Annotated in this window: 99 protein-coding genes and 3 pseudogenes; 35 read left to right on the top strand and 67 right to left on the bottom strand. The window is 67.4% G+C overall.

Annotation, left to right across the window (positions count from 1 at the left end):
* Positions 1–137 precede the first annotated feature (137 nt).
* On the bottom strand, positions 138–1,079 hold the full coding sequence (locus ABZZ22_RS05815; protein ID WP_354927736.1) for an RNA polymerase sigma-70 factor: 942 nt from the start codon (positions 1,077–1,079) through the stop codon (positions 138–140).
* A 146-nt stretch (positions 1,080–1,225) separates the two neighbouring features.
* Between ABZZ22_RS05815 and ABZZ22_RS05810 the strand changes: the two genes are divergently transcribed.
* The gene (locus ABZZ22_RS05810) at positions 1,226–1,783 is read left to right on the top strand and encodes a GNAT family N-acetyltransferase (protein ID WP_354927733.1); all 558 of its coding nucleotides are present in this window, start codon (positions 1,226–1,228) and stop codon (positions 1,781–1,783) included.
* 17 nt (positions 1,784–1,800) lie between these two features.
* Positions 1,801–2,640 carry a chromosome condensation regulator gene (locus tag ABZZ22_RS05805; RefSeq protein ID WP_354927730.1) on the top strand — a complete coding sequence of 280 codons (840 nt, stop codon included), beginning with the start codon at positions 1,801–1,803 and terminating at the stop codon, positions 2,638–2,640.
* 36 nt (positions 2,641–2,676) lie between these two features.
* Here ABZZ22_RS05805 and ABZZ22_RS05800 read toward each other — a convergent pair whose 3' ends face one another.
* The 4 genes from ABZZ22_RS05800 to ABZZ22_RS05785 form a co-directional block, all read right to left on the bottom strand.
* Entirely contained in the window at positions 2,677–3,534 is an 858-nt protein-coding gene (locus ABZZ22_RS05800; RefSeq protein WP_354927727.1) for a phosphatidylinositol-specific phospholipase C/glycerophosphodiester phosphodiesterase family protein, read from the bottom strand.
* Positions 3,535–3,662: 128 nt separating this feature from the next.
* Entirely contained in the window at positions 3,663–4,853 is a 1,191-nt protein-coding gene (locus ABZZ22_RS05795; RefSeq protein WP_354927724.1) for an FAD-dependent oxidoreductase, read from the bottom strand.
* Positions 4,854–4,951: 98 nt separating this feature from the next.
* Positions 4,952–7,030 (bottom strand): family 20 glycosylhydrolase, encoded by a 2,079-nt coding sequence (locus ABZZ22_RS05790; protein ID WP_354927721.1) that lies wholly within the window; start codon positions 7,028–7,030, stop codon positions 4,952–4,954.
* A 148-nt stretch (positions 7,031–7,178) separates the two neighbouring features.
* Positions 7,179–7,751, bottom strand: a complete 573-nt coding sequence (locus ABZZ22_RS05785) for a TetR/AcrR family transcriptional regulator (RefSeq protein ID WP_354927718.1) — start codon at positions 7,749–7,751, stop codon at positions 7,179–7,181.
* Between the two features lie 169 nt (positions 7,752–7,920).
* On the opposite strand from ABZZ22_RS05785, the gene ABZZ22_RS05780 reads away from it, so the two are divergent.
* The 3 genes from ABZZ22_RS05780 (at position 7,921) to betT (ending at position 13,237) form a co-directional block, all read left to right on the top strand.
* The gene (locus tag ABZZ22_RS05780; RefSeq protein WP_354927715.1) at positions 7,921–9,423 is read left to right on the top strand and encodes an aldehyde dehydrogenase family protein; all 1,503 of its coding nucleotides are present in this window, start codon (positions 7,921–7,923) and stop codon (positions 9,421–9,423) included.
* A gap of 1 nt (position 9,424) precedes the next feature.
* Positions 9,425–11,161: a choline dehydrogenase gene (betA, locus tag ABZZ22_RS05775; RefSeq protein ID WP_354927713.1), complete on the top strand. Its 1,737-nt coding sequence runs from the start codon at positions 9,425–9,427 to the stop codon at positions 11,159–11,161.
* Between the two features lie 69 nt (positions 11,162–11,230).
* On the top strand, positions 11,231–13,237 hold the full coding sequence (gene betT, locus ABZZ22_RS05770; protein ID WP_354927711.1) for a choline BCCT transporter BetT: 2,007 nt from the start codon (positions 11,231–11,233) through the stop codon (positions 13,235–13,237).
* Here betT and ABZZ22_RS05765 read toward each other — a convergent pair.
* The 11 genes and pseudogenes from ABZZ22_RS05765 to ABZZ22_RS05715 form a co-directional block, all read right to left on the bottom strand.
* Positions 13,158–13,556: pseudogene (locus ABZZ22_RS05765) on the bottom strand (tautomerase family protein); the annotation flags it as partial. The gene betT and the pseudogene ABZZ22_RS05765 overlap by 80 nt on opposite strands.
* A 139-nt stretch (positions 13,557–13,695) precedes the next feature.
* Positions 13,696–14,463, bottom strand: a complete 768-nt coding sequence (locus ABZZ22_RS05760; RefSeq protein ID WP_354927709.1) for a VOC family protein — start codon at positions 14,461–14,463, stop codon at positions 13,696–13,698.
* 104 nt (positions 14,464–14,567) lie between these two features.
* Complete coding sequence (locus ABZZ22_RS05755; RefSeq protein WP_354927707.1) at positions 14,568–15,155, bottom strand: carboxymuconolactone decarboxylase family protein; 588 nt, start codon at positions 15,153–15,155, stop codon at positions 14,568–14,570.
* On the bottom strand, positions 15,152–15,526 hold the full coding sequence (locus ABZZ22_RS05750; protein WP_354927705.1) for a hypothetical protein: 375 nt from the start codon (positions 15,524–15,526) through the stop codon (positions 15,152–15,154). Before ABZZ22_RS05750 ends, ABZZ22_RS05755 begins: the two co-directional genes overlap by 4 nt.
* A 47-nt stretch (positions 15,527–15,573) precedes the next feature.
* Positions 15,574–15,714, bottom strand: coding sequence for a hypothetical protein (locus ABZZ22_RS05745; RefSeq protein WP_354927703.1), 141 nt, complete (start codon positions 15,712–15,714; stop codon positions 15,574–15,576).
* Positions 15,715–15,974: 260 nt separating this feature from the next.
* Complete coding sequence (locus ABZZ22_RS05740; protein ID WP_354927701.1) at positions 15,975–16,892, bottom strand: MBL fold metallo-hydrolase; 918 nt, start codon at positions 16,890–16,892, stop codon at positions 15,975–15,977.
* A 170-nt stretch (positions 16,893–17,062) separates the two neighbouring features.
* On the bottom strand, positions 17,063–17,965 hold the full coding sequence (locus ABZZ22_RS05735; RefSeq protein WP_354927699.1) for an MBL fold metallo-hydrolase: 903 nt from the start codon (positions 17,963–17,965) through the stop codon (positions 17,063–17,065).
* A gap of 149 nt (positions 17,966–18,114) precedes the next feature.
* Positions 18,115–19,899 carry a long-chain fatty acid--CoA ligase gene (locus ABZZ22_RS05730; protein ID WP_354927697.1) on the bottom strand — a complete coding sequence of 595 codons (1,785 nt, stop codon included), beginning with the start codon at positions 19,897–19,899 and terminating at the stop codon, positions 18,115–18,117.
* 358 nt (positions 19,900–20,257) lie between these two features.
* The gene (locus tag ABZZ22_RS05725; protein WP_354927695.1) at positions 20,258–20,743 is read right to left on the bottom strand and encodes a tautomerase family protein; all 486 of its coding nucleotides are present in this window, start codon (positions 20,741–20,743) and stop codon (positions 20,258–20,260) included.
* 120 nt (positions 20,744–20,863) lie between these two features.
* Positions 20,864–21,781, bottom strand: coding sequence for an alpha/beta fold hydrolase (locus tag ABZZ22_RS05720; RefSeq protein WP_354927693.1), 918 nt, complete (start codon positions 21,779–21,781; stop codon positions 20,864–20,866).
* 78 nt (positions 21,782–21,859) lie between these two features.
* Positions 21,860–22,141 (bottom strand): tautomerase family protein, encoded by a 282-nt coding sequence (locus ABZZ22_RS05715; protein WP_354927748.1) that lies wholly within the window; start codon positions 22,139–22,141, stop codon positions 21,860–21,862.
* A gap of 683 nt (positions 22,142–22,824) precedes the next feature.
* On the opposite strand from ABZZ22_RS05715, the gene ABZZ22_RS05710 reads away from it, so the two are divergent.
* Positions 22,825–23,172, top strand: coding sequence for a hypothetical protein (locus ABZZ22_RS05710; protein ID WP_354927692.1), 348 nt, complete (start codon positions 22,825–22,827; stop codon positions 23,170–23,172).
* A 171-nt stretch (positions 23,173–23,343) separates the two neighbouring features.
* Entirely contained in the window at positions 23,344–23,895 is a 552-nt protein-coding gene (locus tag ABZZ22_RS05705) for an ATP-binding protein (protein ID WP_354927690.1), read from the top strand.
* Between the two features lie 44 nt (positions 23,896–23,939).
* Here the strand turns inward: ABZZ22_RS05705 and ABZZ22_RS05700 are convergent, their stop codons facing one another.
* The 6 genes and pseudogenes from ABZZ22_RS05700 to ABZZ22_RS05675 form a co-directional block, all read right to left on the bottom strand.
* Positions 23,940–26,297, bottom strand: a complete 2,358-nt coding sequence (locus ABZZ22_RS05700; protein ID WP_354927688.1) for a LuxR C-terminal-related transcriptional regulator — start codon at positions 26,295–26,297, stop codon at positions 23,940–23,942.
* A gap of 138 nt (positions 26,298–26,435) precedes the next feature.
* Positions 26,436–26,597, bottom strand: coding sequence for a hypothetical protein (locus ABZZ22_RS05695; protein WP_354927686.1), 162 nt, complete (start codon positions 26,595–26,597; stop codon positions 26,436–26,438).
* A gap of 717 nt (positions 26,598–27,314) precedes the next feature.
* A complete protein-coding gene (locus tag ABZZ22_RS05690) occupies positions 27,315–28,313 on the bottom strand; it encodes an AMP-binding protein (RefSeq protein WP_354927684.1) in 999 nt (332 codons plus the stop codon).
* 41 nt (positions 28,314–28,354) lie between these two features.
* Positions 28,355–28,624, bottom strand: a pseudogene (locus tag ABZZ22_RS05685) (AMP-binding protein); the annotation flags it as partial.
* Between the two features lie 246 nt (positions 28,625–28,870).
* Positions 28,871–28,999, bottom strand: a complete 129-nt coding sequence (locus ABZZ22_RS05680; protein WP_354927682.1) for a hypothetical protein — start codon at positions 28,997–28,999, stop codon at positions 28,871–28,873.
* Between the two features lie 130 nt (positions 29,000–29,129).
* Positions 29,130–29,546 (bottom strand): LLM class flavin-dependent oxidoreductase, encoded by a 417-nt coding sequence (locus tag ABZZ22_RS05675; protein ID WP_354927680.1) that lies wholly within the window; start codon positions 29,544–29,546, stop codon positions 29,130–29,132.
* Between the two features lie 507 nt (positions 29,547–30,053).
* On the opposite strand from ABZZ22_RS05675, the gene ABZZ22_RS05670 reads away from it, so the two are divergent.
* The 4 genes from ABZZ22_RS05670 to ABZZ22_RS05655 all read left to right on the top strand — a co-directional run bounded on the left by ABZZ22_RS05670 (position 30,054) and on the right by ABZZ22_RS05655 (position 34,788).
* Positions 30,054–31,277, top strand: coding sequence for an ABC transporter substrate-binding protein (locus ABZZ22_RS05670; RefSeq protein ID WP_354927678.1), 1,224 nt, complete (start codon positions 30,054–30,056; stop codon positions 31,275–31,277).
* 80 nt (positions 31,278–31,357) lie between these two features.
* Positions 31,358–32,218: a branched-chain amino acid ABC transporter permease gene (locus ABZZ22_RS05665; RefSeq protein ID WP_354927676.1), complete on the top strand. Its 861-nt coding sequence runs from the start codon at positions 31,358–31,360 to the stop codon at positions 32,216–32,218.
* Positions 32,211–34,070: an ATP-binding cassette domain-containing protein gene (locus tag ABZZ22_RS05660; protein WP_354927674.1), complete on the top strand. Its 1,860-nt coding sequence runs from the start codon at positions 32,211–32,213 to the stop codon at positions 34,068–34,070. The genes ABZZ22_RS05665 and ABZZ22_RS05660 overlap by 8 nt, the downstream gene beginning before the upstream one ends.
* Before the next feature lie 43 nt (positions 34,071–34,113).
* Positions 34,114–34,788: an ABC transporter ATP-binding protein gene (locus ABZZ22_RS05655; RefSeq protein ID WP_354927672.1), complete on the top strand. Its 675-nt coding sequence runs from the start codon at positions 34,114–34,116 to the stop codon at positions 34,786–34,788.
* Positions 34,789–34,846: 58 nt separating this feature from the next.
* On the opposite strand, the gene ABZZ22_RS05650 is transcribed toward ABZZ22_RS05655, so the two are convergent.
* From ABZZ22_RS05650 to ABZZ22_RS05550, 21 genes are all read right to left on the bottom strand, one after another.
* On the bottom strand, positions 34,847–36,388 hold the full coding sequence (locus tag ABZZ22_RS05650; RefSeq protein ID WP_354927670.1) for an MFS transporter: 1,542 nt from the start codon (positions 36,386–36,388) through the stop codon (positions 34,847–34,849).
* Positions 36,385–36,876, bottom strand: coding sequence for a phosphotransferase (locus ABZZ22_RS05645; RefSeq protein WP_354927745.1), 492 nt, complete (start codon positions 36,874–36,876; stop codon positions 36,385–36,387). Before ABZZ22_RS05645 ends, ABZZ22_RS05650 begins: the two co-directional genes overlap by 4 nt.
* A 58-nt stretch (positions 36,877–36,934) precedes the next feature.
* Positions 36,935–38,167: an acyl-CoA dehydrogenase family protein gene (locus ABZZ22_RS05640; protein ID WP_354927668.1), complete on the bottom strand. Its 1,233-nt coding sequence runs from the start codon at positions 38,165–38,167 to the stop codon at positions 36,935–36,937.
* Between the two features lie 127 nt (positions 38,168–38,294).
* Positions 38,295–39,143 carry an enoyl-CoA hydratase-related protein gene (locus ABZZ22_RS05635; RefSeq protein ID WP_354927666.1) on the bottom strand — a complete coding sequence of 283 codons (849 nt, stop codon included), beginning with the start codon at positions 39,141–39,143 and terminating at the stop codon, positions 38,295–38,297.
* A gap of 351 nt (positions 39,144–39,494) precedes the next feature.
* On the bottom strand, positions 39,495–40,127 hold the full coding sequence (locus tag ABZZ22_RS05630; protein ID WP_354927664.1) for a TetR/AcrR family transcriptional regulator: 633 nt from the start codon (positions 40,125–40,127) through the stop codon (positions 39,495–39,497).
* Positions 40,124–40,612, bottom strand: a complete 489-nt coding sequence (locus ABZZ22_RS05625) for an SDR family NAD(P)-dependent oxidoreductase (protein WP_354927662.1) — start codon at positions 40,610–40,612, stop codon at positions 40,124–40,126. The genes ABZZ22_RS05630 and ABZZ22_RS05625 overlap by 4 nt, the downstream gene beginning before the upstream one ends.
* Positions 40,609–41,616 carry a nitronate monooxygenase gene (locus ABZZ22_RS05620; protein ID WP_354927660.1) on the bottom strand — a complete coding sequence of 336 codons (1,008 nt, stop codon included), beginning with the start codon at positions 41,614–41,616 and terminating at the stop codon, positions 40,609–40,611. Before ABZZ22_RS05620 ends, ABZZ22_RS05625 begins: the two co-directional genes overlap by 4 nt.
* A gap of 165 nt (positions 41,617–41,781) precedes the next feature.
* The gene (locus tag ABZZ22_RS05615) at positions 41,782–42,288 is read right to left on the bottom strand and encodes a hypothetical protein (protein ID WP_354927658.1); all 507 of its coding nucleotides are present in this window, start codon (positions 42,286–42,288) and stop codon (positions 41,782–41,784) included.
* Positions 42,285–42,818 carry a hypothetical protein gene (locus tag ABZZ22_RS05610; protein WP_354927656.1) on the bottom strand — a complete coding sequence of 178 codons (534 nt, stop codon included), beginning with the start codon at positions 42,816–42,818 and terminating at the stop codon, positions 42,285–42,287. Before ABZZ22_RS05610 ends, ABZZ22_RS05615 begins: the two co-directional genes overlap by 4 nt.
* Positions 42,815–44,167 (bottom strand): MlaD family protein, encoded by a 1,353-nt coding sequence (locus tag ABZZ22_RS05605; RefSeq protein WP_354927654.1) that lies wholly within the window; start codon positions 44,165–44,167, stop codon positions 42,815–42,817. The genes ABZZ22_RS05610 and ABZZ22_RS05605 overlap by 4 nt, the downstream gene beginning before the upstream one ends.
* Positions 44,167–45,381 carry an MCE family protein gene (locus ABZZ22_RS05600; protein ID WP_354927652.1) on the bottom strand — a complete coding sequence of 405 codons (1,215 nt, stop codon included), beginning with the start codon at positions 45,379–45,381 and terminating at the stop codon, positions 44,167–44,169. The genes ABZZ22_RS05605 and ABZZ22_RS05600 overlap by 1 nt, the downstream gene beginning before the upstream one ends.
* Entirely contained in the window at positions 45,378–46,571 is a 1,194-nt protein-coding gene (locus ABZZ22_RS05595) for an MCE family protein (protein ID WP_354927651.1), read from the bottom strand. The genes ABZZ22_RS05600 and ABZZ22_RS05595 overlap by 4 nt, the downstream gene beginning before the upstream one ends.
* Positions 46,568–47,578: an MCE family protein gene (locus tag ABZZ22_RS05590; protein ID WP_354927649.1), complete on the bottom strand. Its 1,011-nt coding sequence runs from the start codon at positions 47,576–47,578 to the stop codon at positions 46,568–46,570. The genes ABZZ22_RS05595 and ABZZ22_RS05590 overlap by 4 nt, the downstream gene beginning before the upstream one ends.
* Complete coding sequence (locus ABZZ22_RS05585; protein ID WP_354927742.1) at positions 47,575–48,570, bottom strand: MCE family protein; 996 nt, start codon at positions 48,568–48,570, stop codon at positions 47,575–47,577. The genes ABZZ22_RS05590 and ABZZ22_RS05585 overlap by 4 nt, the downstream gene beginning before the upstream one ends.
* Positions 48,571–48,611: 41 nt before the next feature.
* The gene (locus ABZZ22_RS05580; protein ID WP_354927647.1) at positions 48,612–49,772 is read right to left on the bottom strand and encodes an MCE family protein; all 1,161 of its coding nucleotides are present in this window, start codon (positions 49,770–49,772) and stop codon (positions 48,612–48,614) included.
* 4 nt (positions 49,773–49,776) lie between these two features.
* Positions 49,777–50,610, bottom strand: coding sequence for an ABC transporter permease (locus ABZZ22_RS05575; protein ID WP_354927645.1), 834 nt, complete (start codon positions 50,608–50,610; stop codon positions 49,777–49,779).
* Between the two features lies 1 nt (position 50,611).
* Entirely contained in the window at positions 50,612–51,313 is a 702-nt protein-coding gene (locus ABZZ22_RS05570; protein ID WP_354927739.1) for an ABC transporter permease, read from the bottom strand.
* 322 nt (positions 51,314–51,635) lie between these two features.
* Positions 51,636–52,865 (bottom strand): acyl-CoA dehydrogenase family protein, encoded by a 1,230-nt coding sequence (locus ABZZ22_RS05565; protein WP_354927643.1) that lies wholly within the window; start codon positions 52,863–52,865, stop codon positions 51,636–51,638.
* Between the two features lie 30 nt (positions 52,866–52,895).
* Entirely contained in the window at positions 52,896–54,068 is a 1,173-nt protein-coding gene (locus tag ABZZ22_RS05560) for an acyl-CoA dehydrogenase family protein (RefSeq protein WP_354927641.1), read from the bottom strand.
* Positions 54,069–54,153: 85 nt separating this feature from the next.
* Positions 54,154–56,322, bottom strand: a complete 2,169-nt coding sequence (locus ABZZ22_RS05555; protein ID WP_354927639.1) for a 3-hydroxyacyl-CoA dehydrogenase NAD-binding domain-containing protein — start codon at positions 56,320–56,322, stop codon at positions 54,154–54,156.
* A 35-nt stretch (positions 56,323–56,357) separates the two neighbouring features.
* Positions 56,358–57,569, bottom strand: coding sequence for an acetyl-CoA C-acetyltransferase (locus tag ABZZ22_RS05550; RefSeq protein WP_354927637.1), 1,212 nt, complete (start codon positions 57,567–57,569; stop codon positions 56,358–56,360).
* Between the two features lie 83 nt (positions 57,570–57,652).
* On the opposite strand from ABZZ22_RS05550, the gene ABZZ22_RS05545 reads away from it, so the two are divergent.
* Positions 57,653–58,414: an enoyl-CoA hydratase-related protein gene (locus ABZZ22_RS05545; protein ID WP_354927635.1), complete on the top strand. Its 762-nt coding sequence runs from the start codon at positions 57,653–57,655 to the stop codon at positions 58,412–58,414.
* Positions 58,415–58,496: 82 nt separating this feature from the next.
* Here ABZZ22_RS05545 and ABZZ22_RS05540 read toward each other — a convergent pair whose 3' ends face one another.
* The 4 genes from ABZZ22_RS05540 to ABZZ22_RS05525 form a co-directional block, all read right to left on the bottom strand.
* The gene (locus tag ABZZ22_RS05540; RefSeq protein WP_354927633.1) at positions 58,497–59,489 is read right to left on the bottom strand and encodes a nitronate monooxygenase family protein; all 993 of its coding nucleotides are present in this window, start codon (positions 59,487–59,489) and stop codon (positions 58,497–58,499) included.
* Between the two features lie 115 nt (positions 59,490–59,604).
* Entirely contained in the window at positions 59,605–60,162 is a 558-nt protein-coding gene (locus tag ABZZ22_RS05535; RefSeq protein ID WP_354927631.1) for a TetR/AcrR family transcriptional regulator, read from the bottom strand.
* Between the two features lie 52 nt (positions 60,163–60,214).
* Positions 60,215–61,747, bottom strand: coding sequence for an acyl-CoA synthetase (locus ABZZ22_RS05530; protein ID WP_354927629.1), 1,533 nt, complete (start codon positions 61,745–61,747; stop codon positions 60,215–60,217).
* 35 nt (positions 61,748–61,782) lie between these two features.
* Positions 61,783–63,036, bottom strand: coding sequence for a cytochrome P450 (locus ABZZ22_RS05525; RefSeq protein WP_354927627.1), 1,254 nt, complete (start codon positions 63,034–63,036; stop codon positions 61,783–61,785).
* A 131-nt stretch (positions 63,037–63,167) separates the two neighbouring features.
* Between ABZZ22_RS05525 and ABZZ22_RS05520 the strand changes: the two genes are divergently transcribed.
* From ABZZ22_RS05520 to ABZZ22_RS05460, 13 genes are all read left to right on the top strand, one after another.
* A complete protein-coding gene (locus ABZZ22_RS05520; protein WP_354927625.1) occupies positions 63,168–64,115 on the top strand; it encodes a PDR/VanB family oxidoreductase in 948 nt (315 codons plus the stop codon).
* Between the two features lie 9 nt (positions 64,116–64,124).
* Positions 64,125–64,946, top strand: coding sequence for an SDR family oxidoreductase (locus tag ABZZ22_RS05515; protein ID WP_354927623.1), 822 nt, complete (start codon positions 64,125–64,127; stop codon positions 64,944–64,946).
* A gap of 10 nt (positions 64,947–64,956) precedes the next feature.
* On the top strand, positions 64,957–66,354 hold the full coding sequence (locus ABZZ22_RS05510; protein WP_354927621.1) for an aldehyde dehydrogenase family protein: 1,398 nt from the start codon (positions 64,957–64,959) through the stop codon (positions 66,352–66,354).
* Between the two features lie 23 nt (positions 66,355–66,377).
* Positions 66,378–66,782 (top strand): sterol carrier protein, encoded by a 405-nt coding sequence (locus tag ABZZ22_RS05505; protein ID WP_354927620.1) that lies wholly within the window; start codon positions 66,378–66,380, stop codon positions 66,780–66,782.
* A gap of 10 nt (positions 66,783–66,792) precedes the next feature.
* Positions 66,793–67,947: an acyl-CoA dehydrogenase family protein gene (locus ABZZ22_RS05500; protein WP_354927618.1), complete on the top strand. Its 1,155-nt coding sequence runs from the start codon at positions 66,793–66,795 to the stop codon at positions 67,945–67,947.
* 67 nt (positions 67,948–68,014) lie between these two features.
* Positions 68,015–68,776: an SDR family NAD(P)-dependent oxidoreductase gene (locus tag ABZZ22_RS05495; RefSeq protein WP_354927616.1), complete on the top strand. Its 762-nt coding sequence runs from the start codon at positions 68,015–68,017 to the stop codon at positions 68,774–68,776.
* A gap of 11 nt (positions 68,777–68,787) precedes the next feature.
* Positions 68,788–69,852, top strand: coding sequence for a CaiB/BaiF CoA-transferase family protein (locus tag ABZZ22_RS05490; protein ID WP_354927614.1), 1,065 nt, complete (start codon positions 68,788–68,790; stop codon positions 69,850–69,852).
* 330 nt (positions 69,853–70,182) lie between these two features.
* Positions 70,183–72,900: a MobF family relaxase gene (gene mobF, locus ABZZ22_RS05485; protein WP_354927612.1), complete on the top strand. Its 2,718-nt coding sequence runs from the start codon at positions 70,183–70,185 to the stop codon at positions 72,898–72,900.
* A gap of 157 nt (positions 72,901–73,057) precedes the next feature.
* Positions 73,058–73,330: a hypothetical protein gene (locus tag ABZZ22_RS05480; protein ID WP_354927610.1), complete on the top strand. Its 273-nt coding sequence runs from the start codon at positions 73,058–73,060 to the stop codon at positions 73,328–73,330.
* Positions 73,314–73,634 carry a hypothetical protein gene (locus ABZZ22_RS05475; RefSeq protein WP_354927608.1) on the top strand — a complete coding sequence of 107 codons (321 nt, stop codon included), beginning with the start codon at positions 73,314–73,316 and terminating at the stop codon, positions 73,632–73,634. The genes ABZZ22_RS05480 and ABZZ22_RS05475 overlap by 17 nt, the downstream gene beginning before the upstream one ends.
* A gap of 28 nt (positions 73,635–73,662) precedes the next feature.
* A complete protein-coding gene (locus ABZZ22_RS05470) occupies positions 73,663–74,115 on the top strand; it encodes a hypothetical protein (RefSeq protein ID WP_354927606.1) in 453 nt (150 codons plus the stop codon).
* Positions 74,116–74,127: 12 nt separating this feature from the next.
* Positions 74,128–74,358, top strand: coding sequence for a hypothetical protein (locus ABZZ22_RS05465; RefSeq protein ID WP_354927604.1), 231 nt, complete (start codon positions 74,128–74,130; stop codon positions 74,356–74,358).
* Between the two features lie 10 nt (positions 74,359–74,368).
* The gene (locus ABZZ22_RS05460; protein WP_354927602.1) at positions 74,369–75,784 is read left to right on the top strand and encodes a DUF6880 family protein; all 1,416 of its coding nucleotides are present in this window, start codon (positions 74,369–74,371) and stop codon (positions 75,782–75,784) included.
* A gap of 148 nt (positions 75,785–75,932) precedes the next feature.
* Here ABZZ22_RS05460 and ABZZ22_RS05455 read toward each other — a convergent pair.
* Positions 75,933–76,100 (bottom strand): annotated as a pseudogene (locus ABZZ22_RS05455) (DUF255 domain-containing protein); the annotation flags it as partial.
* Between the two features lie 226 nt (positions 76,101–76,326).
* Between ABZZ22_RS05455 and ABZZ22_RS05450 the strand changes: the two are divergent.
* Complete coding sequence (locus ABZZ22_RS05450; RefSeq protein WP_354927600.1) at positions 76,327–76,926, top strand: hypothetical protein; 600 nt, start codon at positions 76,327–76,329, stop codon at positions 76,924–76,926.
* A 115-nt stretch (positions 76,927–77,041) separates the two neighbouring features.
* On the opposite strand, the gene ABZZ22_RS05445 is transcribed toward ABZZ22_RS05450, so the two are convergent.
* The 4 genes from ABZZ22_RS05445 to ABZZ22_RS05430 form a co-directional block, all read right to left on the bottom strand.
* Positions 77,042–78,793: a beta-galactosidase family protein gene (locus tag ABZZ22_RS05445; protein ID WP_354927598.1), complete on the bottom strand. Its 1,752-nt coding sequence runs from the start codon at positions 78,791–78,793 to the stop codon at positions 77,042–77,044.
* A gap of 73 nt (positions 78,794–78,866) precedes the next feature.
* Positions 78,867–80,210: an extracellular solute-binding protein gene (locus ABZZ22_RS05440; protein WP_354927596.1), complete on the bottom strand. Its 1,344-nt coding sequence runs from the start codon at positions 80,208–80,210 to the stop codon at positions 78,867–78,869.
* Between the two features lie 15 nt (positions 80,211–80,225).
* Positions 80,226–81,098: a carbohydrate ABC transporter permease gene (locus tag ABZZ22_RS05435; protein ID WP_354927594.1), complete on the bottom strand. Its 873-nt coding sequence runs from the start codon at positions 81,096–81,098 to the stop codon at positions 80,226–80,228.
* Positions 81,095–82,030 carry a sugar ABC transporter permease gene (locus ABZZ22_RS05430; protein WP_354927592.1) on the bottom strand — a complete coding sequence of 312 codons (936 nt, stop codon included), beginning with the start codon at positions 82,028–82,030 and terminating at the stop codon, positions 81,095–81,097. The genes ABZZ22_RS05435 and ABZZ22_RS05430 overlap by 4 nt, the downstream gene beginning before the upstream one ends.
* Before the next feature lie 111 nt (positions 82,031–82,141).
* On the opposite strand from ABZZ22_RS05430, the gene ABZZ22_RS05425 reads away from it, so the two are divergent.
* Genes ABZZ22_RS05425 through ABZZ22_RS05415 form a run of 3 tightly spaced genes read left to right on the top strand, consistent with a single transcriptional unit; the run spans position 82,142 to position 87,434 of the window.
* A complete protein-coding gene (locus ABZZ22_RS05425) occupies positions 82,142–83,170 on the top strand; it encodes a LacI family DNA-binding transcriptional regulator (protein ID WP_354927590.1) in 1,029 nt (342 codons plus the stop codon).
* Complete coding sequence (locus tag ABZZ22_RS05420) at positions 83,167–85,227, top strand: beta-galactosidase (protein WP_354927588.1); 2,061 nt, start codon at positions 83,167–83,169, stop codon at positions 85,225–85,227. Before ABZZ22_RS05425 ends, ABZZ22_RS05420 begins: the two co-directional genes overlap by 4 nt.
* Positions 85,224–87,434, top strand: coding sequence for an alpha-galactosidase (locus ABZZ22_RS05415; RefSeq protein WP_354927586.1), 2,211 nt, complete (start codon positions 85,224–85,226; stop codon positions 87,432–87,434). The genes ABZZ22_RS05420 and ABZZ22_RS05415 overlap by 4 nt, the downstream gene beginning before the upstream one ends.
* A gap of 179 nt (positions 87,435–87,613) precedes the next feature.
* On the opposite strand, the gene ABZZ22_RS05410 is transcribed toward ABZZ22_RS05415, so the two are convergent.
* Positions 87,614–93,139, bottom strand: coding sequence for a carboxyl transferase domain-containing protein (locus ABZZ22_RS05410; protein WP_354927584.1), 5,526 nt, complete (start codon positions 93,137–93,139; stop codon positions 87,614–87,616).
* Between the two features lie 107 nt (positions 93,140–93,246).
* Positions 93,247–93,705 carry an agglutinin cell wall attachment protein gene (locus ABZZ22_RS05405; RefSeq protein WP_354927582.1) on the bottom strand — a complete coding sequence of 153 codons (459 nt, stop codon included), beginning with the start codon at positions 93,703–93,705 and terminating at the stop codon, positions 93,247–93,249.
* A gap of 134 nt (positions 93,706–93,839) precedes the next feature.
* Here ABZZ22_RS05405 and ABZZ22_RS05400 point away from each other — a divergent pair, with 134 nt between their 5' ends.
* A complete protein-coding gene (locus tag ABZZ22_RS05400) occupies positions 93,840–95,018 on the top strand; it encodes an MFS transporter (RefSeq protein ID WP_354927580.1) in 1,179 nt (392 codons plus the stop codon).
* On the opposite strand, the gene ABZZ22_RS05395 is transcribed toward ABZZ22_RS05400, so the two are convergent.
* Together ABZZ22_RS05395 and ABZZ22_RS05390 are read right to left on the bottom strand one after the other, a co-directional pair.
* Positions 94,905–95,795, bottom strand: coding sequence for an AraC family transcriptional regulator (locus tag ABZZ22_RS05395; RefSeq protein ID WP_354927578.1), 891 nt, complete (start codon positions 95,793–95,795; stop codon positions 94,905–94,907). The two genes, ABZZ22_RS05400 and ABZZ22_RS05395, sit on opposite strands and share 114 nt — an antisense overlap.
* A 29-nt stretch (positions 95,796–95,824) precedes the next feature.
* Entirely contained in the window at positions 95,825–96,619 is a 795-nt protein-coding gene (locus ABZZ22_RS05390) for an HAD-IIA family hydrolase (RefSeq protein ID WP_354927576.1), read from the bottom strand.
* 38 nt (positions 96,620–96,657) lie between these two features.
* Between ABZZ22_RS05390 and ABZZ22_RS05385 the strand changes: the two genes are divergently transcribed.
* On the top strand, positions 96,658–97,149 hold the full coding sequence (locus ABZZ22_RS05385) for a hypothetical protein (RefSeq protein WP_354927575.1): 492 nt from the start codon (positions 96,658–96,660) through the stop codon (positions 97,147–97,149).
* On the opposite strand, the gene ABZZ22_RS05380 is transcribed toward ABZZ22_RS05385, so the two are convergent.
* The gene (locus ABZZ22_RS05380) at positions 97,037–97,705 is read right to left on the bottom strand and encodes a response regulator transcription factor (RefSeq protein ID WP_354927573.1); all 669 of its coding nucleotides are present in this window, start codon (positions 97,703–97,705) and stop codon (positions 97,037–97,039) included. The genes ABZZ22_RS05385 and ABZZ22_RS05380 overlap by 113 nt on opposite strands.
* Positions 97,702–98,943, bottom strand: a complete 1,242-nt coding sequence (locus ABZZ22_RS05375; RefSeq protein ID WP_354927571.1) for a histidine kinase — start codon at positions 98,941–98,943, stop codon at positions 97,702–97,704. Before ABZZ22_RS05375 ends, ABZZ22_RS05380 begins: the two co-directional genes overlap by 4 nt.
* 203 nt (positions 98,944–99,146) lie before the next feature.
* On the opposite strand from ABZZ22_RS05375, the gene ABZZ22_RS05370 reads away from it, so the two are divergent.
* Both ABZZ22_RS05370 and ABZZ22_RS05365 read left to right on the top strand, forming a co-directional pair.
* Entirely contained in the window at positions 99,147–99,695 is a 549-nt protein-coding gene (locus ABZZ22_RS05370) for a hypothetical protein (RefSeq protein WP_354927569.1), read from the top strand.
* A gap of 61 nt (positions 99,696–99,756) precedes the next feature.
* Positions 99,757–100,299: a hypothetical protein gene (locus ABZZ22_RS05365; RefSeq protein ID WP_354927567.1), complete on the top strand. Its 543-nt coding sequence runs from the start codon at positions 99,757–99,759 to the stop codon at positions 100,297–100,299.
* 13 nt (positions 100,300–100,312) lie between these two features.
* On the opposite strand, the gene ABZZ22_RS05360 is transcribed toward ABZZ22_RS05365, so the two are convergent.
* From ABZZ22_RS05360 to ABZZ22_RS05345, 4 genes are all read right to left on the bottom strand, one after another.
* Entirely contained in the window at positions 100,313–100,699 is a 387-nt protein-coding gene (locus ABZZ22_RS05360) for a hypothetical protein (RefSeq protein ID WP_354927565.1), read from the bottom strand.
* A 103-nt stretch (positions 100,700–100,802) separates the two neighbouring features.
* Positions 100,803–101,411: a response regulator transcription factor gene (locus ABZZ22_RS05355; RefSeq protein WP_354927563.1), complete on the bottom strand. Its 609-nt coding sequence runs from the start codon at positions 101,409–101,411 to the stop codon at positions 100,803–100,805.
* A complete protein-coding gene (locus ABZZ22_RS05350) occupies positions 101,408–102,493 on the bottom strand; it encodes a histidine kinase (RefSeq protein WP_354927561.1) in 1,086 nt (361 codons plus the stop codon). The genes ABZZ22_RS05355 and ABZZ22_RS05350 overlap by 4 nt, the downstream gene beginning before the upstream one ends.
* 10 nt (positions 102,494–102,503) lie before the next feature.
* Positions 102,504–102,911, bottom strand: a complete 408-nt coding sequence (locus ABZZ22_RS05345) for a DUF6069 family protein (RefSeq protein WP_354927559.1) — start codon at positions 102,909–102,911, stop codon at positions 102,504–102,506.
* Positions 102,912–103,044: 133 nt separating this feature from the next.
* Between ABZZ22_RS05345 and ABZZ22_RS05340 the strand changes: the two genes are divergently transcribed.
* Positions 103,045–103,698, top strand: a complete 654-nt coding sequence (locus ABZZ22_RS05340; protein WP_354927557.1) for an SDR family oxidoreductase — start codon at positions 103,045–103,047, stop codon at positions 103,696–103,698.
* 31 nt (positions 103,699–103,729) lie between these two features.
* Here the strand turns inward: ABZZ22_RS05340 and ABZZ22_RS05335 are convergent, their stop codons facing one another.
* Both ABZZ22_RS05335 and ABZZ22_RS05330 read right to left on the bottom strand, forming a co-directional pair.
* Positions 103,730–104,248: a DinB family protein gene (locus ABZZ22_RS05335; protein ID WP_354927555.1), complete on the bottom strand. Its 519-nt coding sequence runs from the start codon at positions 104,246–104,248 to the stop codon at positions 103,730–103,732.
* Positions 104,245–105,345: a nitronate monooxygenase gene (locus tag ABZZ22_RS05330; protein WP_354927553.1), complete on the bottom strand. Its 1,101-nt coding sequence runs from the start codon at positions 105,343–105,345 to the stop codon at positions 104,245–104,247. The genes ABZZ22_RS05335 and ABZZ22_RS05330 overlap by 4 nt, the downstream gene beginning before the upstream one ends.
* 63 nt (positions 105,346–105,408) lie before the next feature.
* On the opposite strand from ABZZ22_RS05330, the gene ABZZ22_RS05325 reads away from it, so the two are divergent.
* The gene (locus tag ABZZ22_RS05325; protein ID WP_354927551.1) at positions 105,409–105,990 is read left to right on the top strand and encodes a dihydrofolate reductase family protein; all 582 of its coding nucleotides are present in this window, start codon (positions 105,409–105,411) and stop codon (positions 105,988–105,990) included.
* A 6-nt stretch (positions 105,991–105,996) separates the two neighbouring features.
* Here the strand turns inward: ABZZ22_RS05325 and ABZZ22_RS05320 are convergent, their stop codons facing one another.
* The 3 genes from ABZZ22_RS05320 to ABZZ22_RS05310 form a co-directional block, all read right to left on the bottom strand.
* Entirely contained in the window at positions 105,997–107,325 is a 1,329-nt protein-coding gene (locus ABZZ22_RS05320) for a hypothetical protein (protein ID WP_354927549.1), read from the bottom strand.
* A 76-nt stretch (positions 107,326–107,401) separates the two neighbouring features.
* Positions 107,402–107,818: a limonene-1,2-epoxide hydrolase family protein gene (locus ABZZ22_RS05315; RefSeq protein WP_354927547.1), complete on the bottom strand. Its 417-nt coding sequence runs from the start codon at positions 107,816–107,818 to the stop codon at positions 107,402–107,404.
* 51 nt (positions 107,819–107,869) lie between these two features.
* Complete coding sequence (locus ABZZ22_RS05310; protein WP_354927545.1) at positions 107,870–109,165, bottom strand: DUF222 domain-containing protein; 1,296 nt, start codon at positions 109,163–109,165, stop codon at positions 107,870–107,872.
* Positions 109,166–109,350 lie beyond the last annotated feature (185 nt).

Here is a 109,350-nt window from a genome sequence, read left to right as displayed (position 1 = left end):
CCCCGTCTTCCGCCCCCGCGCCCGGGCGGCCGGCCCCCTATTTACCCCCGCCCCCGCTTTTCTTTTGTTGGGCGACGAAAGTAGAGTTTCGTCGCCCACAACTACCGATTCGACCCGCAAGTTCTGCAGTTTCGGCGTCAGCGGCCGCGACGGTGGCGGTTGCGGCGGCGTGCGGCGTCCTTCAGGTCGGCCACCGGACCGAGGTGGCCCAGCTTCTCGGGGTTGGTGACCGAGCGGATCCGCTGGATCTGGCCGTCGAGGATGTCGAGCGTCCAGGTGCCGAGGATGGAGCCGTCGGCATCGCGCAGGATGGCCCCCGGCTCGCCGTTGAGCTCGCGCTCCTCCAGGCGGGCGCCGATGGCGAGCAGCGGCGGCACCGCCGCGACCAGGATGCGCGCCGCCTTCTCCGCTCCGAACCGGCCGCCGGAGCCACCGGCCACGCCACCACCGTCGTTGACGGTCTCGACATCGGCCGCCAGCAGCGCCTGGAGCTGGTCGAGATCTCCGTCGCGCAGCGCCTCGAAGAATCGGCCGGAGAGCTCGACCCTCTTGCGTCGGTCGGCCTCGAACCGCGGCTTGCCCTCGTCCATGTGACGACGTGCCCGCGAGGCGAGCTGTCGGCAGGCGGCCTCGGAGCGGTCGACCGCCACGGCGATGTCGGCGAAGCCGAAGTGGAAGACCTCGCGCAGCACGAAGACCGCCCGCTCCAGCGGGCTGAGCCGTTCCAGGAGCAGCAGCGCGGCCATCGACACCGAGTCGGCCAGCTCGGTCGCACGCTCAGGGCTTGCATAGATGTCCGCGACCTCATCGGCGTGGGCGTCGGTGAGCAGCGGTTCGGGGAACCACGGCCCGACGTACGTCTCCCGGCGCACCCGTGCCGAGCGCAGCACGTCGAGCGAGATGCGCGTGACCACGGTGGACATGTAGGCCTTCAGCGACTCGGGCTCGGTCGGGCTCGCGGCCAACCGGATCCAGCTCTCCTGCACCGCATCCTCCGCCTCGCTCACGCTGCCGAGGATCCGGTAGGCGATCGAGAACAGCAGCGGGCGCAGCTCCTCGAACTCTGCTTCAGGTGTCATGAAAGGTCCTCCTCGGTCCATCTTGCCCTCTAGGACGAGGCAGCGCCGAGGACTGTGACACGGTGCCCGGGAACGGCGCCCCATCGGGCCGTACGTCTGCCGGAAAGCGTTCGACGCAATGCCGGGCGTGCTGGGACGATGAGGCCGTGACAGTCGAGGAAGATGAAGTGCTGGGTTCCGGCACCGTGCGCCGAGTGCGAGCCGAGGAGTGGCAGGCCATCCGGGACCTGCGGCTCGAGGCGCTGCGCGACCCGATTGCCCACCTCGCCTACCTCGAGCGACTCGAAGACGCTCTCCAGCGGCCGGACAGCTATTGGCGGGAGCAGGCGCAGACGGCCGCCGCCGGCACTGCCGTAGGGAAGTTCGTCGCGGTCGACGCTCACGGTGAGCTCGCCGGGACGGTGACGGCACTCGTGACGGCGCCGGGCGAGCCCGATTACATCGGCGAGACGAGTCCGCACCCGCGCGCCGCCCTCGTGGGCGTCTACGTGCGGCCTGCCCGGCGCGGCGGCGGCGTCCTTGAAGCGCTTCTCTCGCAGACGGAGGCATGGCTGCAGGAGATCAGTGTCCGGCAGGTGCGCCTCCACGTCAACGAGGACAACGTCCGCGCGCAGGGTGCCTATCGCAAGTGCGGTTACGTCGACACCGGCACGCGGGTCGAGATGGTCGACGGGGTGAACCACGAGATGGTCCGCGAACTCTGATCGATCAGGCTGCTGTCGTGAATCAGCTCATCGCGGCCGGGCCACGTCATTCGCTCGGCGTGGGCACGGGCGGAACGGTGGTCGCTGCCGGCGTCGGCAAGGCGGGGGAGTGCCGCACCGATGACTGGACTGATGTGGTCGGGGTAGCGGCCGGCAATGTGCACACGGCCTCGAACACCGGGCGGTCCCACAGTGTCGGGCTCCGCGCCGACGGCACTGTGGTGGCGACGGGCTGGAACAACGAGGGTCAGTGCGAGGTGGGCTCCTGGCGCGAGGTGACCGCCGTCGCCGCCGGCTGGCGTCGCACGCTGGGGCTGCGCGCCGACGGCACGGTGCTCGCCGTGGGGAGGCTCGCCGAAGGCGCCGGCGAGGTGAGCTCGTGGCGCGAGATCGTCGCGCTGGCCTGCGGCGACTGGCACTCGGTCGGCCTCAGGGCGGACAGGACCGTGACGGCCGTGGGGAACGGTCACCGTGGGCAGTGTGCCGTCGATGCTTGGTATGACGTGGTCGCCGTCGCGGCCGGCTACCTCCACACGGTCGGCCTGACCAGCTCGGGGCGCGTGCTCGCGGTCGGCGATCGCAGCGCCTGGGCGGGCGGCGTCGAGACCTGGCGCGATGTCGTACGAGTGGCCGCCGGGAGCTACCACACCGTCGCAGTCACCACCGACGGCCGAGCATTGGCCGCCGGTGGCAACGAGGCCGGCCAATGCGACGTCGCCGACTGGCGCGAGATCGTCGCGGTGGCCGCAGGGTCCCGGCACACGCTCGGACTGCGGGCAGACGGGACCGTCCTCGCCGCCGGGAGCAACGAGCACGGTCAGTGCGACGTCGATGGATGGCCGCCGATCCGGCGGTGAGCTGCCCGCTGTCGGTTCGCGGTCAGGCTCTGTCGGTCAGGCTCTGTCGGTCAGGAAGGCATCGAGGGCGGCGAGGTCGTCGGTGTTGATGTGGTCGACCCCGGCTGCGAGCAGCTCGGTCCAGACTGCTTCGCGCGCGGGGCCGTCGTTGTCCGGCGTCGCCCAGAACCGCACCCGGTAGCCCTGGGCGTGAGCGTGGTCGACGATCTCGTGAAGCTTGCGGCGCTCGGTATCGGGCATCGGGCCGACGCCCTGCCAGACGAAGACCTTGGTCCAGTTGTCGCTGACCAGCGGCATCAGCGAGGCCGGTATGCCGGAGCGGAGGTCGCTCATCCGGCCGTCGTAGAAGCCGAACCGCTCGGTCGCGCTCCGCATCGTCTCCAACGGCCGGTCACCGCTGATGACCGCCTCGACCGGACCGTCCTTGACGATGCCGTTCTCGTAGCGGGTGAAGAGCTCCTCATGGGCTCCGAGCTCCTTCTCGATCGCCGCGTACGTCGCTTCGCCGGTGTTCTTGATGTCGATCAGGAGCTGGAAGGTGCCGTCGTAGCCCGGGTAGACATCGCGTCCCTTGCTACGGACGAGCTTCTTGAGCGGGGCGAGGTAGAGCCTCTCCAGCGTCCGCGCCGGGTCGAGGTCCTCCGCGTCGTGCGCCACCAGGAGCTCGCCGTCGACCAGCCACACGTCGGCCTCGACACTGGTGAAGCCGCTGGCCAGGGCGTCGAGGAGGGGACGGCCGTGCTCGTAGTCGTTGTGGGCGTGCGCCTGCGGGTGCGGCGTACCGAGGTCGGCGAAGGTCCGCGTGGAGTCGGTCGTGCTCGCCGTGGCGGCAGTGGGGGAGAGGAACGCGGCCGCGGCGAGCACCGCGGTCAGCGATCGGACGAAGGTACGCATCGGGATCTCTTTCGGTGAGGGTGGCCCTCAACCTGGCGGTGGCGCGTGATCCCGTGGCAACCGCCGTACGACCGCTGCCTGAACTCCTTCCGAATCCGCCGGACGAGACCTCAGTCGAGGCGGCTGGGCTACCGGACCAGCGGTGTCACCGCTGCCGCCTGGACGCGGGCGGCACGCGACCCGTCTTTGAACCCGATCGCGGAGCCTGGACGACGGGCCTCCATCGCCAGGGCCCAGACCGTGCTGCGGCAGATCAGCTCCTTCACCTTCGCCGCGGGCATGCCACGGAGGCGGGCCCCCACGGCGGAGTCGTCGCGGCGGGCGAAGTTCACCAGGCCGAGCCCGCGACCGATGCTGATGCACTGCCCCACGAAGCCGATGCTGACCGCCTCAGGGGTCGCGCCCGCGAGCCGGGCGAGCACCGTCTCCGCGGCCAGCGGCCCGAGCTGGTTGGCGGCCTGGCAGCTCATCCGGTAGGCCAGCCCCGACGGCGCCGCGGCGTCGCCGGTCGCGATGATCCTGTCGTCGTCGACACTGGTGAGGGTCTCGTCGGTGACCAGCCGGCCGGCCTCGTCGGTGGACAGCCCGCTGCGGCGCGCCAGGTCCGGCGTGGTGAACCCGGCGGTCCAGATCGTCACCGAGCTGGTCAGCTCGCGGTCGTTGTCCAGGCGTACGCGGCCGTCCAGCACCTCCGCCACCCGGGCGCCGTCGACGATGCCGACGCCCAGCCGGCGCAGGGCGCGCTCGGCATCTGTGCGGCCCTTCTCGTGCAGCCACGGGCCGAGCCTGTCTCCGCAGATCAGCGCCACGTTGCGGCCGGCCTCTGCGAGCTCGGAGGAGACCTCGATGCCGGTCGGGCCACCACCGACGACGACCACCGGTGCATCGGCGGGCGTCGCGTCCAGCGCGGCCCGCAGGCGGGTCGCCTCCTCGAAGGTCGCGACGCCGAAGGCGTGCTCGTGCGCGCCCGCCACCCGCGGGTCGCCGGTGCTGCCGACGGCGTAGACCAGATAGTCGTACGCCACCTCCTGCCCGTCCTCGAGTGCGACCGTCCGGGCACCGGCATCGACGGCGCTGACCGTGCCGACGAGCAGACGGACCCGCGGACTCAGGATGTCGGCATAGGCCACCACCGCATCGGACGATCCGGCCAGGAGTTGGTGCAGCCGGATCCGCTCGACGAAATGGTCGCGCGGGTTGACCAGGGTGATCTCGATGTCCTCGCGCTTGGTGAGTCGGTTGGCGGCCATCACGCCGGCGTACCCGCCGCCGACGACCACGACCCGACTCCTGCTGAAGGCTTCTTCTTGGTTGCTCATACCCCAAGGACACCGAGCACGCGAGATCTGTGACATCGGGAGGTTGTGAAGCTGAGGGTGAGCCATAGGCCACTCTCAGCTTCACAACCTCCACTCGATCAGGAGACCGTGACGGTGAACCTCGCCGTCGAGCCGTCGGAGGCCGTGATCTTGCCGCGATACTTCCCCGGGGAGTCGTACGCATGAGCAGCCGTCACCGCATAGACCCCGGCAGCGTGGAGCGAATCCCGGGGTTCAGACGCGGTGAACCGTGCGGGGACCGGAGCCGACCCGTCCCCGAAGTCGACTGTCGCGGTGAGCGGTGCGGTCAGCGACGAGCCACCGGTGCCGTCCGCGTCGTCGACCTCGTCGACGGCGACCGCGGTCCCGTCCGTCTTGGTCCCGGGGGCGGCGAGCAGTCCGACCGACACCGATCCGACCGACCCTGCCGACACCGCAGCATCGGTCCCGGCCAGCTCCGTCGACCAAGCGATCTGCGGCCCGTCGTAGAAGTTGGTGCCGGCGGCAGCAAGTCGCGGACCGACCGAGGCGAGCCGCGCCGCGAAGTCCGACGGCGAGCGCCGCGACTCGGCGGTCCAGCCGTTCTCCCCGTGCGCCAGGGCGCGTGGGAAGATCATGAACTCGGCCTGGTCGACGCCCCGGATCGTCTCGGACCACAGCGGCGCCTCGGTGCCGAGGATGTGCTCGTCCCCGACGCCCGCGATGACCTCCTGCGGGCTCCAGTCGTAGTAGTGCGCGACGTCGCAGTCGCCCGAGCACGCCCAGGAGAGTCCGATCGGCGTCTTCGGGTGATACTTCATGTCGAGGTAGGACGTGTTGCCCGGCGAGACGAGCAGCTTGGCGCCATCCTCGATCACGGCGCGCTTCGCGTGCTCGGTCGTGCCGGCCCAGTACTGAACACCATCACCGGCGGTGAGCCCGGACTCGGCGTACTCGTTCCAGCCGATCGTCTTCTTCCCGAGTCCGTGGACGATCGCGAGCGCCCGCTCGACGAACGCCACGTAGCCCTCGTGGCCATATCGCTGCGTCATCGCGTGCGACTCGTCGCCGCCGACATGCAGGAACTCGGACGGCGTCAGCGCAGCGAGCTGTGAGAAGACGTGCTGGATGAACGTATAGGTCACCTCGGAGGTCGGATCGAGATAGGAGTAGCCGACGTCGATGGTCCCGTTGTGTGGTGCCACCGGCTCGTCCTCGGTCGCCGGGTGACTCGACCCGGCGGTGTTGAGCTGTGGGATCGCGGCCAGGGCGGCATTCGTGTGGCCGGGGATGTCGATCTCGGGGATGATCTCGATCTCGCGCTCGGCGGCATACCGCACCAGCGAGCGATAGTCGTCCTGGGTGTAGAACCCGGTGTGGCCGTCGGCGCTCTGATACGGGTTGCCGAGCACCGCGGTCGCACCCGAGACCCGGGTCAGGGCCGTGTAGTCGATGTCGTCGTCGGCCGCCCGACCGGAGTTGGTGATGTCGATCCGCCACCCTTGGTCGTCGGCCAGGTGCATGTGCAGCACCGAGATCTTGGCCGCCGCTGCGGCGTCGATGACCTGCTTCACCTCGTCGACCTCGAGGAACGAGCGGGCGACATCGAGCATGATCCCGCGATAGCTGAACCGCGGCGCGTCCAGGATCGAGACGGCCGGCACGGTCCAGTCTGTGTTCACCTGGACGGTCGATGAGGCAAACGCCGGCAGCAGCTGACGCAGCGTCTGGGTGCCGTTGAACAGCCCGTGGCGACTCGCCCCGGTGACCTTGACCCCTTTGGCCGTCGAGGAGATCTTGTACGCCTCCGGGTTGCCCTCGACCTCGCCGAACCCGGCCTTGGGGTCGATGGTCAGGACGACATCGCGACGGGTCGGCCTACCGGCGACGACCGGGAGGCCGAAGCCGGTCGCCGGGCGCAGTTCGGCCGCCAAGAGAACGCCGACCTCGTCTGCGTCAGCGCCACGGGCGACGATCCGGGCCTGCTTGGTCAGGACGAAACCGGGCCCCTTTTTCGCGCGCACCTGGAGCGGGTTCGGCACCAGACCGGGCACTGGTGCCTCCGCTGTGCTCGGGCGCTCGGCCCGTGGCTGGGCCGTGGCTGGTGAGGTGGTCGACGCGGCGATGAGCATGGCGGCGACGCCGACGGCCAACGCCGTCGTCAGAATTTGGATAGAGCCCGAACGAATCATGCGCATGCCTCCATGGATGGCGAACTCGGTCGACCATCGAGGCTAGCGGTGTTGGCGCCGCGGCGTCGCGGAAATCAGCGATCGTGGTTCGACCTCTGTCCAGGATCCGGGAGTGTGACGTCGACTGGAGCGGTCCGCGGAGGGGGTGCGTGGTTCAGGCCAGAGCGGCGACGGCATCGGCTAGATCAGCGACGGACCGGGAACGCTCGGGGAGGCTGCCGTCAGGACCCATGCTGAGCTGGAAGCCCATGAAGGCGGCGTCGATGACGTGGGCAGCCCGTTCTGCGACGGCGGGATCCACGCCGGACTTGTCCAAGTGCGCGATGAGTGCGCCCATCCACAGTGTGTTGGCCTCGCGGACCGCTGAGACGTACGGCTCCCTGCCGAAGAGACCGAGCGCGGCCGCCTCCACATAGATCCAGCTGCACCGGTCGCCCTCCATCACGGCCCACAGGTCATAGACGGCGGTTCGCAGGTCCTTCGAGGGCTCGAGCGCGGCGACCTCGGCGACCGACCGCTCGTTGGACGTGCGGAGCACGTCGGCGACCAGCTGGTCCTTGGTGCCGAAGTGGTAGAGCAGGACCCGGTTGCTGGTGCCCAGCTCGGCGGCGAGCGGGCGCAGGCTCAGGCCGATCAGTCCGTGCTCGTGGACGTAGTCGGTCGCCAGCTCGGCCCAGGCGGCACGGCGCTGTGGATCTTTGGCGGGCGCGGTACGCGCGGTCGTCATGCGGTGACTCTAACAACCGGCGGTAGCGATTTGTATCAGTTGGAACAATTTTGTACCACCTGCAACAATCTTGTCCCGTCAATCCCTTGACCTGGCCCTTCATGTCCACGCAGGATCAGATGTATTCACCCGCGGTTGCCTGTTGAGCGACCCCGACGCCGGAGGTTGTATGAGCCAGATCTACATCGACGGACGCTGGTTGCCCGCGCAGTCGGGCGACGAGCGGGAGATCCGCTGTCCCGCCGACGGCGCGGTCGTCGGAACCGTCGCGGAGGCTGGAGCCGAGGACACCCGGGCCGCGATCGCCGCGGCGCGGAACGCCTTCGACAGTGGCGAGTGGCCGGCAACGCCCGCGCGAGAACGGGGCGACCTTCTGCTGCGGGTCGCCGACCTGCTCGAGCGGGACACCGCGATCGTCGCCCGCGCGGAGTCGCTCGACACCGGAAAGCGACTGGTGGAGAGCGAGTACGACGTGGCCGACGTGGTCTCGGTCTTCCGTCACTTCGGGCACATCGCCACCGAGGAAGCCGGGCGCGTGGTCGACACCGGGAACCCGAGCGTGAAGAGCCGGATCGTGCACGAGCCGGTCGGCGTCTGCGGGCTGATCACCCCGTGGAACTACCCGCTGCTGCAGGTGGCGTGGAAGGTCGCGCCGTGCCTGGCCGCGGGCAACACGTTCGTGCTCAAGCCCAGCGAGATCACGCCGCACACCGCCATCCACCTGATGAAGGTGCTCGAGGAGGCCGGCCTGCCGGCCGGCGTCGGCAACCTGGTGCTCGGCGAGGGCCCGACCGCGGGCGCCCCGCTGTCGGAGGACCCGCGCGTCGACCTGGTCTCCTTCACCGGTGGTCTGGCCACCGGCAAGCGGCTGATGGTGAACGCCGCGGACACGGTGAAGAAGATCGCCCTCGAGCTCGGCGGCAAGAACCCCAACATCGTCTTCGCCGACTCCGACCTGGAGACGGCGCTCGACTTCGCGCTGACCGCGGTCTTCCTCCACTCCGGCCAGGTCTGCTCCGCAGGCGCTCGGCTGATCATCGAGGAGTCGATCAAGGAGAAGTTCGTCGAGGAGCTGGTCGCCCGCGCCGAGCAGATCCGCCTCGGCGGCCCGTTCGACGACGCTGCCGAGACCGGGCCGCTGACCAGCAGCGCCCACCGCGACAAGGTCGAGGCGTACGTCGCGAAGGGCCTCGCTGAGGGCGCCACCCTCCGCACCGGCGGCAAGCGCCCCGACGACCCCGCGCTGGCCGACGGCTTCTACTACCTGCCCACCATCCTGGACGACTGCACCACCGAGATGAGTGTGACCCAGGACGAGTCCTTCGGGCCGGTCCTCACCGTGGAGACCTTCACCGACGAGGACGACGCCGTCCGCATCGCCAACGACTCCATCTACGGGCTCGCCGGCGCCGTGTGGACCAGCGACGGCGGCCGTGCCGAGCGCGTCGCCGCCAAGCTCAGGATGGGCACCGTCTGGATCAACGACTACCACCCGTACGTCGCCCAGGCCGAGTGGGGCGGCTACAAGCAGTCCGGGATCGGCCGCGAGCTCGGCCAGGCCGGGCTCGAGGAGTACCGCGAGACCAAGCACATCTGGCACAACATCGACCCGAGCCCGCAGCACTGGTTCGCACCCCGCGCCCAGGAAACCGGCACAGCGAAGGAGAACTGAGATGACCGCGACGTACGACTTCGTCATCGTCGGTGGCGGCTCGGCCGGCTCGGCGATCGCCAACCGGCTCAGCGCCGACCCCGGCACGAAGGTGCTGGTGCTGGAGGCCGGTCACAGCGACTTCAAGATCGACCCGTTCATCCACATGCCGGCGGCGCTGCCGTTCCCGATCGGCTCGAAGCTCTACGACTGGGGCTACGAGACCGATCCCGAGCCGCACCTGGGCGGTCGCAAGGTCTACCACGCCCGCGGCAAGCTCCTCGGTGGATCGAGCTCGATCAACGGGATGATCTTCCAGCGCGGCAACCCGATGGACTTCGAGCGCTGGGCGGCCGACCCGGGCATGGAGACCTGGGACTACCGCCACTGCCTGCCCTACTTCAAGCGCATGGAGAGCCGCTTCCTCGAGGACGGCACCTCCGGCGCCGACCAGTGGCGCGGTGGCTCCGGTCCGCTCCACCTCGAGCGCGGGCCCGCGTCCAACCCGCTCTTCTCGGCGTTCTTCGAGGCCGCCCAGGAGGCCGGCTACCCGCTGACCGACGACGTCAACGGCTATCGCCAGGAGGGCTTCGCGCCCTTCGACCGCAACGTGAAGGACGGCCGCCGCTGGTCTGCTGCGCGGGCCTACCTGCACCCGGTCATGAATCGCCCCAACCTCACCGTCGAGACCTTCGCGCACGCGACGAAGATCCGCTTCGACACCTCCGGCGACGTCCCGCGGGTGACCGGTCTGGACTACGTCCGCGGCGTCGGGCGCGCCCGCAAGGACCACTTCGTCCGCGCCAAGGAGGTCATCTGCTGCGGCGGCGCGATCAACACCCCGCAGCTGCTCCAGCTCTCCGGGGTGGGCGAGGAGTCCCTGCTGCGCTCGAACGGGATCGACGTCGTGCACAACCTCCCGGGCGTGGGGGAGAACCTCCAGGACCACCTCGAGGTCTACATCCAGTACGCCTCCAAGCAGCCGGTCTCGATCGCCCCCGGCCTGGTGTGGCACCAGCGGCCCAAGATCGCCTGGCAGTGGCTCTTCCAGAAGAAGGGGCTGGGCGCGACCAACCACTTCGAGGGCGGCGGCTTCGCGCGGTCGAACGAGGACGTGGACTGGCCCAACCTGATGTTCCACTTCCTGCCGATCGCGATCCGCTACGACGGGTCGATGGCTCCCGGTCAGGAGAAGGGCCAGCACGGCTACCAGGTGCACATCGGCCCGATGTACGCCGACACCCGCGGTCACGTCCGGATCAAGTCCGACGACCCCTTCGAGCACCCCTCGATGCTGTTCAACTACCTCTCCACCCCCAACGACCGCCGCGAGTGGGTCGAGGCGGTGCGGGTGGCCCGCAACATCCTCAACCAGCCCGCCTTCGCCTCCTTCAACGCCGGCGAGATGTCCCCGGGCCCGTCGGTGGAGACCGACGAGGAGATCCTCGAGTGGGTCCGCAAGGACGCCGAGACCGCGCTGCACCCCTCGTGCACCGCGGCGATGGGCACCGGCGAGATGGCGGTGACCGACCCCACCTCGATGAAGGTCCACGGCACCGAGGGGCTGCGGGTCGTGGATGCGAGCGTCTTCCCCTACGTCACCAACGGCAACATCTACGCACCGGTGATGATGGTCGCCGAGAAGGCCGCCGACCTGATCGCGGGCAACACCCCGCTGGCACCCTCCGACGTTCCCTACTACCGCCACCGCGACGACTCGCCGCTGTGGCCGGCGGGGGATCCGCGCAACCAGTCCTGAGACCTGACCGACCAAAGCCGGCGCCGGGTGGACTAGGGTGCCGGGCACCCTAACCGGAGGAGACAGCTCATGCCGGAGACGATCGACCCATCGCGTACGCCGATGGGTGAACCCGCCGCTGACCCAGACGAGATCCCGACGACGAAGCCGGAGCTGAACAAGACCGTCTTCTTCGGCTCCGCCGGGGTCGTGGTCGCGTTCACGCTCTTCACGTTGCTCGCACCTGACACCGCGGGCGCCGCCATCGGACATGTCGTCGGATGGATCTCGACGTACTTCGGCTGGTGGTACTTCACGCTCGCCGCTGCCTTGATCGCGTTCGTCCTGTTCATCTGCCTGTCCCGCTACGGGCGGATCCGGCTGGGCCCGGAGGAGTCGCGGCCGGAGTACTCGATGTTCACCTGGACCGCGATGCTCTTCGCGGCCGGCATCGGCGCGGACCTGATGTTCTACTCGGTCGCCGAGCCGGTATCGCAGTACCTCACCCCGCCCACCGGCGAGGGCAGCACCATCGCCGCCGCCGAGCAGGCGGTCACCTGGACGCTGTTCCACTACGGCCTGTCCGGCTGGGCGATGTATGCGGTCATGGGCATGGCGCTGGGCTACTTCTCCTTCCGCCACGGGCTGCCGCTCTCGATCCGTTCCGCGCTCTACCCGATCTTCGGCAAGCGGATCCACGGGCGGCTCGGTGACAGCATCGACCTGGCCGCGGTCCTCGGCACCATCTTCGGTATCGCGACCTCGCTCGGCATCTCCATCGCCCTGCTCAACGCCGGCCTCAACGTCCTCTTCGACATCCCCGAGGGCCGCGGCGCGCAGGTCGGGCTCGTGGTGGTCGCGGTGCTGCTCGGCACCATCTCGGCGATCTCCGGGGTCGACAAGGGCATCCGCCGGATCTCCGAGCTCAACGTGCTGCTCTCGGTCGCGCTGATGCTCTATGTGCTCTTCTCCGACAACACCGCGTTCCTGCTCAACTCGCTGGTGATGAACCTGGGTGACTATCTCGTGCACCTGCCCGGGATGAGCTTCGACACGATGCCTTACGACACCGTCGAGAACCCCGACGTCGGCGCCTGGAAGAACCTCTGGACCCTCTTCTTCTGGGCCTGGTGGGTGGCCTGGGCGCCGTTCGTCGGCCTGTTCCTCGCCAGGATCTCGCGTGGCCGGACGATCCGGCAGTTCCTGGTCGGCGTGATGATGATCCCGTTCGGCTTCATCCTGCTGTGGGTCTCGATCTTCGGTAACAGCGCTCTGGGCCGGATCCGAGGCGGCGACGCCGAGTTCGGCGAGCTGACCAACGGCAACTACGCGCAGGGCTTCTACGTCTTCCTCGAGGCCTACCCGGCGGCGACTCTGGTGATCGCGGTCGCCACCTTGACCGGTTTCCTCTACTACGTCACCTCGGCCGACTCCGGCGCGCTGGTGATGGGCAACTTCACCTCACGTCTGCCACACCCGATGGCCGACTGCTCGGTGCCGGTACGGATCTTCTGGTCCTTCGCGATCGGTGCGCTCACGCTGGCGCTGATGTTCGCCGGCGGCGACGCGTGGCTCACGACTCTGACCAATGCGACGATCATCATGGGTCTGCCGTTCTCGATCGTGCTCGCACTGGTCGCGGTCGGGCTCTATCGATCGCTACGGCTGGAGTCGTTCAAGACCGAGAGCGTGCGCTACGCGCTCCCGGCCGCGATCTCCTCGGCTCGGCTGGGAGGGACAGCCGATGGCGGCGTACGTCCGTCGCTGTCGCAGCGGCTGCGTCGTTCGGTCGCCTACCCCACGGCCAGGGACACCGAGCGGTTCATCAGCTCGGTCGCGAAGCCGGTCCTGGCGCTGCGGCACGCACCCCGGGTCTTCGTACAGGCAGGTGCCCGTTTCAGGCAGTGGCCGCCACCTGCGGGTCGTCGCTCACTTCCTCGGCGGTGTACGGCGAGCTCTGGTTCTCCTCGTACCAACGCCGCTCTGCCACGGAGTAGGGGGGCGGCGGCGTCATGCCGTCGATCTGCCAGGTTTCGAACGGCGCGGTCTCGACGTGGAACTCCACCTCGTAGCCGCGGTCTGCCATGTACGGCTTGAGCAACCCGTTGACGTTCTCGAAGTACCGTCGGAGGATCTCCTCGACAGTGATGCCCGCTAGGGCCGCGGCCCCCTCGTTCGTGCGGGCGATGTGGACGACCTCGATCTGGACGAATTTGTCGCGCGACTCACCGCCGACGTAGAAGTCCTCAGCCTTGACCTCGTGGAAGACCACTGAGGTATAGAACTTCGGCAGCTCGAAACCGAAGTTCTCCTTCGACCAGTCGGACGAGTAGATGTTGGTGATCTTCTCGGCCAGCTCAGCCTTCTCTTCGGATGTGAACGCGTTCTCCGGGATAAGCAACTGCCACAGCGGCATCGGAAGCTCCTTGTACATGATGGGTGAATGTGCTGCCGGTCACACCTAACGTATGAAGATGCGACGTCCGTCACCTAGGTGGAACTTGCCGAACACCGGTACAGAATTGACATGGTCCCGCCCCTGTGCTTGCGCGAGCTCAGGCGCGTACGAAATCGACGCCACAGATGGTGACGTCGGCCTCGAGCCCCTCAACGTGAAAGGCTGTGATGCCGTCGCGCTCGCCCGTGATGAAGTGCAACTCGCCGCCGTCCAGCGCGATTCGGTCTCCGTCGGCTTCCGCACCGAGGACGGCTGCCCACCTGCTCGCCAGCTTCGCCGGCTCGCGAGCTGTCAAGGTCGCACCGGTCACACGGCCAGGACCTGTCTCGGCCGGTGCCTCGGCGATCCACCCGGGGCCGGCCCAACGCCACGACGCCGACTCCTCCATCCGGTCGACCGCGACGATCGCGCCCGGCACGTCGACGGGATGCAGGTGAATGTCGGTGTCGCCCTCGCGATCCAGCTCGTAGATGACGCGCAAACCGAGCTGCTTGATTCGAGCGCGGGCGGCGGCGATGTCGTCGACCTGAAACATCGCCATGTAGCCACCATCGCCACCGAGCCGCTCCAGGTGGCGGCCGGCTGCCGTGTTTTCCTCGACCGGGGAGATGACCTCGACAAACGTGTCACCGAGTGGCAAGACGGCGTTGTGGAGACCGAACTGGGCCACCTCCGGGTCGCGGAAAGGATCGCCGAGCGGGAGCTCCGCCCGAAGCATCTCAACGGCCGCGTCGAGGTCGCGCGCGACGATAGTGGCCTGACGGAAACGGAGCATGCGTGTTGCTGTCATAGTTGCAATTTTATGGATCGCCCTCCCGATCGAATCGTCAAAAATTGCCGAACATAGGTACAGGGTCGCCAACATCGGCGTGATGTTCGCCGGGCTACGGCGGCAGGCGCGTGGCTCATCCCACAATCCGGATGCTGTATTCCGGGGGTCGCCATCCTCGTAACGCGGTGTCCGCGCCTTCAGCGCAGCAGGAAACCCGGCATCCGGTACCCGTTGATGCGCAGGAAGCGGGCGTCTCGCCGAAGCTCGCGGTACGAGCGGTGCTCGAAGCCCAGGGCGTCAGCGACCCGGTTCACGGTGTTGAACGCGAAGGCCACGTAGACCGCCTCAGCGAGGGCCGCGTCATCGACGCCTGCGGCTCGGGCCGCTGCCACGAGCTCGGGCCCGACGCGGTCCGGATCCGTTGTCAGTGCGTCGACGAACTCTGCCGCGGCCATCGCACGGGCTCCGAATCTGCCGTCTCGCCATGATTCGTCCACAGCGATGCCGAGCGCCGACCCGGCAATGGCACCGTGGGTGCCGATACAGAAAGCGCACGAGTTCGCCTGCGACACGACCGCGGCGAAAAGCTCACGTTCCCCGACGCTCCAGCCCGAACGGCCTCGGAGTGCGAGCTGGGCAAGAGCCATGAACGGGCGGCCGAAGAACTCCGCACGGCGCATGGAGACCTTGCCGACGTCGTTGATCGGCGACCCCAGCAGGCCGGTGACGGCCAGGAACGCGCGCTGGGCGGGCCGGCGGCCGATCTCGTAGCTGGAGAGCCTCATCGCTGACCCGCTGCCGGCTCGAGAAGCGCCAAGCCGGCGGCCAACCGCCGCTGGCCCTCACCGAGCGCAGCGGCCACCGTGAGTTCGAAGATCGCATCGTCGGACAGCCCGTGCGCGCGCAGCGCGGTGATGTCCGCATCGGTGACGCGATAAGCGCGTTGGCGCACCATCGCGAGGTACTGGGCGAGGACCGGCTCTTCGACCACGCCGTCATACGCGCAGCGACGCAGCTGCCCGGAAGTGGTTGCCGAGGTGATGTCCGGGCCGGCCTCGAGGACGGCATCGTGGAGGCGGCGCGCGGCGTCGGCGAGTCGATCGAGACGCCGTCTCGGTCGCGTGGCCCAGTGCGGCATTCGGGTTCTCTTACTCATGGTTCTCCTCGTGTTCCTGGGTGTTGATGTGGCTGGAGCAGACAGGCTCAGCCAGGACTGGCCTGGCTCCTCACCCAGTCGTTGTAGAAGTCGGGCATCACGGACGCCTGCCCTTGGAAGTCGGGCTTCCGCTTCTCCAAGAAGGCCGCCACGCCTTCCTTGCCGTCGCCGACGCTGCTCCAGAACATGGCAAGCGAATCGATCCGGTGAGCGTCAGTAGGGTGCGACAGGGTGCCGTTGCGCCGCACCATCTGGCGACTCAGGACTACCGCGGCTAGGACCGACCCAGGGTCCAGGAATCTGCGACCCGTACGGCTTCGGTCAGCAGATCCTCGCCCAGCCGCGCTCCGCACCGGCTGCGGCGCATGCCGCAACTCCGTGAAGGTCCAGCATGACGAACCGGACCTTCACGGCAGCGATCACGAAGATGAAGAAATCACGCTTGACCTCACCCTGCGTCGGGCTCGATGTCCGCTGCTGTCTGGCCGGTCTCGCGGTACTGGAGTACGCTCCCGGCGGAGAACTGCAGGCTCCAGAGATTGCCGTGGTGGGGGTACTTCTCCGTCATGATGGTCACCAGCTCCTCGACGTCCTTGGCGACCTCATAGGCAGCTGCGAAGTCCTGGATGTAGGCACGCGTCTGCGCGATCATCGTCTCAACGGCGTAGTCGTCGCCATCGGGCCTGCGGTGTCCGGCCACGATCATGCGGGGGTTCAGGCTCTCCACAAGGTCGACGGTCTCGAGCCAGTCCGACCATTCCTCCGGTGTGGAGAGGCCGAGCATCGGGTGGATCTCGTTGTAGATGGAGTCACCGGCGACCACGACGTCGATATCGGGCACGTGCACGATCGAGGTGGGATGGATGTCGGCCTGCTTCACCTCGATGATCTTCACCGGTGACCCGTCGACGAACAGGGTCCGTCCTTCGATTGGGTCCGGGAGCGGCCCCGGCGTCACGCAGGCGTCGCCGAAGAGCATCGCCCACTGCTGCGTGTGCAGGTCCATCCCTTCCTTGATGGCCTCGACCACGTGCGGCATTGCAACGCACTTTGCGCCTGGGAATCGCTCGAGGAGCGGTCCGAAACCGGCGTAGTGGTCGGGGTGCGCATGGGTGATGTAGATCGCCGTCAACGACTTGCCTGTGCGTTCGATCAGGTCCCCGAGCTCTCGGACGTCGTCCTTGAGGTAGAGAGCGTCGATCAGAACCGCCTCGGTCGGACCGCTGATGAGGGTCGCGCTGGTGGGCGAAAAAGTACCGGTCGGCATCTCGGGCCAATCGCCCGCGGGGACATTGGGCCACCGGCCCACGAAGGCCGTGGCGCGGATCGGTGGAGTGGCTTCTGGTGATCGCTTTTCAACGTCCACGACGTACTACCTCCTGGGTTGAACTTGTGTTGCCGGTCACACCCAACGTACGAAGATGCGAAGTCCGCCACGTAGGCCGAACCCGCCGAACACCGGTACAGAAATGACACACGACCGGCGGCGTCGAGTGGGACGTCCGAATATTCCGCCAAACGGGGACTGCCTCAAACCTACTCCGCGTCACGCGCCGCGAACGCAGCGAAGGCGGAGAACGACAGCGTCCAAACCTGTCCGTGGTAAGGGAACTTCTCCGTCATGATGGCAGTCAGCTCCTGGGCGTCCTTCGCAACCTCGAACGCGGCTGCGAACTGCTGGATGTAAGCGCGGGTTTGCGCGATCATGGTGTCGACCGCGTAGTCGTCGCCATCGGGCCTGCGGTGTCCGGCCACGATCATGCGGGGGTTCAGGCTCTCCACGAGGTCCACGGTCTCGAGCCAGTCCGACCATTCCTCCGGTGTGGAGAGGCCGAGCATCGGGTGGATCTCGTTGTAGATCGCGTCACCGGCGACCACGACGTCGATATCGGGCACGTGCACGATCGTGGTGGGATGGACGTCGGCCTGCTTGACCTCGATGATCTTCAGCGGGGATCCGTCGACGTAGAACGTGTCGCCCTCGAACGGGTCGGGAAGCGCGCCGTAGGGAACGCTGGTGTCGCCGAACATCATCTCCCATAGCTCGGCATACTCGGCCATGGCCCCGGGCATCGCCTCGACGACATGTGGCAGCGCAATGCACTTCGCTTCGGGGAACCGCTCCTTCAACGGACCAATGCCCAGGTAGTGATCAGGGTGCGCATGCGTGATGTAGATCGTGGTGAGGGTCTTTCCCGTGCGCTCGATCAGATCACCAAGCTCTCGAACGTCGTCCTTGAGGTACTGGGCGTCGATGAGAACTGCCTCGGTCTGGCCGCTCACGATGGTGGATGAGGAGGGCGGAAAAGTCCCGGTCTCTATTCCGGGATAGGGAGCCCGGATCTCCGGCCACCGACCGTTGAACACCGTTGCGCGGATCTTCGGTTTGGCCGGCGTCGATTCGGATTTTGCGTCCGACGATCTAGCGTCTGTATCCATGATATTCCTCCAGGTTGCGGGTTTGGGGTAGGGATCTATTCCCAGCGTATGAGCAGGGACTTCAATGACGTCATGTGGAGCGGCAGCACGAAACTGGCCTTCTCAGGTTGGAAGTCACCGCCGGCACGACTCGTTCGTCGACGGGCGCGTCATGTCGAGTACAGTTCGTCGATCTGAGTGGCGTACTTTGTCGTGACGATCCTGCGTTTGAGCTTCATCGTAGGCGTGAGCTCGTCGCCTCCGGGCAGCCAGTAATCTTCGACCACCCTGAACTTCTTGATCTGCTCCACCCTGGAAAGTTGCGAGTTTGCGAGATCGACCGCGGCTGCAACCTCGGCGATGACGGCCGGATCGCTTGCCGATCTCCCGGCAGCCGCCTCGGGGTCGAGGGAGATCAACGCGACGTTGTAGAGCCGCCCGTCACCGATACAGGCGACCGGCCCGATCAGCGGGCTGCTCGACCGCAACCGTGATTCGATATTCGCCGGGGACATGTTCTTGCCGGCCGCATTGATGATGATCTCCTTCTTGCGATCGACGATCCGCACGTAGCCGTCCTCGTCGATCGTCCCGATGTCACCGGAATGGAGCCACCCGTCCGTATCAATCGCCTCGGCGGTCTGGTCAGGCTTATTGCGATAGCCACGCATGACCGTCGCTCCACGAACGAGCAGCTCCCCGTCCTCGGCGACTGCCACCTCGATACCGGGCAAGGGTAGCCCCACCGTTCCCTCCCTTATGGCGGCGCGCGGATTGATGGTGATGGCAAGGGACGTTTCGCTCATGCCCCACACTTCGCAGATGGGAACACCGATTGCCGAGAAGAAATCGAACACGTCGCGAGGAGTCGGGGCCGATCCAGAGAGGACCCAATCTATTTCCTCTAAGCCCAGCATTCGACGGAACCGGTCACCGACGAGCGCGGCCGCGACCGATGCCTGGATGTCGAAGATCTTGCCGAGAGAACGGTTGTCGCGTCCGGCCTGCGCCTTCTTGATCCCGATGTCGATGGCCCAGCGCAGCAGCGCGCGCCGTGCCGAGTTGGGGTCGGCCTCGAGCTGCGCCTCCAACTTGGCCTTGGCCTTCTCCCAGATACGGGGCACCGGATGGAACACCGTCGGACGCACCTGCGCGACGGCATCCAGCACCTCGCCGCCGACAGCACACGTCGTGACAGTGAATCCCCAGGTCATCAGAGCGCAATAGTGCGAACCCCACCGATCACCGATGTGTGCGGAGGGCAGGAAGGAGATGAAGCGACCGCCCGACATGGTGGGCATTGCTTCTTGCAGGGCGCGAATCTGACTCATTAAGTTGTGGTGAGTGAGTTCCACACCCTTGGGTGGACCCGTGGTTCCAGAGGTGTAGATGAGCGTGAGGACGTCATCAGGACTGACCGCCGACCACGTTGCGTCGAAATCGAAGTCGGGGTCAGCTACTGCTTCTACATCCTCGAGGCTGAGCATCCCCTCCGGTGCGCCGTCGACGACCACGATCATGTCGAGCGGGATGCCGCCATCGCGCACGGCCACGAGGCGGTCGACGAACGCTCGCTCGGTGATCACAATTCTGTTCGCGGCGTCGCTGAAGAGATATTCGATCTGGTTGGGTGCCGAGGTGTTGTAGATGGAGAACGGTAGGGCGCCCAGGTGCATGGCGGCCAGGTCGACGATGTGAAACTCTGGCCGATTCGTGAGCATGATGGCGACGGTGTCGCCGGGCCGAACACCCAGCGCTGCCAGGCCGGCCGTCAGGCGTCGGACTCGCTCCGAGAGGGCACCGAATGTTAGGGAGACGCCTCCGTCGACCGTGCGCACAGCGACTTGGTCGGCCCGCGCGGCGGCGGTGATCTGGAACGCCTCGCACAGGGTCGAGGCCTGTAGCGCCTGGGTGAACGCCTCGTCGGGATCGACAGCGGCTTCGAGTACGTGCATGTGTGGTTTCTGCCTCTCCATGTGATCGCTCGCTGCGGCAGAGAGCGATCCCTACCATTTCAATTCCAACGGTGTTTGCTGATGAAAGTCGCACCGGGCACCGCGGAGCCCCGGAGGTGGGGTCGAACCTGTTTGACCGCAAAAATCAACCAATGACGTTCGCGCCCGGAAATGCTTGGCGGCGAATTGCTCAATGATCTCGGTTCCACCCAGGTCCCAGCGCTCGTGACCCGCGTCATGAATCCGAACTCGGCCGGCATGGTGTCGTGTTGAACGGCCCGACGGCCCGGGCCTCTGGGTAGCAGAGACCCGGGGCGGGAATACGGAGCGTTTGGTCAGGCTGCGTGTCGCTAGGTATTCAGCCCCTGGGATCGACCAGCCCCACGATCTGGCCATCCCCGCTGAGACCCACCGTTTCGGTCCAGTCGAACGGGGATGGCTTGTTGTCCTTCATCCACCGCTTCTCCGCCGGTGAACGGAACGGCGGCGGGGTGAACCCGTCGACCGTCCACAGCTCGGCCGGCATCTCCCCGATGCTCATTTCCCAAACGTGTCCCCGGCCGTCGAGCCAAGGCCTGATGGTCTCGGTCAGCATGTTCATGATGAACTCCTGCATCACCTTGCCTTCGATCGCTCGTGCGATGTGTTCCACCTGGATGCGAACAAAGTTGCCGTCAGCCTCGCCACCCCTGAACGCGTTCCTCTTCTCCACCTCGTAGAAGAACACGTCGCAGTAGAACGCCGGCATTTCTGCCGCGTAGCGAGCTGTGATGGCCTTCGCGAAGTCCTCCTTGTCCTGATCGGTGTAGGCCCCAACAGGGTGGTGGATTCTCCAGAACGGCATGATTATTTCTCCTTTGATTTGTGAAACGAGTGCTCACAGTTTTGACGACCACGCCCGGATTGAATGAGACGTGTTGAATCTGATTGGCGACCAGGACCGCCGCGGTCGTAGACCCTGATCTCAGGCCGGTGCTGGGGCGACCTTCTGCGTCAGGTGCTCGAGGAACCAGTCGCGTGCCGCGCCCGACGAGAGCTCGAAGGGGTGACCGGTGTATGCGTCGAAGTGGCCGCCGGGGATCGAGACGAGACGTTTGGGCTCGGCCGCGGTCTCGAACGCCTCCTTGGCCCACTCGGCCGGCGTCACGATGGTGTCGTCCTCGGCAACCACCATCAGTAGCGGGGTAGGAGCGACGAACTTAAGGAACTCGCCTGGCTCGTAGCCCTGCTCCAACGAGCGCATCGTCACCTCGTTGCGCCACGCGGTCCCCTCATAAGGGGAGAAGAACTCGTAGGCATCGGGCGTCGGCAGGGCTGCCGGCTGCGTGGGGTCCGCGGTGACCACCGGGATCATCGCGGGCGCCTCACCGCGGGCTCGCGCGAGGCGATCGGCTGCCTGCGCGTCCCATACCGTCTGCCACAACTCCTTGGGCACGCCCGTCTTGAACGTGCGCTGCATAGAGACCCCAGGCACCTGCCCGCATACGGCCTTCACGCGGCGGTCGATCGCCGCGACAACGAAGGCGTTGCCGCCCGAGTAGCTGGAACCCCACACCCCGATGCGTGAGGCGTCGACGTCATTCCTGCCCTGCGCGTAGGTGATCGCGTGCTGGGTGTCGTGGATCTGGTCCCACGGGTCGAGCTCCTGCCGCGGCTTACCCGGAGCAGTGTCCGAGGCACCGAACCCCCGGTGGTCATAGACCACGCAAGCGAACCCCGCGGCGGTGAACACCTCGGCGAAGGGTTCGAGACCCATCTCCTTTGTACACGAAAATCCGTGCGTGAGGATGATGCACGGCACTTCGCCGGACGCGTCGTCAGGTTTGTAGAACCAGCCGCGCAGCGTCACTCCCTCAGCATCGAACTCGATATTTTCACGCATTGGTTTCTCCATTTCAGTAAACAGCCTGGGAAGTGCTGGGCCAGATCCTGAGGGTCTCGGCGCAGGACGGTGCCCGTTTCAAGCAGTCGCCACCTGCGAGTCGTTGCTCAGTTCTTCGGCGCTGTGCTGCAAGCTCAGGTTCTCCTCGAACCGGTGCCGCTCGGCGACCGTCTCCGGGGGCGGCGGCGCCATGCCGTCGACCTTCCAGGTCTCGAACGGCGCGGTCTCGACGTGGAATTCCACCTCGTATCCACGGTCCGCGATGTACGGGTGTGAACGCGTCCTTCGGCGTAAACAGCTGCCACCGCGGCATCGGGAACTCCTTCTATTTGACGGGCGAATAAGTGGGCAAGACCACATTGCACTCTGGGCTTGAGTGTGCTTGCTGGGCTTGCTGCGGCACACGGGGGTATATACGTGTGTAGGTACCTGTTCAGGGTCCAACGTCGTCATGGCCGCGATGCGGCGCATGTGCTGGTGATGTCGCGCCGGAGCAACGGGTGATGGTCCGCCGAGAACGACGACGGGACGAGTGCGGCGGCCCGGGCTTTGGTCCGTGCACTCATCGCGCGTCCGATGCCGGTGCGATTTCAGCGGGCGGTCGCGCGTGTCAGCGGACACGCCAAGATCCCTGTAGGCGGACACGGACTTCCCTGCTGACGGACAGCTGATCTGCCCGTCGCCAGCGGTGTCGTGGGAGCGACGCGGTTTCGTGTCGCTCCCGTCGGAACGGCCCCTCGTGAAGAAGTCTGACAAGGGAGATCATGGAGCCTCTGGGAGCGTTCGACACCACGGGCAGCGCGCACTCGGCAGCACTGCTCGCGGGTGTGGACCCGAAGACAGTGCGCCGCCATGTCGCGGCACGGGATAGGGGCAACCGGTGACCGGCCCGTCGCGGCGGGAGCGGATCACGGACCCGTCCGTGCCGAAGATCGAGGAGAGGGTAGAGGCCCCGCGCGGCGGCAAGATCCGCAGTGACAACGCCCATGAGCGGCTCGCCGTGCCGGGTTTCTCACCGGGATGAGCGGACCACCCATCGTGCGGTGGCCGAGGCGAAGCGGGCCTGGCGGGGCGGGCACCGGCGGGCGTATCGGCCGTGGATCGCCGAGCCCGGCTGTGGCTGCGGTTCGACTCGGGCCAGGGACCTGCGGATGGCGGGTGGGGTGCCGTCGTTCCTGTTAACCGACAACCCCAATACCGTCAGCATCGACGACGTCGCTGGGGCGGCGGTGCGTGATCCCGAGGTCGTCGAGGTCGGCCGGCACTACGGCACCCAGGTCCACACCTGCGTCCCCTTCGACCCTGAGTCCGAGGGCGGTTCAGAGGCGTCGGCGCGGATCAGCAAGGCCGACTGGGCCGACACCGCCGCCACTGCTCAAGGATGTCACTGACCTGCTCAAACGGATGCTGCTTCCCTACCTGCGAGCGGCCGCACCGGAGGTGATCGCGACCGCTAAGGGACAGCGCTGGGATCCCGCCGAGGTCCTGCGGGCGCTGCTGGCCGAGGAGGTCCGCGGTCGCGACGAGACCATGCACGTCGACCGGCGCAAGCAGGGCTGCCTGTGGGGAAGACGTTCGCCTCTTGGCGCGAGGCCGACCCCAGCATCCCTGCGCCGCCCCAGTCCGCGCTGGCGATCCTGGAATGGATCGGCCGCGCTGAGAACCTCGCGATCACCGGCCCGTCCGGCACCGGGAAGACCCACTTCGTCGAAGCCATCGTCCACGCCGTCATCGACGCTGGCATGCGGGTGTCCTGGTTCACCCTGGAATCCTTCACCGCCACCGTGGGCAGGGCCGCCGCCGACCGGTCGATCAGCAAGACCATCGCGACGATCACCCAGGCCGAACTCATCGTGGTCGACGACATCGGCATCCTGCCCAGCAGTCAAGCAGCTGCTGAGGCGTTCTACCGGCTCGTCGACGCCGCCTACGAACGCCGCAGCCTGGCCATCACCAGCCACCTGCACCCCGCCGGGTTCGACACCATCATGCCCAAGACCCTGGCCACTGCTGCCGTCGACCGGCTCCTGCACCACGCCCACGTCATCACCACTGAAGGCACCTCACTCCGCCTGAGCGAGGCCCGCTGGACGTGGGTGATCCCCTTGACCTGACCCACCTACAGGGAGATCCAGATGTCCCTTGGCAACGCGAGCAGTTAGCGGGTGTCGTTGGCCGATGCGAATCGCTGTGCTGCCACCCAGTTCACGATCTGCGCACGGGAGGTGAAGCCCAACTTGGCCAGGATCTTTTCCACATGTCCTTCGGCGGTACGCGGCGAAATGAAGAGCCGCGAGGCGATCCCACCGTTTGTCAATCCGTCCGCCACCAGTTCGGCAACCTCACGCTGGCGCCGGGTAAGCTCGCTGGGTTCTGGCGTCGCTTCGGACCGGCCGGCGCCGGCTCGTTGCCGCTCGCGGAGGGGTTCGCCCAAGGCGAATGCCACCGCAGTGTTTCCGTCTAGGTCTTGTCCGCGCTTGAAGGCACTGTCGAACGCGTCGTCACCGATGGCCTTTCTTACGGTAGCCTCGAATTGTCGGCCGCAGGCCTGGAGTTGGATTGACCCGAATAGCGGCGCACCGATCGTCTGCCAGAGGGTGTCGGCGCAGCCCAGAATCACTGCCGCGCGTTTGTAATCGCCCTTCGCAACGGTGACCCAACCAAGGAAGTCCAAAGCCATCGCACGCCAAAAGTTGTCATGGAAGGGCCGCCGGATTCTCAGTGCATCAAGCAGAAGTGTCTCTGCTTCCGTTAGGCGGCCAGTCAGCAAGTCGTGGAAGGCACGGACACATTTCGCATACGAGAGGAGCCAGCGCTCGCCGGCTTCGTCGCACAGCCGATCGAGTTCGTCGACCACGGCCGAGCCCTTGTCCAACTCGCCCAGCAGCAGGTACGTAATGGCCAATGGAATGCGAAGTGAATTGGGGTAGTCCTGGGGCACATCGACGGCGGCGTAGCGTTCCAGAGCTTCGAGGAATAGCGGAATTCCGGCTGCGAGATCGCCACTGAAGTTGCCCTGCATTCCGAGCAAGTGCGTCGCGTAGGCGCGAGCGGCGTCGTCGTCGAGTTCGACGGCAAGCCGATGGGCTTCCCCAAGAAGCGCCGCTTGGGCTTCCGTATCCCCTTGGAGGGTTGCGATGTAGCCGCAGGTCGCTAAGGCCCAGGCACGCTCGTGGCTGGGCGTCTTGTCTGCTTGAAGGGCCCGTTCGATCCAGTGGCGACCCTCAGTCATGAATCCGAGCGCGAGCCACATGAACCCAGGAAGGCCAGCCATGCGAAGGGCGACGCCGATCTCGCCTGGCTCCGTGAGGGAGTATTCGAGTGCACCACGCAGGTTCGCGTGCTCGTGCTGAAGAACACTCGCCCAGTCCTCCTGTAGTGGGCCGAACCATTCGGTGGCAGCTTGCTCCACAAGTTGGAGGCACCAGTTCCTATGGCGGCGGCGAAACACCGGTTCCGATCCGCTCTCACGTAGCCGATCCTGCCCGTACTCTCGAATGGTCTCGAGCATGCGGAAACGGATGCGTCCCCCATGCTCCTCGCGCACGAAGATCGACTTTTCGGTCAACCCGGAAAGCGTGTCGAGAATGGTCTCGGTGGGAATTTGTTCGTCTGCACAGACGGCTTCGAGGGCACTGAGTTCGAATCCGTTTGCGAAGACCGCGGCACGCGCCCACAATTCCTGCTCGCGCACGGTACAGAGGTCGTAGCTCCAGTCGGTTAGTGCCTTTAAGGTCTGGTGCCGTTTCGGAGCACTCCTGCTCCCCGCAAGAAGTAACTCGAACCTGCTGTCGAGCCGATCTGCAAGGTCCGAGACATCCAGCACGCGTAGCCGGACGGCGGCCAGCTCAATCGCGAGCGGGATGCCTTCCAGCCTGTGACAGAGGCGAATGACTGCCGCTTCGTTGGCAGGACTGAGGGTGAAACCGGGCACTGCCGACGAGGCTCGGTCGGCGAACAGAGAAACTGCCGGAAAGCCGGTAGCCGTGCCAGGTGTATGCGGAGCTCTCGGGTCTGGGACTGGGAGGGGTGGGACGAGATAGATGTGCTCGCCGGTGATCCGGAGGGCTTGCCGACTGGTAGCGAGGATCTTCAGTTCCGGTGCCATCTTGAGCAGAAGCTCAGCGAGGTCAGCGACAGCCTGCAGCAAGTGCTCACAATTGTCGATGATCAGGAGCATCTGACGACCGCGTAGATGGTCCGACAGGACGGTTGTGGGAGGCCTTGTGGACTGCTCCTGCAACTCGAGGGCGTTCACCACGGTGTGTGGCAACAGAGCCGCATCCTTCAAGGCTGCCAGTTCGACCAAGCAGACCCCGTCGGGGAAGGCTCGGCGGACGTCGCTTGCCACCCGCAGCGCCAGCCGCGTCTTCCCGACGCCGCCTACGCCGGCGAGAGTCACCAGCCGCGCAGTCGATAGGAGTGTCCGTACCTCAGCAGCCTCCTTCCGGCGGCCGACGAAACTGGTCAGCTCCGCTGGAACACCGGACGGGCTATTCCCCGACCGTACTGCCATGACGCACTCCACTCGCACAGTCTGGGCAACCACCTGGTGCCGGACACGTTACCTGGGCGTTACCGCGTCGACAACGCGGCTCACTGAAGTGGCAGACCAGGCGCTCACAGGGGTTTAAGGTTCGAAATCAGCCATCGATCATCCATTGGACACGCGCATGAGAACCCGGCTGCCGCCCAGCGGTGGCGAGCGCGAGCCCTTGCCGCCGGTGGTCTGATCGACGAAGGCCAAGACCTCGACAGCGGACGCCTTGGTCACAAGCTTCTGCGACTTGGCCGAGGGCACCACCATCTCCCTCATGAGCGTCCTGTAGTCGCTGCGGGATTTGCCGCTAGCCCACGGCTGGCCGCCGTCACCGTTTCCTCGATCGTGCCGTAGCCGTAGAACAGCGCGGCAACGAGACCACGGCGTGCCGCTTCGGTCGCACCAGCCCTCGCCTCCGCTACGCCGGATTGCTCGTGCTGCGTCCAGGCGAGCCAGCCAACCGTCGCGACGAGCATGGCCATGCCGACGCCGAGTCCGACGGCCAGTACTTTTACCTCGCTCCGGTTTGAGCAAACCGATCGTCGGCTTCAGAAACACCGACCGGGGTTGCAGGTTGCTAGCCCAGGCTGCCGGAGTGGCGAATCAGAACCGACGATCAGGCACGTCACCAACACGATCCACACCTCGGCCCGATCCGTACCCCCAGCGGCGCAACCGCAGCTCCATGAAGTCCAGCACCACGAACCGAACTTTCACGGCAGCGATCACGAAGATGAAGAAATCGCGCTTGTTCTCACCCTGCGTCCAAAGGACGTGGCGCGGATCGGTGGCGTGGCTACTGGTGATCGCTTGTCAACGTCCACGACGTACGAACCTCCTGAGTTGGACTTGTGTTGCCGGTCACCCAACGTACGAAGATGCGACGCCCGTCACGTAGGTCGAACTCGCCCAGGACCAGTACAGAATTGACACGACCCCGCCCAGCAGACGTCAGCGAGCTCTCCCGAAGAGACACGCGGAAGCTGGTCGGCTTCACAGGAGATCGCGTTTCATCACCTTGCCCGTGGGCGTGCGCGGCAACTGGTCTACGAGCCGAATTTCACGGGGACACTTGTATCCGGCCAAGTGCTCCCTCAGGCGCCTGTTCACGGACTCCACCCACGCCACCTCGTTCTCGACCGGACGTATCGGTTCGACGAAGGCCACGACCCGCTGGCCCAGATCCGGGTCCTCGTGACCGACGACCGCGGCGTCACGGATGTCGGGGTGGGCGATGAGCGCGTTCTCGACCTCGACCGGGTACATGTTCTCGCCTCCGGTGATGATGATGAAGGCAGCCCTGTCGGTCAGGTACAAGTAGCCCTCTTCATCCAGGTCACCGAGATCTCCCACGGAGCACCAACCCTGCGGAGATCGGGCGATCATTCCATCCCACAGGCGTGAGGAAGCTGAGCCCCGGACGCTCCGTGGCGCCCCAACAGTCGTAGACGATGAGTCCGAACCACTCCAACGCCTGTTCCTTGATGCTAGGCGGACAGGTGCACCGCCATGCCCCAGGAACCGAAGGGATGAGAGATCGTAGGAATCACCGGTCGAGTCCCGATGCTCGAGGAGGCGGGAGAGGATCGTCGGAACGACGTTCGAGTGCGTTACGTCGAAGTCCTGTACGCACGTCAGGAACCCTTGTGGGTCGAACCTGTCCATCACCACCACTGTGCCGCCGCAACGTTGGGTCATCATCGCCGTGGCAAGGGCAACGATGCGGTAGAACGGCGTAGCGACCAGATGCACTGTCGACTCGCCGATGCCGTAGATCGCCCTCATGTCGTCCGCCGCCCGGCTAGGGGCTCCGAACGGCCTTCCCGGCTGATCTGGAATGACGCCCTTGGGACGGCCCGTCGTGCCCGAGGAGTAGAGCATGTCGACTCCCTCCATCTCGGCACCTGCATGGATGGGTTCGACGTCGGCCAAGACCGCCGGGAGCGCAGCCGCGCTGGCGTCCGCGGTGCCCTCGTCGAGCGATAGCACCACACGTCGTGGTCCACATCGGCGAGTGCCTCCGTCACAGTTCCTTCGGCGTCACGGTTGACGATCACGGCTTGCGCCTGGCTGTCGTTCAGGATGTAGGCGATCTCTGCTGCGGTCCACCTGGTGTTCAGCGGTGTCCAAAACAGGCCGGTACGCTGCGCCGCCCAGTACGCACTGAGCGTGAGCTCGTGATTGCCGGTGGCGTACGCGATGTGAGCTCCGGTCGTCAAGCCCAAGGATCTGAAGTACTGGGCGAGGCGCTGCGAATAACCGTCGAACTCCGCGTAGGTCAACGCGTTCCCGGACCCCGCCATGATCTGAGCCGGCGCATCGGGCTTCTGCTCGAACCATCGGCGGGGGCTCTGCCGCTCGACGGATGAATCCCGTCTGGTGTTCAACGTTCCTCCATCTTTGTCGCGGGCACGGCACGAAATGCTCCGGGACCCTCTTCAGGCCAGCGCTGCGCGCAGCCTGGGGTAGCAGAATTGCGAGTAGTTCGACACTGCGCATGACGACGTCGACGGGGATCTGGCTGAAGGCGACCCTCAGCTGAACATGTGTCACGCCAGCCGCCCGATACACCTCGAGCTTTCTTGCACCTGGTCGGGTGAGCCGATGATCGCCAGCTCGTCGACGAGCCGGTCGATGTCCCCCGATTCCATGGCGGCGGACTTATTGTCCGGGCCCACGAGGGCACCGTAATCCGCGTACCGGCTCATCAGCTGTCGGGCGTAGCATCTGCCCTCCCGCTGCGCGACCTCAGCCGACGGCGCCACGTACGCCATCCGATTCACAGCGACCACTTCTGGCCGTGGATCCTCACAGACATCCCCGAGCGGGCGATACCTGTCGATGGCTGGCCGAAGATGCGCGCTCAGCAGGTGGTTGGTCGCGACGTACCAGCCGTCGTGCGCAGCTGCGCGCCGCGCAGCCGCCTCCGCCAATCCGCCGACCAGAGGTCACCGCGTCGTGGAGCTCGTCCATGATCCGGCCCGTCGGAGCCTCGTTGGAGAACCAGCCCGACAACGCAGGCGTTCCGGCTCCGACACCCACGACCAAGCGACCTCCGCTGAGCTGATCCACCGCAGCCGCTTCGTACGCCAACCGCAGCGGGTGCCACGCCGGCGCCAGCAGGACCCCGGTTCCCAGGCGGACCCTCGTCGTCCGCGCCGCCAGCCACGACAGGACGCTCAGAGCCGACGGCGCGGCCCATGCGTCAGACCGTTGCGAGTACACCCCCCGCCCACAACGAGTCGAATCCTGACGACTCGGCCAAGCCGACGACAGGCTGATGCCCCTCTGCCACGTCCCGGATGCTCTTCCCTGTCGGCGGGGCAAAGTCCAGCGCCAGCCCCAGCGTCACATCACTTGATTGCACCTCGGGTCACCCCCTCGGAACGACTTCGTTCGCGTTGGCGATCACCCAGCTGCTGAGGCTTGTCCTCGCGCGAAGTCAATAGATTCACTCGAGCGACGCCACCCCCGCGATGCCGACCCTCAACCCAAGGGGCCTCCAGCAACGCTCAGCACGACTCCGACACGGCAGCGAGTCAGGCATTTGCAGATTCCTTGACAGTGTGACGGCGATCACTGTACAACTGAACCTGACGTCAGTCTCAATTAAGTCGGGCCGCCTCTCTCAGGTGCGCGGACTGCACGTCGAACCCATCTTCGGGGCCTGGCCTCGCGAGGCCTGCTCCGTCGAAGAGTCTTTCAGCGAGCCACCTATTGGAGGAGCCACCCATGCCCAAGAGAAGGCGCTTCACGGCGCTTGTCGTTTTCGCTGTTGCCAGCAGCCTCGTCCTCGCCGGATGCGGTGGCGCGTCAACCGGCTCGAACGGCGATGACACGGTGGACATCCTCGTCCTCACTCCGTTGAGCGGACCGGCAGCGACCTTGGGACAGACCACCAAGGACGCCGTCGAGGCGGCCGTCAAGGTCGTCAACAAGGAGGGCGGCATCCTTGATCGCGACGTCAAGGTGACGTTCGAGGACGATCGCTTTGACCCGGTGACAGCCCAGCAGGTCCTGCGGGAGGCCCTCAACTCCGACAACCCGCCGGACCTGGTCCTCCCTGGAGCGACCAGCCGCGTCGCGGTACCGCTCATGCCGCTGCTGACCCAGAAGAAGGTGCTGTCCATGACCAACTCGGGCTCTCCGTTGGCGAACGACCCGAAGAAGTTCCCGTACGGCTTCGGCTTGCTGGCGCCGGCCGACGACTACGAAGAACCCATCATCAAGCGCCTCAGCGAGCAGGGCGTCACGAAGGTCGGAGCGATCGTCTCGGCCGAGGAGTCCGGCACCATCGCTGCCGACGCGATGGCTCGCCAGGCGAAGGAGTACGGGGTCGAGATCGCGTTCGAGAAGATCGACGCCGAGGCCGTGGACGCCACCTCGGAGCTCTCGCGGCTCAAGCGCGACAACCCTGGAGCTCTCATCGCCGAGGGCCTCACGAGCCCTGCCACCCTGGGCGTCGTCCTGAACAGCAAGAGCAAGCTCGGCTGGGACGTCGAGACGTACTTTGGGCAGACCAACGCCGCGAACGGCATCGAGAAGGGCACCGAGGAGCAGATCCGCGGCAACTTCGTCCAATCGGCCGCGATCAGCGTCAGGGGGTCCGACCTGCAGCAGACCGACGACTTCAAGACGTTCCAGACGGCTGTCGACGCAGAGTCCGCGACGAAGAACTACCCGCTGTTCGTGTCCGCACTCAACTACAGCGCTGTCCTCGCGCTGCGAGCCGGCGCCGAGGAGGCCGGCTCCCTCGACAGCACGAAGGTTGCCAAGGCCATCGAGTCGTTCGAGACCGCTGAGGACATCCCGGGCTGGTTCCTCACCACCAACCCCGGCTTCTCCGCCGATCGTCACCAGCCCGTCTGGGACCCCGAGAAGGACTTCGCGGTCGCGAAGCTTGGCTACCCGGGCTACGACCCGACCTCGGGCCTCTTCCTGCCCGAGGGCAGTTGACGCATGGCCGGCACCGGGCACGTCCCGGTGCCGGCCATGCGACGCCTTCCGCATTCACGAGACCTTTCATCGGAGTCAGCATGACCATCGTCTGGGCCGGGCTATCGCTGGGGGCTGTCTACGCCCTCGTGGCGCTATGTCTGAACATCACCTATTCGAACACCGGAATCTTCAACTTCGCCCAGCCCCACTTCCTCATGGTGGGCGCCTTCGTGGGTTATGCACTGCAGGACGGTTGGGGTGTGCCGTTGCCCCTCGTCCTGCCCGGGTGCGCCGTCATCGGCGGACTCATCGGATATCTCGAGGAACGCCTGGCGATCCGTACCCTGGGTGGCAGCCGAGGGCACGCGGTCCTGGTCACGACGATCGGTTTCGCGGTCGTGCTAGAGGGAATCGTGATCGTCTTCTGGAGCACCGACCCCTACAAGTTCACGTTCATGGAGTCCGGGCAAGCCATCGACCTCCTGGGTGGACGCGTGCTTCCAGTCGACCTGGTTCTCATCGCACTCGCCGTCTGCCTCACGGTCCTGCTCGTCATGATCCAGCGGACGAGGTGGGGCCTCGCCGGCTCCGCGGCGACCATGGACAGCGACGTTGCCCGCCTTCGTGGCATCAACGTCGAACGCGTGACCACCGGCGCCTTCATCGCCGCAGGAGCACTCGCCGGTGCGCTCGGGCCGCTCGTGGGGGCCAAGATCGGCATCGTCCACAGCATGGGCAACAGCCTGATCGTCCTAGCCTTCGCCGCCCTCGCCATCGGAGGATTCGGAAGCTATGTCGGATGCATCCTCGGCGGTTTCACCACCGGGCTTCTGCAGCTCGCGACGACCTATCAATTCGGCAACGACCTGCCGCTCATCATTCTGTTGGCCTTCCTGTTGATCATGCTGCTGCTGCGGCCGACGGGAATTCTCGGCGCGAGGAGTCTGCGAAGTGTCTGAATCAACCAGCCCGGCGGTCGTTGCACGACCCGCTCTCAAGCACGGGTGGATCATCCCCCCGATCATCGCTCTTATGTTCATGCTGCTCGGCCCCAGCATCTTCCCAGTTCAGGATCAACAGCAGATCCTGCTTGTGGCGATCTACACGTTGATCGTCCTCGGACTCAACCTCAGCTTCGGCTTCGGAGGTGAGCTCGCCTTCGGTCAGGTGGCGATCTTCGCGGCCGGCGCCTACACCGCAGCCATCCTGCACACACACGGTCATACGGACCTGCTGTTGGCCAGCGCGGTGGCGATCCTGGCCGGGGCGCTCGTCGGACTCGTGTCGGGTATACCGGGACTGCGACTGAGTCACTACACCTTGGCGCTCACGTCGTTCTTCCTCGTTCTCGTACTCCCCGATCTCATCGCGATATTCGATGAGTACACCGGTGGACAGACCGGCCTGTCCGGGATCATCTTCCCGACCGTGCTCGGCAAGCCGCTCGACGACAGAGGCTTCTTCATCTTCGTCATCGCGACGTGCTTCGTGGGGACGGTCTGCATCAGGAACCTGGTGCTGTCCCACCACGGTGAGGCGCTCAGCGTCCTGCGCGAGAGCCCATTGCTGGCCGAGTCGCTCGGCTTGTCGGTATATCGCCTGCGGATCTTCGCGTACGTCGTCGGCGGACTCCCCGCCGGCGTGGCCGGCGTCCTGTGGGCGTACCTGTCCGGCTTCGTCTACCCCGAGACCTTCCTGCTGTCGAGCGCCATCGCGATCCTCGCTGCGTCCGTGGTCGGCGGATCCCGGAGCATCTACGGTGCTGTCATCGGGTCGTCCCTGCTGATCTTCGGCCCCCTCCAGGCGTCGGCGGCTCAGGAGTACTCTCTCCTCATCTACGGCCTCTTCCTCGTCGTGGTGGGAGTCGTCGCGAGGGCGGGACTCGCCGGCCTCGGCCGGTCTGTCATGACCCGTGTCCTGCGGTGGCTCCCCGCCGCGCTCACACAGCCCGGGGAGACTCTGGACGAGCATCACGAGGCCACGAGCACTCCCGGCGAGCGTCTGGTCGTCGAGGACGTCGCCAAGGCATTCGGCGGCCTTCGCGCATTGCAAGGGGTTCACCTGTCGGCAGAGCCAGGTCAGATCACCGCGATCCTGGGCGCCAACGGCGCCGGCAAGTCCACCTTGCTCAACACCGTGTCCTGCTTCGTGCGCGCCGACAGCGGAAGAATCCTCGTCGGGGACGCGGAGATCCAGGGCCTGCGCCCGCACCGCGCCGCTCGAATCGGCATCGGCCGAACGTTCCAGACCCCGCTCATCCCGGACGAGCTGACGGCCCTCGAGGTCGTGAGGACGGGACGGCTTCACATGCGCAGGGCTGGGCCCCTGGCGACGCTGCTTCGACTGCCGAGCTTCAGGCGGATACGGCGCACCGACACCCAGGAGGCACTCGCGGCTCTCGCGTTCGCGGGCCTCCTCCCCCACGCCTATCAGGAGGCGCGGTCGTTACCGCTCGGAACCCGTCGGCTGCTCGAGGTCGTGAGGGCGTTCGCCGGACAGCCGAGCGTCGTGCTGCTCGACGAGCCTGCGGCAGGTCTCGATGACGCCGGCCTGCGAGACCTCGCCGAGCTCCTGATCCGCTTCCGCGATGCCGGAGCGACGGTCGTACTGGTGGAGCACAACGTGCCATTCGTCCTCGGTTTCGCCGACGCCGTCCACGTCATGGGTCTGGGCAAAGTCATCTCGTCGGGCACTCCCGACGAGATCCGCAACGATCCCGAGGTCATCGCGTCGTACCTGGGGAACCGGACGGTCTCCGTTCCCGCCGAGTCGGCCGGAGCGCCTCTAGCAGATGAGAGTGACCATGTCTGAAGCCCTGATGACTGTCGACGGCCTCCGAGCCGGATATGGCGACATGATCGCCGTGTGGGACATGTCGTTGCAAGCAAAGCCCGGTCGGGTCACCGCCTTGGTCGGCCGAAACGGAGCGGGCAAGTCGACGTTCCTCAACGCGGTCGCCGGCCTGCTGCCTGTCCGAGCCGGGACGATCACCCTGTCCGGGACCGACGTCACTCGACTTCCCGCGCACGAGCGCGTATCACACGGGTTGACACTGGTCCCGGAGGGCAAGCGCATCTTCCGCGCCATGACCGTCCGGGCGAATCTGATGCTCGGCCAGTTCAGCGGTCGGTCGAAGGCCACGGAAAGCAAAGCCATCATGGCGGAGATGTTCGACCGCTTCCCCGCACTGGGTCAGCGGCCCGACGCCTTGGCGGGATCGCTCAGCGGTGGACAGCAACAGATGCTGACGATCGCTCAGGCGCTGTCGTCCCGCCCCTCTGTTCTATGCCTCGACGAGCCGTCCTCCGGTCTCGCGCCGATCGTCGTCGACGAGGTCTTCGATATCGTCCGTGATCTTCGCGCAGAGGGATATGCGATCGTGCTCGTCGAGCAGCAGGTCGAGGCGGTTCTCAACGGGATTGCGGACGACATAGTGATCATCGATCAGGGTCGAAAGGTCTTGGCCGACGAAGCCGCGAACGTTTCCGTAGAACGGATCATCCAAGCGACGCTCCACGGCGCAACGTGACCACTGGTCCGTCAAGGGTGTCCCCTGTCGGCCCCTACCGTCGACCACGGGGCGACCGCTAGTCGCGCCGGACGCCGTCTGCGCGCTGCGTCCGGCCGCGTGCGACAACCTCTGCGCCGACGTCAGCAGACCGCACCGCATCACCGCGCGCGACCAGCGGTCCTTGGTCAGGTCCGGCGGCCCGAGCCGCCACGACGGCCACGGTCCGAGCCGGGATGAGGAACCCGACAGCGGCACCGAAGAATGCGGCAATTGCAGCGAGCCAGCTCATCGCATGCAACGCCGATTCGGAGGGGTAACTGCCGCCGCCGACCGCCCCAACCGTCAGCACCGCGGCGATCGTCGCCGAACACGTGGATGTACCGATCGAGCGGACCACCGTGTTGAGCCCGTTGGCCGCGGCCGTCTCATCGATCGGCACCGACTGCATGATGATCACAGGCATCGCCGCAAAGCTCATCGCGATCCCGACCGGGACGATCGAAATGCCGACCATGAGCTCGATGAGGGAACCATCGAGCAGCACGCGGACGACGTATCCGAGGCCCGTGACGGCCAGGCCCCCGGTCAGAGTGATGCGTGCCCCGAACCGTCGAGTGATGTATGAGGACACCGGCGCCATCAGGACCATCAACACACCGCCAGGCAACATCGCCATCCCTGCCTCGGTCACCCCGAGGCCGAACCCGACGCCGGTCTCGACCGGGATCTGCATCTGCTGGGTGGCGACCAGCAAATAGTTGAACATGACGAAACCGGCCACCAGCGAGGCGACGTTGGTGAGCAGCACGGGGCGACGAGCTGAGGTGCGCAGGTCCACGAGCGGCTCGCCGGTGCGCAGTTCCCACGGAGCCCAGAGGGCAAAGGACAGCGCTGCCACCGTGAAGGACAGCAAGGTCCACTGCGACGTCCAGCCCCAGGTGCCACTCTTGGAGATGCCGAGCAACAGGGCCGTCAACGCAATGGAGATCAGGACCGCTCCCAGCCAGTCGAAACGCCCAGGCTTGCTCACCCCTGACTCGGGCACCACGAAGAGGACCAAGGCAAGCATGCCCACAGACATGACCACGCTGGCCCAAAACACCGCCTGCCAGCCAAACGCTTCGTAGATCACGCCCGAGAGCGGCAGCCCGACCGCGCCGCCGATGCCTAGAGTCGCACTCATCAGTGCGACTGCACCGCCGATCTTGTCCGGGGGCAACTCATCGCGCATCGTGGAGATGCCGATCGGGATCAGCGCCGGAGCGAACCCCTGAAGAAGCCGCGCGACGATGAGTAGCGCGAGCGAATCACTGGTAGCACCGAGCAACGAGCCGCAGAGCAGAGTGACCAGTGAGACCACGATCATCCGACGCTTGCCATGCATGTCGGCAAGGCGGGACAGGATCGGCGTAGCGACCGCACTGGTGAGAAGCGTGACCGTCACCAGCCAGGAGGCGTTGTCAGCGCTCGTGCCCAGCAGCCTGGGGAAGTCCGGCAACAGCGGGACGACGACCGTCTGCATCAGCGACACCGCCGTGCCGCAGAGAGCCAGGACCAAGACGATCGCACCAGATCCACTCGGACGCGCAGGTTCGCCGGTGGCCGTTTCGGCGGTCACGTGATGCCGGCGCGCAGCAGAGCCCTCGCAACCATGGCGTCGATCAGCTCAACAGTCGGGGCGCCGTCCTCGGCCTCGTTGGCGAGCTCATCCAGTGCTCGCCGGCGTACTCCCTCAGCGATGATCGCGATCTTCCACATCCCCAGTACCTCCCAAAAGGTCAATGCGCCGAGCTCGCGACCGTACTCGGCTGCGTAGGTCTCGGCGATCTTCCGTCTGGACACGAATCCCTCTAGCTTGGATGCCTCGAACAGGCCGCTGGGTGGGTCTGACGGCTCCGGCCAGTACGCCAGCGTGGAGCCCAGATCGGCCAAGGGATCACCCATGGTCGACAGCTCCCAGTCGAGCGTGGCACGTACTCCAGCGGTGACTGGGTCGAGGATGACGTTGCGGACGGGTAGACCCCGTGGACCAAGGTGAGCGAGGTGTCGGTCGAGAGGGAATACCAGCTCCGTGCTTGTCGATACCAGCCATTCATCCAATCCCATTCCCGTTCCCTCCTCTACTGCGATGGTCCACAGCGCAGCGGCGCCGTCCACGACGTGCTCAGCTTGCAGCGAGCACGTCTCGCATCCGCCTGAGCTCGACCCGGGCGATGGTCCGCTTGTGCACCTCGTCGGGGCCGTCCGCTAGCCGGAGCGTCCGCTGATGGGCCCAGAAGCTGGCCAGCGGGAAGTCGTCAGTCACCCCGCCGCCGCCGTGGACCTGGATAGCGCGGTCGATGATCTTCAGCGCCATCTGGGGACCGGCGACCTTGATCGCGGCGATCTCGGTACGTGCCTTCCGGTTGCCCACAGTGTCCATGAGCCATGCCGTCTTGAGGGTCAGAAGGCGGACCATCTCGATCTCGATCCGAGCCTCAGCGATCCAGTCCTGGATGTTCGAGCGGTTGGCGATTGGCTCACCGAAGGTCACTCGGGTCTGGGCGCGCTGGATCATCAGGTCCAGCGCGCGCTCGGCCATGCCGATGGAGCGCATGCAGTGGTGAATCCGTCCGGGACCGAGGCGCGCCTGACCGATCATGAAGCCGTCACCCTCGCCCGCCAGCAGAGCGGTGACAGGGACCCGGACGTCCTCGAAGAGGATCTCGGCATGTCCCTCACGATCCAGGTAGCCGAAGACCGGCAGCCCGCGGAGGATCGTGACCCCCGGCGTGTCAACCGGGACGACCATCATCGACTGCTGCCGGTGCACCTCCGCCTCGACGTCGGTCTTGCCCATGACGATGAGGACCTTGCAATTAGCGTGGAGCGCGTTCGAGGCGAACCACTTGCGCCCGTTGAGGACGTACTCGTCTCCGTCGCGCACCATCGAGAGTTCGACATTGGTGGCGTCCGAGCTCGCCACATCGGGCTCGGTCATACAGAAGGCCGAGGCGATCTCGCCAGCGAGGAGTGGCTTGAGCCACTTCTCCTTGTGCTCATCGGTGCCGAAGAGCTGGAGGACCTCCATGTTGCCGGTGTCCGGCGCGTTGCAGTTGGTCGCCTCAGGCGCAAGCAGTGGGCTGCGGCCCATGATCTCGGCGAGCGGTGCGTAATCGAGGTTGCTAAAGCCCGGTGATCCCCATGCCGAGTCCTCGTGAGGGTGGAAGAGGTTCCACAGGCCGCGCTTACGCGCCTCGGTCTTGAGCTCCTCGAGGACCGGAGGATGGAAGTTGGGATTGCCGGACTCCGCCATCTGTGCGGCGTAGATCCCTTCAGAAGGGTAGATGTGCTCGTCCATGAAGGTGAGCAGCTTCTCCTGATACTCCTTGCAGCGGTCCGAAAACTTGAAGTCCATGTCAGTTCCTCGTCTCATCATTGGGGTAGTTGTGATGTCTTGGCTCGTCGTGCACACGTCGGAGTCGCGGGTCGAACTGAGCGGCGAACCCGACGCGCCCCGATGGCAGCCACCTGTCGCTGACCCGTCACGGGTCCTCGGCATGCCAACCCGACGCGAACCTGGGCTTCTCCTTGGCGACGAACGCCGCCACCGCCACCACATGGTCGTCGGTCAGGCCGGTCGCCTTGTGGAGTAAGACCTCAGTCGACATCGAGGCGGTCAGATCCTCGTGCGGCGCCCGCAGTAGGTTCTGTTTCATCCCATCGAGCGCATGGGAGGGCCCGTTGGCCAGTTGCGCAGCGATCTCGTGGGTGCGCTGCTCGAGGTCCGCCTCGGAGACGATCCAATTGACCAGGCCGAGGGCCAGGCATTCCTCTCCTCGGATTCGCGGGTTGAGGAACATAAGCTCGCGCGCCTTGGCGGGGCCGACCAATCGCTCGAGCAGCCACGCGACGCCGAAGTCGCCGGCCAGGCCGACGGCTTCGAAGGCGGTCGCGAACACCGTCCGCGGCGAACCGATGCGCAGGTCCGCGGCGAGTGCGAGGCCGATGCCGGCACCGGCCGCTGCCCCAGGGATGGAGGCGAGCACAGGCTTCCGGCATCGGTAGATTCGGCCGACCGTCTCCTCTTGGTGGCGACGCTGCCTCTCGACGGCTGCCAGGTCGACCTCGGCGGAGCCGGCCCCTTCACCACCCTGCTCGTAAAAGTCCTGGACGTCCCCGCCGGAGCAGAATGCCCGGCCTGCGCCTGTGATGACGATCGCCCCCACCTCGCGCGATGCCTCCATCTCGGCCATCGCCGCGGCGAGCGCTTCGATCATCCCGCCCGAGAGTGCATTGCGGCGGTCGGGACGATTGAGCGTGATGGTGCCAACGCCGTCGGTGATCCCGGTGAGAACCTCGCCGCTGACAGCGCGGCGACCCTCGTCAGCCACCAGCCAGCTCCCGCACACATCGCGAAGACCGCTCCGGCGAGACCGTCGACCCGTGGCTTGCGAGAGAGCAAGGATTCAAATCTGAACTTGAACTCATCCTCATATTAAGAGAATAGCACATCCCTGACTTGCGCGAGCGGTGCCAATTGACTCACCACGCGGGGAGGCGACGACGCGTGCGCGCGACGACCTCGGGGTTCGCGAGGCCGCGCAAACGCGCCCCCGGCTGTGCATGCAGCCAGAAGAGCGGCGGGCCGCCACAACCGTGCGTTCCATGCGAGAGCAGTCGCTGAGACGACACCGAGCGGTGCTCAGGACTCCCGCGTCAGGCAGTTGTCAGTCGTCGATGACTCACGGCTTGGTGAGATTGTGTTCGATACGCAACGCGTTGCACCACAGCCGGGTCGCCGTGTATACGAGTTCGTCGAAGTCGCCGCCGTCGTTGAGCACGAAGGCAGCGAACGCGAATCGGCTGATCATGCTCGAAAGCGCACGAGAGGCCAACACGGGGTCGACGTCGGGATCGGCGAGGCCTCGTTCCTGGAGGTCTTGAATCCCGCGGGCGTTGCGTTCGACGAACCCCCAGGCGCGGACGTGTCGCAGTTCCCGCACTTTGGGATCGATGTTCGCGACCTGCTCGAGCAGCCTCATAAGGTTCGCATTGCGACGGTAACTCTCGAGATAGGCACGATTGCTCGCCTCGATGATCGCGGCCGGATCATCGACCCCATCGACGTGCTCCATCCCCGGATGGAGCATCTCGTTCTTCGTCTCCTCCATGACGGCAGCGAAGATCTCTTCTTTGTCGTTGAAGTAGGTGTAAAAGGTGCCGGTGGAGCACTTGGCCTCGGAGGTGATGTCGGTCAGCCGGGCGTCGAGATAGCCGTCGCGCTCGAAGACGACGCGTGCAGCGGCAACCAGGGCTTGGCGCGTACGGATCCCGCGACCCGTCACCGGCGCCTTGCGAACAGTGTCTTCGGTCACCGAAGTCCTTCTCCTTTTCGCAGCGGCCAGGTCGCATCCCTGGCTTCCTGCAGGTCAGTGCCTCTAGTTTGCCCTACAGGGCGCGATCGTCGGCGACCGCCCAGGCAGGGCGCGCCGTCGCACCAGCGCCCGCCTCGGGGTAGACAGGGTTCTGATGAGCCGGGCCAGATGTCAAGGATGCGCCGCCACTCGTCGTCACTCTCGCCGATGCCGGCCTCCCCTGCGATCCCGGCGTTGGCGAAGAAGAGGTCCACCGGCCCGAAGTTGCTCTCGGCGACAGCAACCATCTCTTCCAGCACTGAGGTCTGGGACGCATCCCCAACCACGGCGACTCCGCCCACCGCTGCGGCGACCTGGCCGGTGGTTTCGGGATCGAGATCCGCAACCACGACACGAGCACCATGCTCAGCGAGCCCGGCGGCAAGGGCGGCCCCGATACCCCTGCCAGCGCCCGTGATGACGGCGACCTTGCCGGCGACATTCATGACAGGCTCAGGCTCCCCTGGGTCGAGCGCCGCCCGAGGAGGTTCGACACCCGGCCGACAGCCGCCGCAGCATCGGCGATGATCGTCGAGACGACCGCATTCACGGAGGCGACTTCGTGAATGAGCCCCTGCGTCTGGCCAGCCCACCACATGCCGCCCTCCATCTCCCCCTGATCCAGCACTTGGGACCTGCCACGGACACCTGAGGCGAGAGCTGCGACATCAATGAAACTTGCACCTGGCCGGCTGCCGATCTCCGCGATTTGCTCAGATATGGAGTTCTTCGCCACCCGTGCACTGTTCTTGAACTCACGAAACACCACGATTGTGTCCCGCTCCGTGTTCGCGACGATCTGATCCTTGACGTTGGGATGGATAGGGGCTTCGTCTGTCGCCATGAATCGGGTCCCCATGTTGACGGCGTCAGCGCCAAGGGTAAGCGCGGCGGCGAGTCCTTCGCCCGTGGCGATGCCGCCACTGGCGATGATTGGGACCGAGAGTTCGCGCACCGCCGCGGGGATGAGCACGAGGCCCGGCACATCGTCCTCGCCTGGATGGCCAGCGCACTCAAAGCCATCGATGCTGACGGCGTCGACGCCCTTTCTTTCCGCCGAGAGCGCGTGGCGCACTGACGTCGCCTTGTGGATGACCTTGACTCCAGCCGCATGGAAATCCGGCAGATGCGGGGCGGGGCTCGATCCGGCGGTCTCCACGACGGTAATGCCCGCTTCAATGATCGCTGCTCGGAACTCGTCATAGGGAACAGGCTTGATGGTCGGCAGGATAGTGAGATTGACCCCGAACGTCCTGTCGGTCAGCTCCCGGGTTCTGCGTATCTCTTCGACAAGGGCCTCCGGCGTGGGTTGCGTGAGCGCGGTAAGGAAGCCCAACGCGCCGGCATTGGCGACCGCAGAGATGAGCGGCGCGGTGCCCAACCCCGTCATCCCACCACAGACCACGGGGTGCTCAACGCCGAACAGTTCGGTGAATCGGGTGCGGAACATCAGCTTCCTCTTCTTGTCTCGACGCGCGACAACAGATCCGGATGTCAATGAGAACGGCGGTCGAACCTGACCTCAAGTTCATAATACCGCACCTCTCACGCTCCGGTGAGCCACGCCTGCGGCGTAGACAGCATCGACTTGGCGCAGCGTCCCTCCGGGACCACCTCAGACGGTGGTGATCCCGGCGACAAGCCACTGTCCGTCGCTCAGTGCGAGGCTGGCCTCGACTCTGCTGGTGCTGATCGTCGGCACCTTCGAGCCGGATCGAGTCGTCGACTGGGCAACGAAGAGCAACACCACGGCGCGGTTCTCGGTGGCGGTGACAAGAGAGGAGCCGGTGACAGTGGCCTTCGAGACGACCTTGCCCTGGACCGCGGACTGGCGGAGCGTGCCGTCGACCACGCCGGCGTACTCGGTTGCGAACCGACCGGTGGTGGATGCCTTCGCCTTGGCGAGGTCGGCATCGAGTCGGCGGTAGTCGTAGGAAAGCACGGTTGGTACCAGGGTCTTCGCACTCTTGACGGCCTCCGCACGTGCCTCCTCTACACGGTCACCGGACTGGCGTTCGCGCAGCAGGCCGACGTTGAGGGCTACGAGGGCGATGGCGAGGACGGCGATCGCGATCCACACGCGCCTGAGACCTGCGGGGGTCGAGGACTGTGGGTTGCTCATGAGACGAACTCCATTCCGCTCACCAGCCAGCGCTCGCCGGTGCGCTTCAACGTCACCCGCAGGCGATAGCTGCGTTCTTGAGGCCCGGACGAGACGGTGTTCGATACCGTCCCGTCAGCGGCGACCATGACGATGGCTTTCCTCTCGGTGATCGAGGAGATCCCCGCCGCGTTCACCGACCCTTTCGAGGTCACCTTGCCCTGGCGTACGCCTTCCCGGAATGCCGACGCCTGTTTCTCGAACTGGCCGCGGAACCCCGGCGTGGCGTCCTTCATCATCCGGGAGATGTCGTCGTCGAGGTTCTTGGTGCTGACGGTGGTCAACGCGGAAACGCTCCGCTGTGCCACCGCCACCGCATCACGCCGCGCCTCGGTGCGCTCACCTTGGCGGTGGATGGCGACGATCTGAACCGACGCCAGCACCACGAGGACAACGAGCCCGAGATAGGCGAGCATCCTGAAGGGCGGACCTGGTACCGCGAGAACCCTCTTGAGGTGTGGGACGGCCAGTGCCTCGGTCAGTGTGGTCATTTCTCCTCCGGTAGCAACAGACGTGTCCAGGGAGCCCCTGGAGGGATCGAGACGGCATCCCCGACGCGATACGTGCCGCCTTGGGGTGCCTGGAGATACCCGGTGATCGGGTCATAGGTGGCGACACCGCTCGGGTCCGGCGACGCATCGACCTTGGTGCCGGGTCGCTCCGCACGCGAGCCCGCACCGAAGCGCAACCCGCATCCCACCGGCGTCGCAGCACGCTTGGTCGGATCGTTCGGACACGGCGAGAACCGCGCTCCGCGTACGCCTTCGGTCGTGTTGTCGGCGATGCAGTGCATCCCGAGCGGTGTGGAGCGCTTGCTGAGATCCGATGGGATACGGCGCTCCGACTTCGGTATGAAGCCGTCGGTGCACGAGGGCGGGTTGTTCACGTTGGTGCGGAGGTCGAGCTTGACTGCGCCGGTGTCGGTGTGCGGCAGCAGCGCTCCTTGAACGGCGGCCATCATCACGGGGTAGACGATGAATGTCTGTTTGAGGTTGGGGAGGTAGACGTTGAGGACCTCGGCTGGAGCTGTGAGGTTTGCCAGCAGAGTCGGCAGCGTCGGGGTGACCCCCCGAACGAGGTCATCGACGGTGCCGGCCGCCGCGGGCACGGTGGTCAGCAGACGGCGCAGATCCGGGTCGCTGGCCTGGAGCTGCCGGGTGGTGGCCGAGAGCGAAGCGAGCGCAGCGCGCTCCTCGGCTGCCAGATCCGTCTGCGTCTCCAGGAACGGCGAGACGCCCTCGATCAAGTACGTCGTCTCGTCGACGTACGCATTGGCATCCTCGGCGATCGCGTTGGCATCACCCAGGAGCTGACCGATATCAGGACCAGCCCCACCAAGACCCGTGTTTGACTGGTCGAGCACACGGGTGAGGCGGTCGTTCGGCACCGAGGCCAGCGTGCGGTTGAGACTGGTGAGAACCGGGCCGATCTGCGGCATCTCGCGGGTGTCGGCCACAGTGATCACCGACCCATCGGCCAGGTAGGGACCGCCGTCGGCGCGCGGCACCAGGTCGACGTACTGCTCACCGATGGCGGACGTGCTGTGGATGCTGGCGACGACATCGCGCGGGATCTTCGACGTCGTACGCAGGCTCAGGTCGACTTCGGTCCCGCCGGGCGTGAGACGGATCGAGCGCACGAGCCCGATGTCTGCGCCTCGGTAGGTGACGATCGCCCGGGGGTAGAGGCCGCTGATGTCGGCGAAGCGCGCCGTGACCGTGTAGTGGCCCGCTCCGAGGACCTGAGGTAGATCGACGTAGCGGATCGCCGCGAAGACCGTCGCCAGCACACCAATGACGGTGAAGGCGATCAGCTGCTTCCTGACCAGCCGGGACAACATCAGCAGCCCCCGATCAGATCACGGAGGGTTCCGCAGTCGGGTGCCGAGGACGGGCTCGACGAGTCATCGTCACCCGGCTGGCCCGTGTCCTGGTTGCTCGGCGACTTCTGGACGAGACCTTCACCGGCCCCGCCGTCGGCAGCGCCGGGCAGGTTTCCCAGGATGTCGTCGGCGGTAACGCCGGATGCACCAGACCCCGAGGAGACGCCGGTCCCGGGCAGGTCGCCGAGGAACGCTGCGGTGAGGGACGGCACCGAGACGTCGATGGTGGCGAAGAGGTTCACGTAGTCGCCACGGAACGCGTTCTCTGAGGTACCTACCGGGAACGGCACGGTGATGAGGTACTTCAACGCCTCGGGAATGCTGTCGCCCGCCTTCGCGAGCTCGTTCAGGATCGGGCGCATCGACTCGAGATTGGCCTCGAGCGAGTCGCGACTGCGCGTGATCACCTCGTTGCCGACCTTGCTCAAGTGACCGACCGCATCGATCGCGTGCACCAGCTGCTTGCGCTCGGTCTCGAGTGCCTTCAGCCCGGGAGCGACAGCGTCGAGCGCATCGGCCACCATCTCGCGCTCCTTCCGCAGCTTCGCGGCAAGCGAGTCGATCTTGGTGAGCGCTGCGATGAACTCCTGCTTGCGGCGGTCTGCGACCGCCAGCACCTGGTTCAGCTGTCGGATCAGCTGGCGGGTATCGGGAATGCGCCCGTCGAGAGCTCGCGAGAGCTCGCCGGTGATCGTGCTCAGCTGGGACAGACCACCGTTGTTCAACAGCAGCGACACCCCGGCAAGGATCTGCTCGGTCTCCGGGTAGACACCGGTGTCAGCCTCGGTGAGCTTCGCGCCGTCGACGAGGTGTCCGGCCGGCTGCACGGGTTGCTGGATCTCGACGTACTGCGCGCCGAGCAGCGTCTTCTGGCCGATCAGCAGCCGAACGTTGGCGGGGAGGCGAGTCGAGCGCTTGAGACGCATCGTCACCTTGGCCTTCCAATCGCTGACCGCGATCCGGGTGACCGTGCCGATCGTGACGTCGTCTGCCATGACCGCTGAGTTGGGCACCAGGTTCTCCACGTTGTCGAACGTGGCGGTGACCGTGTAGCCGTCGCGCCCGACCGCGACCTGCCCGGGCAGCGTGTGGGAGTTGGGACGTAGATCGCAGCCCGACGTTAGAACGGCACAAGCAAGGAGGAGCAGGACTGCTGCAAGTCGCGTGTTCATCGGGTCTCCCTATCGGTCTGGCCCAGCTGGGTCAGCTGTACGAGCAGATCGTCGGGAGCGGGAGTCTCGGGCGAGCCGCTGGATGGCGGTCTCGTCCTTTCGGACTTCTCCCCCGGCCCGGTGGCGACATGGATCGGAAGTTCGCTGAGTCCGAGCGTGGTCAGGAGTGGCTGAACAGCCTGCTGGCACTGCTCCGCCGTCCCGCCGGTGCCGAGGATCCCACCGCAGAGCAGCTGCGCGACACCCTGAAGGTTGTTGAGCGTCGCCCGACCGGTGACCGCCTGGTCGGAGAAGGTGTTGTAGAAGTTGTTCACAGTGTGCGGTGCGACGTGGAGGATTCCGGCCACCTGGTCGGAGCGGTTCGAGACCGTCGCGACGAGCTCGTTGAGTTCCTTGACGCTGGTCCCGAGCGCGCGTTCGTTGGTGTCGACGTACGTCTGGACCTGCTTCAGCGCACCTTGAAGCTCATCCAGGCTCCGTGCGATCGCCTTCCGGTTGGCGGCGAGGACGCCGGAGAACTGCGCCAACTGCTTCGTGAACCTGCGTAGCGCCTGATCGTTGGCCACCAGGTTGGCGATGAAGGCGTTGAGGTTGGAGATGGTGGCGAACAGGTCCTGACGACCCGATGCAAGGGTCTCTGCTGCACGTCGCATCTCCACGAGGGAGTTGCGCAGCGAGACGTCGGCCCCGTCGTCGAGGTTGGCGTCGACACTGGTGAGGATCCGATCGAGCGCGCCGGTCTTGTCGGTGCCTTGCGGCCCGAGCGCTGTCGCCAGATCGGTCAGCTGCTTCTTGACCTCGTCGAAGGAGACCGGCACCGCGGTCCGGCTCAGCGGGATCGCCGCACCGTCCGCCATCGCGGGACCACCGGCGTACGCAGGAAAGATCTGCACGAAACGGCCGCTGACCAGGCTGGGCGAGACGATCGCAGCATTTGCCCCGCGCGGGAACCGCTGGCGGGCGTCGACGTCCATCTCGACCCGCACCTTCTTGCCTTCGGGATGGATCGCAGCGACCTTGCCCACTGCTACGCCGAGCACCTTGACCTCGTCGCCGGTGTACAGCCCGGTCGATGTCGTGAAGTACGCAGTGACCCGGTGCTCGCGTTGCTGCAGTGCGACCAAGGCTCCGGCGGCGACGAGCGCCACCACCACCGCGATGACCACGTTGCGGGTCTGAAGGATTTTCACTGCAACACCTCCGAGAGGACCGGCGTCAGCGAGCTGGGCGCGGTGAGATTTTGGATGTACGCGTCGAAGAACGGCCCGCTGGAGAAGGCCTCCCCCAGCTCGTAGGCGTAGCTGTAGAGACCCGCGATGGTCGCGTCGACCTGCTCCTTCTTGTCGTTGAGCAGCGCGACCACCTTGTTGAGGTGCTTCAGCGCGGGCGGAGTGTCCTTCTGGAGTCGAGCGATGGTGACCTGGATCTGCTGCGAGAGGGCAGTCGCGTCGTGCAGCAGGGAGATGATCAGCTGCTGGTTGGCGTTGAGCTGCTGGAGCAGGTCCCCACCCGACCCCAGAAGGGTCGTGATGTCCGAGTTGCGTTCGCTGAGCAGCTCGGAGACCGAGGAGGCGCGCTCCAACAGCTGTCGCAGCTGGTCGTCGTGGCCGGCGATCGTCTGCGCGACCCCGGTGACGCCGTCGAGGGCCGGTTTGATCTGGTCCTCGGTTCCGGTCAGGGTGCCGGAGGCGGTGTCGAGCGCGTTCGTCAGCGCCTCGGTGTCGATCTGCTCGGATGTAGTTGTCAGGTCCGCCAGGGCACTGGTGAGCTCGTAGGGTGAGGACGTCCGAGCGACCGGGATCGCCTCTCCGAGCTCGCCCTCCCCCGCCGAGGTGACTTGGAGGCCGGCGCGGCCGAGCAGGGTCAGGGTGACGATCGCGGCCTTCGACTTGCTACCGAGACGCACCTCCTGAGGAGTGATCTCGAAGTCCACCCTCACCCGGGTCCCGTCCAGAGCGATGTTCTTCACCTCTCCGACCGTCATCCCGGAGACGAGGACATCGTCGCCCTCCTTCAGCCCACCGGCGTCGGCGAAGTAGGCGGTGTGCTGGTATCCGCCTGCGATCAACGGAAGACTGTTCCAGCGGATGAGGACCGCCGCGACAAGGGCCAGCGCGAGAGTGGTGACGATCGCGATCCGGATGGGGTCGCGCTCCTGGAAGCTCTTCTCCGCGAGCATCTCTTTGAGGGTCGTCATGGCTGGCACCTCGCTACATCACTGTTGATCCATGGGGTCGTGACCGGCTTCGCCGTCGGGTCCTCCTCCGGCGTGATCCTCAGCTGGAGGCCGCAGAGGTAGAAGTTGAAGAAGTTGCCGAACGACCCGGTCGGCATGACCGCCTGGTAGTGGCCGGGGAGCTGGTCGAGGATGCTCGCCAGCTGGTCGTCCTTGCGGTCGAGGTTTCCAGTCACCGAGCGCAGGCCGGCCAGGTCTGCGGCGATGGTCTGGTCGGTTCGGGCGAGCAGGTCTTCGCCGGAGACTGCGACGGTGTCGATCTCGCCGAGTGCCGCGAGCACCGTGGGCGCGTCCTTGTCCAGCCCCTTGCTGAGGTCCTTGAGCTGGGTGATGACCGTGCTCAGTTCCTCGCGATGCTGGTCGACGGTCCCCAGCACGGCGTTGAGGTTGTCGATCACCCGTCCGACCAGCTCGCCGCGTTCGGCCACGGTGGTGGTGAAGGAGGCGATGGTGGTGACCAGCGAGGCCACCGCTCCGTTCTGCCCCTGGAGCACTTTGATCAGCTGGGTGGAGAGCGCGTTGATCTGCTTGGGTGCCAGTCCGGCGAAGAGTGGCTTGAATCCGTTGAGGAGAGTATCCAGGTCGAGAGCGGCCGCCGTGCGGCTGAGCGGGATGGTCCGGTCCGCCCCCAAAGGCTGCGACGGTCGGTCCGGCTTGGCAAGCTCCAGGTAACGGTCGCCGATGAGGTTCTTGTATCTGACCGTCGCTCGCGTCGTGAGGGTGAGTGGGATGTCTCTGGGGACGTCGAACTCGACCCTGACTGTGTTGCGCGCACCGATCTTCATCGATTCGACCTTGCCCACTGCGACGCTGGCCACCCGGACCTCGTCTCCCTCTTGCAGGCCGGAGACGTCCTCGAACACTGCTGTGTAGGAGGTCATCGAGCCCGGCGAGGAGTCGCTGACGAGGATCACCAGGTAGGCCGCGATGGCTGCGGACACGGCCGCGAACACGCTCAACTTCAGGAGTGTCGCTCGGTGCTTGGTGCGATTGGTCATCCGAGGTTCACCACCCCGGCCAGCGCACCGAAGAAGGTCGTACGCAGTTCCTCGGTCGGGGATGCAGGACCGGTGTGCTGCGGGTCGGTCCCGGTTTTCAGGTGTGGCGCGAGCGATGCCGCTTCGTCGTTCGTCACCACGGGCATGCCGCGGCACTCCGGTCCGCTCTGGTCGCCGACGACCGGGAGATCGTTGGGGTACATGTAGGGCTCGCGCGACGGCCTCAGTCGGGTGTAGGTCGAGATGCCCATGCGTTGACCGCCGACCGCGTCCTCGGCCATCCTCTCCGCCACGACCGTGCCCTCGAGCACGCAAGGCAGCTCCGAGGAGTAGTGCGCAGCCAGGGCGGTGACCGGCTGAAGGAGCTCGAGGTTGCGCTCGAGCGGCCTGTTGATCTTGGCGAGCAGCGGGCCGGTGTCGTTGCTGAGCCGGGTGGCTTCGTTCGCGGTGAGTGCCAGCTGGCTCTGCTTCTGCGACAGCGTACGGCTCGTGGTGGTGGCCTGTTCGAGCGTCGCGAGGAGGTCGGGAACCATCGAGTCGTATTGACGGGCGACCGGGGCCGCGGTGGCGAGGTCTCTGTCCAGCGCCTTCCGTGAGCCGTTCACAGTGTCCACCCACTGCGACCCCGACCCGATCAGCGAGTTGATCTCATCGCCACGACCGTTGACGCCGCCGGCGAGCGCGGTGAGCGCGTTGTCCACCTTGTCCGGCTGTGCGGCCGCGAGCACCCCGTTGAGGTTCGTGAACGCTTCGTTGACCTCGACAGTCACGTCATCGGCCGCGATCGTCGTGTTCTGTCCGATGCGCGGGGATGACGGCTCCGGGCTCGTCAACGAGACGTACTTCGCGCCGAACGCGGTCGGCGGCACGATGGCCGCGGTTGCGTCGCGCCCGACCCAGTGGGCCTGGTCCTGGTCGATCGTGATCCGCAGCCGCGCCCCGTCAGATGTGGCCTCGACCGCGTCGACGCGACCGATCTTGACGCCCCGCAGCTTCACGTCGGAGCCGGGCTGCATCGCCAGGCCAGCGCGTGGAGCGTCCACGGTGACGGCAACGGAGCGGCGGAAGTCGCCGCGGTAGAGCGCGAGCACTCCTGCGACGACAACGGCGGCGAGCCCGATGCAGGAGATGCCGTAGATGAGATGGCGAAGGTTCACGAGTTCACCCCGAGATGTGGACCGACGTGCCGCCCCACAGGGCGAGGCCGAAGGCGAGGTCGATGATCATGATCAGGACAAGGGAGGTCCGCACGGCGAGGCCCACCGCGCGACCGACGCCTGCAGGGCCGCCAGTGGCGTCGTACCCGTAGAAGCAGCAGACCGCCATGACGACGACCGCCATGATCGACACCTTGAGAAGTGCCAGCGCGAGGTCACCTGGCACCAAGAAGGTGCGGAAGTAGTGGTCGTACGTCCCGGCGGCCTGCCCGAACCCGATGGTGACCACCAGTCGGGTGGCCGCGAACGTCATCACCACTGCGATGGCGAAGAGCGGAATGACGGCGATCAGCCCAGCGATGATCCGCGTGGTGACCAGGTACGGGATCGATGGGATCGCCATCACCTCCAGGGCATCGATCTCCTCACTGACCCGCATCGCCCCCAGCTGGGCGGTGAAGCCCGCGCCCACGGTCGCCGTCAGCGCGATCGCGGACAGGATCGGCGCCGCCTCGCGCGTGTTGAAGTAGGCCGAGAAGAACCCGGACAGGACCTCGACCCCGATATTTCCGAACGTCGTGTACGCCTGCAGGCCGACCTCCACACCGATGAACGCGGTGAGGAAGGCGACGACCACGACGGTGCCACCGATGACAGCGAGCGCCCCGGTACCGAGACTGACCTCGGCGATCAGCCGAAGAATCTCTCGGCGGTGTCCGCGCAGTGCCCGGGGCACATGCGCGACCGCTTTGCCATAAAATTCGAACTGCCGCCCGAGCTCGGTGAATCTGCCGACCGCGGCCCGCGGAAGCTCGGTCATCCAGTCGATGGTCGCCATGTCATTTCGTCCCTTGGATCTGGAAGTAGATGAGCGTGATGATGCTGTTGGCCGCGAACAGCAACATGAAGGCGAACACAACCGTTTGGTTGACCGCATCACCCACGCCTTTCGGGCCACCCTTTGCATTGAGCCCCAGATAGCACCCGGTCAGCCCCGCCAGCAGCCCGAAGACCGCCGCCTTGACCTCCGACGTCACGAAGTCGGCGGTGCCGACCAGGAGCGTGAGGTTGGAGACGAAGAGTCCAGGCGTCGCACCCTGGAGGACGACCGAGAAGTAGTAACCGCCCGCTAGGCCGACGATCGAGACCACGCCGTTGAGCGCCACCGCGACCACGACAGACGCAGCGATTCGCGGCACAGCGAGCCGATGGATCGGATTGATCCCCAAGGTGATCATCGCATCGATCTCGTCGCGGATCTTGCGCGATCCGAGATCGGCACAGATCGCTGTCGCCCCCGCGCCAGCGACCACTAGCACGCTCACGATCGGTCCGATCTCGCGCACAACAGCGACCGCCGCACCGGCGCCGGCAAGGTCGATAGCGCCGATCTGGATCAAGAGCTGGTTGACCTGGAAGATGATGATCACGCACAACGGGATAGCGACCAGGATCGCGGGCCCGACCGAAACGGTCGTGATGAACCATGCCTGGTCGACGAACTCGCGGAACTGAAAGCGTTTCAGCACAAGGAGCCGCATTGCTTCCAAGCAGAAGGCATAGAACTTGCCCAGCTTGGCGATGGCCCCTGTGAGCCAGTTGTCCTCCAAGGCCGTTTGCGCAAACCCGCCACCACCACGCCTCGGAGCGACGAGGGCAGCGCTGTGAACGCGCCTCATCGTCGGCCGCCCACAGCGAGAAATTGCTTGGATGTCAACATGCGTCAACTTTCTGATAGCGATTCGCACTCGTAGCCACGTCACACAAATGCGTGATGTACGTCACCACAGTTGCCTAACTGTGAAACATAAGTCGAGTTACGTTTGATCGGCGAAAATTGCGGCGGTCGCATTTCTTTTGCCTTTATCCAGTGATGTCGCGGCCAAGGAGGCGCCGCGCGACGATCCACTGCTGAAGTTCGTTCGCACCCTCGAAGATCTCGAGAATCTTGGCGTCGCGATACATCTCCTCCAGACGAACCGATTCGCCCGTCTCACCGACTTCGCGAGCGAATCCGACCGCACCGTGGATCTGGATGGCCTCGCGAACAAGGTCGTTGGCCAGCCGGGTTCCATACGCTTTCGCCATGGCAGCCTCGGGTTCAGCGGTCGCGTCGCCGTTATCGAGAAGCAGCGCCGCCTTCTGATAGAGGCTGCGCGCGCATTCGAGTTCGGTCGCTCGCTGCGCCATCTGAAACTGCCAATACTGCATGGCGCCAAGCGGGCGGCCGAAGACCTGCCGCGTCTGAAGTCTGTGCACGGCCAGGTCGAGTGCCGCCTGCGCCACGCCCACACCCGCTGCGCCGATGCCGATGCGACCCCGAACGAGCGACGACAACGCGACTGCCATCCCCCGGCCAGGCTCCCCCAGCAAGTGTTCCCTCGGAACGAAGACGTCCTCAAGGGCGATGTCAGCGGTGATCTGACCGCGGTGTCCCATCTTGAGATCCGGGGCACCGATTCGAACCCCATCGCTCCCGAGGTCGATCAGAAGCATGTGCGCCCTGTTTCCATCGACGCCTGCTCGAACGAGAATCGAGACCCATCGCGCGACTACGCTGTTCGTGATCCATCGCTTGCGCCCGTTGACGATGAAGCCGTCCGGAGTCTCGGTCGCCCAGGTACCGAGACGCTCGGCCGTCAGGTCCGAGCTCGTCTCCGGCTCAGTCGTGGCGAAGGCGAATGCCTCGCGGCCCGAGACGAGCTCCGGAATGAGCAGGTCTTGCATCCGCTTGGAGGCGAACCGAAGGGTGGACGGGACCAAGATGCATTGGCCGTCGTATACACCCGCCATCGATGACGAGTGGTAGGCGATCTCCTCGGCTGCGGTGCAGACAGCCAGCATCGGGTTGTCGTACCCGCCGCCGTACTTGGTACCGAACGGGATGGCAAAGAGACCGTCAGAGGCCAGACCGCGGAATGCCTCCCACGGGAAGCTGTCGACGGATTCCTCGCGGGAGCCGATCTCGCGCGCCACCGGCGCAAGGTGGGTCTCGACCGACTTCCGTGCTCGGCCGCGCAGTTCGACGATCTCCTCGGGAAGAAGAAGGTCATGCGACATGTGATCCTGGGTGCGGGCTACAACGGTGTTCACGTGACGTTCCTTTGCATTGCTGGAGGTGGACTATCGGGCCGCGACGGCGAGCTCGCCGCGAGTTCCGCGATCAAGGTGTCGGCCGATGACCATCCGCTGAATCTGGTTCGTTCCCTCGAATATCTGCATGACCTTCGCCTCGCGCATGTACCGCTCGACCGGGAAGTCGCGGGTGTAGCCGTAGCCGCCGAGGACCTGCACGGCGTCGGTGGTCACATTCATGGCGTTGTCCGTGGCGACAAGCTTGGCCACTGAGGCCTGCCGCGAGTAGGGCAGGCCAGCATCCTTGCGCCGCGCCGCGGCAAGGTAGGTCGCACGCGCCGACTCGACGGCGGCGGCCATGTCAGCGAGCAGGAACGCCATGCCCTGATGGTCGATGATCCGCTCGTCGAACGTCTCGCGCTCCTGCGCATAGGCGACGGCGGCGTCGAGGGCCCCCTGCGCGAGACCGGTTGCGACCGCGGCGATTCCGAGGCGGCCCGCGTCGAGGCCGGCCAGCGCGATGCGGAGGCCCTCCCCCTCGGCGCCCAGCCGGCGCTCGACCGGGATCCGGACGTCGTCGAAGCGCATGGTGGCCGTGGTCGACCCCATGAGCCCCATCTTCGATTCGGGACGATCGGCGGCGAGCCCGGGAGTCCCCGCCGGAACCAGGAAGCAGGAAATGTCGCCACGGCTGTCACCGGTGCGGGCCATGACCTTGTAGAAGTCGGCCTGGCCACCATGGGTGGTCCATGCCTTTGCGCCCCGGAGGACGTACTCGTCCCCGACACGAGTCGCGCGGGTCGTCATGGCAGCCGGATCGGACCCGGCGTGCGGTTCCGACAGGCAGTAGGCACCGAGTAGTTCGCCGCCGACCATGTCGGGAAGATGCTGCTTGCGCTGTTCCTCGCTACCGGCCGTCACAAGACCGAAACACGACAGCACGTGCACCGACACGCCCACTCCCACACTGCTCCAAGCCGACGCGATCTCCTCGACTGCCTGGAGGTAGACCTCGTAGGGCTGACCACCGCCGCCATGCTCCTCGGCGTACGGGAGGCCGAGAACACCCATGCGACCGAGCGTCCTGAAGGCCTCCCGCGGGAACGCCGCTCGCTCCTCGGCGCCGGCGGCGAGGGGCGCGAGATCGCGCGAGACGATCTCGCGCACGAGTGCGATCAGATCGGCGGACTCGGGTGTCGGGAGGGTGCGGTCAGCAGGCACGGTAGTGCTCCTGTCGTAGGAGGAAAGTGGAACCCCCGGGCCGCGAGAACCGTTGATATCACGGCCCGGGGAGGATCTGCTGCCGTCAGGCGGGGAAACCGGACCCCGAGGCGGCGAGGTCGCGCAGGTACGCCGTCGGGCGCAGTTGCTCGCCGTATGCGTCGGCCAGGTCGTCTGCGCGGCGGAGGAACGCAGCCAGGCCGATCGAGCCGTCATCGGCCTCGAACCCGGCCATGTACTGAGCAGCACCGCCGGTGAGGCCAGGGAAGCCGATGCCGAAGATCGAGCCGATGTTGGCGTGGGCGGCTGAGGTGAGCACGCCTTCCTCGAAGCACTTCGCGGTCTCAAGTGCCTCGCGGACGAGCATCCGCTCGCGGACGTCTTCGAGCGGCAACTGCTCCACGGACGTCGGAAAGACGCCGGACAGGCTCGACCACAGCGAGTTGCGGCGACCGTCGGCGTACTCGTAGAAGCCGGCTCCCTTGAGCTTGCCCGGGCGACCGATCTCGATCATGCGAGCGCAGACCTCTTCGGTCACCGTCGGCGTAGTGGCACCGTTGGCCTCGCGGGTCGTCTTCGAGATCTTGAGCATGAGCTCGAGGTTGAGCTCATCGGCAATCTGGAGCGGACCGACGGGGAATCCAGCCTGCGTAGCAGCCCGCTCGATCGAAAGCGGGTGCACACCCTCTTGGAGCATCGCCAGGCCCTCCTCGATCTGGGTGCCGATGACGCGCGAGGTGAAGAAGCCACGTGCGTCGTTGACCACGATCGGGGTCTTTCGGATCACCTGGACGACGTCGTACGCACGGGCGAGCGACTCGTCAGAGGTTTCTGCGCCGCGGATGATCTCCACGAGCGGCATCTTGTCGACGGGGCTGAAGAAGTGCAGGCCGATGAAGTCAGCTGGTCGGTCGATGCTCTTGGCGAGGTCGGTGATCGGCAGGGTCGACGTGTTCGAGCAGAGCAGCGCCCCAGCTGCTAGATACGGGGCAACCTCGGCGAAGACTCCCTGCTTCAACATGACGTCCTCGAAGACCGCCTCGACCACAAGGTCGGCACCCGCCGCAGCGGCGGCGTCGGCCGTCGGGGTGATCAGCGCGAGCAGGGCGTCCGACCTCTCCTGGGTCAGCTTGCCGCGGGAGATCGCCTTCTCGTTGATCGCCCGCGAGTAGTCCTTGCCCCTCTGCGCGGCCTCGATCGTGATGTCCTTGAGCACGACCTCGATGCCAGCCCGGGCGAGGACGTATGCGATTCCCGCACCCATCATGCCGGCACCAAGCACAACGGCCTTCTGCGGGCGATAGCGGTCGAAGCCGTCTGGGCGCAGCGTGCCCGCGTTGATCGACTGCAGGTCGAAGAAAAACGCCTGGATCATGTTCTTCGACTGCTGCCCCACGATCAGCTTCGCGAGATAGCGCGACTCGATGCGGGAAGCAGTGTCGAAGTCGACCTGCGCACCCTCGACAGCCGCGGCAACGATCGCCTTCGGAGCGCGGTAGTCGGCCTGCTTGACCTGCTTGCGCAACATCGGCGGGATCGCCGGGAGGTACGCCGCCATCTGCGGCGACGAAGGACTGCCGCCAGGCAGGCGGTAGTCCTTCGCGTCCCACGGCTGGGCGCCCGCCGCGGGGTTGCGCGTGATCCACTCCTTGGCAGCTGGGACCAGTTCATCGCTGGTCGCGACCACGTCGTCGACCAGGCCGACGGCGAGAGCCGCCGCTGGGCGGAACTTGGCGCCGGTGCCCAGGATCTCGCTGATCGCTTTCACCAGGCCAAACATCCTGACCGTGCGAGTGATGCCGCCCCCACCCGGCAGCAGCCCGAGGCCCACTTCAGGCAGGCCGATGTCGTACGACCCGTCGACCGCGATGCGCCGGTTTGCGGCGAGCGCGATCTCGAGGCCGCCGCCGAGGGCGGCACCGTTGATCGCCGCCACCACCGGCTTGTCGAGGAGCTCCAGCTTGCGGAGCGGGGCCTTGATCGCCTCGGCCATCGCGAAGGCCTCGGCTGCGCGATCAGGAGTCAGGGCGAGGATGTTCTTCAGGTCACCTCCGGCGAAGAAGGTCTTCTTCGCCGAGACGATCACGACGCCGGCGACGTCAGGGGTCCCCAGGACCTGCTCGACCACTGATTCCATCGAAGCGAGGTACAGGTCGTTCATGGTGTTGGCTGACTGGTTGGGATCGTCCAGCGTCAGGGTGACAATGCCGTCGGCATCGATGTCGAAGGTGACGGCGGTCTGTTCAGTGCTCATGGAAGTGTCCTTCTAGATATCAGGAGAGGGCTGACTCAGACGAGCTCGACGATGGTCGCAATGCCCATGCCGCCGCCTACACAAAGCGTTGCCAGGCCGCGGCGCTTGCCTTGGCGCCCCAGCTCGTCGATCAGCGTGCCGAGGATGATCGCGCCGGTGGCACCGAGCGGGTGGCCCATGGCGATGGCGCCACCGTTGACATTGGTGACGGAGGCGTCAATGCCCATGTCGCGCATGAAACGCAGGGCGACCGCCGCGAACGCCTCGTTGATCTCCCACAGGTCGATGTCCTCAGCGGTCAGGCCCACCTTGGCGAGCGCCTTGCGTGCCGCCGGAGCGGGGCCGGTGAGCATGATCGTGGGGTCGGCACCGGAGACCGCGACGGAGACGATCCGAGCCCTCGGGATGAGACCGAGCTGCTCCCCCACTACGGCGGACCCGATCAGCATCAGGGCAGCACCGTCGACGATGCCGGAGCTGTTGCCGGCATGGTGCACGTGGTCGATGGCTTCGACGGTGTGGTATTTCGCGAGCGCCACATCGTCGAAGCCGGCATCGCGGCCCATGGCAGCGAACGACGGCTTGAGACCGGCCAGCGACTCCACAGATGTGTCCGGCCGGATCGTCTCGTCACGGGCGAGGATGACCTGTCCGAGCTCGTCGGTCACAGGGACGACGCAGCCGTCGTAGTAACCCTGTTCCCAGGCATGAGCGGCGCGTGCGTGGGACTGCGCGGCGTACCCGTCAACATCGGCGCGGCTCCAGCCCTCCAAGGTGGCGATGAGGTCGGCGCCAACGCCTTGCGGAACGAAGCCGGTCTCGAAGTTGGTAGCGGGGTCGTTGGACCACGCGCCACCGTCTGAGCCCATCGGAACTCGGGACATGGACTCGACGCCGCCCGCGATGATGAGATCCTCGAAACCGCTCCGGACGCGTGCGGCAGTCTGGTTGACGGCCTCGAGACCCGACGCGCAGAAGCGATTGAGCTGGACACCCGCGGTGGTATCGGGGAGGCCAGCCTTGATGGCCGCGGTCTTGGCGATGTCCCCACCTTGGTCCGCCACCGGCGACACGACGCCGAGCACGAGGTCGTCGATGCGCTCGGCGTCGAGGGTCGGATTGCGCTTCTGCAGCGCGTCAAGCAGGCCGACCACGAGGTCGATCGGCTTCACCTCGTGGAGCGCGCCGCTGCTCTTGCCCCGGCCACGCGGCGTACGGACATGGTCGTAGATGAATGCGTCGGTCATCAGCGGATTCCCTTGCGGTCGAGGACTGGCGAGAATTCGAAGATAATGTAATCTACATTTCACGTCAATACCGAGGAGGCACCATGAGGGCCACTACTGCTGAGGGCGTCCTGACCGTTGCCCTGGACCGTCCCGAGCGTCTGAACGCCCTGACCGCTGGCGAGATGGAGGCGGTGCGCGACGCGATCGCGGCCGCCGGCGACGACGTGCGCGTGATCGTGCTGTCGGGCGACGGCAACGCGTTCTGTTCAGGCGCCGACCTGGAATCCGCCGATGAGCTATCCGGGGAAGAGGCAGCCGCACCGACGATAGACGCCGCCAACGACCTCGTGGCGACGATCACCAACAGCCCGAAGCCTGTCATCACACTCGCCGGAGGTGCTGTCGCAGGAGTCGGTGTGCCGATCGCCCTCGCCAGCGACTTGGTCCTGTGCGACGAGTCTGCCTACTTCATGCTCGCCTTCACCCGCGTCGGCCTGATGCCCGACGGCGGGGCCTCGGCCCTCGTCGCCGCGTCGATCGGACGTGCACGGGCGATGCGAATGGCGTTACTGGCTCAGAAGCTCCCCGCTTCCGACGCAGCAGCGGCCGGCCTCGTCGCCGACGTGTGGCCCAGCAACGAGTTCGATGACCGCGCGGCCGACGTCATCGAACGACTCAGGACCGGACCGCGGGCCGCGCTCCGGCAGACCAAGCACGCGATCAACAGCGCAACCTTGCACCGACTCGATCTCGCCTTCGCGCTGGAGCGAGCCGGACAGATCGGCCTGCTGGGTGCGGCCGACTTCGCCGAAGGCTCGACAGCGTTCCGCGAGAAGCGAAAGGCACAGTTCACCGACCAGTGACGCCGCACCCGATATGACGAGGAGGGCTCCTCAGCCAGTGGCTGAGGAGCCCTCCTTCACCCGGCCCCCTTTCGCGGCGGCGTCACAGCCGGACGGCGAGACGGCTCTCTACGCGTGGCGCGAGACCACGGAGCGCTTCGTCGTACTCGTCCGCGAGCCGGGCGACCAGACCGGCGGCCGGCTGTCGCTCTACGACGTCGCCGATGCCCTGTCCAGAGCCCCAGATGTCTTTCCAGGCCTTTGCATCGGTGTTGCCGGTCGAGGCGAAGTCCATCGCAGTCGGGTCGGACTGCGGCAGGTTGTCCGGGTCGAAGCCGGCGGCCTCGATGCTGCCGCGCAGGTAGTTGCCGTGCACACCAGTGAAGAGGTTGCTGTAGACGACGTCGCTCGCTCCACTCGCGACAATCATGTCCTTGTAGCCGTCGACGACGTTGGCCTCGTGGGTCGAGAGGAACGCGCTACCCACGTACGCGAAGTCGGCGCCGGCGACCTGCGCGGCGAGGATCGAGCTTCCGTGAGCGATCGCCCCCGAGAGCATCAGCGGTCCGTCGAACCAGGCACGGATCTCACGCAGGAGCGCAAACGGAGACAGCGCGCCCGCGTGGCCGCCAGCGCCGGCGGCGACGGCGATCAGGCCATCGGCACCCTTCTCGATCGCCTTGTGCGCGTGCCGGTTGTTGATGACGTCATGCAGCACGATGCCGCCATAGGAATGGATCGCCTCGTTGACGTCTTCACGCGCACCCAGCGAGGTGATGACGATGGGAACCTTGTGATCAACGCAGGCCTGGACGTCCTCTTCCAGTCGTCCATTCGTCTTGTGCACGATCTGGTTGACAGCAAACGGTGCGACGAAGTCTGTTGGGTTCGCCGCACCGTACGACGCCAGTCGATCCTCAACTTCGGAGAGCCAGTCACGGAACTGGCTGTGCGGCCGGGCGTTCAGTGACGGGAACGAGCCGATGACACCGGCCGCGGACTGGGCGACAACCAGGTCCGGACAGGAGGCGATGAACATGGGAGAGCAGACGACCGGGACGGCAAACGGTCCGGTCAGGATCTCGGGCAGGGACATGGGGACTCCTAGAGGTGTGGCTTCAGAGGAACGAAGGTGACGACGTGATGTAAAGTCAAATACTTTATGTTTGGACGAAATTAAGCACGGGCCCCAGGCGCTTGGACGACCGCGGTCAGTCGGACGCGGCGGCCATCTTCATCTCGACGAACTCCTGGAACTCGTTGAAGACGACGTTGAACTGACGCGTGGTCACGGGCTTGCGCCATTGCTGGAGGCCGACCAGAAGCGTCATGGCCATGGTCCCGAGGACCCTGGCTTCCCTCGCGTCGCGGGCAGCCGGTCGCAGTGCGTCTGTCAGCGCATCGAGGCGACGCTTGTCGACCTTCACCTGCATCTTGGCCACTGCTGGGTTGGTCCCCGCCCAGGCCCGAATCGCTCCCTCGGCCGCGTGTGGGAGCGAGGACCCGAGGCGCTTGAGCAACCGGATGCGCTCGGCGGGATCACCCTGAGCGTTAGCTATCTCGATCACTCGGGCCGTCTGCGATTCTGACCAATACTCCAGAAACTCATCGACGAAGCCGTCAAGGCTGCCGAAGTATCCGTAGAAGGAACCGGTGGTCACGCCTAGCTCGCTGCATAGCCTGGTCACCTTGACGGCACCTGCACCCTCTTCAGCGAGCACACGCAGAGCGGCCTCGTGATAGTCCGCGCGATTCACCAGAAGACGCATTTTTGCCCTTCCTACGGGTCCAGGTCACGGTCAGCCTAGACGGGCCCCGGGGTCATCCGGCAAAGCGATCCACCAGGACCCGCTTCACCAGCTTTCCGGTAGGCGTTCGCGGCAGGGTGTCGACGAACGAGACCGAGCGCGGGCACTTGAACGCGGCCACCTTCGAGCGCGCGTGCTCGATGAGCTGCTCGGCCAGGTCCTCGGATGGCTCGACACCGTCACGCACCTGTACGACCGCCTTGACCTGCTGCCCGAGTGCCACATCCGGGACACCGATGACAGCGACGTCCAGGATGGCGGGATGGAGGGTGAGTGCGTCCTCGATCTCCTGAGGATAGATGTTCACGCCGCCGGAGATGATCATGAACGACTCACGGTCAGTGAGGTAGAGATAACCATCTTCGTCCACCCGACCGAGGTCGCCGATCGCGGTCCAGTTCGAGTGCTGCGGGTGCTCGGCTTCCTTCGTCTTGACCGCGTCCTTGTGATACTCGAACGGGCGGACCTCGCGCTCGAAGTACACGCGGCCCACCTCACCGACCGGCAGCTCGACGCCGCTCGAGTCGCAGATATGGACCGGCCCGAAGACACTGCGACCGACGGAGCCTCGTCTGGTGACCCACTCCTGGCTGCTGATGATCGTCATGCCACTCATCTCGGTCGACGAGTAGTACTCGAGCAGGATCGGGCCCCACCAGTCGATCATCTCCTGCTTGACCTCGACCGGACAGGGTGCGGCCGCGTGGATCGCCAGCCGCAGGCTCGACACGTCGTAGGACGTCCGCGTGGCCTCCTCCAGCTGAAGCATGCGCACAAACATCGTCGGAACGAGCTGGACCATCGTCGCCCCGAATTTCTGGATCGCCTCCAGGCACGTCTCGGCCGCAAAGCGTTCCAGGACGACGACCGTCCCGCCCAGCGCCTGCACAGCGCCGCACCAGCGCAACGGCGCGGCGTGGTAGATCGGCGCGGGAGAGAGGTAGATGTCGTCCGGGCCGACCTTGAGCATCTGCCCGATCATTCCCGTGAGGGGGTCACCGGGCTCGTCCACCTGGATCGGGAGCAACGGCGGCCTGATCCCCTTGGGGCGACCGGTCGTCCCGGATGAGTAGAGCATGTCACTGCCCCGAGGCTGGTCGGCGATCCGCCGCCCCCCGGCCGAACCGAGCAGCTCCTCGAAGGACTCGAAGCCCTCGACCGCTCCCCCGAACGTCCATGCGCCATCGAGCGCAGGGACAGCCGAAAGCACCTCGCCAGCGAGATCACCTAAGCGACCCGATGCAACGAGGACCGTGGCGTCACAGTCCTCGACGATGTAGGCCGCCTCGGCAGCGGTCAGGTGGTAGTTGATCGCCGTCAAGTAGAGGCCCGACCGCAGCGCGGCCCAGTAGAGGATGAAGCATTCGACGGCATTATCACTCAGCATCGCGACCACGTCGCCGCGGCGCAGTCCCCGATCCTGCAGCGCCACGGCGAGGCGAAGACTCGCGTCGTCGAGCTCGGCGTAGGTCAGCGTCTGGCCGGTGCCGGCCATGATGACGGCAGGCTTGTCAGGGGTAGTCAGTGCGTGGGTTCCGGGGTACATCGGTGCTCCTCAGGCGGCGGGTGGTGGGAATCGGCTCAGAACGTGATGGGCATGCGCTTGATGGCGTGCGTGAAGTGCCCTGCCACGAACTCGGGCTCACCGAGCTGCAGACCGGGTACGCGGGTGAGTAGCTCCTTGAAAAGCGAGCGCAGCTGGATCCGCGCGACGTGCTGGCCCATGCAGTAATGGACTCCACCGCCTCCCAACGAAACGTGGGGGTTGTGGCTGCGGGTGATGTCGAAGCGCCACGGGTCTTCGAAGACGCGGGCGTCGCGGTTCGCTGAGGAGAAGAAGGTGGCGACCTTGTCCCCGGCCTTGATCTGCTGCCCGCCGAGGAGGATGTCCTCCTTCGCCGTACGTCGGAACGTCATGACCGGGGTCGCCCAGCGCATGAACTCCTCGATCGCAGGACCGACCCTGCGGTCGAAGTCTTCGGCCAGGAGTGCCATCTGGTCCGCGTTGTCGCAGAGCGCCTTGAGGCCGTGACTGGTCGTGTTGCGAGTGGTGTCATTGCCGGCCGTCGCGAGCAGGACGAAGTACGAGCGGATCTCGTCGTCGGTCAGCCGCTCGCCGTCGGCCTCGGCATGGACGAGCGCCGACATCACGTCATCGGTCGGCTCCGCCCGACGGGCGTCGATCAGGGTCTGGGCAAGGTCATGCAGGGTCGCGACTCCGCCGAGCAGGGTGGAGAACGGGTCCCGGTCACCGATGTACTCCGGGTCATTGAGCCCGATCATGTCGTCGACCGCCCCGACCATCCGCGGTCGCTCCTCCACCGGAACGCCGAGCATCTCGGAGATGGTCCATAGCGGCAGGCGGCTCGCGACGAGCTCGACGAAATCACCGGGGCCGTGTTCGATGAGGTCGTCGACGATCGCGGCGGCCTGGGCCTTGATCTGGTCCGCGATCAGGCGGATCTGGCGCGGGCTGAACGCGGAGGCGGCCAAAGCGCGGATGCGGCCGTGCTCAGGCTCGTCCATCGTAAGGATCGATTGCGTCTCACGAAGCAGCTCAGCCGGCACGTTCTCGAACATCACGCCGCCGAGATCGGGGGCCGAGGAGAAGACCGCATCGTTCTTGCTGACCTCGACCACGTGCTCATGGCGGACGACCGCCCAATAGCCCAGGTCCTCGGGGTCCTCCATGAGCGACCCGTAGGCAGGCGGCTGCCAGGAGATCGGGCGCTGCTCGCGCAGCACACTGAACGCTTCGTCGCGCTGCCGCATCGTCTGCGCCCAGAAGGCCTCGCTGGAGGTCTCGATGTCGTCGTACTTCTGCTGCTGCGCCATGGTCGGCTCCTCACAACGATGAGATGTAATGTTATCTACATTACCTCCAAGATTCGCCGCGTCAACCTCTTGCGGTTCAAACATAGAGTAGTTTATGTTCGAAGAGCCCCTGCAACAGGAAGGTGAAGGCCATGACGACACAGTCCGTGTACACCTCGACCCTGGTGGTCGAGTCGAAGACCACCATCGCCGACGGCGTTGTCGACCTGGTCCTGCGGTCACACGCAGCCCTTCCCAGCTGGACACCGGGCGCACATGTCGAGCTTCGGCTCGGCCACGGCCTCTCACGGTCGTATTCGCTCTGCGGTCCACCGGATGACGCGAACTGCTATCGGCTCGGCATCCTCAGGGAGCCTGAGAGCCGCGGCGGCTCGGCCTACGTGCACGACAAGTTGGCGGTCGGCGACACTGTCGAGGTGGTCGGACCGACCAACCACTTCGAACTGCTGCCGTCACCGCGCTACCAGTTCATCGCCGGCGGCATCGGCATCACTCCCCTGCTGCCGATGATTGTTGCTGCCGAGGCGGCAGGCGCCGACTGGCACCTGCTCTACGGCGGACGTTCCCGCAGCTCCATGGGCTTCCTGGACGAGCTCGCGGTCTTCGGCGACCGGGTCACGGTCCACCCGCAAGACGAGAGCGGTCTTCTCGACCTGTCGGCCGTGCTCGGCACACCGCGCGACGGCACACTCGTCTACTCCTGTGGTCCGACGCCGCTGCTCGATGCGGTCGAGCAGCACTGCGCGCGCTGGCCCGCGGGCGCACTACACGTCGAGCGTTTCGCAGCCGCAACACCGGCGCACCGTGAGGCCGACGTCGCATTCGAGGTCGAGTTCGCCCGCACCGGTGTCACCGCGACCGTGGAGGCCGGTGTCTCGATCCTCGATGTCGCCACCGACAACGGTGTCTTCATCCTTCGCTCGTGCAGCGAGGGAGTCTGCGGCACCTGCGAGACGGAGCTGATCGAGGGCAACCCCGATCACCGTGACTCCGTGCTCACCCCCGAGGACCGCGCGGCCGGGTGCTTCATGCCATGCGTGTCCCGCGCTCGTTCTGCTCGTCTCGTTCTCGATCTCTGAGGAGTCACCATGTCCCGCTCACTCAACGGCCTTCGCGTCGCCCTGACCGGCGGCGCGCGAGGCATCGGCCTCGCGACCGCGATCGAGCTCACACGGCTCGGCGCCAAGGTGACGATCGGCGACCTCGATCTCGACATCGCCCAGGCAGCTGCAGCCGCCAACGGTCTCGAGGGTGCTACCCAGCTCGACGTCACCGACCGGTCGTCCTATGCGAAGTTCCTGGCCGACGCGGGAGCCGCTGGTCCGGTCGACGTACTGATCAACAACGCCGGAATCATGCCGATCGGAGGTTTTCTCGAGCAGAGCCCAGAAACCTACAGGCGCGTGTTCGACATCAACGTCATGGGCTGCCTGCACGGCATGCACCTCGCCCTTCCCGGCATGGTCGAGCGAGGATCAGGACACGTCGTCAATGTCGCCTCGACCGCCGGCCGCTCGCCGGTCCCGGGTGGGCTCGCGTACTGCGGCAGCAAGGCTGCAGTTCGGCATCTGACCGAGACGGCGCGCGTCGAGTTCGGCCGCGCCGGCATCGACTTCACCTGCGTCTTCCCGCACTTCACCAACACCGAGCTGATCGCCGGTACCAAGGGAATGAAGCTCCTGCCGACCGTGGAGCCCAGCGACGTGGCGCACGCAATCGCTCGAGCAATCGCCAAGCGCAAGAAGGACGTCACCGTCCCCAAGGTCGTGGGTCCGATGCTCAGCACGCAGCCAGCGATGGGCCGACGGCTACGCGATGGCCTGAGCCGCAGGCTCGGCGCCTACGACACCTTCCTCGACATCGACACGACCAAGCGCGCCGGTTACGACGACCGCGTTCGCAACTCCTGAGGGGACGACCATGACCGTCGAGATCATCGAAACGGACCCGTCCACCGTCGAAGCTGAGGTCGCGAGGCTCCGCGCACACTTCGCCAGTGGAGCGACGCAGTCGCGGCACTGGCGAACCCAGCAGCTCGAGCAGATCGAGAAGATGCTCGAAGAAGGAGAGGAGCGCATCGCCGCAGCCCTGATGAAGGACCTCGGTCGCCCCGCGAGTGACAGCTTCCTCGGCGACATCGCGCCGACCGCCGCCGAAGCCCGGTACGCACGCAAGCACCTCGAGCGCTGGATGAAGCCACGGCGTGTACGCGTTCCGCTCTCGCAGGTCCCCGGCAAGGCTTGGTACGGCTCCGAGCCTCTGGGCGTCGTCACGGTCATCGGCCCATGGAACTATCCGGTTCTGCTCACATTGGCGCCAGTTGTGGCCGCGGTGTCCGCCGGAAACTGCGTCGTGATGAAGCCCTCGGAGCACACACCTCACACCTCACACCTGCTCTCCGAGCTCGTGGCCGAGTACCTGGACCCCGATGCGTTCGCCGTCATCGAAGGGGGTCCCTCGACCACGCAGGCCATCTTGGCCCAGGGCATGGACCACGCCTTCTTCACCGGTGGCCCTGAGATCGGCAAGGCGGTCATGGCTGCTGCCGCACCGCATCTCACCCCTGTCACCCTCGAGCTCGGCGGAAAGTGCCCGGCTGTCGTGACGGCGGACGCCGATCTCGAGGTGACTGCCCGGCGGATCGCCTGGACCAAACTCCTCAACTCCGGGCAGACCTGCATCGCACCGGACTATGTGCTCGTGGACGCCGCGGTGCGAGACGTCCTCGTGACACACCTGCGGAAGGCGTTCGTCGACATGAGCCCCAACGCGGACGGTGGCATCGGGATGCCAATGGTCAGCGCGCGTCATGCGATGCGTGTGGCCGAGCTGCTCGAGAACCACGGCGGCACCGTCGTCCATGGCGGCGGGAGCGACCCTGCACAGCGACGCCACGACCTGACGATCGTGGTTGATCCCGCTCCGGACTCGCGACTGATGACCGAGGAGATCTTCGGCCCGCTGCTGCCGGTGGTCAGCATGGACGGCCTCGAACCCGCCATCGCGCACATCAAGCAGGGCACCAAGCCCCTCGCCGCCTACATCTTCAGCCGCTCGCAACGGGTCATCGACCGCTACCGCAGCGCCGTTTCCGCCGGAGCCGTGGTCAGCAACCACGCCGCCGTCCACTTCCTGGTCCCTGCGCTGCCGTTCGGCGGCGTCGACACCTCAGGTATGGGCTCGTACCACGGCGAATTCGGCTTCCACACGTTCAGCCACCGCAAGGCGCACCTTTCTCGTCCCACCAAGGTCGACCCCAGAGTCGTCTATCCGCCGTACGGGCCGCGCACCCAGCGGCTGCTCCGCAAGATCTTCTGACCGCCCACAGCAAGGAAAGACGCATGAACACGTTCACCGACGCAGCCGATGCCACGACGTATATCGGAGGCATCTTCGAGGCCAGTTTCGCCGACCCGTCGATCAGCGCCGTACTGGCCAAGTCGGGCCTGGTACTGAAGATGCAGATGACCGACCCCGACCTCGACCTGACAGCTGACCTGGTCAACGGGGTCCTCTACACCAGCGCGGACGCCCCATCCCCGAACATGACGATGGTGCTAGACGCGGGCACCGCGAACCGCTTCTGGCAGGGAAAGGTCAGCCTTCCGCTCGCGATCGGCCGTGGCCAGATCACGCTCTCTGGCGCACTGCCGAAGCTGATCGGCCTTCTTCCGAGCGCCAAGCCGATGCAGGTTGCCTACACCGCGCGGCTCAAGGCCGACGGTCGCACCGACCTGCTGGCGTGAGGACGCCGAGATGACTTTCTACGACGAGGACCACCAGTCCTACCGGCTCAGCATCCGTGAGTACATCGCCCGCCAGGTGCTCCCCCGATACGACGCTTGGGAGGCGGCCCACCTGGTTGACCGATCGGCCTGGGCCGAGGCCGGCGCAGCCAGCGCACTCGGCGTGAGTGTCGATGAAGAGTACGGCGGCGGTGGCACACGTGACTACCGCTTCCGCTGCGTGGCCGCGGAGGAGTTCGCGGCGGTTGGCGTCGGCTCGTTCTCTGCCGGAATCGCTGTCCAGGATGACATCGTCATTCCATACATCGCTGAGCTCGGCGACCACGAGCAGAAGAAGCGGTGGCTCACGGGCCTCACCTCTGGCGAGTTGATCGGCGCGATCGCGATGACCGAGCCTGGCGCGGGCAGTGACCTTCAGGGCACTCGCACGTCTGCTGTCCGCGATGGCGGGGACTGGCTCGTCAATGGCCAGAAGACCTTCATCACCAACGGCATCCAGTCGGACGTGATCGTGGTCCTCGCGCGCACCGATCCCGATGCGGGCTCGCGCGGCTTCAGCCTGTTCGTCGTCGAAGCCACCGACCCGGGCTTCGCCCGTGGCCGCAAGCTCGACAAGGTCGGCCTCGTCGCCCAGGACACCGCTGAACTCTACTTCGACGCTGTCCGTCTCGGCCGTGACCGCCTGCTCGGCGAGGAAGGCCGCGGCCTGTACTACCTGATGGAGCGCCTCCCGCTGGAGCGACTCTCGATCGCGATGGGAGCGCTCGCGTCAGCCGAAGCCGCGTATCGCTGGGCACGCGACTACGTATTCGACCGGCAGGCCTTCGGCAAGGCGGTCGGAGACTTCCAGACTGTCCGCTTCACGCTGGCAGAGCTGGAGACCGAGCTCGAGGTCACCCGTGCATATGTCGAGAGCTCAGTGCTCAAACTGAACGCGGGCACGCTGACAGCCGTTGACGCCGCTAAGGCGAAGTGGTGGGCTTCCGAGCTCCAGCAGCGCGTGATCAGCCGCTCGCTGCAGCTCTTCGGCGGCTATGGCTACATGCTCGAATACCCGATCGGTCGTGCGTTCCGCGACGCCCGGATCCAGACGATCTACGGCGGGACGACCGAAATCATGAAGGAGATCATCGGTCGCGACATCGCGTCCCGGTACTCCGCCTGACCCATCACCCACTCCCGGGAGCAGGTCGGCCATTCCGGCCCCGGGGCCTACTCTCAGGGAGAATCACATGCAGCTCAACGCCACCGCCGCAATCGTCACCGGCGGAGCGTCCGGCCTCGGCGCAGCCACGGCAGCCAGCCTCGCCGCCAAGGGCGCGACCGTCTACGCCTTGGACCTCGCCTCATCGATCGAGAAAGCGTCGGAGGTCGCCGGCGTTCACTACCTGGCGGTCGACGTCACGGATGTCGAGCAGGTCCGCGAGGCCGTCGCCGCCGCTGCCAACACCGGCGCACCCCTGCGCACCGTCGTCAACTGCGCCGGCATCGGCACTGCGGGCCGCATCCTCGGCAAGGACGGCACCGTGGGCGACCTTGCCCACTTCGGCCGCGTCCTTCAGGTCAACCTGATCGGCACCTGGAACGTCCTCGCGCTCGGTGCCGAGGCAATTGCCGCGACGCCCGAACTCGAGCACGGTGCACGTGGCGTCATTATCAACACCGCGTCGGTCGCAGCGTTCGAAGGCCAGATCGGCCAGGAGGCGTACGCCGCATCGAAGGGTGGTGTGGTGGGCCTCAACCTCCCCGCTGCTCGCGACCTCGCCCAGTTCGGAATCCGGGTCAACACCATTGCGCCGGGCATCGTCGAGACTCCGATGCTGGCCGGTGTCACCGAGGAGTTCCAGAAGACTCTCGCGGCTGGCGTTCCCTTCCCGAAGCGCCTTGCGCGAGCTGACGAGTACGCCCAGCTCGCTGCCTTCATTGCCGAGCATGACTACATCAACGGCGAGGTCATCCGCATGGACGGCGCCCTGCGGATGGCCCCGCGGTGAGTACGGGGCCGTTGACCGGTGTCCGCATAGTCGAACTCGCGGGCATCGGCCCCGGCCCGTTCGCGGCGACGATCCTGGCCGACCTGGGGGCGGATGTTCTCCGCATCGATCGACCCGGACCGCAACTACTGGCGGGTGGTGAGGAGGATCTGCTCACGCGAAACCGCCCGTCGGTCGAGGTCGACCTGAAGTCCGAGGACGGGGTGGCCGCCGTCCTCGACCTGGTTCGGAAGGCCGACCTCTTCATCGAAGGCCTCCGCCCGGGTGTCACCGAGCGACTTGGACTCGGTCCCGAGGCCTGCAGCGCCGCCAACCCCAGGCTGGTCTACGGCCGGATGACCGGGTGGGGACAGAGTGGCCCGCTTGCGCAGACCGCGGGGCACGACATCACCTACACGGCCCTGTCCGGCGTCCTGCATGGGCTCGGACAGGCTACGGACCGCCCGCAGTTCCCGATCAACCTCCTTGGCGACTTCGGAGGCGGCTCAACGTTCCTGGTCATCGGCCTACTGGCAGCACTCCACCACGCTCGCGCGACCGGCCAGGGCCAGGTCGTCGACGCAGCCATCCTCGACGGAACGGCATACCTCGACCTCATGACCGCGGGCTGGAGAGCTGGCGGTCGCCATACCGAAGAGCGCGGAACGAATCTCCTCGATGGCGGCGCACCATTCTATCGGCTGTACCGAACCGCGGACGCGCGATGGATGGCCGTGGGCGCGCTGGAGCCGCAGTTCTTCCGCGCACTGTCGGACATCCTCGGACTCGTCGACCAGATGCCCCCACAGGATGATTCAAGCCGCTACGACGAGATGACGATGCTGCTGGAGTCAGCCTTCGCTTCCCGAACGATGGCCGAATGGACGGCTATCTTCGAAGGCACAGACGCCTGCGTAGCGCCGGTTCTCACCCCGACCGAGGCCGCCGCGCACCCGCACCTTGCCCAGCGAAGCACGTACGTGGATATGGATGGCGTCGTTCAGCCGGCACCCGCACCCCGCTTCAGCCAGACGCCGTCCATCCGATCCGTTGGCACGAAGCGTGAGCTTGCCGACGCCCTGTTGCGCTGGCAGTAGCGCGCAGGCGCCAGGCGGCGACGTTCCGCGCAGAGTGAGCCGCAGGGCGCGCCGACATGTCGCGTCCTTGCCGAGCTTCGCCGACGTGCCCCGGGGAATCAGCCCTCGATACACCGCCACGTGACCTACTGTCCGGCTAGGTTCGGCGACCTCTTACGCCGGCTACCGACCCTCGAATCCCCGCCTACAGATTCCCAGTTCAACCCTCGAAACGGCCTGCACGCATGCTACGAAGGTCCGTAGAACGGTCCGCCCACTTGGGCGGACCGAGCGTCATTTCAAGGCCAATTGACGAGGCGTGACGGGTGGTGACGGGGCGTGCATGGTGGGGTGAAATTCTATCGTGGCGCGGCTGGAACAGCACGGTCGTACGTCGAGGCAGATCACTCCCGAGCCGACGACTACTACCTCGCCGAGGGCTCCGGCGTCGCGACTAGGTACGTCGTCGATATCGACGTAGACGGCGTACCGACGGTTCGACCTGTCGAGAGCATGGATGGAGACGCGTACGAGTCCTGGGTAGCCGGCTACGACGTCGAGACCAGCCTTCCGAAAGGACGGCTGCGAAAGGACGAGCAGGCGCTGCGGTTCGTCGAGGTGGTGATGAATGGGCCGAAGTCGTGGTCGCTCGCGGCTGCCGAGCATCCGGAGATCGCTCGGGTCTATGAGGCGGCGCAGGAGCGGGCTGCGCGCGAGGTGATCGGTTGGCTCGCGCAGAACTCGACCACACGGGTCGGGCCGCGGGATCGGCAGGTGCAAGTCCCGGTCGAGCGGGTCGAGGTCGCGCTGATCCGGCACTACACCTCCCGCGCCGGCGATCCTCACCGGCACCTTCATCTTCAGCTCAACGCGCGTGTGTTCGCCGATGACAGATGGCGCGGCCTGCACTCGGTCGGGACCGTCGACAGCATCGAGGCGATCAACGGCATCGGGCACGCTGCAGTGGCCTGCGACCCGGAGATGCGACAAGTCCTGGCCAGGCATGGCTACGTACTCGACCGAGATGGAGAGATCCGGGAGCTGAAGCCGTACGTCGCCCGGTTCAGCCAGCGGTCGACACAGATCCTTCGCAACCTGGATCGCTACGAGGCCGAGTGGCGTCGCGCGCATCCGGGCCAGCCGCCCGGTCCGGGGTTGCGGCGCGGGTGGGACCGGCGGGCCTGGTCGGATCACCGGCCCGACAAGGACATCCCGATCGATGGGGCCGCCCTGGTGGCCCGGTGGCGCGAGGAACTCCACGACCTGGGTTACCGCCCGCCTGTACGAGCGGAGGGACTCGAGGCTTTCCCGATCGCGAGGCTCGACCGTGACGCGGTCGTCGATCTCGTGCTCTCCCGCTTGGGTGGTCGACGGTCGTCCTGGAACGCTGCCGACATCCGAGGTGAGGTCGAGAAGATCGTTGCCTCGGTCGGGATCGTCGCCGCCGGCGCCGCACGGCGCGAGCTCGCCGAGGACCTGACCAGCCGGACCGTCGCGGCCTGCACCCCGTTGCTGGAGCGTGATGACGTCCCCAAGCACGTCCGCGCCCTCACCTCCGAGCGGGTGGTGCAGGTCGAGGAAGCGCTGGTCTCACGGCTCGCCAACCGCAGCCGAACACGCGGCCAGCCCGTTCGGCTCACCGTCAGCAGAAGTGCGCGAGGACTCGATCCGGCCCAACGACGGGCGGCCTCTGCGATCGCCGGCACCGCACCCCTGGTTGTCGTCGAGGGTGCCGCCGGCACCGGCAAGACCACGACCCTCGCTGCAGCAGACGCGGCATTGAGACGATCCGGGCACCGGCTGCTGGTGGTGACGCCAACGCTCAAGGCCGCACGTGTCGCCTCGCGTGAGATCAAGACCCAGGCCAGCACCGCGCACTGGCTCGCGATCCAGCACGGTTTCCGCTGGGACGACGACGGGCGCTTCGGCCGCGTCCCAGCCGCGGAGCGCTTCGACAGACCGGCGCACATTCGGCCCGGCGACGTACTCCTGGTCGACGAGGCCGGGATGCTCGACCAAGACCTCGCTCTCGCTCTGCTCACCATCGCCGATGAACACCGCGCCCGAGTCGTGCTCGTCGGGGATCGTCACCAGCTGCCAGCGGTCGGCCGCGGCGGCGTCCTCGACCACGCTGCCCGTTGGACCCGACCGACCAACGTGCTCGAGCTCTCTGCGGCGCACCGCTTCGCCGACGAGACGTACGGCGCGTTGAGCCTGCGTATGCGCACCGGCCACAACCCCGGCGAGGTCTTCGACGACCTGGCCGCCCGAGGGTCCATCGTTGTGCATCCCACCACCATCGAGCGCACCGCGGCGCTGGCCGCCCTGGCCGCCACCAACACCAGTCTCGTCATGGCCGACACCCGCGAACACGTCACCCTTCTCAACGCCACAGCCCGCGATCAGAGAGCGTCTGCGGCCCCGGCACCGCACCGCAGAAGGACCCGGGCGGTCGGCACTGGCGTGGTCACCGGACGCGGTGAGCGGATCACAGTCGGGGATCGGGTCGCTACCAGGCTCAACCACCGCGACCTCGGCGTAGCGAACCGCGACACCTGGACCGTCAGACGGGTCGCCGCGGATGGCGGTCTTCAGCTCGACGGCCGCTCCGGCGCGGTGAAGGTCCCAGCCGAATACGTACGCGATCACGTCGAGCTCGCCTACGCCACCACCGTCTACGGCGCGCAAGGCGAGACCGTCGACTCCGCCCACGTCGCCATCGACCCGACCACCGGCGCAGCCGCCGCGTACGTCGCGATGACCCGGGGCCGAGAACTCAACATCGCCCACCTCGTCGCCGACGACCTCGCGGCCGCCCGCCGGCAGTGGATCGAGGTGTTCAGCCGCGACCGTGCTGACCTCGGACCGACGCATGCCGCCGAACGAGCAGCCGCCGACATCGACACCTACGGACCACAACACCCGAGACCCCGACGACAGCCCAGGGCAGGGTTGCTCGCCCAGGGGGAGCAACCCCGCAGACGGCGATCCGAGCAGACCTACCTCATGCGCCCGTCCGCCTCCCCCAAGCGAACCGAGAGCCCTCCGAGCCCTTCGATCGGCCTCTGAGCAACCTCTCGAAAGTAAAACTTAGATGATGTGGGGGAGCATGCACCTACCCCCACTTTGACCTGCGGAAACTCCCGACATCCCCCGAGCCGTACCCCCATGCTCGTGCCGCCAGGAGGTGCGGAGTCGGATATGTCCGTGAGGATCATGGGAAGGCATGACCCCCAACACACGCACGAACCAGATTGCGCCGATCTCGATCCCCAACGATTGGGACGATGACGCACTCCTCACCTTCGAACAGTTCTGCACCCTCATCCAGACACCCCAGCGAACGGTGCGCGACTGGAAACGCCGCAAGGTCGGCGTCGACTGGAGGCGCCTGGGCAACACCGGCCGGATCTACACCACCGTCGGCGAAGCACGCCGGTTCGTTCATGCCGGTCAGAACGGCCGGAAGGAGGTGAGAGCCGATGTCGAAGACCGCTGACCGCCACGCTGCCACGCCCGACGGTCGGGATCCGCGCCATGTCTTCCTCGACGCTCAAGAGGTGATGAGGCGCTACGGATGGGGCAAGACCAGGGGCTATCAGAACCTCAAAGACCGGGCCCTCGTCCCCGCACCGGTCCTCATCCACCCGAACCGCTGGCGTCTCGACCAGCTCCTTGCCTGGGAAGAGCGCCGCATGGCCGCAGCCCAAGACGCGCTTGAAGCCCGTCCGGAGAACGACTTCACCGCAGACGACATCTGCGCGCTGCTCCCCCGGCCGAAGCGGCATCGACGTTCCGCTTAGACGATCCAGCATGTGGCACCATCGCGGCATGGCACGCCAGCGTCTGATCCGCCCTGCCACACCTCTGCCCGCTGAAGATCTGTTGGTGCGGGCGCTGTTCCAGACCTATGCGAGCGGCGTTGACTTCGACCGCGACGCGCTCGTGGCGGACGCGGCTTATAACTTCGAGCTGTTCGGCTACTTCGGCCTTTCGCTGTGGCACGTCTCGGACGTCTGGCCTCTCGAGCGGATCCTCACCGACAAGACACGCAGGGCTCGCCGGGTCGCGATGTTCACGGCGGGAGCGCTGCAGACACAGGGGCTCGGCCTGGTGCCGAGCGGGAAGGCGCCACACTACGACGCCAGCCACGGCCCGGTGTACGGCAGCACCTACGCCAACGTTCAGATCACCTCAGGTAGCGCCGAGGAGCTCGTCGATCGTTTCCTCGCCGCCGCCTACACTGTGGAAGACAACCCGCACCATCAACAGGAACCGAGCTGAGAGGAGTTCGACATGATCTCAATCGACATCGACGCCGACCTGAACCTGGTCGACGACGAGGACCGTAACGTCGCTCGCCTCCCCGACCGTCGCAGGTTCCAACCTGGCGACGTCGCCGTCGCCGGCCGCCCGGGCTTCTGGTCGTGGGTCCTGATCGACGAGATCGCCGACGGCTCGATCTACTTCCATCAGATCAGCGGCCGCGAAGCCGCCACTCACGGTGATCTCACCGCCTCGGCCTGACGGAGAGGTTGTGTCCGACCAGATCGACACGGTTGCAGAAGCCGACGATGACGTCGATCTGGCAGGCTACCTCGCAGCACTGGACCATCAGGCGCTCGTCGACCTCGTTCTGGAACGAGCGGCCACAGACGGGCTCTTCGACGCACGACTCCGGGCCGCGGCCGCGAGCACCAGTAGTCCGCGGCCCTCCCTGACGGCCTATCGGCAGGCGCTCGCCTCAGCGTTCGACACCGACGGGTACGTCAGCTACCGCGAGACGTACGACTACACCACCGGCATCAGTTCCATGCTCGACGAGCTGCAGGCACTGCTCGATGAGGGCCACGCCGCCGAGGTGATGGCACTGAGCGAGTACGCCGCCCAGCTGGCCCAGGATTCACTGGGCTACGTCGACGACTCGGACGGCGGGATGTCGAGGGTGGCCGAGCAGATCAGCGACCTCCACCGATCCGCCTGCCTGGACGCACAGCCGGACCCAGTCGAGTTGGCCCGTAACCTCTACCGCCTCGAGCGCAACGGCGACGACCTGGAAGTGTTCTACGGCGCCGTCGAGGCATACGCCGAGATCCTCGGCGAGACGGGCCTGGCCGAGTACAGCCAGCTGGCCCGATCTGAGTGGGAGCAGGTCCCCGCACTCGGCCCCGGAGACGACAAGACCTGGTCCTCGGACCGCTTTCGCCTGACCCGCATCATGGTGTCCCTCGCCGAGCTCTCCGACGACGTCGACGAGGTCGTCAACGTGCTTGCGCGCGACCAGTCCACGGCCTATCAGTTCGTCAGGATCGCCGAGGTCCTGCGGCAGGCCGATCGCCGTGACGAGGCGCTTGAGTGGGCGCTCAGGGGTTTGTCGCTGCACGGCTACCGCGACTACCGCTTGGTTGAGGTCGCGGCCGAGGAGCACCACCGGCTCGGCCGCGCCTCGCAGGCGGTCGAGCTCGCCTGGCAGGCCTTTGAGGAGATGCCCGGAGTGCAGACCTACGGCCGGCTGAAAGAGCACGCCGAGCGCGCGGCCACATGGCCCGCCCACCACGAGCGCGCACTCAGCCACCTCCGCCGGCAGTCGAGCGGACAACGCGACCGCTCGACCCTGGTCGCAGTCTTGCTCTTCGACGGCGCGATCGAGGAGGCCTGGGCCGAGGCCACCGTCGGCGGCTGTCGACGCGACCAACTACTGGAGCTCGCCCGCTTCCGCGAGGATGACCACCCAGATGACGCCATCCCGCTGTGGCGCGAGGAGGTGACTCGCGAGATCAACGCGATGAACAACTCCTCCTACGCCAACGCCGTCTCCACGATCGAACGGATCGGCCGGCTGCTGGCAACGGCTGGGCGCAAGGGTGAGTTCCCGACGTACGTCTCCGAACTGGCCACACAGCATCGCCGCAAGCGGAATCTCATGAAGCTCTTCGCCGAGCGAGGGTGGTAGGGACGCGATCCCCCACGTGATACACGTAGTGATACACGAAGCTGCGGAATCGCCGTTGTACGACGTTCAGTGTCGAACCTAATTGAACTGAAATATCCCACTTGACCAGCCATTTTATCTGTATCGGCCAGATCCTGAGCGTACGCAGAATCACGTGGCACCAGTGGCAGGCGGCGTAGCCGACCGAGAGCAGGACAGGTACGTCCCGCCGCCGCGCCTCCTCGAACGCATCGGTCCCCCACTCCCACCAATCCACCGGATTCTGAGCATGCTGGAGCAGGTACGGCGAGGTCGCAGAGGCGAGTCGGTTGGCCACTCCCCCAGCCTTGCACGCACGTGTATGAGTGATGCAAACGAGTCACATGACATGGATTCTTGACACGTATTCCGCTTCAACATTCAGTGGCCGACGGCAGACACCACGCTTACGGTGGCGTCGCCGGGCTTGGCGAAGCGCCCCTGGAACCTGGGCGAGCCGGTGCAACACATGTTCTCGTTGGCGCGTCATGAAGACACACATCGCCCGGACTCGGAGGTTTCACATGAAGCAGTTCGTCGTCTTCCTTCTCATCGGCGCGCTCGCACCCGTGTTGGGGCCGGTCCTCAGCGCCCAGGCGCTGCCGCCCGACCTCGTCTGCGACGGTAGCTACCACCACCGGACGTTCCGTAACGTAGTCATCCCGGACGACGCCCGCTGCGTGATCACCATTTCCAGGATCACCGGCAATGTCCGCACCACCGGTGCACCGAGGGTGGTCAGCATCACCGACACGAGCCTCGGCCGGAACGTCCACGTCCGCAACGTCGTCGAACGCGTCACCATCGGGGCCGCCGGGTGCCGCGTGGACCCGGTCGCCGGACGAAATCTCATGGTCCGCAACTCCCGCAACGTGGCGATCTGCGAGATGTCGATCGCCAACAATCTCGTGGTACGCGACAATCGAGGGACCTTGATGGTCCGGGACAACAAGGCGTGCAACAACCTCCGCGTCGTCGGCAATCACGTCCGTTCCCTGCGTGTGCTCAGGAACTCCTACGCCGGCAACTTCTCGGTGGCTCGCAACAGCTGGGTGGACCGCAGGATCGTGAGGGACAACGTGGAGCTACATCAGAACCCCGCGGCGTGCCGTCGGGTTGGATGAGTGATTCCACGCCACCGTCACGACCTCCACGAACGCGATCCCGGGGGTCCGAGTGTCCTCGAGCATCGGATCAAACCGGCAAGAACCGCGGCCCGCACCCGCACGAGAGCCGGCCTCAGTCCTCGAGCGGCCCCAGGGAGGGTCCGGCGACGAACCGGGCCGTCGGATCGGCGAGCACCTCCAGCTCCAGTACGACCAGCTCGTTGCGGCCGGGCCGCAGCACTGGGCCGGGCACGAAAAGGGTGTGCTGCGGCCCGCGCCGCCAATAGCGCCCCAGGCAGAAGCCGTTGACCCAGGCGATGCCCTTGCCCCAGACGGTGGTGTCGAGGAAGAGGTCGACGTGGGGCTCGGCCGAGAAGAGTGCGCGCCACGCGGTGGGCCCGACCCCAGAGCCACGGCCGTCTGGTGGGCCGGTCTCCCACAGGCGCGGCACCCGGTCGAGGTCGACGGCCAGGACCTCCCAGCCCGTGAGTGGCACCCCGCCGAGCAGAGCCGGCCCGACCAAGCCCTTGTGCTCTCCGATGCGGGCGCCGTAGTTGACCCGCCCCTGGTCCTCGACGACCAGCTCCAGTCGGCGCCCGCACGGCAGCGCGATCGCCCGCTCGTGGTGCTCCCGCTCGAGGATGCCGACAGGAACGCCATCGAGGAAGGCGCCGGCTCGGTCACGGACCTCGCCGAGAGTGAGGATGCCCGGGCGGTCGCCGGACAGCTCGGTCCGGTAGACCGCCAGCCGGGTCTCGGTCTCCAGCTGGTCCAGCACCGGGAGCGACTCCCAGCTGGTCCAGGAACCCCAGGGCGCCGGGTCGTCGAGCAGCCGGACCGGCTCACCCAGGACCACCGTCTGCTCGGGGGCAGGACCGGCCGCGCCGGGAGTCTCGGTCGGCACCGGGGCGTAGCGGGAGATGACGTCTCTGAACGCGAAGTACTTCGCGGTCGGGTTCCCGGCCTCGTCCAGCGGAGCGTCGTAGTCGTACGAGGTCACCGTCGGCCGATAGGTGCCCTTGTCGTTGGCCCCGCTGGTCAGGCCGAAGTTCGTGCCCCCGTGGAACATGTACACGTTGACCGAGGCGCCAGCGGCGAGGAGAGCATCGAGCTCCTCGGCGGCCTGCTCGACGGCGGTGGTGTGGTGCCGGCCTCCCCAGTGGTCGAACCAGCCGTCCCAGAACTCCATGCACATCAGCGGCCCGGTCGGCTGGTGGTCGCGGAGGGTGCGCAAGCGATTCACGCTGTCCGAGCCGAAGGAGCTGGTACGCAGCACCCCGTCGAGACCGCCAGCGGCGAGCATCGCGTCGACAGGCTGGTCCACGGTGACCAGCGGCACGCCGACGTCGGCTCCGCGGATCATCTCCACAAGCGCCTGCAGGTACGACGCGTCGTCGCCGTACGCGCCGTACTCGTTCTCGACCTGGACCAGCAGGACGGGTCCGCCCAGATGGATCTGGTGGGGGTGCACCACCGCCAGCACTTGGTCGAGATACTTCTCGATCGCATCCAGGAAGCGTGGCTCGTGGCGGCGGATCCCGACGTCCGGATCACGGAAGAGCCAGGGCGGCAGCCCACCGTTGTCCCACTCCGCGCAGATGAACGGCCCCGGACGGATGATCGCGTACATGCCTGCCTCGGCCACCAGGCTCAGGAACCGAGAGAGGTCGAGGATTCCGTCGGTCTCGAAGACTCCCGGCTGAGGGCTGTGGGCGTTCCACGGCACGTAGGTCTCGATGGTGTTCAGGCCCATCAGCCTGGCCTTCTCGATCCGGTCCGCCCAGTGATCTGGGTGGACCCGGAAGTAGTGCAGCGCGCCGGAGAGGATCCGGAACGGCTCACCGTCGAGGAGGAAGTCGGTCTCGCCGATCGTGAACTCGGGCATGCCTACCTCTCGCGAGGGACCGACAGCCGCCGCTCCGCGATGTGCGGCGGCTGTCGGTCTCGTCAGTCGTGGGTCAGTTGACGCTGAAACCCTGCTCGGCGCCGTACTTCACGAGCGCTTCCTGCCAGGCGCCGAGGCCGTCCTCGAGGGCGGAGTGGGTCTGGTAGGACTTGCCGACGGTGTCGCCGTAGATCGTGTCTGCGTACAGCTGGTACGGCAGGTACTGCCAGCCCTCGACCACCTGGGTGGCCGCGCCGGTGAGCACTTGGTTGACCTGCTGGCCACCGAAGTAGTCGAGCTTCTTGTCGACGAACGCCGGGTCCTGCAGGTCCGCGACCGTGGCTGGGAAGCCGCCGCTCTCCAGGAACGGCTCGACGCCTTCGTCGTGGTTGAGCCAGCGTACGAACGCCGCCGCCAGCGCGGGGTTCTCACTCTGCTCCAGCACCGACTGGGTGCCGCCGCCGTTCTCGGCGGTCGCCGGCTGTCCGTCGTACGTCGGCATCGGCGCGGCCCGCCACTTGCCCGCACCGTCGGGCACGGACTGCTCGAACACGCCGGGTGCCCAGGCGCCGAGAGGGATGGACGCGATGGTCCCGTCACCCAGCGCCTTATACCACTCCTCGGTCCAGCCGGGGATGGTGCAGACCAGTTCGTCCTCGATGAGCTGGTTCCACACGCCCGTCCACTTCTGCGTGCCTTCGTCCTGCAGATCGATCGAGACGCTCTCGCCGTCGGACTGGAACGGCGTGCCGCCGGCCTGCCAGATCATGCTCGTGGTGAACCCGGCGTCGCCGCTGTCGTTGGTGATGCACTGCGACGGGTTCTCCTTCTTGATGGTCCGAGCCGCCTCGACGTACTCGTCCCAGGTGGTCGGCACCTCGAGCTTGTGCTCGTCGAAGACCTGCTGGTTGTAGAAGAGCGCCATCGGGCCGGAGTCCTGCGGCAGCCCGTAGAGACCCTCGCCGGCCTGCACCGAGGCCCAGGTCGACGGCGTGTAGTCCGACTCGAACTCGTCGAAACCGTACTGGCGCAGTTCGACCAGCTCGCCGGGCAGCGCGAACTGCGGCAGCGCCTTGTACTCGACCTGGACCACGTCGGGGCCGCCCGAACCGGCCTTGATCGCGTTCTGCAGCTTCGTGTAGTGGTCGTTGCCGGTGCCGGCGTTGACCAGCTTCACCTCGACGTTCGGGTACTGGTCCTCGAACGCCGCCACTTGGGCCTCGGCGGATGGGGTCCACGTCCAGTAGGTGATGGTGCCCCCTTTCTCGAGAGCGGCGTCGAGGTCTGCGGCCGTGCCTTCGCCTCCGCTGCCGCCCCCATCGTCCGAGCCGCAGCCGGCGAGCACTGAGGCGGCCGTGAGGGCTGCGGCGACAAGGGCGATCCGGCGGCGGGCTCTGCGCCCACTGATGATCAACATGTCGATCCTTTCATTTCACTGTTTGACGCTCCCGGCGCTCAGGCCGGACTGCCAGAACCGCTGGAGGAGGATGAAGGCGATGGCGAGAGGGACGATGGTCAACAGGGACCCCGTGACCACCAGGTTGTAGACGGGCTGCGCGTTGGCGCCTGTCGCCTGGGCGCTCCACTGGGTGAGGCCCACGGTGAGCGGGTAGAGCTTCGGCTCGCTCAGCATGATCAGTGGCAGAAAATAGTTGTTCCACGTCGAGACCACGGCGAACAGCAGCACCGTGACGATGCCAGGAGCGAGCAGGCGCAGAGTGACCGTGAAGAAGATCCGGATCTCGCCGGCACCGTCGATGCGCGCCGCCTCGAGCAGCTCATCCGGCACGGCGTCCGCGGCGTAGACCCACATCAGGTACAGGCCGAACGGGCTGATCAGCGAGGGGATGATGATCGCCCAGACCGTGTTGGTGAGCCCCATGTTCGAGAACATCAGGAACGTCGGCACCGCCAGCGCGGTGCCGGGCACGGCCACCGCGCCGATGATGACGGCGAAGACCGTTCGGCGCCCGGGGAAGCGGTACTTGGCCAGGCCGTAGCCGGCCGCGGTGGCCAGCAGGGTCGCGCCGCCGGCACCCACCACGACGTAGAGGAGGGTGTTCGCCAGCCAGCGCAGGAAGATGCCGTCTCGGTAGGTCAGCGTGTCGCGGATGTTGCTGAAGAACGCGAACTCGTCGCCGACCCACAAGCCCGGGCTCGAGAACAGATCCTCCTGTGTCTTGGTGGCACTCAGGATCAGCCACGCCAGCGGCACCAGCGTGTAGACGAGGAACAGCGCCATCAGCACGGTCAGCAGCGGCGACCGCCGCGGCGTCAGCGGCGACGTGCTCACCCGGCGGTTCACTTCATCGCCTCTCGTGAGCCGCGGAGCTGGACGGCGTACGCGATCACGGCGGTCAGCAGGCCCATCACGATCGCGACCGTCGCCGAGTAGTTGTACTGCTGCCCGCCGAAGGACAGGTTGTAGGCGTAGAGGTTCGGTGTGTAGTAGGTCGTGATGACGTTGGGTTCCAGCGTGCGCAGGATGTTCGGCTCGTTGAAGAGCTGGAAGGTCCCGATGATGGAGAAGATCGTGGCGATCATGATGGCCCCGCGCAGGGCCGGGATCTTGATCGAGAGCACGGTCCGTAGCGCCCCGGCACCGTCGAGGGCGGCGGCCTCGTAGATCTCGCCGGGCACGGTGCGCAACGCGGAGTAGAAGATCAGCATGTTGTAGCCCACGAACTCCCAGGTCACGATGTTCGCGATCGAGGCGAGCATCCAGTTGCTGCTGAGCGGCACGATCGAGGTGCCGAGCAGGTCGTTGAGGTCGGCGGCCAGCCCGAAGTTGGTGCCGTACATGAAGCCCCACATCAGGACGGCCACGACGCCGGGAACGGCGTAGGGCAGGAAGATCACGAGCCGGAAGAAGCTCGAGGCGTAGAGCCGGGCGCTGTCGATGGCCAGCGCGGCCACCAGAGCGAGGCCGAGCATGATCGGCACCTGCACTACGAAGAACACCAGGACCCGCAACGAGCCGTCCCAGAACTTTTCGTCGCTGAACACGTCGACGTAGTTGTCCAGACCGACGAACTCCGTGGTGCCGAAGAACGCCTGCGCGCGGAAGAGACTGAGGTAGGCGGCGTAGCCGATCGGCGCCAAGAAGGTCAGCGCGAAGACCGTCAGGAACGGGCCGACGAAGATCCACCCCTTCTTGTCGGTGCGCGACCACCGGCGACCGGGCACTGGTGGTCGCCCACCACCGCGGGTCTCCCGGGCTCTCTCCAGCTGGGTCACGGTCCCACCTCCCTTCACCGCCCATCCGATGGCGGCCTGTTAACGTCAACAGGTACAGTGACGTACGACACATGTTGACGTCAACAGGTTGGCGAAAGGATTATTCGGCCCATGGCGACAGACAGCACGGCCGCGCGACCAGCGACACGGCGAGGGGCCTCTCAGGCCGACGTTGCCCGGATCGCTGGGGTCTCGGGACAGACGGTCTCACGGGTCGCGAACGGCGCCCGCTATGTCGACCCGGCCACCCGGGAGCGGGTGCTGTCCGCGATGCGGGAGGTCGGCTACCGGCCCAACCGGGCGGCCCGGGCGCTGCGCAGCGGACGGTTCCAGAGCATCGGCGTGATCGCGTTCGAGCTCTCCAGCGTCGGCACCACCCACACCCTCGACGCGATCGCGGCCGCCGCCACCGAGACCGGGTACGCCATCAACCTGCTGCCGGTTCTGGACGCCGTCCGAGCGGCGTTCGACCAGCTCGGCGAGCAGGCGGTGGACGGCATCATCATCCTGGTCGAGACGCACCGGCTCGACGGCGTCGCCGTGCCGGAGGGACTGCCGGTGGTCGTGGTCGACTCCAGCGCGCAGTACAACTACCCGATCGTCGACAACGACCAGGCCCAGGGGGCGCGGTTGGCCACCGAGCACCTGCTCGACCTCGGGCACGAGACCGTCTGGCACGTCGCCGGGCCGGAGCTGTCCTACTCCGCGCGGCGCCGCCGGACGTCGTGGCAGGGGACGCTCGAGGCCCACGGCCGAACGGTGCCGCCGGTGCTGTCGGGCGACTGGTCGACCGCATCCGGCTACGAGGCCGGCCTCCGGCTGGCCGACAACGAGGAGGTGACCGCGGTGTTCACCGCGAACGACCAGATGGCCCTGGGACTCCTCAGAGCCCTGCACGAGCGCGGTCGCCGGGTCCCCGACGACGTCAGCGTCGTCGGCTTCGACGACATGGAGGAGGCGGCGTACTTCTGGCCGCCACTGACCACCGTCCACCAGTCGTTCGACGAGGTCGGCCGGGGCGCGGTCGATGCCCTGATCCGGCAGATCCAGTCCGGCGAGCACGAGCACCAGGAGGTCCTGGTGCCGCCCCGGCTGGTGGTCCGGGCCAGCACCGCGCCGCCCCGCGGGACGACCGCATGAGCCGGGGACGCCACCTGTGGGTGCGGTGGCCCGAGTCGCTCACGACCGAGAGCGCTCGCGGACCGCTCGGTTTCGGGGCCGACTACAACCCCGACCAGTGGGACCGGGAGGTGTGGGACGAGGACGTCCGGCTGATGCGCCAGGCCGGGGTGAACATCGTCTCCCTCGGGATCTTCTCCTGGGCCCGCCTGCAGCCGACCGAGGACACCTGGGACTTCGCGTGGCTCGACGAGGTCATGGACCTCCTGCACGCCCACGGCATCGCTGTGGACCTCGCCACCGCGACCGCCTCGCCGCCACCCTGGTTGGCCGCCGGGCACCCGGAGATCCTTCCTGTAACGCGCGCCGGCGAGACCATGTGGCCGGGCGCCCGGCAGCACTGGCGGCCGACGTCACCGGTGTTCCGACAGCACGCCCTGGCGGTCGTCGAGGCGATGGCGAGCCGGTACGCCCAGCACCCGGCGCTCGCCGCCTGGCACGTCTCCAACGAGCTCGGTTGCCACAACCTCTACGACTACTCCGACGACGCCGCGGCGGCGTTCCGCGCCTGGCTGTCGCACAGGTACGGCGACCTCGACGGGCTCAACCACGCCTGGGGCACCGCGTTCTGGTCGCAGCGCTACAGCGATTGGAGCCAGGTGCTGCCGCCGCGGCTGGCGCCCACCATTCCCAACCCGACACACCAGCTCGACTTCAAGAGATTCTCGTCCGACGCCCTCAAGGACTACCTGCGCGCCGAGCGGGAGATCCTCGACCGTCAGACCCCCGAGGTGCCGGTGACCACGAACTTCATGGTGATGGCCCACTTCAACGGCATCGACTACGCCGACTGGGCGGCCGAGGTCGACTTCGTCTCCAACGACCACTACACGCTCGTCGACGACCACGCCCGCGACGAGCTGTCGTTCTCGGCCAACCTGACCGGCGGCATCGCCGGCGGCGAGCCGTGGTTCCTGATGGAGCACTCGACCAGCGCGGTCAACTGGCGCGCGATCAACCCGCCCAAAGCGGACGGCGCGCTGGTGCGGGACTCGCTCACCCACGTGGCACACGGTGCGGACGCCGTCTGCTTCTTCCAGTGGCGGCAGTCCGTGGCCGGCGCGGAGAAGTACCACTCGGCGATGGTGCCCCATGCCGGCGAGGACAGCGAGGTCTATCGGACGGTGGTCCGACTCGGCGGGCACCTCGAGCGGCTCGCCCCCGTCGTCGGGTCGCGGCGCCGGCAGGCTCGGGCCGCGATCCTCTTCGACATCGAGTCGTCATGGACCCTCGACCTGGAGGCCAACCCGAGCTCGTCGGTGAGCCATCGGGCGGAGGCGCTCGACTGGTACGTCGCGTTCCTCGCCCTCGGGGTCCGGGCTGACGTCCTGCCCATCGGCGCTCCGCTCGACGGGTACGACCTCGTGGTGGCGCCGGTGCTGCACATGATGCCGGCCGCGACGGCCGACCTGCTGGAGGCCTTCGTCGACCGCGGTGGCCACCTGGTCACGACCTACTTCTCGGGCATCGTAGACGAGAACAACCACGTGTCGCCGGGTGGCTACCCGGGTGCGCTGCGCGACCTGCTCGGCATCCGCATCGAGGAGTTCGGGCCGCTCCTGGACGGGGGCGAGGTCGTTCTCGACGACGGCAGTGTCGGGACGCTTTGGACCGACCGGATCACCGCGACGGCTCCCGGCACGCAGGTCCTCGCGACGTACAAGACCGGCCTGCAGGCGGGCCGACCGGCAGTGACCCGACGGGCCCTGGCTCACGGCTCGGCCACCTACGTCTCCACCCGCTTGGGTGCGGAAGGTCTCGAGCCGCTGCTGGCCCGACTGCTCGAGGCCGCCTGCGTGGACAGCGACCTGCCCGAGGGGCTTCGTGGCCGGGTGGAGCTGGCCATCCGCGCAGACGGCGAGCGGGAGTACTGGTTCCTGGTCAACCGGACCGACGAGGTGGTCGACCTCGGCGAGCTGGGCGACCTCGGCGAGCCGGTGTTCTCCTCGGGCGCCAATCGCGGCGAGGTCGAGCTGGCGGGCTCCGGAGTGGCCGTGTTCACCCGCGCCGCCCGATGACCAGCACGACCCGTCGCCCCGGCGGTGTGCACCTCCGCCGCGGCGACACCAGCCTGGTTGTCCGGCTGGACTCCACCGAGCTCCCGTGCATCCTTCACTGGGGACCGGATCTCGGCGAGACCGCGGTCGAGCACCTTCCCGACCTTCTCCGTTCGCTCGAGATGCCGAGCCTCGACGGGGCGATCTACCAGCACTCGTGGGCCTCTGTGCTGCCGCAGCAGACCAGTGGCTGGGTGGGTCGGCCGGGCCTACTGGGCAGCCGCGCCGGCCAGGCCTGGGCGCTCACCTTCGACGTGGTGGACCACACGGTCACCGAGTCGGCCGACTGCACCCGGCTCACCAGCGTCGCGTTGGACAGGCCGGCCGATGTTGAGGTGACCACCGAGATCGAGCTGTTCGGGAACGGTCTGCTGCGACTGCGTGCCCGCGTGCGGAACCTGGCGGCGACGCCGTACGAGGTGACGCTGCTCGAGCCGGCTCTGCCGGTGCCGGCCGAGGCCGACGAGCTCCTGGACATGGCCGGGCGACACGCCCACGAGCGCACCCCGCAGCGCCACGCGTTCACCCAGGGACAGCATGTCCGCGAGGCCTGGGGCGGTCGTCCCGGCCACGACTCGGCCACCGTGCTGTGCGCCGGCCGGTCCGGGTTCGGCTTCCGTGCCGGCCGGGTGTGGGGTGTTCACCTCGGCTGGAGCGGCAACCAGGTGCTCTGCGCCGAGAGTTCCTTCACCGGCTGGAAGCTGCTGCGCGGGGGCGAGCTGATCATGCCCGGCGAGATAGTGCTGGGCCGGGACGAGACCTATGCCTCGCCCTGGCTCTACGCCTCCTGGGGCGAGGGGCTCGATGCCTTCTCCGGTCGCTTCCACGAGCACCTGCGAGCGCGCCCGACCCACCCGCGTCGCGAGCGCCCCGTGCTCCTCAACACCTGGGAGGCCGTCTACTTCGACCTGGACATGGAGAAGCTGATCGAGCTCGCCGAGCGTGCTGCCGAGCTGGGTGTCGAGCGGTATGTCCTCGACGACGGCTGGTTCAAGGGGCGTCGCAACGCGACGAGCTCGCTGGGCGACTGGGTGGTGGACGAGGAGGTGTTCCCGGACGGTCTCACCCCGCTGGTGAAGACCGTGCAGGGTCTGGGCATGGAGCTCGGGCTGTGGTTCGAGCCCGAGATGGTCAGCCTCGACTCCGACGTGGCCCGGGAGCATCCCGAGTGGATCCTCGGCACCCACGCCGGTCCCGGCATCAGCTCGCGGGACCAGCATGTCCTCGACCTCACCAATGAGGACGCCTGGGACCACGTGTTCGGCCAGATCTCGGCGCTGGTGGACCGCTACGGCATCGCCTACATCAAGTGGGACCACAACCGTGCCCTGACCGGCGCGGGCCGCGGCCGGGACCACAGGCCTGCGGTCCACCTGCAGACACTCGCGGCCTATCGCCTGATGGACGCACTCCGTGCCGAGCATCCCGGACTCGAGATCGAGTCCTGCTGCGGAGGTGGCGGGCGCCTCGACCTGGGAATCCTCGAGCGGACCGACCGGGCCTGGGTCTCCGACTGCATCGACGCGCACGAAGGGCACCGTCTGGTCCGGTGGACCGGGCTGACCCTCCCGCCCGAGCTGATGGGCACGCACGTGGGATCGAGCACCGACCACACCACCGGACGCCGGCACACCCTGCGCTTCCGCGCCGGCACCGCCGTGTGGGGACACCTCGGCATCGAGTGGGACCTCACGACCATGCCGGACGAGGAGCGCGAGGAGCTCCGGGCCTGGATCGCGCTGCACAAGCGGTTCCGTGGGCTGCTCCACTCCGGCCGCGTCGTGCGGGCGGACACCGTGCACGACGGCCTCCAGCTGGACGGCGTGATCGCCGCTGACGGGCGCGAGGCGCTGTTCCGCCTGTCGGCGCTCGACCTCACCCTGGGCCAGCCGGCCGGCCGCATCCGGTTCCCCGGCCTGACCCCGGAGACGGCCTACCGAGTGACGCCGGTGCCCCTTGCGGTCTCGCCCAAGGACCACCCACGTCCCGCGTGGTACGACGGCGGTGCGGTGATGACCGGCCGACTGCTCGACGAGGTCGGCGTGATCGCGCCCCTGCTGGAGGCCGACGACCTGGTCATCGTGCACCTGGCCGCGGAGGCCTGTCCGGTATCTCCTGAGAGATCACATGACGGAGGTGAGGGGACTCGGACCCTCGACCCTCACTAGTGGCGCGTCCCGGAAGTTCCTAGGCGCTTCGCGCCGCCATGGCACGCACCCTTCGACAAGCTCAGGACATCGCCTCGCGGCGTTGGCGCCGCTCGGAAGACGCCCGGTATGACTTCGCGACGCCGGCCTTGCGATGCACGCACCCTGACGACGCCAAGCATCCAGGACGCACCACTAGGTCACTCCTTGCCCAACGCCCTCTCGATGACCTCGACCACCTTGGGCCGCAGGTCGCTGGCCGCGATCACCTCGTCCACCGAGCCGACCTCGACAGCCCGGTGGATGTCGTGGACGCCGTCGAACTCGGCCGCGACCTCGGCGATCTTGTCCGAGCGCAGCTGGGCGCGGAGCTCGGCGAGCTCGACGACGAGCTCGCCGCGTTCGCCGTCCTCGGCGTGGTCGATGCGCTCCTCGAGCGCGGCGACCCGCGGGTCCGCCGCCGCCCGCTTGGAGACCTCGGCTGCGAACACGACGGCTGCCGCGGGCGCGCCACCGAGCACCGAGGCGTAGGAGCCCTCGATGGCGAGCACCGTCATCGACGGGTTCAGGTGCTTGGAGAAGACCACGAACGCGCCGCCGTGGTAGCGGGAGATGACGCAGAAGACGATCGGGCCCTCGAAGTTGACGACCGCGCGGCCGATCTCGGCGCCGTACTCGAGCTGCAGGTTGCGCATCGACTCCGGAGAGCCGTCGAAGCCGGACAGGTTGGCGAGCACGACCAGGGGCCGGTTGCCCGAGGCCGCGTTGATCGCGCGCGCGACCTTCTTCGACGACCGCGGGAACAGGGTGCCCGCGGTGTAGGTGTCGGGCCCGTCGGTGGGAGGGAAGCCGGCGCGCGGCACCGGCTTGGACTCGATGCCGACCAGGCTGACCGGGTAGCCGCCGATCCGGGTGTCGACGACCACGGCGGTGTCGGCGTCGGCCATGCCGGCCCACCGCTCGAGCATCTCGTGGTCGGCGTCGGCCAGCGCCCGCATCACGGTGCGGATGTCGAAGGGCCGCTTGCGGTCGGGGTTGTGCTCGGCCGAGAAGATCTCACCGACGCAGGCGAAGTCACCGGCGTGCGGGTGCGTCGACACGTCGCGGTCGATCGGGTCGGACGTAGACGCTCGGCGCGGCGCGGTCTCGCCCGGAACCACGTAGGAGTGCTCGTAGTGCGCCATGAGAACCCGGAACGCACCGGCCAGATCGGGCACCCAGTACTGCGCCTGCCCGTTCGGGCCCATGACGCGGTCGTAGCCGCCGATGCCGTGGTTGTCCTCGGCAGACACGCCGCCGGAGAAGTCGAGCGACTGCTTGCCGGTGAGCACCATCGCGCTGTCCGGGGTCATCACGAGGATGCCCTTGGTGTGCATCAGCATCGTCGCTTCGGCGTTCCAGTAGGGCTGGGCGCCGACGTTGATCCCGGCGACGACGATGTTGATCTCGCCGCCGGCCTGGGTGAACTGGACGATCCGGCGCAGCGCGGCGGCGACCCAGTCCATGTTCTCGGTGCCGCTCTCCATCGAGATCCGCGCACCGGCCGACACCGCGAACCACTCGAGCGGGACGCCCATCTTCTCGGCGAGGTCGATGGCCGCGATCACCCGGGCACACTCAGGCTCCGAGAGCGCGCCGAGCGACTTGAGCGGGTCACCGCAGAGCACGACCCGGGTGATGCCGTCGGGGTAGAGAGAGCTCGGCGTGGTCACAACCGCCACGATGATGCCGGCGCTGTTGAGGCCGGGAGCACGATCGACCGGTACGAGCACGCCGTCGGCGTCGAGGTCGTGCTCGACGACCGTGCCGGCCCCGGCCAGGGCGCGCTGGAGCTCATAGGGGTAGACGAGGCCGCGGCGTCGGGCGCGCAGCACCTTGGCGGCGTACTCGTCCAGCGGGGCCAGCGGCTCGGTGGGCGGCTCGATGACGTCGGCCACGACACCCGCGCCCGGCTTGGCGTGGAAGCGGATCGCCAGCCGGGTCGGAGCACCGCCGTCCGGCGAAGCCACGCGGCCCTCGGCGAGCACCTCCTCGATCCCCGTGCCCTCGCTGAGCGGGGTGATCTTGCTCTGGAGCGCGGTGATCTGGTCGAGATCCGCCTCGACCACCGGCCACACCGTCACCCACACGTGGTTGACGTCGAGCTTGGTGCCCTCGCGGCCCCGGGCGGTGCGTACACGGCGGATCGCCTCGAGGCAGTTCTCCACGGCCCGCTCCACGTGCGGCAGCGCGATCACGCGGCCCTCGTCGTCCCGGACCACCGCGAGCTGGCGGGCCTGGGCGGCCGCGACGAGCCGGCGGTCGGCCGGGTTGGCCCGGGCTACGCACTCGTAGAGCAGTACGTCGTCGGGCGCGGCGAGCCTGGTGACGTCGAACTCACTGAGACGCCACAGGTTCAGCCGGCGACCGACCATCGGGTGCATGCCCCGGACCAGCGTGTCCTCGACCAGCTCGGCGGTCGGGACATGGGGGGCGCCGTCTGCGTGGTGGCGGTAGGTGAAGTAGTCGATCGGCTGTGGTGCGGCATGGCAGACCGCGATCGAGACGCGGCGGGCGCGGCGAGCGAACTCCTGCCCGGCGAGCATCTTGGCGAGCTCGGCCGACGCCAGGTCGGCGTCAGTGGGCGCGTCGGTCCAGCGCAGGTAGATCTCGACGACGTCGTCATGGTCGGAGGACAGCGCCGAGGTGATGGCGGCATCGAGCGGGCCGCCGGGGGCGAGATCCGTCACGTCGCCGATGGTGGACACCACGCGGGTCGCGCCCTTCTCGTCCGTGGCGTACTCGGCGTGCGCGACCGGGCGCCCGCCGCCGTCGTCTGTGCCAGTGCCGGTGACGGTCAGGTCGTGCAGGTGGTAGTCGCGATAGTGGCGCCGGATCAGCACCTCCAGCAGCGGCTCGCGCTCGGGAGTCCCCTCGACCAGCCGGTCCCGGAGGAAGCCGACCAGTGGCTCGGGGACAGCCGCCAGCGCGTCGATCCGGGCGGCCCGGTCGGGGGCGTCCGGGTCGGCGAGAGCGGCGACCTCGGCCGGCACCCCGTCCAGCACCGCACGACGCTCGTCGTCGACCAGCGGCTGGTCGAACCAGCCGAACCGTACGGAGCGGGCAAGGTCGCCGACCACGGCGAAGCGGAGCTGGGTGGCACGCACGATGCGCTCGAGCAGCGCGCGGACCGCAGCGGCGTCCTCCGTCGCCGGCGGCGGGTCGCCGAGCCAGCGCTGCAGCACCCCGATCGCGATGTCGACGTCGGAGGGGTGCTGCTGGGCGAGGAAGATGCGGAACACTGCGCGCTCGAGCTCCGGCGTACGTTCGAGGTCGGCGACCCCGTAGTGCGCGAGGACCCGCTGCAGCTTGTCGCGGAAGTGGTCCGGGAGTGCGCCCCGGTCAGGGTCCAGGCTGCGCAGGTAGGTGTGGAAGTACTCCCGCGAGCTGTGCACGCGCAGCTCGGCGGACGGCTCGTCACCGGCCGGGCGATTGCGGCTGAGCTCGGCGAAGTCGGTGAACAGCGACAGCAGGTCCATCTCGGTGCGCAGCGTGTCCGCGGGCGTCCCGGAGGAGCGAGAGGCCAGATGGGCGGCGAGCAGTGCCGGACGCTGATCCTCCTCGACGTCGTAGCCGAGCAGCAGGCTGCTCAGGTCGGCCAGCTCACCGTTGCTGCGGCCGCGCTCCGGGGTGGGCGCGGGCAGATCGAGGTCGGCCAGGCTGGCTGTGCTCGCCTGCTCGCCATCGGCCTCACCGGTCGGCTCGAGGCGCAGCAGCGGCGCCGCGGTCTCGACCTGGCTGCCGACCCGGACCAGGAGCTCCTTGACCCGGCCGGCGAACGGCGCGGTCAGCGCGGTCTCCATCTTCATCGACTCGAGCACCAGCACCGGATGACCGGCGGCCACCTCGTCACCCACGGCGAGCGGGGTGGACACGACGAGCGCCGGCGCTGGGGCGCGGACCATGCCGCCCTCGTCGCGGCTGACCCGGTGCATCACGTCGTCGACCTCGACCAGATGGACAGGGCCGTGGGTGGCGGTCACCAGCCGGTAGCGATGGCCGTCGACGGTGAGCCGACCGTGCACCTCGTCGATCCGGTCGAGGGTGGCGGTGAGGGTGCGCCGCTCGCCACCGGCGGTGATGGTGACCTGGTAGCGGGCGGGTCCGGACTGCCGGACCGTCAGCGGGTACGTCGCCCCGCGCAGCTTGAGCTCGATGGTGCGGGCCGGGTCGTGCTGGATCTGCGGCCGGCCACCCTGGGCGGTCTGCAGCATGCGGGCGATCTCGGCCCGCTCGGCCTCGTCGTACCCCTCGATCGCGGCGGCGACGAGCGCGACGCCGGCGTGCCGGGCCGCCTGCAGCCGCCCCTCACCCCTGACGCGATCGATCCAGCCGGTGTCGGCCCAGGCCGGGCTGCCGGTGGTGACCTCGGGCTGGCCGAGCAGGTCGAGGATGAAGCTCTTGTTGGTGGCGCCACCGTCGATGATCACCGTGGTCTCGCCCATGGCCCGGCGCAGTCGCGCCAGCGCCTGCTCGCGGTCGGCACCCCAGGCGATCACCTTGGCGATCATCGAGTCGAAGTCGGCGGGGATGGTGTCGCCCTCGGCGACGCCGGTGTCGACCCGGATCCCGGGGCCGGCGGGGAACTCGAGGCGGCGGATCCGGCCAGGAGCGGGCGCGAAGTCGCGGTCCGGGTCCTCGGCGTTGAGGCGTGCCTCGACCGCGTGGCCCCGCTCGCTCGGGCGGTCGCCGGTGAGCGGGATGCCGGAGGCCACCTGGATCTGCAGCGCGACCAGGTCGGTGCCGGTCACGATCTCGGTGATGGGGTGCTCGACCTGGAGGCGGGTGTTGACCTCGAGGAAGGCGAACGTCTTCTCGCCCGGGTGGTAGAGGAACTCGACGGTGCCCGCGCCGGCGTAGCCGACAGCGTTGGCGAGGCGCTCGGCCGACGTCTTGAGGTCGGCCGCCTGCTCGTCGGTCAGCAGCGGGGAGGCAGACTCCTCGATGACCTTCTGGTTGCGCCGCTGCACAGAGCAGTCGCGTACGCCGATGGCCCAGGCGGTGCCCTGGCCGTCGGCGATCACCTGGACCTCGACGTGACGGGCGTCGGTCACCAGCTTCTCGAGGAACACCACGCCGCTGCCGAAGGCGCGCTGGGCCTCGTCGCGGGTGCGCTGGTACGCCTCGGCGAGCTCGTCGCCGGAGGTGACCTTCCGGATGCCACGCCCGCCACCGCCGGCGGTGGCCTTGAGCATGAGCGGATAGCCGATCTCCTCGGCGCTGGCCAGCGCCGACTCGAGGTCGTCCACCCCGCCGCGGCTCCAGGGAGCCACCGGGACACCGACCTCCTCGGCGATCAGCTTCGAGCCGATCTTGTCGCCCAGCTTCCGCATCGCCTCGGCACTCGGGCCGATGAAGGTGACGCCCAGCCGGTCGCAGAGCTCGGCGAAGGCGGGATCCTCGGCGACGAAGCCCCAGCCGACCCAGGCGGCGTCGGCCTCGGAGGCGATCAGCGCCTGCTCGAGGACCGCGAGATCGAGGTACGGGCGGTCCGCGGCGGCACCGAGGAGGTGAGCCTCGTCTGCCTCGCGCACGAACGCCGCACCGGCGTCGACGTCGGTGTGCAGCGCGATGGTGCGGATCGTCCCGACGGACGTGTCCCTCGCATTGAGGTCGCGGACGGCATGGATCAGACGCATCGCGGCTTCACCGCGGTTGACGATGGCAATTCGAGAGACCTGTGGCACGGTGCAGACCCTTTCATCTGGTGCCGCTCCTGTGACCGATCGATTCCGACAGGCTTCGCACCGATTCCTTGTGGCCCTGGTCAGCGACACGGCCGCGGAGCGGCGCCCTACAGCGTCCGGCGGGCGCCGTTGACCTTCTGACGGAGCCAGCCGGGCACGCGGTCGTCGTCGCGAGGGAACCTCTCGAGGTCGAGGGCATACAGGCCCGGGTGGGCGGGCCAGCGCCAGACGGGCTCGTCCTCGTAGTTGAACACGACCTGAGGCAGGTTCTTCTCCCCGTCCACCTCGTTGCTGGCGATGGTCCATCGGGCGGAGAACCAGGCGCCCTTGCCCGGCTCGTACATCACCCGCCTGAGCTCATCGGTCAGCGAGAGGACGCTGTCAGGCGGCCGGGCGTGGGCGAAGCTGCCGTCCGGTCGATGCACGTCGATGCGACCGGTGAAGAACATGGACAGGTTCCGGTGGTTGAAGACCAACGTGGACCAGTCCCCCTCGACCTCGTCGGCGAGGCGGAGGGCGATCTCAGCGATGAGCTGTTCCTGTCTGACCACGGGGGGATCGGTCATGCCGCTCACGCTACTACCGCTGTCGAGCCCTATCCGGAAACAGCGGCGGCGGATCGGCCGGACGGCGGTCATCCGGTCAAGCACGGGCGACGGACGATCAACCCGGAGCCGTGGATCGGCGCGACGATCGTCCGGTGACGACGACTTCATCAGATGTGACCCAGCCCGTTCCTCCCGACGCGCCCCGCGCGCGATCCGCAGCACCGGTGGTCGCGCTCGCCGCCGGGATCGCGATCCTGGTCTCGAGCGAGTTCCTGCCCGCGGGCGTACTGCCCACCATGGCTCGCGACCTCGGGATCAGCGAGGGAACCGCGGGCCTCGCGGTGGCGGCGACCGCGATCGCGGGAGCGTTGACCGCACCGAGCATCGCGATGGTCCTCCCGAGGATGGACCGACGTACGCTGCTGGTCGGCCTGCTCGTCGCCGCGGCGGTCTCCAACCTGGCCGTCGCCGTGGCGCCCGGCTTCATCGTCCTGCTCCTCGGCCGTCTCGTGCTCGGCGCGGCGATCGCCGGGTACTGGTCCTTCGCCTTCGCCGTCGGGACGTACGCCTCCCCCGGCCGTGACCACGTGATCTCGACGTCGATCGCGCTGGGGGTCACGGTGGCCACCATCGTCGGCCTGCCGCTGGGCTCGCTGCTCGCCGACGGGCCCGGCTGGCGCTGGGGGTTCGCGGCGGCGGCGGTGCTGAGCCTGGTCTCCGCCGCGGCGCTGGCCCGAGCTCTGCCTCCGGTGCCCGCCCATCCCGGCGCGGGGCTGAGCATGATGCGTCAGGCCCTCCGCAACCCGCGGCTGGTCGCCGGGGTGGCTCTGGTGGTGGTCGTGGTGCTCGGGAACTTCGTGGCGTACCCGTTCATCCGGATCGCGATCTCGACCACCTCGCCCGGCGACGGCATGTGGATGTTGGCGCTGTGGGGTCTCGGCGGGCTCTTCGGCAACCTCGCGGCCGGCCGGTTCGCCAACCGGCTGCGGGCCGTCGTCACCGTCGCGCCGCTCCTCCTCGCCGGCGGGCTGGCGCTGACCTTCCTCGCCACGAGCACGCCGGTCATGGCGCTGGCGATGATCGTGTGGGGCTTCGGGTTCAACATGGTGCCGGTCGCGACGCAGCTGTGGGTCACCCGCGTCGAGCGTGAGCGCACCGAGTCGGCGCTGGCGCTCCAGGTCACCGCCTTCCAGGTGGCGATCACCCTCGGGGCGGCGCTAGGAGGCGCGGTCCTCGACGAGTACGGCGTCGCGCGGGTGCTCCTCATCGGCGCGGTCGCCGCTGCTGTCGCCGCGGCGGGCTTCGGCGCGCTGCGGGTCCCGCGCGGCTGACGGGTCCTCACGCCACGCCTGCGGGCCGATCCCGTGGGTGGCGGTGAAGGCCCGGCTGAACGCCGCGCCCGATCCGTAGCCGACGGCGTACGCCACCTGCCCGACCGGACGGTCACCGCCGGCCAGCAGGTGGCGGGCCGCGCGCATCCGAACGTCCCGCAGCGCTTCGCTGGGACTCTGCCCCAGGCTGCGCCGGAAGCGCTCCCCCAACGCCGACCTGGACAGGTGCACCGACTCCGCCATCGCCTCGACCGACCAGGTCCGCGCCGGATCCGTGACCAGCGCGTTCATCACCTGCGCCACGGCTGGATCCAGGACAGGCGCAGGGCCGTCGGTCCCGCGCCCGGTGTCCTCGAGCCAAGAGGCCGTCATCGCCGCGCCGAGCAGCGACGCGTAGCCGGACGCGAACAGCGCCGTCGGACGGCACGGGCCGGCCAGCGGGCACCGCCGGACCAGCTCGGCCACGCCGCCGTGACGTCCGACGAAGTCGCGCACGACCAGCGGGTTGGCCAGCGGGTAGCCCACCTCGACCGCGCGGAGGTCCGCTCGCGAGAGCGCGGCCCCGTCGCGGGTCGACACCCGGTGCATGACCTGCGCCCCGACCAGGGCCGCATCCCCCGCCCCGAGCAGGTGCGACTGGCCGGCGGCGGTCAGCACGACCGTGCCGTCGTCGACGAGGAGCCAGCTGGCGAAGCGTACGTCCTCACCGGCGGAGCCGGCGGCCAGCTGCTCCGAGTAGGCGAAGGTCATCTCCCACGACGGGCGGTCCTGGTTCACATCAGCCCCAGCGCGTGACCGCAGCCGGACTATTCCCTGCCGGCGTCGAGCATCGGCAGTACGTCGGCGATCGAGCCGACCACCCGGGTCGGCCGGAACGGGAAGGTCTCGATCTGCTCGGGCCTGGTCGACCCGGTCTCGACGAGGATGGTGCGCATCCCGGCCTCGAGGCCGCTGATGATGTCGGTGTCCATCCGGTCGCCGATCATCACCGTCGTCTCGGAGTGGGCCTCGAGCTGGTTGAGGGCGCTGCGCATCATCAGCGGGTTCGGCTTGCCGATGAAGTAGGGCGCCCGGCTGGTCGCGGCACTGATCAGCGCCGCCACGGAGCCGGTGGCCGGCAGCGTGCCCTGGGGGCTCGGCCCGCTCGGGTCGGGGTTCGTCGCGATGAACTGGGCGCCACGCTCGATCAGCCGGATCGCCCGGGTGATCGACTCGAAGGAGTAGGTGCGGGTCTCCCCGAGCACCACGTAGTCCGGGTCGTTCTCCGTCATCACGTAGCCGACCGCATGCAGAGCGGTCGTCAGGCCGGCCTCGCCGACGACATAGGCAGACCCACCCGGGCGCTGGTCGGCGAGAAACTGCGCGGTCGCCATCGCGGAGGTCCAGATCGACTTCTCCGGGACGTCGAGACCGGAGCGGAGCAGCCGGACCCGGAGGTCGCGCGGGGTGTAGATCGAGTTGTTGGTCAGCACCATGAACGGCACAGACGCCTCGGTGAGCTTCGCAAGGAACTCGGCCGCTCCCGGGATCGGCTCCTCCTCGCGCACCAGGACGCCGTCCATGTCTGTCAGCCAGGTCTTGATGGGGCGCTCGTCGATCACGGGGCCATCCTCCCCGATGGCAGCCAAACCACCAACCGTTGTCGCCGACTCCCGCGGTCACCGTCTTCAGCAGGGGCAGTGATCTGCGCCACCACGGCTGGGGCTGCGCGAGCGACCGGCTGTGGTCGCAGGGCGTCGAGGACACCTTCCCGGCCTTCGCGAAGTTCGCCGCGGCGAACCACCGCGAGTACGGCCTGGGCAGGACACCGGCGCAGGTGCGAGCGAAGTTCTTCGAGCTCGCCGAGCAGCTGGAGAAGAAGCCGATCCCGACGCCGGACGGCCCCTTCGACCAGGTCGCGTTCCGGATGATGAACTTCGCGATGCTGTACGGCCCCACCCAGCTGCCGCTGCTGGCGGACATCTGGCAGGCCGTCGATGCCAACCAGCCGGCACCGCACCACGCTCAGCCGTGCCCGGTCATCGGGGTCTGCGGTCGGGGCGGACCAGCCCACATTCGTAGGCGAGGACAACGACCTGGACGCGGTCGCGCGCACCCAGCTTGCTCAGCAGACGACCCACGTGGGTCTTGATCGTGGCCTCGGACAGGAACAACCGCTCGGCGATCTCGGCGTTCGACGCACCGGTGGCGACCTCGATGAGCACCTCGCGCTCCCGGCTGGTCAGGCGGGCAAGCTCCGGAGGCTCTCGCACGGGGCCGGGCAGGGTGGGCGCGACCTGGTCCAGCAGCCGCCTAGTGGTGGTCGGGGCGATGACCGCATCACCGCGATGCACTGTGCGGATGGCCTCCACCAGGACTTCGGCACGGGCACTCTTCAGCAGGAAGCCACTGGCTCCTGCCCGCAGGGCCGCGAAGGCGTGTTCGTCGCGGTCGAAGGTGGTGAGGACGATGACTCGCGACGACGGCGTCCGCTCCACGATCTGCGCTGTGGCGGCGATCCCGTCCATCACCGGCATCCGTACGTCCATGAGGACCACATCGGGTCTGGTCCGCGCCACCACGTCGACCGCCTGGGCCCCGTCAGCCGCCTCGCCAACCACCTCGAAGTCGTCTTGGGACTCCACGATCATGACGAGTCCGGCGCGGACCAGATCCTGGTCCTCGGCCAACACCACACGTACGGTCACTGGGGCTCCTCCACAGCTGTCGAAGCGAGCGTCGGAATCGTGGCGACCAGCTCGAACCCGTCCTCGCCGGCGGGTCCGACATGCAGCGTTCCGTCGAGCAGGGCGAGCCGTTCTGCCATCCCGACCAGTCCCCGGCCGCTACGAGGGGCGGTCGCCACCACCTGCCCAGCTCGGTTGCTCACCGAGATCGCCAGTTGGTCCGGCGTCCAGCGCAGCGCCACGGTGGCGTCCGCATCAGTGCCGGAATGCTTGAGCACGTTGGTGAGCGCTTCTTGCACAACCCGATAGGCGGCCAGCTCGCCCGCCGATCCGAGCGGGCTCGCGGTGCCGTGCTCGGCATAGGCCACGGCAAGTCCGGAGGCTCGGACCCTCTCGATCAGCTCCGGGAGCACACGAAGGCTTGGCTGCGGTGCGGGATCATCCCGAGCAGCGTGCGGGTCGTGAAGCGCGTCGAGCAGACTGCGCATGTCCTGCATCGCCTCCTGCCCGGTTCGGGCCACCGTCTCCAGCACCCGTGCGCCGGCCGACGGGTCCCGAGCGGCCATCATCCGGCCGCCCTCTGCCTGAGTGACCATCACCGACAGCGAGTGGGCCACCACGTCGTGCATCTCACGGGCGATCCTGACGCGCTCCTGTGCTGCCGCTGCCGCAGCGCTCTCGGCTCTGTGCTCTTCCTCGCGCCGGGCTCGCTCCTCCAACGCCAGCACATACTGTGCTCGCAGTCGCCGATATCTGCCCAGGCCCCACGGAACCGCGATGGTCGCGACCACTCCGAGGACCAGGAACAGCTGCCAGCTCCGAACCGGGTCCTCGCTGCTGGCAAGGCCGGGCTGGGCGACCGTCAGGTAGTCGGCGCCCCACAGCCGCCAGGTCACCGCCCCGGCACCGACGCCGGCGACGCCCAGCGCCAGCAGCGACTCTCGTGGAGAGCACCACGCGGCGACCGCATACAGCAGCACCGGAAACAGCAGTGTGCTCGGTAGCAGGATCGGGTGGAATGAGAACCCGTCGGTACGTCTGGTCATCTCAGGCAGCGCGACCAGCACCGACATCACCGCGCAGACCAGGATGTACGCCACTCGCGGGCGCACCCGTCGCACCGCGACCGTCGCATGGGCGAGGCCGACGGCGGCGACGACCGCGACCCGGCCCGCGAGAGGCCAGGTGCTGTCCCACACTGTGGAGGCCGACACCGGCAGCAACACCACAGCCAGAGCTGCCGCGAGCAGAAGGTCCACCAACCAGGGTTTCTCACGGCCGCTGTCACCAGACGATGACCGGCCGCGTTGCAAGCTCACCGACCCATCGTAGGGGCGGCACTCGGCGCCCAGCGCCAGGGCGCGACTTGAGGGGGACGGCCTTCATCCCAGAGGTTGACGACGGCGCCCGACGCGGACGAAAGACTCGTGTCTCGTCCACGAAGTCGACCGAGAGAAGTCTCATGCAGAACAACCTGAGGACGCCGGCACCGTTGCTGGTCTGCACCAGCATCGGGGCGGCCGTTGTGCTCGCCGCTGGCGCCGGAGCCGTCGCCGCCCCAGCGGAATCCCCGCCCTCCGCCGATCAGATCGCCGTGGACGGGGCAGGTGGAGGCACCCTTCAGCTCCCCAACTACAAGGGCGACACCGTCGGTTTCCGTGTACACGCCACCGCGGACGCCGACACCCCGTGGGCCGCGCAGGGGTCGATCGACGTCACCCACGTCCGCCCGGACGGGACTGTCCTGGCTGACTTCACTGCCACAGTGGACTGCCTCATGGCCGGCGACGATGTCGCCGTGATCACAGGCAAGATCACCAGAGGCGGCGCACCCGGACTCCCCGGCGAAGAGCTCGGGCACGAGGTCGGCATCACGGTTGCCGACCACGGACGCCGCGACCACCTCGGCTGGAGCTGGTACGTCATGGGGTTCCAGGACACCCGGCCGTGCACCAGCACCGCACCGTTCTTCCCGACCACTGCGGGCAACTTCCGCGTCGAGGGGCCCTGAGCTCATGTCATCTACTACTTCGCTCGACAGATCTCCGGCCTTCGCTCCGCCCACAAGGGGCGTGACCGTCGTCGGTCTGATCATGGCTGTGTGGTGCGCCGGGTTCGCTGCGATCAGCATCTGGTTCGAGGTCACCGACCACTTCGGCACCGGGGAGTATGCCGACCACGCATCGGGACTCTCGGTCGTCAACTGGATCGTGGCCGCGATCAAGGTGGTCGGAGCCACGGTGGCGCTGTTGGCCATCGCGCGCCGGCCATGGCTCCTGACGCCGAGGACGGTGGGAACCTTGCTCTGGGCCGGGTTCGCGACGACCACCGTCTACGTGCTCGGCAGTCTCCTGCAGGCCGCGCTGATGATGACCGGACTGTCGGGCGAGGCGGACCGGATCACGGCCTCGTCCGTCGCGTACGTCCTTCTGTTCATCGTTGCCGCAGCCGGGTTCGGCGTCCTGGCATTCTCCTTTGCTCACCGGGCCGATCTCGGTAAGCGTGAGATGTTGCTGGGCGCTTTCGGGGCGCCGATCGTGTTGGGCGGTGTCCTCATCGTCGTTCCCACGATCCTGACGGCAGTAGGACTGCTTCCTGTGGGTGGTCAGGGATGAGGGTCCCGGCCGCTCAGCCGTCCTGGCGCAGGTCACCCTCGGCGCGGGGCGGGACGTGGGCGAGGGCGGTCTGGACCAGCGTGACGCGGGTCTTGACCACGACGGCTCGGCGGAGGCGGCCGATGTCGTCGCCGAGCTGCCGCTCGACGGACTCGCGGATCTCCTGCTCGGGGAAGGTCGGGCGACCGCCGACCGGCACGTCGACGTCGGGGAGGTCGGTGAGCACAGGGAAGATCTGGGTGCCGATACCGTCCAGCAGCTTGAAGCGCTTGAAGCGGTCCATCTCGTCCCAGGTCTGGTCGATGTCCGCTCCACGCTTGCGTCCGCGCCTGCTGGACGCCAGCACCGTCTTCGCCACCCCCGTCAGGGCCACGGTGAGCTCGTGCTCGGTAAGTCGCATGAGGGATAGCATGCCTCGAACGGCCCCTGACTTCGCTGCTGAGCCGATCACCGATCGATAACGTTGCGAAGTCGTGCGTACGGCGCCGGCCGAGGCCCGATACTCAGGCCAGCCAGCCGTTGCGTCGGGCGGTGAGAGCCGCCTCGGTCTTGTTGCGGGTGCCGGTCTTGCCGATCGCGGCCGAGAGATAGTTGCGCACCGTGCTCGGGGAGAGGAAGAGCCGGCCGGCGATGTCGGCGATGCTCGACCCGTCCTCGGAGGCCGCGAGCACGTCGCGCTCGCGGGCGGTCAGCGGGTTCGCGACGGCGCGGAGCGTCGCGGCGGCCAGGTCCGGGTCGAGAACGGTCTCACCGCGCAGCACCCGGCGGATCGCGTCGGCCAGCTCCTCGACCGGCCCGTCCTTGACCAGGAACCCGACCGCGCCCGCGGCCATCGCCTCGCGCACGTAGCCGGGCCGGGAGAGCGTCGTCAGGATCATCACCCGGCACTCCGGGACCAGCTCGGTCAGCTCGCGCGCCGCCTCGAGCCCACTGATGCCGGGCAGCTCGATGTCGAGCAGGGCCACGTCGGGACGAACCTCGAGCGCCGTCGGCACGATCTCGGTGCCGGTGCCGACCTGGGCGACGACCTCGAGGTCGTCCTCGAGCCCGAGCAGCACGGCGAGCGCGCCGCGCATCATCGCCTGGTCCTCGGCGAGCAGGATGCGGATCATGATGCCGGCACCCGCGCCTCGAGGCGGAACCCGTCGCCCCCAGGACGTACGTCGAGGCGACCGTCGACGGCACGCAACCGCTGCCTCAGGCCCTCCAGGCCGCCGGACCTCTCGTCGGCCCCGTCCCCGAGGCCGGCCGTGCCGACCAGGCCACCGACGCCGTCGTCGACCACCGCGAGGCGGAACCCTCCGGCATCCTCGGTGAGCTCGAAGCGGCAGCTGGACGCCCCGGAGTGGCGAAGTACGTTCGTGGCGCCCTCACGCACGACCCAGGCGAGCGCCTGACCGGCTATGTCTGGCATGTCGGACGAGGCGGCGATCACCGTTGTGCGGATCCCGGCGGCGTCGAGCGCACGACGCGCGCCGTCGAGCTCCTCGGTCAACGAGAGCGTCTTCATCTGGTCGACGGCGGTCCGCACGTCGGCCAGGGCGGCACGCCCGACGTCCTCGATGTCGGCGGCGTGCGCGGCGGCGGCCTCGGGGTCTCGAGCCGCCAGGCGGCGTACGGCCTCGGCCTTGACGACCATCACGCTCAACGTGTGGCCGAGCAGGTCGTGCAGATCTCGCGACATCCGGGCACGCTCCTCGGCCACGGCCGCCCGGGCCAGCTCCTCCCGGGTGCGGCGCAGCTGCTCGACGGCCTCGATGAGGCGCAGGAACGCGGTGGTCGTGATCCCGCTGAGGAGCGTGCCACCGACGCTGAGCAGGTAGATGTCACCGAAGCCGTCGATCAACGCGATCGAGACCGCGGCCCCGACCGTGGCGACGGCGATGGACAGCGCCAGACGCCAGCCGCGCAGAGCTGCCGGAGAGACGATGGCCAGCACTCCCCAGACCGTCTGCCACCCCTCCCCCTGCATCGCGGCGAGAACGATCAGGACGACGAGCGCGGGCAGCAGCACGGCGACCCGACCGGTGAGGACGAGAGCGACCGCGGCCACGGCGAGGGCCAGCACCAGAGCCACCTGGCCGATGGCCGACACGGCGTCGCCGGAGAGGTTGAGCAGTGGGAAGAGCAGCAGCACCGGAAGCCACACCAGCACCACGCCATAGCGCTGGAGGTGACACCACACGCCTGACACGCTCATCACCTTACCGGCGCCGCAGGCCGACGATGACGACGATGGCCACGACGACGTGCAGGCTCACGAGACCCAGGCCGGCAGCCACGGTGAGCGCGCTGATCGGCGTGATCAGGGAGATCACCGCGATCCCCACCGCAAGCATCGTCCACCACCTGGTGCCCCGCTCGGAGCGGCGCTGCCACCACCACAGCAGCGCCCCGCCGACCATCGCGACCACCAGGCTGCTGACGATCACCGACCCGATCCCGATCTGCTGTATGTCTGCCCCAGACTTCGCCTCGAGGTCCACGCCTCCGACCTGGGTCCACAGCAGCCAGACGGCTGCTGCCGCCGCGGCCGCGATCGCCGCCACTGTCACGATGCGCCCCCAGCTGACCTGGCTTCGCTGGGCGGTCTCGTTCGTCATGGTCGTCATGTCTTTCTCCGTCTCCACCACCCACGGTGGGTGGTGTCTCCAGACTCTCGCCGCGAGGCACTCGCGCGTCAGATCTGATTGTCCGGAGCCGACCGTGACAATTGTCAGTGGTGGATGTGCCTATCGTGGAGGCATGCGCATCGCCATCGTCGGCGGCCACGGCAAGGTCGCCCTGCACCTTCATCCGATCCTCGACTCCGCGGGCCACACCCCGGTCGCGCTCGTACGCAGCGAGGACTACCGAGCCGAGCTCGAGGCGCTCGGGGCCGAGGTCGGCCTGCTCGACATCGAGAACCAGGACGCCGACGGGTTCGCTGCCGCGTTCGCCGGCTGCGACGCCGTGGTCTTCGCCGCTGGCGGCGGCCCCGACGGCAACATAGAACGCAAGCGCACCGTCGATCTGGAGGGCTCGACCAAGTCGATCGCGGGGGCGAAGGCAGCCGGCATCCGGCGCTTCGTGCAGGTCTCGGCGATCAGCGTCGACGACCCGGTGCCGGCCGACGCCGGAGAGGTGTGGAAGGCCTACGTCGAGGCCAAGCGCGACGCCGACGTCGCCCTGCGCGACAGCGACCTCGACTGGACCATCCTGCGGCCCGGCGGCCTCACCGACGACCCGGCGACCGGGCGGGTGAAGCTGGCTCCGATGCTCGACCGCGACACCATCCCGCGCGCCGACGTGGCCGCGGTCATCGCCGCCGTCATCGACGACGAGGCAACCGTCGGCAAGCAGTGGGAGCTGGTCTCCGGCGAGGCCACGGTCGACGAGGCCATCGCCGCCGTGCTCTGACTCTGGCTCTGGCTCTCACCCTGGCGCTGACTCAGCGCAGACCCAGCAGCCCCTTGACGTACGCCGCCTGGCCGATGTGCTGGGCGGCGTCGTCGACGATGCTGACCAGCCTCACCGCCACGGTCACCGGCGGATCCCAGCTCTCGTCGACGACGCGGGCGAGGTCGTCCTCGCTCAGGCTCTCGACCAGCTCGATCGTGGCCGTGTGGACGGCCTGGTAGTAGCCGGTCAGCAGCTTCGGGTCCTCCAGCCGGAAGGCCGCGACCTCCTCGGCGCTCTGTCCGTAGCCCATCGCGCCGGGCGCGTAGGGCAGCGCGAACCGCTCCGCCCAGCCCTCGCGCAGCCACACCTCGTCGGCGCCGGCGAGCGGCGCGATCTGGGCGTCCTCCATCCGGGCGGTGTGCCACAGGGTCCAGGCGATCGAGTTCGCCCCGTCGTACGGACGCCACAGCAGGTCGTCGACGGACAGCCCGTCGACGATCGTGGGCAGGGCCTCCGCGGTGCGGCCGAAGCCGTCCGCGAGCAGTCGCTGGAACCAGGGTGCGCTCATGCTCTCCGTTCTACACCGTCGCCCCAGCCCACGTCCGGGAGGTGCGTACGCGCCTCGCTCCACATCCGGGTCACCACGTCGGCCGCCGGCTCCGCGACGGCGCGCGCGGCGGCCTGGCCGGCCCAGTGGTTGGCGCGGTCCAGAGCCACCTCGGCGCCGGGATCGGGCGTCCCCTTCCGCCATCGGGCGACCAGAGCACGCTGGTGCGGATAGGGCGCGGGCGACGGTGCGTCCGCGGCCTCCCAGGAGCGCACATAGGGAGTTGGGGCGGCGCGACCGAGACGGCCGGAGTAGGCCCGGGTGGCGACCGTGTCCTCCGGCTCGAGACCGTCCAGCGAGGCCGCCCACGCATCGGCGATCCCGGTCTCCGGCGATCGCAGCAGCGCGGTGCCGACCTGCACTGCGCTCGCGCCGAGCGTCAGCGCCGCGGCGACCGCACGCCCATCGGCGATCCCGCCGGTGGCGACGACGGGCAGGTCCACCCCGTCGACGATGTGCGGCAGCAAGGCGAACAGCCCCACCGCCGTACGCTCCGCCGTCTCCGCCTCGAAGACTCCTCGGTGCCCGCCGGCCTCGAGCCCCTGGGCGACGATGGCGTCGGCACCGGCCGCCTCCGCGGCGCGCGCCTCGGCCAGGGTCGTCGCGCACGCGAACCAGGCGATCCCGGCCGTATGCAGGCGCTCGACGAAGTCCGGCGAGAAGAGCCCCATGATCGAGGAGACGACTCGCGGCCGGGCGGCGAGCATCGCCTCGCACTGCTCCTCGAACGAGGGCGCGGGAGGCTGTTCGGGCGCAGGCGTACCGAACCCGCGCAGGAACTCCTCCGCGGCCGAGATCCCGGCGGGATCCTCGACCACAGGGTCGGGGATCCAGATGTTCAGCTGGAACGGCCCCGCCGACATCGACCGGAACTCTGCCGCCCACTGCGAGATCCGCTCCGGCCCGTCGAGCACCACGCCCGCCGCGCCCATGCCACCCGCGTCGGCGACTGCCGCGGCCGCCCCGGGCGGGCAGGCACCCGCCATCGGCGCCTGAAGGATCGGCATCGAGAGGCCGTACGCCTCGCAGAACTCCTGAGCACGTCGTCGGGCCGTCATGACATTCACGGTAGCGCCCGGAAACTCCTGGCGCCGTACGCCCCGGCGCGGCAGGATCGGCTCATGCGCACACTCATCTACTCCGCGTTCGTGTCCCTCGACGGCGTCGTCGACTCCCCCGGCGGCGGTTCCGACTCCGAGCAGCACCGCAGCGGCGGCTGGACCTTCCAGGACCTCGAGTTCCTCCCCGAGGCCTACGAGATCAAGGGCACCGAGATGGAGGAGGCCGGCGCGATGATGTTCGGCCGCCGCAGCTACGAGGCCTTCGCGCCGATCTGGCCCGACATCGAGGACTTCACGGTGGTCAAGAAGATCCCGAAGTACGTCGTCTCGACATCGCTCGGCGACGACGGCCTGGTCGACGACTGGGGGCCGCAGGTCATCCTGAGGTCGCTGGACGAGGTCGAGCAGCTCAAGCAGGGCGAAGGCGGCCCGATCCTGATCGCCGGCAGCGCCGAGCTCGCCCGCAACCTCTCCGACGCCGGCCTGATCGACCGCTACCACCTGCTCGTCTTCCCGGTCGTCCTCGGCGCCGGCAAGCGGATGTGGAGCGAGACCGACAAGGACAAGCAGATGCTGAAGCTGATCGAGTCGGAGACTTACGCGAACGGCATCACCAAGCTCGTCTACGACGTCGTCCGCTGAGCTCCGTCAGGGGCAGCGCGCGTAGAGGCCCCTCGAGCCCGTCCCGTACGCGGCGGAGTCGGTGAACGCGCACCCGTAGTCGGGCGCGGCGACGGCGGCCCGGTCGAGCACGTCGTCGCCGGCCGGGCGGTCGCCGTTCTCGACCCAGTCGACGAGGTCGCCCCAGGCGGCCGCGGCCTCCGCCGGGCTGAACTCGCAGTGACCGGACGAGCGGATCGCCCGCTGCACGACCAGACCGCTGCGGTGGTGGCGGGCCACCTCACGCGCGTAGATCTGCTCGAGGGAGAACGGCACGAACATGTCGCCGAGGTTGTGCAGGCTCACCACCGGCGCGGTCGGGCGGCCGGAGATGACTGCCGGCGCGTTGAGCCGGTGGCTCTTGCGTCCGGCGCGGTCGATCGGGTCGATCCGCTCGATCTCAGTGTTGAGGTCGACCGGTGAGGTCGGCGTGTAGACGGTGTTGCGGTTGGTCGCGACCCGGCCGATGTTGAAGCCCAGCGTGCCGCCGTCGTCGACCGACGGCAGGCTGAAGAGGAAGTCCTTCCACTGCCGGAAGGCGGCCTCCGCCCCCGGGCGCGGCCCGCCGCTGCGCTCGACCGTCATCGCGCGCAGCTGCTCGCCCTCCGCCGTCAGGGTGCCGTCGAGCCCGAGGCGCTCCTTGATGATCGGGACGTCGACGCTCTGGTAGTCCCCGGTGTAGGGGTAGGCGTCGTGCCCGGCCAGCGCCTGCGCGCCCAGGTTGTAGTCGACGAAGAAGTCGAACAGCTCCACGTCACCCAGCTGCCCGCACATCGGCAGGGCGCCGTCGTAGTAGCCCGGGTACTGCTCCAGCGAGCGCCCGACCACGTGCCCACCCATCGACACCCCGGTCACATACGTGCGACTAGCCCGGCGCGGCAGGAGATCTGAGGAGGCGTACGCCGCCAGGTCCCGCGTCGAGCGCACCCCCGACCCTGCGTCGTAGCCGTTGGTCGAGTAGCTCGACGCCGCCCAGGCGTAGCCCTGCTCGAGGAACGTACGCCGCAGTCCGAACCCCGGGGTCTCGGGCGTCAGGGTGTAGCCGAGCCCGCGGTAGCCGTGAGCCCACATCACCAGCTCGCCGTTCCAGTTCTTCGGCACTTCCAGGACGTACGCCGCGTGCTTGTGCACCCCTTGGCGCACCTTCGTCGCCTGCCCGTCGACCGTGATCGGCGCCACCGGCGGGTTGCTGATCGTGTAACCGGGCAGCGGCTGGTCACCGGGTGGTTTCCGGTCGGCGAGCGCCGGCCCGGCCGAGGCGACCAGGGCGGAGGCGGTCAGGAGCAGGGCGAGGAGAGCGGCTGACGCACGGGACATGTCCCGAGAGTAAGGCTCGTTGTGACTGGCGTCACAAGAACAGCGCACGATGTGTCTCGTGCGTTGCGCACAACGGTCAGCGGCCGACGGCCTTCCGAATCGCCCCGAACGCCGCCCGGCCGACACCCTTGACGCCTGCCGCGATGAACGTCGTCCAGTCGAAGTAGTCGCGCCACAGTACGATCTGGCCGTCGCGCACCTCGAACGTGCCGCACACCCAGAACTCCGCGGAGACCGAGCCTCGGCTCAGCACGTCGATGCGCTCGGTGAGCACCACCGGCCCGTTGGCCGCGATGTTGATCATCCTGACCTCGAAGTCGGTCGTGTACTTCCCCATCACCCGCAACTGCCGCCCGACCTCGGACAGGCCACGCGCCGGCGGAAGCGGCACGTTCTGGTAGGTGACGTCGTCAGCGCACAACATCAACGCCGCGTCGACGTTCCCGGTCTCGAGGGCGGCCAGGAACTGCTCGACAATCTGGATCTCGGTCATGCCGCCCACGCTATCCATGATCAGGAGCCAGAACGGCGCGATGCGCGTGGTTCATGCCGCACGCGGGTGGTCGAGGAGTACGTTGCGCAGCACGAACTCGGCCCGGGACAGTGGCGGTGGGTCCGGTCGCCAGCTGTCGGGTGGTGGGCTGGTGTAGGTGTGCCCGGTGGGTGTGATGGTGATGATGCTGCCGTCGGGTCCGGGTCTGGCCTGCCAGCCGAGGGCTTCCTTGGCCTGGTTGCAGCGCTCACACAAGCCTTGGAGATTCTCAGCGCTGGTGGCGCCGCCGTCGGCGTGGCGTTCGGCGTGGTCGATGTTGCGGATCGGGGCGTCGCAGCCGTTGGTACGACAGATCCCGCCGTCGCGGGTGGTGATGAACTCTGCGAGTCCGTCGGGTGCTTTGCGGGAGCGGGACTCCATCGCGATCAGCTGCCCGGCGGGGTCGGTGTACAAGCGGCGGACAAATACCTCGGCGTCGGCGAGCGCCTCGCGGGCCCAAGCAGCTGGGACCGGTCCGTAGCCGTCGACCATCGCGGGCTGGTCGGCGTCGTTGGCGAGAGAGTCGGCGGTCATCACGACCTTCACCTCGATCCGAGGCTTCGCATCCGTGGCGCTTCGTCCGGTGACGCGGTCGACGAGGGTGTCGGCCATGACCTGGCCACGGGTCCGATCGTCCCCAGCGGCCTGCGCGGCCTTGGCGGCTTGGTCCAGTGCCGCGAATACGGCGACGCCGTCCTGGACCGGCAACAAGGCCCCGAGCCAGGTCATCGTGTCCGGAGCTGGCCGGACACTGACCCGGCGGTCCTTCTCCGCGTTCACTGCACGGGCGACGACGAACTCCTGGGCAAGGGTGATGGCGAGCTTCTTGGCGGCGTTCTCGAGCTGCCGTAGTCCCATGGTCACCACGGCAGGCGGTTCGCCGTCGGAGCCGGGCGAGCAGAGCTGGTAGTCGATGACGCGGCGGTTCTCCAGCGAGAGGCAGGCGGTCTCGCGGGCGAGGATGGCCGCCTGCCACTGCGAGAACAAGCCAGCCTTCATCAACCCGAACGTGTGCGGCATCTCCGCGACCAGGATCTTCGCCAGCCCGAGCAGTTTGGCGCCCTTGACGGGCGAGACCCGCCGCGCCAACGCCACCTGGGACGCGACGCCCTCGCCAAGCTTCCGGGCAGGAACCCCAGCCTCGGCCTGCCGGGCCCGGGTGGCTTCCTCGAGGCGTACGGCTGCTTCTGCCTGGACAGCCTCAGCTGTGCACTTGATCTCTTCGAGCCGAGTGATCCAGTCGACCAGCTCACCCTCGGACGCGCCCAGGGGCGGCCCGGTGAGGAGCTCATCAACGGTCTCGTTCATACACCTGATTATATGCGAAACAACACCGTTGTGCTACCTGTTTTTGCTGGTCAGAACCAATTTACGCAGTCCGTGAACAAGCAACTTGAACCCCGCGCCACACCCTCGCCGCCGCCCCGATAATGGCGAAATCTTTTCTCGATCAGGTGCCGGGTCAAGGATGGCCGAAGGCCACCGCGAAGCGG

Source organism: Nocardioides sp. NPDC006273, from assembly GCF_040613495.1.
Lineage (GTDB): Bacteria > Actinomycetota > Actinomycetes > Propionibacteriales > Nocardioidaceae > Nocardioides.
The sequence above is the reverse complement of the archived record's forward strand: the minus strand, read 5'-3'. Positions and strand labels throughout refer to the sequence as shown.

Bases quoted from the DNA above. Each gene is read 5' to 3' on its own strand.
- ABZZ22_RS05815 (WP_354927736.1), bottom strand. From the start codon at position 1,079: ATGACACCTGAAGCAGAGTTCGAGGAGCTGCGCCCGCTGCTGTTCTCG.
- ABZZ22_RS05800 (WP_354927727.1), bottom strand. From the start codon at position 3,534: ATGCGTACCTTCGTCCGATCGCTGACCGCGGTGCTCGCCGCGGCCGCG.
- ABZZ22_RS05795 (WP_354927724.1), bottom strand. From the start codon at position 4,853: ATGAGCAACCAAGAAGAAGCCTTCAGCAGGAGTCGGGTCGTGGTCGTC.
- ABZZ22_RS05790 (WP_354927721.1), bottom strand. From the start codon at position 7,030: ATGCGCATGATTCGTTCGGGCTCTATCCAAATTCTGACGACGGCGTTG.
- ABZZ22_RS05785 (WP_354927718.1), bottom strand. From the start codon at position 7,751: ATGACGACCGCGCGTACCGCGCCCGCCAAAGATCCACAGCGCCGTGCC.
- ABZZ22_RS05780 (WP_354927715.1), top strand. From the start codon at position 7,921: ATGAGCCAGATCTACATCGACGGACGCTGGTTGCCCGCGCAGTCGGGC.
- betA (WP_354927713.1), top strand. From the start codon at position 9,425: ATGACCGCGACGTACGACTTCGTCATCGTCGGTGGCGGCTCGGCCGGC.
- betT (WP_354927711.1), top strand. From the start codon at position 11,231: ATGCCGGAGACGATCGACCCATCGCGTACGCCGATGGGTGAACCCGCC.
- ABZZ22_RS05760 (WP_354927709.1), bottom strand. From the start codon at position 14,463: ATGTTGGCGACCCTGTACCTATGTTCGGCAATTTTTGACGATTCGATC.
- ABZZ22_RS05755 (WP_354927707.1), bottom strand. From the start codon at position 15,155: ATGAGGCTCTCCAGCTACGAGATCGGCCGCCGGCCCGCCCAGCGCGCG.
- ABZZ22_RS05750 (WP_354927705.1), bottom strand. From the start codon at position 15,526: ATGAGTAAGAGAACCCGAATGCCGCACTGGGCCACGCGACCGAGACGG.
- ABZZ22_RS05745 (WP_354927703.1), bottom strand. From the start codon at position 15,714: ATGTTCTGGAGCAGCGTCGGCGACGGCAAGGAAGGCGTGGCGGCCTTC.
- ABZZ22_RS05735 (WP_354927699.1), bottom strand. From the start codon at position 17,965: ATGGATACAGACGCTAGATCGTCGGACGCAAAATCCGAATCGACGCCG.
- ABZZ22_RS05730 (WP_354927697.1), bottom strand. From the start codon at position 19,899: ATGCACGTACTCGAAGCCGCTGTCGATCCCGACGAGGCGTTCACCCAG.
- ABZZ22_RS05725 (WP_354927695.1), bottom strand. From the start codon at position 20,743: ATGCCGTTCTGGAGAATCCACCACCCTGTTGGGGCCTACACCGATCAG.
- ABZZ22_RS05720 (WP_354927693.1), bottom strand. From the start codon at position 21,781: ATGCGTGAAAATATCGAGTTCGATGCTGAGGGAGTGACGCTGCGCGGC.
- ABZZ22_RS05715 (WP_354927748.1), bottom strand. From the start codon at position 22,141: ATGTGGTCTTGCCCACTTATTCGCCCGTCAAATAGAAGGAGTTCCCGA.
- ABZZ22_RS05700 (WP_354927688.1), bottom strand. From the start codon at position 26,297: ATGGCAGTACGGTCGGGGAATAGCCCGTCCGGTGTTCCAGCGGAGCTG.
- ABZZ22_RS05695 (WP_354927686.1), bottom strand. From the start codon at position 26,597: ATGAGGGAGATGGTGGTGCCCTCGGCCAAGTCGCAGAAGCTTGTGACC.
- ABZZ22_RS05670 (WP_354927678.1), top strand. From the start codon at position 30,054: ATGCCCAAGAGAAGGCGCTTCACGGCGCTTGTCGTTTTCGCTGTTGCC.
- ABZZ22_RS05665 (WP_354927676.1), top strand. From the start codon at position 31,358: ATGACCATCGTCTGGGCCGGGCTATCGCTGGGGGCTGTCTACGCCCTC.
- ABZZ22_RS05655 (WP_354927672.1), top strand. From the start codon at position 34,114: ATGATCGCCGTGTGGGACATGTCGTTGCAAGCAAAGCCCGGTCGGGTC.
- ABZZ22_RS05645 (WP_354927745.1), bottom strand. From the start codon at position 36,876: ATGGGATTGGATGAATGGCTGGTATCGACAAGCACGGAGCTGGTATTC.
- ABZZ22_RS05640 (WP_354927668.1), bottom strand. From the start codon at position 38,167: ATGGACTTCAAGTTTTCGGACCGCTGCAAGGAGTATCAGGAGAAGCTG.
- ABZZ22_RS05625 (WP_354927662.1), bottom strand. From the start codon at position 40,612: ATGAATGTCGCCGGCAAGGTCGCCGTCATCACGGGCGCTGGCAGGGGT.
- ABZZ22_RS05620 (WP_354927660.1), bottom strand. From the start codon at position 41,616: ATGTTCCGCACCCGATTCACCGAACTGTTCGGCGTTGAGCACCCCGTG.
- ABZZ22_RS05615 (WP_354927658.1), bottom strand. From the start codon at position 42,288: ATGAGCAACCCACAGTCCTCGACCCCCGCAGGTCTCAGGCGCGTGTGG.
- ABZZ22_RS05610 (WP_354927656.1), bottom strand. From the start codon at position 42,818: ATGACCACACTGACCGAGGCACTGGCCGTCCCACACCTCAAGAGGGTT.
- ABZZ22_RS05605 (WP_354927654.1), bottom strand. From the start codon at position 44,167: ATGTTGTCCCGGCTGGTCAGGAAGCAGCTGATCGCCTTCACCGTCATT.
- ABZZ22_RS05600 (WP_354927652.1), bottom strand. From the start codon at position 45,381: ATGAACACGCGACTTGCAGCAGTCCTGCTCCTCCTTGCTTGTGCCGTT.
- ABZZ22_RS05590 (WP_354927649.1), bottom strand. From the start codon at position 47,578: ATGACGACCCTCAAAGAGATGCTCGCGGAGAAGAGCTTCCAGGAGCGC.
- ABZZ22_RS05575 (WP_354927645.1), bottom strand. From the start codon at position 50,610: ATGGCGACCATCGACTGGATGACCGAGCTTCCGCGGGCCGCGGTCGGC.
- ABZZ22_RS05570 (WP_354927739.1), bottom strand. From the start codon at position 51,313: ATGCGGCTCCTTGTGCTGAAACGCTTTCAGTTCCGCGAGTTCGTCGAC.
- ABZZ22_RS05555 (WP_354927639.1), bottom strand. From the start codon at position 56,322: ATGAGCACTGAACAGACCGCCGTCACCTTCGACATCGATGCCGACGGC.
- ABZZ22_RS05550 (WP_354927637.1), bottom strand. From the start codon at position 57,569: ATGACCGACGCATTCATCTACGACCATGTCCGTACGCCGCGTGGCCGG.
- ABZZ22_RS05545 (WP_354927635.1), top strand. From the start codon at position 57,653: ATGAGGGCCACTACTGCTGAGGGCGTCCTGACCGTTGCCCTGGACCGT.
- ABZZ22_RS05540 (WP_354927633.1), bottom strand. From the start codon at position 59,489: ATGTCCCTGCCCGAGATCCTGACCGGACCGTTTGCCGTCCCGGTCGTC.
- ABZZ22_RS05535 (WP_354927631.1), bottom strand. From the start codon at position 60,162: ATGCGTCTTCTGGTGAATCGCGCGGACTATCACGAGGCCGCTCTGCGT.
- ABZZ22_RS05530 (WP_354927629.1), bottom strand. From the start codon at position 61,747: ATGTACCCCGGAACCCACGCACTGACTACCCCTGACAAGCCTGCCGTC.
- ABZZ22_RS05525 (WP_354927627.1), bottom strand. From the start codon at position 63,036: ATGGCGCAGCAGCAGAAGTACGACGACATCGAGACCTCCAGCGAGGCC.
- ABZZ22_RS05520 (WP_354927625.1), top strand. From the start codon at position 63,168: ATGACGACACAGTCCGTGTACACCTCGACCCTGGTGGTCGAGTCGAAG.
- ABZZ22_RS05515 (WP_354927623.1), top strand. From the start codon at position 64,125: ATGTCCCGCTCACTCAACGGCCTTCGCGTCGCCCTGACCGGCGGCGCG.
- ABZZ22_RS05510 (WP_354927621.1), top strand. From the start codon at position 64,957: ATGACCGTCGAGATCATCGAAACGGACCCGTCCACCGTCGAAGCTGAG.
- ABZZ22_RS05505 (WP_354927620.1), top strand. From the start codon at position 66,378: ATGAACACGTTCACCGACGCAGCCGATGCCACGACGTATATCGGAGGC.
- ABZZ22_RS05500 (WP_354927618.1), top strand. From the start codon at position 66,793: ATGACTTTCTACGACGAGGACCACCAGTCCTACCGGCTCAGCATCCGT.
- ABZZ22_RS05495 (WP_354927616.1), top strand. From the start codon at position 68,015: ATGCAGCTCAACGCCACCGCCGCAATCGTCACCGGCGGAGCGTCCGGC.
- ABZZ22_RS05480 (WP_354927610.1), top strand. From the start codon at position 73,058: ATGACCCCCAACACACGCACGAACCAGATTGCGCCGATCTCGATCCCC.
- ABZZ22_RS05475 (WP_354927608.1), top strand. From the start codon at position 73,314: ATGTCGAAGACCGCTGACCGCCACGCTGCCACGCCCGACGGTCGGGAT.
- ABZZ22_RS05470 (WP_354927606.1), top strand. From the start codon at position 73,663: ATGGCACGCCAGCGTCTGATCCGCCCTGCCACACCTCTGCCCGCTGAA.
- ABZZ22_RS05465 (WP_354927604.1), top strand. From the start codon at position 74,128: ATGATCTCAATCGACATCGACGCCGACCTGAACCTGGTCGACGACGAG.
- ABZZ22_RS05450 (WP_354927600.1), top strand. From the start codon at position 76,327: ATGAAGCAGTTCGTCGTCTTCCTTCTCATCGGCGCGCTCGCACCCGTG.
- ABZZ22_RS05445 (WP_354927598.1), bottom strand. From the start codon at position 78,793: ATGCCCGAGTTCACGATCGGCGAGACCGACTTCCTCCTCGACGGTGAG.
- ABZZ22_RS05440 (WP_354927596.1), bottom strand. From the start codon at position 80,210: ATGTTGATCATCAGTGGGCGCAGAGCCCGCCGCCGGATCGCCCTTGTC.
- ABZZ22_RS05425 (WP_354927590.1), top strand. From the start codon at position 82,142: ATGGCGACAGACAGCACGGCCGCGCGACCAGCGACACGGCGAGGGGCC.
- ABZZ22_RS05420 (WP_354927588.1), top strand. From the start codon at position 83,167: ATGAGCCGGGGACGCCACCTGTGGGTGCGGTGGCCCGAGTCGCTCACG.
- ABZZ22_RS05415 (WP_354927586.1), top strand. From the start codon at position 85,224: ATGACCAGCACGACCCGTCGCCCCGGCGGTGTGCACCTCCGCCGCGGC.
- ABZZ22_RS05405 (WP_354927582.1), bottom strand. From the start codon at position 93,705: ATGACCGATCCCCCCGTGGTCAGACAGGAACAGCTCATCGCTGAGATC.
- ABZZ22_RS05370 (WP_354927569.1), top strand. From the start codon at position 99,147: ATGCAGAACAACCTGAGGACGCCGGCACCGTTGCTGGTCTGCACCAGC.
- ABZZ22_RS05360 (WP_354927565.1), bottom strand. From the start codon at position 100,699: ATGCGACTTACCGAGCACGAGCTCACCGTGGCCCTGACGGGGGTGGCG.
- ABZZ22_RS05355 (WP_354927563.1), bottom strand. From the start codon at position 101,411: ATGATCCGCATCCTGCTCGCCGAGGACCAGGCGATGATGCGCGGCGCG.
- ABZZ22_RS05345 (WP_354927559.1), bottom strand. From the start codon at position 102,911: ATGACGACCATGACGAACGAGACCGCCCAGCGAAGCCAGGTCAGCTGG.
- ABZZ22_RS05340 (WP_354927557.1), top strand. From the start codon at position 103,045: ATGCGCATCGCCATCGTCGGCGGCCACGGCAAGGTCGCCCTGCACCTT.
- ABZZ22_RS05335 (WP_354927555.1), bottom strand. From the start codon at position 104,248: ATGAGCGCACCCTGGTTCCAGCGACTGCTCGCGGACGGCTTCGGCCGC.
- ABZZ22_RS05330 (WP_354927553.1), bottom strand. From the start codon at position 105,345: ATGACGGCCCGACGACGTGCTCAGGAGTTCTGCGAGGCGTACGGCCTC.
- ABZZ22_RS05325 (WP_354927551.1), top strand. From the start codon at position 105,409: ATGCGCACACTCATCTACTCCGCGTTCGTGTCCCTCGACGGCGTCGTC.
- ABZZ22_RS05320 (WP_354927549.1), bottom strand. From the start codon at position 107,325: ATGTCCCGTGCGTCAGCCGCTCTCCTCGCCCTGCTCCTGACCGCCTCC.
- ABZZ22_RS05315 (WP_354927547.1), bottom strand. From the start codon at position 107,818: ATGACCGAGATCCAGATTGTCGAGCAGTTCCTGGCCGCCCTCGAGACC.
- ABZZ22_RS05310 (WP_354927545.1), bottom strand. From the start codon at position 109,165: ATGAACGAGACCGTTGATGAGCTCCTCACCGGGCCGCCCCTGGGCGCG.